This window comes from Streptomyces sp. SAI-170, from assembly GCF_049739565.1.
GTDB lineage: Bacteria > Actinomycetota > Actinomycetes > Streptomycetales > Streptomycetaceae > Streptomyces.
The window spans coordinates 8,619,762-8,735,104 of record NZ_JBMGQD010000001.1; the positions used below are offsets into that span (position 1 = coordinate 8,619,762).

General features: G+C 69.3%; 87 protein-coding genes and 13 pseudogenes (1 of these 100 only partly in view). 60 read left to right on the forward strand and 40 right to left on the reverse strand.

Translation table 11 applies throughout. The features are described 5' to 3' along the window. Positions 1 to 474: the final stretch of a LacI family DNA-binding transcriptional regulator gene (locus RKD23_RS38635; RefSeq protein ID WP_424858016.1), read on the forward strand. Its footprint begins 540 nt before the window's first position; only the last 474 of its 1,014 coding nucleotides appear in the window; its start codon lies off the left edge, out of view; it ends in the stop codon at positions 472 to 474. Between the two features lie 141 nt (positions 475 to 615). Continuing rightward, a complete protein-coding gene (locus RKD23_RS38640; RefSeq protein ID WP_424858017.1) occupies positions 616 to 2,172 on the forward strand; it encodes an RICIN domain-containing protein in 1,557 nt (518 codons plus the stop codon). A gap of 28 nt (positions 2,173 to 2,200) precedes the next feature. Here RKD23_RS38640 and RKD23_RS38645 read toward each other — a convergent pair whose 3' ends face one another. Together RKD23_RS38645 and RKD23_RS38650 are read right to left on the reverse strand one after the other, a co-directional pair. After that, complete coding sequence (locus tag RKD23_RS38645) at positions 2,201 to 4,381, reverse strand: carbohydrate-binding protein (RefSeq protein WP_424858018.1); 2,181 nt, start codon at positions 4,379 to 4,381, stop codon at positions 2,201 to 2,203. Between the two features lie 398 nt (positions 4,382 to 4,779). Continuing rightward, entirely contained in the window at positions 4,780 to 6,213 is a 1,434-nt protein-coding gene (locus RKD23_RS38650; RefSeq protein ID WP_424858019.1) for a non-reducing end alpha-L-arabinofuranosidase family hydrolase, read from the reverse strand. A gap of 1,067 nt (positions 6,214 to 7,280) precedes the next feature. Between RKD23_RS38650 and RKD23_RS38655 the strand changes: the two genes are divergently transcribed. The 5 genes from RKD23_RS38655 (at position 7,281) to RKD23_RS38675 (ending at position 17,496) form a co-directional block, all read left to right on the forward strand. Next, positions 7,281 to 8,711 carry an endo-1,4-beta-xylanase gene (locus tag RKD23_RS38655; RefSeq protein WP_424858020.1) on the forward strand — a complete coding sequence of 477 codons (1,431 nt, stop codon included), beginning with the start codon at positions 7,281 to 7,283 and terminating at the stop codon, positions 8,709 to 8,711. Positions 8,712 to 8,742: 31 nt separating this feature from the next. Beyond that, on the forward strand, positions 8,743 to 10,113 hold the full coding sequence (locus RKD23_RS38660) for an RICIN domain-containing protein (protein WP_424858021.1): 1,371 nt from the start codon (positions 8,743 to 8,745) through the stop codon (positions 10,111 to 10,113). Positions 10,114 to 11,044: 931 nt separating this feature from the next. Next, on the forward strand, positions 11,045 to 11,521 hold the full coding sequence (locus RKD23_RS38665; RefSeq protein ID WP_424858022.1) for an effector-associated constant component EACC1: 477 nt from the start codon (positions 11,045 to 11,047) through the stop codon (positions 11,519 to 11,521). 116 nt (positions 11,522 to 11,637) lie between these two features. Then, positions 11,638 to 16,188, forward strand: a complete 4,551-nt coding sequence (locus RKD23_RS38670; RefSeq protein WP_424858023.1) for a caspase, EACC1-associated type — start codon at positions 11,638 to 11,640, stop codon at positions 16,186 to 16,188. Positions 16,189 to 17,091: 903 nt separating this feature from the next. After that, complete coding sequence (locus RKD23_RS38675) at positions 17,092 to 17,496, forward strand: type II toxin-antitoxin system PemK/MazF family toxin (protein WP_424858436.1); 405 nt, start codon at positions 17,092 to 17,094, stop codon at positions 17,494 to 17,496. A gap of 394 nt (positions 17,497 to 17,890) precedes the next feature. On the opposite strand, the gene RKD23_RS38680 is transcribed toward RKD23_RS38675, so the two are convergent. The 3 genes from RKD23_RS38680 to RKD23_RS38690 form a co-directional block, all read right to left on the reverse strand. Then, complete coding sequence (locus RKD23_RS38680) at positions 17,891 to 18,331, reverse strand: hypothetical protein (protein ID WP_424858024.1); 441 nt, start codon at positions 18,329 to 18,331, stop codon at positions 17,891 to 17,893. A gap of 720 nt (positions 18,332 to 19,051) precedes the next feature. Continuing rightward, complete coding sequence (locus RKD23_RS38685; RefSeq protein WP_424858025.1) at positions 19,052 to 19,381, reverse strand: hypothetical protein; 330 nt, start codon at positions 19,379 to 19,381, stop codon at positions 19,052 to 19,054. A 178-nt stretch (positions 19,382 to 19,559) separates the two neighbouring features. Beyond that, positions 19,560 to 21,497: a BTAD domain-containing putative transcriptional regulator gene (locus RKD23_RS38690; protein WP_424858026.1), complete on the reverse strand. Its 1,938-nt coding sequence runs from the start codon at positions 21,495 to 21,497 to the stop codon at positions 19,560 to 19,562. Between the two features lie 137 nt (positions 21,498 to 21,634). Between RKD23_RS38690 and RKD23_RS38695 the strand changes: the two genes are divergently transcribed. Next, a complete protein-coding gene (locus RKD23_RS38695) occupies positions 21,635 to 22,513 on the forward strand; it encodes an alpha/beta fold hydrolase (protein WP_424858027.1) in 879 nt (292 codons plus the stop codon). A gap of 191 nt (positions 22,514 to 22,704) precedes the next feature. On the opposite strand, the gene RKD23_RS38700 is transcribed toward RKD23_RS38695, so the two are convergent. Both RKD23_RS38700 and RKD23_RS38705 read right to left on the reverse strand, forming a co-directional pair. Then, a complete protein-coding gene (locus RKD23_RS38700; protein ID WP_424858028.1) occupies positions 22,705 to 23,526 on the reverse strand; it encodes a DUF1963 domain-containing protein in 822 nt (273 codons plus the stop codon). A gap of 272 nt (positions 23,527 to 23,798) precedes the next feature. Beyond that, positions 23,799 to 24,842 (reverse strand): alpha/beta fold hydrolase, encoded by a 1,044-nt coding sequence (locus RKD23_RS38705; RefSeq protein ID WP_424858029.1) that lies wholly within the window; start codon positions 24,840 to 24,842, stop codon positions 23,799 to 23,801. 139 nt (positions 24,843 to 24,981) lie between these two features. On the opposite strand from RKD23_RS38705, the gene RKD23_RS38710 reads away from it, so the two are divergent. Continuing rightward, complete coding sequence (locus RKD23_RS38710) at positions 24,982 to 25,578, forward strand: helix-turn-helix domain-containing protein (protein ID WP_424858030.1); 597 nt, start codon at positions 24,982 to 24,984, stop codon at positions 25,576 to 25,578. 340 nt (positions 25,579 to 25,918) lie between these two features. Here the strand turns inward: RKD23_RS38710 and RKD23_RS38715 are convergent, their stop codons facing one another. Continuing rightward, complete coding sequence (locus tag RKD23_RS38715) at positions 25,919 to 26,884, reverse strand: alpha/beta hydrolase family protein (RefSeq protein WP_424858031.1); 966 nt, start codon at positions 26,882 to 26,884, stop codon at positions 25,919 to 25,921. Positions 26,885 to 27,051: 167 nt separating this feature from the next. Here RKD23_RS38715 and RKD23_RS38720 point away from each other — a divergent pair, with 167 nt between their 5' ends. The 4 genes and pseudogenes from RKD23_RS38720 to RKD23_RS38735 all read left to right on the forward strand — a co-directional run bounded on the left by RKD23_RS38720 (position 27,052) and on the right by RKD23_RS38735 (position 30,064). After that, a complete protein-coding gene (locus RKD23_RS38720) occupies positions 27,052 to 27,648 on the forward strand; it encodes a TetR/AcrR family transcriptional regulator (protein ID WP_424858032.1) in 597 nt (198 codons plus the stop codon). Between the two features lie 120 nt (positions 27,649 to 27,768). Then, the gene (locus tag RKD23_RS38725; RefSeq protein ID WP_424858033.1) at positions 27,769 to 27,936 is read left to right on the forward strand and encodes a PHP domain-containing protein; all 168 of its coding nucleotides are present in this window, start codon (positions 27,769 to 27,771) and stop codon (positions 27,934 to 27,936) included. Positions 27,937 to 28,671: 735 nt separating this feature from the next. Then, a pseudogene (locus RKD23_RS38730) lies at positions 28,672 to 28,947 on the forward strand (transposase family protein); the annotation flags it as partial. A gap of 286 nt (positions 28,948 to 29,233) precedes the next feature. Continuing rightward, entirely contained in the window at positions 29,234 to 30,064 is an 831-nt protein-coding gene (locus RKD23_RS38735; protein WP_424858034.1) for a glycoside hydrolase domain-containing protein, read from the forward strand. A 342-nt stretch (positions 30,065 to 30,406) separates the two neighbouring features. Here RKD23_RS38735 and RKD23_RS38740 read toward each other — a convergent pair. From RKD23_RS38740 to RKD23_RS38755, 4 genes and pseudogenes are all read right to left on the reverse strand, one after another. Beyond that, positions 30,407 to 31,118 (reverse strand): annotated as a pseudogene (locus tag RKD23_RS38740) (2-phosphosulfolactate phosphatase). A 263-nt stretch (positions 31,119 to 31,381) separates the two neighbouring features. Then, positions 31,382 to 32,590, reverse strand: a complete 1,209-nt coding sequence (locus RKD23_RS38745; protein ID WP_424858035.1) for a serine hydrolase domain-containing protein — start codon at positions 32,588 to 32,590, stop codon at positions 31,382 to 31,384. A 178-nt stretch (positions 32,591 to 32,768) separates the two neighbouring features. After that, entirely contained in the window at positions 32,769 to 33,416 is a 648-nt protein-coding gene (locus RKD23_RS38750; protein ID WP_424858036.1) for a hypothetical protein, read from the reverse strand. A gap of 360 nt (positions 33,417 to 33,776) precedes the next feature. After that, complete coding sequence (locus tag RKD23_RS38755; protein ID WP_424858037.1) at positions 33,777 to 34,124, reverse strand: VOC family protein; 348 nt, start codon at positions 34,122 to 34,124, stop codon at positions 33,777 to 33,779. A 40-nt stretch (positions 34,125 to 34,164) separates the two neighbouring features. Between RKD23_RS38755 and RKD23_RS38760 the strand changes: the two are divergent. Then, positions 34,165 to 35,099 (forward strand): annotated as a pseudogene (locus tag RKD23_RS38760) (lantibiotic dehydratase family protein); the annotation flags it as partial. Positions 35,100 to 35,427: 328 nt separating this feature from the next. Continuing rightward, positions 35,428 to 36,606, forward strand: coding sequence for a N(5)-(carboxyethyl)ornithine synthase (locus tag RKD23_RS38765; RefSeq protein WP_424858038.1), 1,179 nt, complete (start codon positions 35,428 to 35,430; stop codon positions 36,604 to 36,606). 18 nt (positions 36,607 to 36,624) lie between these two features. On the opposite strand, the gene RKD23_RS38770 is transcribed toward RKD23_RS38765, so the two are convergent. Further along, positions 36,625 to 36,816, reverse strand: a complete 192-nt coding sequence (locus RKD23_RS38770; RefSeq protein WP_424858039.1) for a hypothetical protein — start codon at positions 36,814 to 36,816, stop codon at positions 36,625 to 36,627. Positions 36,817 to 36,853: 37 nt separating this feature from the next. Then, positions 36,854 to 37,153 (reverse strand): annotated as a pseudogene (locus RKD23_RS38775) (DUF5994 family protein); the annotation flags it as partial. Between the two features lie 156 nt (positions 37,154 to 37,309). Between RKD23_RS38775 and RKD23_RS38780 the strand changes: the two are divergent. The 3 genes from RKD23_RS38780 (at position 37,310) to RKD23_RS38790 (ending at position 38,975) form a co-directional block, all read left to right on the forward strand. Continuing rightward, complete coding sequence (locus RKD23_RS38780; RefSeq protein WP_424858040.1) at positions 37,310 to 37,561, forward strand: hypothetical protein; 252 nt, start codon at positions 37,310 to 37,312, stop codon at positions 37,559 to 37,561. Positions 37,562 to 37,796: 235 nt separating this feature from the next. After that, entirely contained in the window at positions 37,797 to 38,270 is a 474-nt protein-coding gene (locus tag RKD23_RS38785) for a DUF5994 family protein (protein ID WP_424858041.1), read from the forward strand. Positions 38,271 to 38,627: 357 nt separating this feature from the next. Next, on the forward strand, positions 38,628 to 38,975 hold the full coding sequence (locus RKD23_RS38790; protein WP_424858042.1) for a hypothetical protein: 348 nt from the start codon (positions 38,628 to 38,630) through the stop codon (positions 38,973 to 38,975). A gap of 55 nt (positions 38,976 to 39,030) precedes the next feature. Here the strand turns inward: RKD23_RS38790 and RKD23_RS38795 are convergent, their stop codons facing one another. The 4 genes and pseudogenes from RKD23_RS38795 to RKD23_RS38810 all read right to left on the reverse strand — a co-directional run. Further along, on the reverse strand, positions 39,031 to 39,258 hold the full coding sequence (locus RKD23_RS38795) for a transposase (RefSeq protein ID WP_424858043.1): 228 nt from the start codon (positions 39,256 to 39,258) through the stop codon (positions 39,031 to 39,033). A gap of 1,384 nt (positions 39,259 to 40,642) precedes the next feature. Next, positions 40,643 to 41,578 (reverse strand): annotated as a pseudogene (locus RKD23_RS38800) (IS110 family transposase); the annotation flags it as partial. Between the two features lie 47 nt (positions 41,579 to 41,625). Further along, on the reverse strand, positions 41,626 to 42,249 hold the full coding sequence (locus RKD23_RS38805) for a hypothetical protein (RefSeq protein ID WP_424858044.1): 624 nt from the start codon (positions 42,247 to 42,249) through the stop codon (positions 41,626 to 41,628). Positions 42,250 to 42,345: 96 nt separating this feature from the next. After that, positions 42,346 to 42,531: pseudogene (locus tag RKD23_RS38810) on the reverse strand (allophanate hydrolase-related protein); the annotation flags it as partial. A 680-nt stretch (positions 42,532 to 43,211) separates the two neighbouring features. Between RKD23_RS38810 and RKD23_RS38815 the strand changes: the two are divergent. The 8 genes and pseudogenes from RKD23_RS38815 to RKD23_RS38850 all read left to right on the forward strand — a co-directional run bounded on the left by RKD23_RS38815 (position 43,212) and on the right by RKD23_RS38850 (position 50,401). Continuing rightward, positions 43,212 to 43,619 (forward strand): FKBP-type peptidyl-prolyl cis-trans isomerase, encoded by a 408-nt coding sequence (locus tag RKD23_RS38815; protein WP_424858045.1) that lies wholly within the window; start codon positions 43,212 to 43,214, stop codon positions 43,617 to 43,619. 227 nt (positions 43,620 to 43,846) lie between these two features. Beyond that, a complete protein-coding gene (locus RKD23_RS38820; protein WP_424858046.1) occupies positions 43,847 to 44,176 on the forward strand; it encodes a hypothetical protein in 330 nt (109 codons plus the stop codon). A gap of 261 nt (positions 44,177 to 44,437) precedes the next feature. Next, positions 44,438 to 44,569, forward strand: a complete 132-nt coding sequence (locus RKD23_RS38825) for a hypothetical protein (RefSeq protein WP_424858047.1) — start codon at positions 44,438 to 44,440, stop codon at positions 44,567 to 44,569. Positions 44,570 to 44,592: 23 nt separating this feature from the next. Then, positions 44,593 to 44,757: pseudogene (locus RKD23_RS38830) on the forward strand (ATP-binding protein); the annotation flags it as partial. Between the two features lie 1,027 nt (positions 44,758 to 45,784). After that, positions 45,785 to 47,104, forward strand: coding sequence for an aminotransferase class I/II-fold pyridoxal phosphate-dependent enzyme (locus RKD23_RS38835; RefSeq protein WP_424858048.1), 1,320 nt, complete (start codon positions 45,785 to 45,787; stop codon positions 47,102 to 47,104). A 35-nt stretch (positions 47,105 to 47,139) separates the two neighbouring features. Then, entirely contained in the window at positions 47,140 to 48,033 is an 894-nt protein-coding gene (locus tag RKD23_RS38840; protein WP_424858049.1) for a dihydrodipicolinate synthase family protein, read from the forward strand. Between the two features lie 11 nt (positions 48,034 to 48,044). Beyond that, entirely contained in the window at positions 48,045 to 49,298 is a 1,254-nt protein-coding gene (locus tag RKD23_RS38845) for an MFS transporter (RefSeq protein WP_424858050.1), read from the forward strand. A 269-nt stretch (positions 49,299 to 49,567) separates the two neighbouring features. Then, a complete protein-coding gene (locus RKD23_RS38850) occupies positions 49,568 to 50,401 on the forward strand; it encodes a transposase (RefSeq protein WP_424858051.1) in 834 nt (277 codons plus the stop codon). 9 nt (positions 50,402 to 50,410) lie between these two features. Here the strand turns inward: RKD23_RS38850 and RKD23_RS38855 are convergent, their stop codons facing one another. Both RKD23_RS38855 and RKD23_RS38860 read right to left on the reverse strand, forming a co-directional pair. Then, positions 50,411 to 50,689: a hypothetical protein gene (locus RKD23_RS38855; protein ID WP_424858052.1), complete on the reverse strand. Its 279-nt coding sequence runs from the start codon at positions 50,687 to 50,689 to the stop codon at positions 50,411 to 50,413. Between the two features lie 29 nt (positions 50,690 to 50,718). Beyond that, entirely contained in the window at positions 50,719 to 50,949 is a 231-nt protein-coding gene (locus RKD23_RS38860) for a hypothetical protein (protein ID WP_424858053.1), read from the reverse strand. A gap of 895 nt (positions 50,950 to 51,844) precedes the next feature. Here RKD23_RS38860 and RKD23_RS38865 point away from each other — a divergent pair. The 6 genes and pseudogenes from RKD23_RS38865 to RKD23_RS38890 form a co-directional block, all read left to right on the forward strand. Then, positions 51,845 to 52,678: pseudogene (locus RKD23_RS38865) on the forward strand (ABC transporter substrate-binding protein); the annotation flags it as partial. A gap of 4 nt (positions 52,679 to 52,682) precedes the next feature. Continuing rightward, a pseudogene (locus tag RKD23_RS38870) lies at positions 52,683 to 53,333 on the forward strand (carbohydrate ABC transporter permease); the annotation flags it as partial. Positions 53,334 to 53,970: 637 nt separating this feature from the next. Further along, entirely contained in the window at positions 53,971 to 55,455 is a 1,485-nt protein-coding gene (locus RKD23_RS38875) for an RICIN domain-containing protein (RefSeq protein ID WP_424858054.1), read from the forward strand. A 98-nt stretch (positions 55,456 to 55,553) separates the two neighbouring features. Beyond that, complete coding sequence (locus RKD23_RS38880) at positions 55,554 to 58,007, forward strand: ricin-type beta-trefoil lectin domain protein (RefSeq protein ID WP_424858055.1); 2,454 nt, start codon at positions 55,554 to 55,556, stop codon at positions 58,005 to 58,007. A 425-nt stretch (positions 58,008 to 58,432) separates the two neighbouring features. Beyond that, on the forward strand, positions 58,433 to 60,091 hold the full coding sequence (locus RKD23_RS38885; RefSeq protein ID WP_424858437.1) for an RICIN domain-containing protein: 1,659 nt from the start codon (positions 58,433 to 58,435) through the stop codon (positions 60,089 to 60,091). 38 nt (positions 60,092 to 60,129) lie between these two features. Further along, positions 60,130 to 62,121 carry a ricin-type beta-trefoil lectin domain protein gene (locus tag RKD23_RS38890; protein ID WP_424858056.1) on the forward strand — a complete coding sequence of 664 codons (1,992 nt, stop codon included), beginning with the start codon at positions 60,130 to 60,132 and terminating at the stop codon, positions 62,119 to 62,121. Between the two features lie 1,183 nt (positions 62,122 to 63,304). Here RKD23_RS38890 and RKD23_RS38895 read toward each other — a convergent pair. Next, entirely contained in the window at positions 63,305 to 63,871 is a 567-nt protein-coding gene (locus RKD23_RS38895) for a hypothetical protein (protein ID WP_424858057.1), read from the reverse strand. 44 nt (positions 63,872 to 63,915) lie between these two features. Between RKD23_RS38895 and RKD23_RS38900 the strand changes: the two genes are divergently transcribed. Both RKD23_RS38900 and RKD23_RS38905 read left to right on the forward strand, forming a co-directional pair. Continuing rightward, entirely contained in the window at positions 63,916 to 64,221 is a 306-nt protein-coding gene (locus RKD23_RS38900) for a hypothetical protein (protein ID WP_424858058.1), read from the forward strand. A 598-nt stretch (positions 64,222 to 64,819) separates the two neighbouring features. Then, positions 64,820 to 67,090: an MMPL family transporter gene (locus RKD23_RS38905; RefSeq protein WP_424858059.1), complete on the forward strand. Its 2,271-nt coding sequence runs from the start codon at positions 64,820 to 64,822 to the stop codon at positions 67,088 to 67,090. Positions 67,091 to 67,234: 144 nt separating this feature from the next. On the opposite strand, the gene RKD23_RS38910 is transcribed toward RKD23_RS38905, so the two are convergent. Both RKD23_RS38910 and RKD23_RS38915 read right to left on the reverse strand, forming a co-directional pair. Next, positions 67,235 to 67,609 carry a GntR family transcriptional regulator gene (locus RKD23_RS38910; protein ID WP_424858060.1) on the reverse strand — a complete coding sequence of 125 codons (375 nt, stop codon included), beginning with the start codon at positions 67,607 to 67,609 and terminating at the stop codon, positions 67,235 to 67,237. After that, positions 67,606 to 68,379 (reverse strand): hypothetical protein, encoded by a 774-nt coding sequence (locus RKD23_RS38915; protein ID WP_424858061.1) that lies wholly within the window; start codon positions 68,377 to 68,379, stop codon positions 67,606 to 67,608. The genes RKD23_RS38910 and RKD23_RS38915 overlap by 4 nt, the downstream gene beginning before the upstream one ends. 311 nt (positions 68,380 to 68,690) lie before the next feature. Between RKD23_RS38915 and RKD23_RS38920 the strand changes: the two genes are divergently transcribed. Both RKD23_RS38920 and RKD23_RS38925 read left to right on the forward strand, forming a co-directional pair. After that, the gene (locus RKD23_RS38920) at positions 68,691 to 69,107 is read left to right on the forward strand and encodes an RNA polymerase sigma factor (protein ID WP_424858062.1); all 417 of its coding nucleotides are present in this window, start codon (positions 68,691 to 68,693) and stop codon (positions 69,105 to 69,107) included. Continuing rightward, entirely contained in the window at positions 69,097 to 70,404 is a 1,308-nt protein-coding gene (locus tag RKD23_RS38925; protein WP_424858063.1) for a CAP domain-containing protein, read from the forward strand. The genes RKD23_RS38920 and RKD23_RS38925 overlap by 11 nt, the downstream gene beginning before the upstream one ends. 52 nt (positions 70,405 to 70,456) lie before the next feature. Here RKD23_RS38925 and RKD23_RS38930 read toward each other — a convergent pair whose 3' ends face one another. From RKD23_RS38930 to RKD23_RS38950, 5 genes and pseudogenes are all read right to left on the reverse strand, one after another. Beyond that, a complete protein-coding gene (locus tag RKD23_RS38930; RefSeq protein WP_424858064.1) occupies positions 70,457 to 70,897 on the reverse strand; it encodes a hypothetical protein in 441 nt (146 codons plus the stop codon). Between the two features lie 74 nt (positions 70,898 to 70,971). Continuing rightward, positions 70,972 to 71,352, reverse strand: coding sequence for a PPOX class F420-dependent oxidoreductase (locus RKD23_RS38935; protein ID WP_424858438.1), 381 nt, complete (start codon positions 71,350 to 71,352; stop codon positions 70,972 to 70,974). Between the two features lie 86 nt (positions 71,353 to 71,438). Then, positions 71,439 to 72,055: pseudogene (locus RKD23_RS38940) on the reverse strand (aldehyde dehydrogenase family protein); the annotation flags it as partial. Between the two features lie 197 nt (positions 72,056 to 72,252). After that, positions 72,253 to 72,657 (reverse strand): DUF4345 family protein, encoded by a 405-nt coding sequence (locus RKD23_RS38945; protein ID WP_424858065.1) that lies wholly within the window; start codon positions 72,655 to 72,657, stop codon positions 72,253 to 72,255. Positions 72,658 to 72,700: 43 nt separating this feature from the next. Next, the gene (locus RKD23_RS38950; RefSeq protein WP_424858066.1) at positions 72,701 to 73,462 is read right to left on the reverse strand and encodes an SDR family NAD(P)-dependent oxidoreductase; all 762 of its coding nucleotides are present in this window, start codon (positions 73,460 to 73,462) and stop codon (positions 72,701 to 72,703) included. A gap of 186 nt (positions 73,463 to 73,648) precedes the next feature. Between RKD23_RS38950 and RKD23_RS38955 the strand changes: the two genes are divergently transcribed. The 3 genes and pseudogenes from RKD23_RS38955 (at position 73,649) to RKD23_RS38965 (ending at position 75,982) form a co-directional block, all read left to right on the forward strand. After that, positions 73,649 to 74,194 carry a TetR/AcrR family transcriptional regulator gene (locus tag RKD23_RS38955; RefSeq protein ID WP_424858439.1) on the forward strand — a complete coding sequence of 182 codons (546 nt, stop codon included), beginning with the start codon at positions 73,649 to 73,651 and terminating at the stop codon, positions 74,192 to 74,194. 828 nt (positions 74,195 to 75,022) lie between these two features. Next, a pseudogene (locus RKD23_RS38960) lies at positions 75,023 to 75,280 on the forward strand (hypothetical protein); the annotation flags it as partial. 282 nt (positions 75,281 to 75,562) lie between these two features. Continuing rightward, positions 75,563 to 75,982, forward strand: coding sequence for a hypothetical protein (locus RKD23_RS38965; protein WP_424858067.1), 420 nt, complete (start codon positions 75,563 to 75,565; stop codon positions 75,980 to 75,982). Between the two features lie 86 nt (positions 75,983 to 76,068). Here RKD23_RS38965 and RKD23_RS38970 read toward each other — a convergent pair whose 3' ends face one another. After that, positions 76,069 to 77,166, reverse strand: a complete 1,098-nt coding sequence (locus RKD23_RS38970) for a LacI family DNA-binding transcriptional regulator (protein ID WP_385790959.1) — start codon at positions 77,164 to 77,166, stop codon at positions 76,069 to 76,071. A gap of 243 nt (positions 77,167 to 77,409) precedes the next feature. Between RKD23_RS38970 and RKD23_RS38975 the strand changes: the two genes are divergently transcribed. The 7 genes and pseudogenes from RKD23_RS38975 to RKD23_RS39005 form a co-directional block, all read left to right on the forward strand. After that, a complete protein-coding gene (locus RKD23_RS38975; protein WP_030147257.1) occupies positions 77,410 to 78,327 on the forward strand; it encodes a carbohydrate ABC transporter permease in 918 nt (305 codons plus the stop codon). Positions 78,328 to 78,329: 2 nt separating this feature from the next. Then, on the forward strand, positions 78,330 to 79,277 hold the full coding sequence (locus RKD23_RS38980; RefSeq protein WP_424858068.1) for a carbohydrate ABC transporter permease: 948 nt from the start codon (positions 78,330 to 78,332) through the stop codon (positions 79,275 to 79,277). Positions 79,278 to 79,329: 52 nt separating this feature from the next. Next, positions 79,330 to 80,673: an ABC transporter substrate-binding protein gene (locus RKD23_RS38985; RefSeq protein ID WP_424858069.1), complete on the forward strand. Its 1,344-nt coding sequence runs from the start codon at positions 79,330 to 79,332 to the stop codon at positions 80,671 to 80,673. Positions 80,674 to 81,348: 675 nt separating this feature from the next. Then, complete coding sequence (locus RKD23_RS38990) at positions 81,349 to 82,839, forward strand: cellulase family glycosylhydrolase (protein ID WP_424858070.1); 1,491 nt, start codon at positions 81,349 to 81,351, stop codon at positions 82,837 to 82,839. 164 nt (positions 82,840 to 83,003) lie between these two features. Next, positions 83,004 to 84,452 carry a GH1 family beta-glucosidase gene (locus RKD23_RS38995; RefSeq protein WP_424858071.1) on the forward strand — a complete coding sequence of 483 codons (1,449 nt, stop codon included), beginning with the start codon at positions 83,004 to 83,006 and terminating at the stop codon, positions 84,450 to 84,452. 209 nt (positions 84,453 to 84,661) lie between these two features. Further along, positions 84,662 to 85,015 (forward strand): transposase, encoded by a 354-nt coding sequence (locus tag RKD23_RS39000; RefSeq protein WP_424858072.1) that lies wholly within the window; start codon positions 84,662 to 84,664, stop codon positions 85,013 to 85,015. Between the two features lie 33 nt (positions 85,016 to 85,048). Continuing rightward, positions 85,049 to 85,195, forward strand: a pseudogene (locus RKD23_RS39005) (transposase); the annotation flags it as partial. Between the two features lie 378 nt (positions 85,196 to 85,573). On the opposite strand, the gene RKD23_RS39010 reads toward RKD23_RS39005, so the two are convergent. The 3 genes from RKD23_RS39010 to lanKC all read right to left on the reverse strand — a co-directional run bounded on the left by RKD23_RS39010 (position 85,574) and on the right by lanKC (position 90,295). Then, positions 85,574 to 87,394, reverse strand: a complete 1,821-nt coding sequence (locus tag RKD23_RS39010; protein ID WP_424858073.1) for an ABC transporter ATP-binding protein — start codon at positions 87,392 to 87,394, stop codon at positions 85,574 to 85,576. A gap of 104 nt (positions 87,395 to 87,498) precedes the next feature. Continuing rightward, the gene (locus RKD23_RS39015) at positions 87,499 to 87,627 is read right to left on the reverse strand and encodes a class III lanthipeptide (RefSeq protein WP_424858074.1); all 129 of its coding nucleotides are present in this window, start codon (positions 87,625 to 87,627) and stop codon (positions 87,499 to 87,501) included. Positions 87,628 to 87,733: 106 nt separating this feature from the next. Beyond that, complete coding sequence (gene lanKC, locus RKD23_RS39020) at positions 87,734 to 90,295, reverse strand: class III lanthionine synthetase LanKC (RefSeq protein ID WP_424858075.1); 2,562 nt, start codon at positions 90,293 to 90,295, stop codon at positions 87,734 to 87,736. Between the two features lie 180 nt (positions 90,296 to 90,475). Between lanKC and RKD23_RS39025 the strand changes: the two genes are divergently transcribed. From RKD23_RS39025 to RKD23_RS39035, 3 genes are all read left to right on the forward strand, one after another. Beyond that, complete coding sequence (locus RKD23_RS39025; RefSeq protein WP_424858076.1) at positions 90,476 to 92,242, forward strand: hypothetical protein; 1,767 nt, start codon at positions 90,476 to 90,478, stop codon at positions 92,240 to 92,242. Positions 92,243 to 92,362: 120 nt separating this feature from the next. Further along, entirely contained in the window at positions 92,363 to 93,028 is a 666-nt protein-coding gene (locus RKD23_RS39030) for a DUF1877 family protein (protein ID WP_424858077.1), read from the forward strand. Positions 93,029 to 93,522: 494 nt separating this feature from the next. Continuing rightward, positions 93,523 to 93,975 carry a hypothetical protein gene (locus RKD23_RS39035; RefSeq protein ID WP_424858078.1) on the forward strand — a complete coding sequence of 151 codons (453 nt, stop codon included), beginning with the start codon at positions 93,523 to 93,525 and terminating at the stop codon, positions 93,973 to 93,975. A 1,051-nt stretch (positions 93,976 to 95,026) separates the two neighbouring features. Here the strand turns inward: RKD23_RS39035 and RKD23_RS39040 are convergent. Beyond that, positions 95,027 to 96,304, reverse strand: coding sequence for an XRE family transcriptional regulator (locus RKD23_RS39040; RefSeq protein ID WP_424858079.1), 1,278 nt, complete (start codon positions 96,302 to 96,304; stop codon positions 95,027 to 95,029). A gap of 301 nt (positions 96,305 to 96,605) precedes the next feature. Here RKD23_RS39040 and RKD23_RS39045 point away from each other — a divergent pair, with 301 nt between their 5' ends. The 5 genes and pseudogenes from RKD23_RS39045 (at position 96,606) to RKD23_RS39065 (ending at position 101,971) form a co-directional block, all read left to right on the forward strand. Then, on the forward strand, positions 96,606 to 97,217 hold the full coding sequence (locus tag RKD23_RS39045) for a hypothetical protein (RefSeq protein ID WP_424858080.1): 612 nt from the start codon (positions 96,606 to 96,608) through the stop codon (positions 97,215 to 97,217). Positions 97,218 to 97,279: 62 nt separating this feature from the next. Beyond that, positions 97,280 to 97,552: a hypothetical protein gene (locus tag RKD23_RS39050; RefSeq protein ID WP_424858081.1), complete on the forward strand. Its 273-nt coding sequence runs from the start codon at positions 97,280 to 97,282 to the stop codon at positions 97,550 to 97,552. A gap of 2,131 nt (positions 97,553 to 99,683) precedes the next feature. Next, positions 99,684 to 100,124: pseudogene (locus RKD23_RS39055) on the forward strand (RICIN domain-containing protein); the annotation flags it as partial. Next, positions 100,101 to 100,895 carry a pectate lyase gene (locus RKD23_RS39060; RefSeq protein WP_424858440.1) on the forward strand — a complete coding sequence of 265 codons (795 nt, stop codon included), beginning with the start codon at positions 100,101 to 100,103 and terminating at the stop codon, positions 100,893 to 100,895. The pseudogene RKD23_RS39055 and the gene RKD23_RS39060, both read left to right, overlap by 24 nt. A 437-nt stretch (positions 100,896 to 101,332) precedes the next feature. Next, on the forward strand, positions 101,333 to 101,971 hold the full coding sequence (locus tag RKD23_RS39065; RefSeq protein ID WP_424858082.1) for a methyltransferase domain-containing protein: 639 nt from the start codon (positions 101,333 to 101,335) through the stop codon (positions 101,969 to 101,971). Positions 101,972 to 102,581: 610 nt separating this feature from the next. On the opposite strand, the gene RKD23_RS39070 is transcribed toward RKD23_RS39065, so the two are convergent. From RKD23_RS39070 to RKD23_RS39080, 3 genes are read right to left on the reverse strand one after another with little or no spacing between them, the layout of a single operon-like run. Beyond that, complete coding sequence (locus RKD23_RS39070) at positions 102,582 to 103,265, reverse strand: response regulator (RefSeq protein ID WP_424858083.1); 684 nt, start codon at positions 103,263 to 103,265, stop codon at positions 102,582 to 102,584. Next, positions 103,241 to 104,359 (reverse strand): hypothetical protein, encoded by a 1,119-nt coding sequence (locus tag RKD23_RS39075; protein ID WP_424858084.1) that lies wholly within the window; start codon positions 104,357 to 104,359, stop codon positions 103,241 to 103,243. Before RKD23_RS39075 ends, RKD23_RS39070 begins: the two co-directional genes overlap by 25 nt. Next, complete coding sequence (locus RKD23_RS39080; RefSeq protein WP_424858085.1) at positions 104,356 to 105,363, reverse strand: sensor histidine kinase; 1,008 nt, start codon at positions 105,361 to 105,363, stop codon at positions 104,356 to 104,358. The genes RKD23_RS39075 and RKD23_RS39080 overlap by 4 nt, the downstream gene beginning before the upstream one ends. Positions 105,364 to 105,904: 541 nt before the next feature. On the opposite strand from RKD23_RS39080, the gene RKD23_RS39085 reads away from it, so the two are divergent. After that, the gene (locus RKD23_RS39085; protein WP_424858086.1) at positions 105,905 to 106,777 is read left to right on the forward strand and encodes an esterase/lipase family protein; all 873 of its coding nucleotides are present in this window, start codon (positions 105,905 to 105,907) and stop codon (positions 106,775 to 106,777) included. Here the strand turns inward: RKD23_RS39085 and RKD23_RS39090 are convergent. Continuing rightward, on the reverse strand, positions 106,680 to 107,279 hold the full coding sequence (locus RKD23_RS39090) for an FG-GAP repeat protein (protein WP_424858087.1): 600 nt from the start codon (positions 107,277 to 107,279) through the stop codon (positions 106,680 to 106,682). The genes RKD23_RS39085 and RKD23_RS39090 overlap by 98 nt on opposite strands. A 439-nt stretch (positions 107,280 to 107,718) precedes the next feature. Between RKD23_RS39090 and RKD23_RS39095 the strand changes: the two genes are divergently transcribed. Continuing rightward, complete coding sequence (locus RKD23_RS39095) at positions 107,719 to 108,579, forward strand: IS5 family transposase (protein WP_424858088.1); 861 nt, start codon at positions 107,719 to 107,721, stop codon at positions 108,577 to 108,579. Positions 108,580 to 108,779: 200 nt separating this feature from the next. Here RKD23_RS39095 and RKD23_RS39100 read toward each other — a convergent pair whose 3' ends face one another. Both RKD23_RS39100 and RKD23_RS39105 read right to left on the reverse strand, forming a co-directional pair. Further along, positions 108,780 to 109,073 (reverse strand): DUF6087 family protein, encoded by a 294-nt coding sequence (locus tag RKD23_RS39100; RefSeq protein ID WP_424858089.1) that lies wholly within the window; start codon positions 109,071 to 109,073, stop codon positions 108,780 to 108,782. A gap of 13 nt (positions 109,074 to 109,086) precedes the next feature. Next, a complete protein-coding gene (locus RKD23_RS39105) occupies positions 109,087 to 110,205 on the reverse strand; it encodes a Tat pathway signal protein (protein ID WP_424858090.1) in 1,119 nt (372 codons plus the stop codon). A gap of 406 nt (positions 110,206 to 110,611) precedes the next feature. On the opposite strand from RKD23_RS39105, the gene tgmA reads away from it, so the two are divergent. The 4 genes from tgmA to RKD23_RS39125 all read left to right on the forward strand — a co-directional run bounded on the left by tgmA (position 110,612) and on the right by RKD23_RS39125 (position 113,347). After that, the gene (tgmA, locus tag RKD23_RS39110; RefSeq protein ID WP_424858091.1) at positions 110,612 to 110,878 is read left to right on the forward strand and encodes a putative ATP-grasp-modified RiPP; all 267 of its coding nucleotides are present in this window, start codon (positions 110,612 to 110,614) and stop codon (positions 110,876 to 110,878) included. A 4-nt stretch (positions 110,879 to 110,882) separates the two neighbouring features. After that, positions 110,883 to 111,872 carry an ATP-grasp ribosomal peptide maturase gene (tgmB, locus tag RKD23_RS39115; RefSeq protein WP_424858092.1) on the forward strand — a complete coding sequence of 330 codons (990 nt, stop codon included), beginning with the start codon at positions 110,883 to 110,885 and terminating at the stop codon, positions 111,870 to 111,872. Continuing rightward, positions 111,869 to 113,068 (forward strand): ATP-grasp peptide maturase system methyltransferase, encoded by a 1,200-nt coding sequence (gene tgmC, locus RKD23_RS39120; protein WP_424858093.1) that lies wholly within the window; start codon positions 111,869 to 111,871, stop codon positions 113,066 to 113,068. Before tgmB ends, tgmC begins: the two co-directional genes overlap by 4 nt. Positions 113,069 to 113,212: 144 nt before the next feature. Further along, positions 113,213 to 113,347 carry a hypothetical protein gene (locus tag RKD23_RS39125; protein ID WP_424858094.1) on the forward strand — a complete coding sequence of 45 codons (135 nt, stop codon included), beginning with the start codon at positions 113,213 to 113,215 and terminating at the stop codon, positions 113,345 to 113,347. Positions 113,348 to 114,097: 750 nt separating this feature from the next. Here RKD23_RS39125 and RKD23_RS39130 read toward each other — a convergent pair. Further along, positions 114,098 to 114,226: a hypothetical protein gene (locus RKD23_RS39130; protein WP_424858095.1), complete on the reverse strand. Its 129-nt coding sequence runs from the start codon at positions 114,224 to 114,226 to the stop codon at positions 114,098 to 114,100. Positions 114,227 to 115,343 lie beyond the last annotated feature (1,117 nt).

The window sequence follows — 115,343 nt, forward strand, 5'->3', positions numbered from 1 at the left end:
GAGCATCTGGTCGCGGGCGGCCGGAGGCGCGTGGCGGCTGTCTGCGGGCGTATGGACACCGAGGCCGGGCGCGCCCGGTACCGCGGCTACCGTGATGCCATGCTGGGTGCCGGTCTCGATCCGTTCCCGCCGGTGGAGGGGGACTTCACCGAGCCCAGCGGAGCGGCAGTCATGGCCGCACTGCTGGCGGAACGCCCTGACGTGGACGGGGTGTTCGCCGCCAACGACAACATGGCCGCGGGGGCGCTGCGCACGCTGCGGGAGGCCGGCCGGTCAGTCCCCGCCGACGTCGCCGTGGTCGGCTTCGACGACCTGACGGTCGCCCGGATCGCCGACCCGCCGCTCACCACCGTCCATCAGCCCATAGAGGCTCTTGGACGGGAGATGGCGCGGATGCTCGTCGCGGCCGTCAACGGGCAGGACCCCACCCCGCTGATCCTTCCCGCCCGCCTGGTCGTCCGCTCCAGCGCGTGATGGCCGTCGCGGAACGCGTATTGACATCTGGCCGTGGCGCAAGAGGTGTTGACATGGTCGGGTGCCTCTTTAGTATCCGTGACGCAGTCCAGGTTTCCGAATGCTGGCCGAAATTTCGAACCCTTTGTGAAGGGAACGTCTATGACACTCAGGGCGCCGTGGCGCAGTCGCGGGAGGCCTTTGGCGGCGGTACTGGGCGTGGTGACCGCCTTGCTTGCGACGCTCCTGTCCGCGCTCGGTGCCGCTGGGACGGCACAGGCGGCCACGGTGGATCCGAACGCGTGGTACGTGCTGGTCAACCGCGTCAGCGGCAAGGCGCTCGACGTGTCCGGCGCGAGCACCGCCGACGGCGTCCGTCTCCAGCAGTGGTCCCGTCACGACGGGGCCAACCAGCGGTTCCAGTTCGTGGACTCGGGCGGCGGGTACTACCGGCTCAAGGCACAGCACTCCGGCAAGGTGCTGGACGTCTCCCACTACTCCACCGCCGACGCGGCGGACATCGTGCAGTCGAGCGACCTCAACGGCACCAACCAGCAGTTCCGCCTGGCCGACTCCTCCGACGGCTACATCCGGTTGCTCAACCGCAACAGCGGCAAGGCCGTCGAGGTGCAGGGCGCCTCCACCGCGGACGGCGCCAAGGTCGTGCAGTACGCCGACAGAGGCGGGGCCAACCAGCAGTGGCGACTGGTCCGCGCCACGGGAGTGTCGGCGCAGGTGCACACCGCGGGGCGGGTGAAGGACGCCGGCGACGCGGTGCAGTACAGCTGGCCCGGCGTGTACTTCGAGGGCCGCGTCAGGGGCACCGGCGTGGGCATCGTGCTCAACGACTCGGCCGCCGACTACGACGTCCAGGTCGACGGGGCCACCGTCACCACACTCGTCACGCCCGGCGACACCACACACTGGATCAGCGGACTGCAGGACCGTGAGCACACCGTACGGCTCGTAAAACGCAACGACAGCCCAGGCGGCACAAGCACGTTCGGAGGCTTCGTCGCCGCGCCCGGCGGCGCCGTACTGAGCAAGCCGGCGGCCCGCAACCGCCAGATCGAGTTCATCGGGGACTCCCTCACGGTGGGCTACGGCAACCTCTCGACCTCTCGTGACTGCACCGGGGAGCAGGTCAGGCGGACCACCGACGCCGACGTGAGCTACGGCGCCCTCACCGCCCGGCAGCTGAACGCCGACTACCAGATCAACGGCTACTCGGGCCTCGGCATGGTGCGCAACTACAACGGCGGCTCTCCCGACGTGACGTACCGGACCTTCTACGACCGCGCCCTGCTGAACGTGCCTGGCGACGTCTGGCAGAACCCGGGCACCTGGCGTCCTCAGCTCGTGGTGGTCAACCTCGGCACGAACGACTTCTCGACCGCCGTCAACCCCGGTGAGCCATGGACGCCCGACAGCCTCGCGGCCGCCTACCGCACCGCGTACGGCGACTTCCTGCAGAAGCTGCGAACGCGTTACGGCGACACGACCACCATCGTGGCAGTCGGCGCAGGCCAGTTCGCCGCCCATGTCCAGCAGGTGGTCAAGGCCCGCAACGACACCGGTGAGAACCGGGTCCGCTACTGGTTCCTCGACGACACCGGGCTGGACTTCCTGGGCTGTCACTGGCACTACTCGGCGCACGACGACCGACTCATCGCCGACCGGCTCACGTCGTTCGTCGCGGGCCTGCCGATGAGCTGGTGAGAGGGAGTACGGGTGACAGGGGGTGGGGTCAGGACGGGTCGCCGTACTGGAGGCCGCGTCCGTTGGTGCCGACGTAGACGCGGCCGTAGGTGTCGGGGTCGCCGGTGATGACGCCGACGGAGCCGATGCTGCCCCATTGGTGCGCCTTGTCGTTGACGCGGAGCCAGGTGGCGCCCTTGTCGGTGGAGCGGAAGACGCCGGTGACGTCCTTGACCGTGCCGATCAGGTACAGGGCCTGGTAGGAGGCGCCCGGGGCGGCCTTGCCGAAACCGAGCGCGGAGGCGGACTTCACCGTGGTGACCGTTGTGAAGGTGCGGCCGCCGTCGGTGGAGTGCAGCAGCCCCTTGGCACCGCAGGCGATCCACAGGTCCCCGGCGACGCCGGGCACGACCGTGAGCCGGCCGTCGGGCAGGTTGCCGGCGCGGGCGGTGAAGGACGCGCCGCCGTCGGTACTGGCGTAGAGCCTGCCGCCGGACAGCGAGTAGAACGTCCTGGCCGAGGAGCGGTCGGCGACGACCACGGCGTCGGTGTCCAGCCCGCCGACCTTCGACCAGCTCGCCCCCTTGTCGGACGAGCGGTACGGGACCTGGCCGGCCTGCGTCCAGACGATGGCGGAGCCGTCCGCCGCGAGCGCGACATGGCCGTCCTGGCCGCCGGCCACCGGCTCCGCCTTGAAGCCGGTCCAGCTGCGGCCGCCGTCGGTGGAGTAGGCGCCGTCCTGCGCGCCGCCACGTCCGACGCGGACCATCATCGAGGGACGGGACTGGGCGAAGTCGATGTCGGTGCTGTTGGTCATCATCGGGTTCTTCAGCCGCCCGGCGGGCACCTTCGTCAGGGAGCCGTGGCGGAAGCCGCCCTGGTCGCCCATGGCGGTGATGACGGTGGCGCCGCCCGGAGGGGCGATCGCGTCCATCAGCGCGGTCTCCTCCAGTCCTCGCGCCCCCGAGGTCCAATGGCTGATGCCGCCGCTGTCGCCGGCTGTGGCGTCCTTGCTGCGCCAGATGCCGTTGCCGGTGCCGTACAGCACGTGCCCGGAGTTGAAGGGGTCGATGGCCAGGGCGGTCATCCAGTGCCCGGTGTGGGTGCCGACGTAGGGAGCGGCGGAGGCGCTCCGCACCGACTTGCCGGCCAGTGCCTTCCACGCCGTGCCGCCGTCGGTGCTGCGGTAGATCTCGTCCTCGGGCCACCAGCGGCCGAGGGTGGTGACCATCACCGTGGAGGGCTTGCGCGGGTCGACGGCCAGACCGGAGAACCCGTAAGCGCCGCTGGACGGGGAGACGTTCTTCCACCCCCCGCCGGCCGGCGTGTACTTCCACACCGAACCGCCCGTCACGCCGTTGGGTCCGAGGGCGTTCGTGTACGTCAGGTACAGCGAGCCGTCGCCGGAGAGCACGCCGTGCTGCGGCAGCAGGCCGGTGGGCTGCCCGGGGACGGCCTGCCAGGTGCTGCCGCCGTCGGTGGAGCGGTAGAGGGAGGCGGAACTGTCGGCGACGCCGACGTACACCGTCTTGCTGCCGGCCGGGCCGTACGTCACGAAGGAGATGCCCGCACCGCTGCTCGCCCCGTCCTTGACCGGGAACGACGAGACCTGCCGCCATGTCACGCCGTGGTCGGTGCTGCGCCACAGGCCGTTCTTACGGGTGCCGAGCAGCAGGGTGCCGTTGTGCGCGGGGTCGATCACCAGCCGTTCGCCCGCCCCGCGGCCGTCCTCGTTGCCGCCCAGCTTGAACGGCAGGTTGGTGCGCTTGAAGGTGCGGCCCCGGTCGGTGGAGCGCAGGATCGCTCCGTTGCCGGCCCAGTCGTTGGTGTAGGTGCCCGCCGCGAGGTAGAGCCGCCCGGGGTCGACGGCGTCGGTGGCCACCGAATCGATGCCGAGCAGGTTCCAGTCCTTCTCGCCGATCCAGTCGGTCAGCGGGATCCACTGCTCGGTCCCGGTGTCCCAGCGGTAGGCGCCGCCCATGTCGGTGCGCGCGTACAGCAGACCCTTCTCGCGCGGGTTGAACACCAGCCCGGTGACGTAACCGCCGCCCACCACCTGGGCGTTCTTCCACTCATACGGTCCGGCCGCGGCCTGGGTCTGCGCCGTGCCGGCCTGTGAGTCCTCCTGCACGAACAGGAAGTACGGCACGACGAGGGCGGGCACACCGAGCAGGAGGCCGGTGGCGGTCCAGCGACGGCGGTGCCGCCCGCGGTTCGTGGGGCTGTTCATGGTCGGGCTGTTCTCCTTGCGTCCTGTTCAGCAGAGGAAAGACGGATCCACGCCACCGGAAAACCGGCCGGATCCGCTTCCTCGTCGTCACAGGCTCCGCAAAGGTTGCCTCGAGCCGGCCTTTCCTTTCAGGTCATCTCGTGGTGACGCTCGTGCCGGTGACGGAGTCCCAGTCCGGCGAGAAGGCCCCGTTGAACTCCTGGTACGGAGTCCAGGTGGTCCGGCCGACCAAGTCGATGCAACCGAGGCGAGTGAGAGGAACCCCGGCCGCAGCACGGCCGGGGTTCCTGGACGCGGTGAGTGTCGGTCGGTCAGCAGGGGGAATCGCCCACGCCGTCAACCGTTCGCCCACAGTCCTGCAGACCGCACCACATCACGGTCACGGTGAATCGGGAAGGTCAGCGCTGCAGGGTGAGGACACCCGGGCGCCACGGCAGCCGGTTGTAGTCGCCGCCCGCGGTGGGGGACTTGCCCTGGTAGAGGAACTGCAGGTTGCAGGGGTCGATGGTCATGGTCTGGTCGGGGTTGTTGCGGACCAGGTCACCGTGGCTGATGTCGTTGGTCCAGGTGGCACCGCTGTTGGCCTTGCCCGCGAAGGGGTTGGACTCGGTGGCGGCCTGCGGGGTCCACGAGCCGCTCAGGCTGGTGGCCGTGAAGGAGCGGAAGTAGCGCTCCTCGTTCGCACCCCGAGCCTCGACGATCATGAGGTACTGGTTCTGGCCCTTGACCTTGTAGACCTGCGGAGCCTCGAAGAGGTTCTTCGTGGTGTCGCTCATGACTGTCGTGTACGACGAGCCGAAGTTGCCCGGGAAGTTGCCGATCGGCATGCTCGCCCGGTAGATCTTGCCGTTGTCACCGGCGAAGAACAGGTACATGTTCTGGCCGTCGGCGATCAGGGTCTGGTCGATCGGACCGGTGCCGGAGTCGGGAAGGCTCCCGGTGAACAGCGGCTGCGGCGCGGACCAGCCGTTGGGGTTGGTCGGGTCGCTCGACGTGCGGTAGATGAAGGGCCAGGCACCCCACTGGTACGCCAGCACCCAGATGTTCTTGGGCGCGAAGTAGAACAGCGTGGGCGCCACCGCGGACTGGCTCATACCGGTCTGGCCGGCCGATGCCATGTCCGACCAGTTCGTGAAGGGACCGAACATCATCGAGCCGTACGACCCCGATCCAGACACGTTCGACGCGTAGACCAGGTGCTTGCCGTTGTGCGTCACGGTGGTGAAGTCCTTCACCGAGAGCCACCCGTTCGCGGGCTGCGCCAGCGCACCTGTCGACGTCCACCGGTAGGTCGACGGAAGAGCGCACGTGCCGTCCGGCGGGGTCGGATTCCCGGACAGGCCGGTCCACTTCTGGTTGCTGCCGCCGTTGCACGTCCAGATCTGCACCGCTGTGCCGTTGGCCGTACCGGCGCCCGCGGCCTCCAGGCACAGCCCGGACTCCACTCCGACGACCGTGCCGTCGGAGTGCACCCGCCACTGCTGGTTCGCACCGCCGGAACAGGTCCAGATCTGCACCCGGGTACCGGCCGTGGTGGAGTGGCCCGGAACATCCAGGCACTTGTTGCCGTACACGGTGAGCTGGTTGCTGTCCGTCAACGTCCACTGCTGGTTGGTCCCGCCCCAGCAGTCGTAGATCTGCAGGTTCGTGCCGTCGGTCTGGCTGGCGCCCGGCACATCCAGACACCGGCCGGAACCGACACCGCGCAGGGCGCCGGTGGAAGCCGCCTGAGCCGGGGCGGCGACGAGCATCGCCGCCAATGCGGCCAGGGCCGCAACCACGGCGGCGAGCACCGCAGACGGATGCCTGCGGCTGAAACTTGCTCTGTGCATGGGGACTTCCTCAACCTTGAGTAGGCGGTTCCGGTTGGCCTCGTCAGAGGTTGTCCGGACTGTCGGTGTTGTGCGGTGCAGTGCGCAGCGGTCTGCGGACGTGCACCATGCAGACCGCTTGTGACGCCCCGGTCCGGGGGAGGGGAGGCCTGGACGGCGTCGGGTGAGCGTGTCCCGGCCCCGGGCGTCAGGACTGTCCCGGTCGGCGAGCCGCCTGACGCGCACCGAACCGCCTGACGTCCGGTTGGCATGAGCGAAGAGGGCGACGAGAGGGGAAGCCTTGGCAAGGCCATGACATCTGCATGTGATGCGGCTCCTTACCCTGCTGGGCCATGGACTCGGTGCGTTCGCAATATCGAACAACAGTCGGCGGGTCGAGCAACCTGAATGATAGGGAACCGGTGAACGGCGTCAATACCTCTCGTATGTATCGCTAGGAACACCGAAATGTTTCGTAGCTCTCTGTAAGTGAAACAATGCACGTCCCGCCATCAAGTGGCCAGGGAGCCGTAGGTTGCGTGCGGTGTCCGCACGCGGAATCCGTCCCTACCTCGGCCCTCGACTTCGGCCGGGGGTGCCGCCGAGGTTTGCGTCTTCCCGCTGCCCGAAAGTTTCGTTCGAAAAACGGAAACTTTTTCTGCTCTGAGTGTTGACGATCCATCGTCAATCCCTCAATCATCCGACTGGGAAACCGGCCATGCACAGCCGCACGACAGCGCACCAAAGCACCCGCGCCACCCGTTTCGTTCCGGTGAGGTTCGCACCAGCGCATCCTGGCTTCGCGCAGTTGGAGAGGTACGCGACGCCGCGTGACGACCCCCCGGCTGAGCCGCTATGGAGTACCCCCATGCCTGTGTCGAAGCACCGCCACCGCCCGCGGTACGTCACCCGACGCGCGATGGGGTGCGGCCGGCGCCGGGTGAGATCGTCCCGGTCCCCTGTCCGCGGTGTCCGGTGATTTTGTGCTGCCCGGGCTCCGGCCCATCCCGTCCGTCTGCCGAGTGGGAGCGGACGACGCATTCCCCGCGTTTCAGTCCTTCCGTGATTTCTACCTTGGAGGCACAGTCATGGGCTCATATGCCTTTCCCAGAGTCGTCGTCCGCCGGAAGATCCGCGGCCCGCTGCTGGCGCTGGTCGTCGGCGCCCTCGGTGCGGCCACCGCACTGGCCGCACCGCCGCCCGCACACGCCGCCGAGAGCACGCTCGGCGCCGCAGCGGCGCAGAGCGGCCGCTACTTCGGCACCGCCATCGCCTCAGGCAGGCTGGGCGACTCGGCGTACACGACGATCGCGGGCCGTGAGTTCAACTCGGTGACGGCCGAGAACGAGATGAAGATCGACGCCACCGAACCGCAGCGTGGCCAGTTCAACTTCACCGCCGGTGACCGCGTCTACAACTGGGCGGTGCAGAACGGCAAGCAGGTGCGCGGTCACACCCTGGCCTGGCACTCCCAGCAGCCCGGCTGGATGCAGAGTCTCAGCGGCAGCACGCTGCGCCAGGCGATGATCGACCACATCAACGGCGTGATGGGCCACTACAAGGGCAAGATCGCCCAGTGGGACGTCGTGAACGAGGCCTTTGCCGACGGCAGTTCGGGAGCCCGGCGCGACTCCAACCTGCAGCGCACCGGCAACGACTGGATCGAGGTCGCCTTCCGCACCGCGCGTGCCGCCGACCCGGCCGCCAAGCTCTGCTACAACGACTACAACATCGAGAACTGGACCTGGGCCAAGACCCAGGGCGTGTACAACATGGTCCGGGACTTCAAGCAGCGGGGCGTGCCGATCGACTGCGTCGGCTTCCAGTCGCACTTCAACAGCGGCAGCCCCTACAACAGCAACTTCCGCACCACCCTGCAGAGCTTCGCCGCCCTCGGCGTCGACGTGGCCGTCACCGAACTCGACATCCAGGGCGCCTCGTCCTCGACCTACGCCGCCGTGACCAACGATTGCCTGGCCGTCTCGCGCTGCCTCGGCATCACCGTCTGGGGCGTGCGCGACAGCGACTCCTGGCGGTCCGGTGACACGCCGCTGCTGTTCAACAACGACGGCAGCAAGAAGCCCGCCTACACCGCCGTCCTCAACGCACTCAACGGCGGCTCCACCACGCCCCCTTCGGACGGCGGTCAGATCAAGGGCGTCGCTTCGGGCCGCTGCCTGGACGTGCCCAACTCCAGCACCACCGACGGCACCCAGCTCCAGCTGTGGGACTGCAACAGCGGCACCAACCAGAAGTGGACGTACACCTCCGCCGGCGAGCTCAGGGTCTACGGCAACAAGTGCCTGGACGCCGCAGGCACCGGCAACGGCACCAAGGTCCAGATCTACAGCTGCTGGGGCGGCGACAACCAGAAGTGGCGCCTGAACTCCGACGGATCCATCGTCGGCGTCCAGTCCGGCCTCTGCCTCGACGCCGTCGGAGCCGGCACCGCCAACGGCACCCTGATCCAGCTCTACTCCTGCTCGAGCGGCAGCAACCAGCGCTGGACCCGGACCTGATGGGACCTGCCACGAAGGAAAGGGTGAGTCCATGAGGACCTACGGTGCGGCTCCTCCCGTCCGTCCACGAAAACATCGCTGGTGGTCCCGGGTCGCCGCCGTGGTGGCGACGGCGCTCGCGATCGGCATGCTCGCCGCGGTGCATCCGACGCCCGCCGAGGCGGCGACGGTGGACACCAACGCCTGGTACGTGCTGGTCAATCGCAACAGCGGCAAGGCGCTGGACGTCTCCGGCGCGTCCACCGCCGACGGCGCGCGGGTCAACCAGTGGACGCGCAGCGACGGAGCCAACCAGCAGTGGCAGTTCATGGACTCCGGCGGCGGCTACTACCGCCTCAAGGCCCGCCACTCGGACAAGGTTCTCGATGTGGCCGGCGCCTCGACCGCAGACGGTGCCGCGATCCAGCAGTGGGCCGACCACAACGGGGCCAACCAGCAGTTCCGCCTGGCCGACTCCGACGCGGGCCACGTCCGGCTGATCAACCGCTCCAGTGGCAAGGCGGTGGAGGTTCAGGGCGCCTCCACCGCGGACGGCGGCAACGTCGTCCAGTACACCGACTGGGGCGGCGCCAACCAGCAGTGGCAGATGGTCAAGCTGTCGTCCGGCGGAGGCGGCGGATGCGGCAGCGCACCGACTCTGGCCAGCGGTACGCACACGATTCAGAGCGGCGGCAAGAGCCGCAGCTTCATCCTCAGGGTTCCCGCCAACTACGACAGCAGCCACCGCTACCGGCTGATCTTCGCGTTCCACTGGCGGGGCGGAACCGCCGGCGACGTCGCCTCGGGCGGCACGAGCGGGACCGCCTGGTCCTACTACGGCCAACAGGAACAGTCGAACAACACCGCGATCCTCGTCGCCCCCCAGGGCCTGGGCAACGGCTGGGCCAATTCGGGCGGTGAGGACATCACCTTCGTCGACGACATGATCCGGCGCATCGAGGGCGGCCTCTGTGTCAACCCGGCACAGCGTTTCGCCACGGGATTCAGCTGGGGCGGCGGCATGAGCTACGCCCTCGCCTGCAGCCGGGCGAACGTCTTCAGGGCCGTCGCGGTCATATCCGGTGCTGAGATCAGCGGCTGCAGTGGCGGCACCCAGCCCATCGCCTACTTCGGAATCCACGGGGTCAGCGACTCGGTCCTCAACATCGCGCAAGGACGGTCCCTGCGCGACAGGTTCGTCAGCAACAACGGCTGCACCTCCCAGAGCCCGCGCGAGCCCGCGCCGGGCAGCCGAACGCACATCACCACCACCTACGCCGGCTGCCGTGCCGGATACCCCGTCCAATGGGCCGCTTTCGACGGAGGCCACATACCCGGTCCGGTCGACGGCTCCTCCGGCGAAAGCGGCGTCACCACCTGGACCAAAGCAGAGATCTGGAGGTTCTTCGCACAATTCCAGTGACACGCCCGCACCATGGGGTGGAGCCAGGACGTCCTGGCTCCACCCCGCCGACGTCTGCCCTGGACTGAAGGCAGAAGAGGCCCTTCAGGAGAGCTCCTACGCCTTCGGACTGCTCACGGCCGGCGAGCGCGACGGTGGCGGTGATCCCGGACGGCGCATTGGCCGGCACGGGCAGGAGAGCTGTCCGTGGATCAGATGCCGCTCGGACACATTCCCGCCGGGTCCCCGGCGGCCCCTGCCGCGAGCTCGACCTGCCGGACCGGTCCACGCGTGCCAGGCCTGATGGAAGGCTGTCGCGGTTGTGCAGGACGGTTGCGACGCTGTGATCGCACCAGCCACGGCCTGGTCGCCCCACGTACGGCCGGCAATTACCTGACAGCTCCTGACCGCAGCCGGTGTCGGGATCGCGTGGCCTGTCGGCGTCTGTCGGCGGTGTCATGAGCCCTTGGTGATCAGGAAGAGCAGGCCGGGCCCTGACAGAGGTGCCCGCGGTCGGCACCGGCAGGTTGTGGGTGAGTGGCAGTGGCCGGCTGTGGCGCATCGCTCGCTGGACCGTGGGCCATCGCCGGTAGGCCGTGGCGCACAGCAGCGTGCCCGTCAGCGCCGGGCACCCCACCAAGTGCCTCTCCGACCGGCGGGCGGGGTCACAGACGCGGCTGGATGTACAGCACCTCCGAAGAGGTTCAGTCCGCCGGCTTGCGGGCTGCCGCCGCCCTCCGCTCGTCGACACCGGCCCCGTCGACCCCGGCAGCCGGCGCTCCTGCCGTCTGTCAGCCGGAGAACGCCCTCTCGGTATCTCCGTGCTGTGACTGTGATGTGCGAAGAACTGTCCACTGGGTAAGGGGAGTTGGGGATACAGCGACCTAGGGACGCATGAGCGGCGGGAGCGGCGCGAGCGGTACGGCCGCGGCTGCCGGGGGAGGAGCGGGGGGTGCGTTTCACGCTCGGTGTACAGGCGGCGAGCGGCGACCACGCGGGGGCCACGGACGAGTTGTACGACTGGCTGCGCCAGGATCCCGAACTGCGCGGCCTGGTGCGGCGCGACCTCGCGGACAGCGCGCTCGCGGGAGCGATGGGCGGCGTGTGGAGCGAGCTGCTGACCCTGCTGCTCGCCCCCGGCGGACCCACCGCGGCGGCGGGCGCCGCTCTGGTCGTCTGGCTGCAGAACCGGCGGAGCAATGTGACCGTCACCATCAACCGGCCTGACGGCACCCAGTTGGTGGTCGCCTCCGAGAAGGTCCGGCCGCTGACCGCGGAGGGAACCGGCGAGCTGGCCCAGCGGGTGGCGGAGGCCCTGAGGGAGCCCTCGGCCCGCGAGACGGACGAGCGGGAACCGGCCGGAGACGACCCGGCCGGAGACCACCCGGCCGACGAAGACGGCTCCGGCCGGGCCGAGGGGGCACGCTGACCATGCCGTCAGAGGGAGGGGCAACGCCGTCAGGGGGAGGGCCCGCGCCGTCAGGGGCAGGGACGGCGCCGTCCGCAGGAGGGCCGGACCTGACGGGGCCCGGCTGTCACGCGGTCGTGGTCGGCACAGGCCGCCACCCGGGAGACCGGCTGCACGATCTTTCCGCGGCCGTGCCGTCCGCCGAGGCGCTGGCCGAGACGTTGCGCACCCACTGCGGCATGGGCGACCGGGTCCGCGCGCTGATGAACCCCGCGTCGCCGAGCGAGGTGCTGGAGGCGCTGGCGGAGGCCGCCGACCGGGCGGCGCCCACCGAGGAGCGGCCCGAGAGCGGCATCGTCGTCTTCTGCTTCGTCGGCCACGGTCTGCGCGGGCCCGGCGGGCGGCTGTATCTGGCGACGGCGGCGACGAAGTCCCTCACGGACACCGCCCACTCGGTGCCCTACGCGGAGATCGAGCGCTATCTCGGCGACGCCGCCGCCGACCCGGTGCTCATCCTCGACTGCTGCTTCGCCGGGAACGCCCGGGAACCCGACCGCGCCCCCGCCCCGGACCCGTTCGGCGCGTCCCGCCCCCAGGGCAGCTTTCTGCTCGGATCCGCCCAGCGCAACACCCTCGCCTACGCCCCCGAGGGCGCCGAGTACACCCTGTTCACCGGCCATCTGCTGGAACTGCTGCGAGAGGGCGACGCGGGCGCGGCCCGCCTGCTGACGCTCGGCGGGGTCTACCGGCTGCTCGACCAGCGGCTCCAGGGCGAGGCGGCCCGCCCCTACGGCGGCGGCACCGCCCGCATGGCGGAGCTGGTGCTGACCACCAACCGCCGCTATCCCGAGCATCCGGCCCCGGACGCCCAGCCCGTGGCGGACGATGACCCGGACGCCATGTGCCCGTACCCGGGCCTGCGCCCGTTCCTGCCCGAACAACACCACCTCTTCTTCGGCCGCGAGGAGCTGACCGAGCGGCTGCTGGCCCAGGTCGCCGCGACCCGGCCGGGGGAACCGCTGGTCCTCCTCGGCAACTCCGGCGTCGGCAAGTCGTCGCTGCTGCGGGCCGGGCTGAGCGTCGCGGCCCAGCGCGCCGGACTGGGGCCGGTGTGCCTGGTGCCCGCACCGGGCGTGCGGCCGTTTCGGCGGCTCGTCGAGGCGTGGGCGCGGGCCGTGGACCGCCCGCTCGCCGACGTCATAGGCGATCTGGAACAGGGACGTTTCACCCCGCCGGAGCCGGAGCCGGAGCCGGAGCCGGAGCCGGAGCCGGGGGCGGAGCCGGAGCCGGGGGCGCGGCGCGGACTGGCGCCCGGCGTGCTGGTCGTCGACCAGTTGGAGCAGTACTTCACGCACGGCGCCGACGAGGCGGAGCGCGCCCGGTTCGCCGCCGCGCTCACCGCGGCCGACGGGCCGCGCGTCGTGCTGGCGCTGCGCGCCGACTACCTCGGCGACGTCCTCGGCGACCCGCACCTCGCCCCGTTCGCCGAACGCGACCACTTCGTCGTGGGCGCCCTGAACGACGCCGAGATCGAGGCGGCCGTCGTCGAGCCCGCCCGCTACGCGGGACTGCGGTGGGAGGCGGGCGTCCCGCGCATCCTGGTGCGCGAGGTGAACGAGGAACGGCGAGGCGGACGCACCGGCGACTCGGCGGCCCTGCCGTATCTGGCGTACGTCCTCCAGGAGATCTGGCTGCGGCGGCGCGGGACGACGCTCACCTACGCCGCGTACCAGGAGGCGGGCGGCATCCGCGACGCGGTGGCGCGCGCAGCCGACCGGATCCACGACGGCCTCGACGACGACGGCCGCGGGCGGCTGCGCACCCTGATGCTCGCCATGGTGCAGGTGGCCGACGGCGAGGGCCGGCTGGTGCGCCGCCGGGTGCCGCGCCAGGAACTGACCGGCGCTCGGGACCTGTTGCGGCTCCTGGCCGACGCCCATCTCGTCGTGGTGGACGAGGACGGCGGGGCGCAGCTCGGCCACGACTCGCTGCTGTATGCCTGGGAGCGGCTGACCGGTTGGATCGAGGAGGCCCGCAGTGATCTGCTGCGGCTGCGGCGGCTGACGGCCGCGGCGGAGGGCTGGGATGAGGGCGGACGAGGGCCGAGCGGTCTGTGGCGGGGCTTCGACCTGCGCGAGGCACGCGAGCTGACCGACGGCCGGGCGGCCGGGGCGGCGCCCGTACGGCAGGTGGTGCGCGACTTCGTCACCGCGAGCGAGCGCGCAGAGCGGCGCCGACGCCGGGCCGTCCGGACGTGGGTCTCCGTGCTGTCGGCGCTGACCCTGGTGGCGGCCTGCCTGGCGGGCTGGGCCTTCCACGAGAACGGGCGGGCGGCGAGCCGGGAGCGGGCCCTGATCGCCCGCGAGCTGGCCGGCCGCGCCGACCGCATCCGCGGACGCGACCCGGGCACTGCCCTGCGCCTCAGCCTGGCCGCGTACCGCACGGCCCAGACCCCGGAGACCCGCTCCAGCCTGTACGCGTCGGCGATGACCCTGACCCCGGTCCACCTCACCCCCGAAAAGCCGCACCGCGAGCCCGTCCTGAACCTCGCCTACCGCGCGGACGGCAAAGTGCTGGCCGCGAGCCACCGGGACGGCCGGGTGCAACTCTGGGACCTGACCGACCCCGAGCGGCCGGCCGAGGCGGGCCGCTTCCGGGTCAAGGGCCGGCCCGTCCTCGCCCACCACCCCGCCAAGCCGCTGCTGGCCGCGCAGACGGGTACGGAACTGACCCTGTGGAACACAGCCGACCCCGACCGTCCCGAGCGGCTGGCACGCCTCCCGGTCAAGGGGAGCGAGGCGACGTTCAGCGTGGCGTTCAGCGCGGACGGCCGGACCCTGGCGTCCGGCGGCGACAAGGGCCGACTGCGGCTGTGGGACGTCTCCGACCCGGCGCGCCCCGCCCTGCGCGCGCAGCGCACGGTGGCCGACGCGGAGCTGATCTCGCTGGCGTTCACCCGGGACGGACACCACCTGATCACCGGCAACGGAAACGGGCCGGGCGAGGGCGGTCACCCCGCCCAGGTGCGGCTGTGGGACCTGTCCGACCCGGGCCGGCCCGTCCTGCGCGACACCGAGCGGGCTGCATCGGTCATGTCCGTCGCCGCCCACCCGCGCCGCGACCTGGTCGTCTCGAACGGCGGCGGCGGGGAGACGGCCTGGTGGCGTGTGGTGGACGGGCGGCAACTGCGGCGGGTGTCTGCCGAGGACGGCCTGGGCGGCTGGGGCAGCTACGACGGCATGCCGCAGCTCGCCTTCAGTCCGGACGGCAGATTCCTCGCCGGGGCCGACCGCGACGACGGCGTACGGCGGCTCAGGGCGACGGCCGAGCCGGCCGAACTCGCACAGGCCGAGCCGGATCTCGGTGTGCTGTCCGCGGGGCAGCCGGTCCAGACGGTCGCCTACAGCCCCGACAGCCGCTATCTGGCAGCCGGCGAGGTGGGCGGCGAGATCCGGCTGTGGACCGAACACGCCTGGGCGCCGGAACTCCCCGGCCACCTGCCCCTCCAGGAGGTGGCGGGCACGGGCCCCATCAGCGCCGACGGCAGGCTGCTCATCACCAAGGAGGAGGAGCCGGACTACTCCGAGACCACCCGGATCTGGACCATCGGCGAGCACGGCTCGCCGAAGCTGCGCTATACCTTCCCAAAGGACTGGGAGGCCAACTGGTTCCTGACCGGCCGGCAAGGCGACCCGGTCCTGCTGGCCCACCACTGGGCGGGAGGGCGCGACCACACCCTTCAGCTCTGGCGGTTCGGCACCGAGGGCACGCCGCGCAGAAGCACGAGCATCCGGTACACCGCCGACATCTCGCACATCACGGTCAGCCCCGACGGCCGGCTGCTGGCCGTGGGCTCGCGGGAGGAGCCGGCCATCGCCCTGTGGGACATCGGCGACCCCGCGAAGCCCGTGCACCGGGCCGACATCCCCACGCAGGCGAAGGGCGGGCTCTTCGACACGGGAACCCTGTGGTTCGCGGGCCCGCACACCGTCGTGACCGTCGAGAGCGGATGGCACCTGCGGCTCTGGGACGTCTCCGACCCAGGCCGCCCCCGCAAGGGCGACAAGATCGAGGACGGAGCGCTGGGCGAGGGCGCGATGTACGACGACGACTCGAAGCTGCTCATCACCGAGGAGAGCGGCGACACGATCCGGCTGTACGACCTCTCCCAGCCGGCGCGTGCGGTCGAGGGGGCGCGCGTCCCCGCCGCTCCCGGGAGCTACTTCCCAGCCGGGAAGGACCAGCTCGCGACCGCGGTCGCCGACGGCACGATCGAGTTCTGGGACGTGTCGGATCCGGGCGAGCCGAGGAAGAAGGACGAGACGGTACGCCTCGACCGAGCCCTCACGTCCCTCGACCTCACCGCCGACGGCCGCCACGCCATCACCGGCAACCCCTACCGCATCTGGTCCCTGGGCCGCGACGGCCGCTGGGCCACCCCCGAGTTCGCCACTCTGCAGGGCGCGCAGTCCGTCCGGCTGCCCGCGGGCGAGAGCTGGCTGGCCGTCACCTCCGTGACGGACACGCCGGGCCTGTCGAACGAGAATCACACGTACATCCTCGACTACGACACCGACCGCCTCTACGAGGCCATGTGCCGCTCACAGCCGGTCAATCTGCCGAAGGACCGCTGGAACGCGCTGTTCCCGCACCTGGAGCACCGCGTCTCATGCACCGAAGGAGAGTGATCACCAGGTGTCCGGTAGTTCGGTAACGCCTTCGACGACGGCTCCAGCCCACCGCACATTTGTGTCGAATTGTGCGTCGGGGGCGGCAACGCGAACGTGGGCGCCGATCCGGCTCCCGGGACCCCTGAGCGCTGACCGGTCTGCAGCGCCCCCCACCACCCCGCACCCGACGCCCGCGCGCCTTGGGGTCGTCCGTCCGCAACGGCCCGGGGACCTCCGGTGGTGCAGCGATTATGGCGGCTTCCGAGTACGTGCGCAGTCGGTGAAGGGCAGGCGGAATCGGCGGTGATGCGCTGGCAGGCGCGGTCTTTCACTCGGGCCACAGGGGGTAGAACCTGTCTGGTATTGGAGGTCATGCCTGTCAACTCGCCACCGATGACACCCACTTGACTGAAGGCCAGATCAAGCAGCACCTCACGGAAAACGCCGAGGGTTTGGGAGGCTGACGCTCGTGGAACCCCAGGTCATGGTGAGTCTGGCGACTACAGGAGTTGCCGCGTTGGCGGTCGTCGCGAGTCTAGTGACGACATTGCTGTCACTGCGCGCTAAACGGGAGAACACGGCGGCACAGGTCCGGCGCCAGTCATGCCCTCGCGCCACGGCGAATGGAACACTGCACGGATGACCTCTGCCTCTGCGTCCGGTCCCGCTGAGCGCTGCCGCACAGGCGTTGTGGGCCGACGAGTACTGGCGGCTCGACGCACTCGGCTCCCAACTGCGGCTGCCCGCAGCCGTGATGCTCCAGCCCGAACGCCTCCTGCCAGCAGGCAGGGTCTACGCTGTGACCTGTGGCCACCCCATGATCGTTTGTCTTCACACCGATGATCAACGGTGGCCGCACCCGTCTCCACACCGCGTCAGGTCGCGCAGCGTCTGCCTGCGGTGCTGTGTATCGGAGGGCTTGTGCAACGTGGCGAAGTCTGGTGGGTCCAGTTCGACGAGCGGAGGTTGGTCGTACTGCTGTCAGGAGACGAGGCGTCCGGATTCCAGGTGATGCAGGTCGTCGCTCCGGCGGGCCTCGACATCAGCGGTCTGGGCATCGAAGTGACGGTCGGCGCCGATGAAGGGCTGCCGCTCGAAGGCGTGCTGCGGCTCGCGTTCCCGCGTCCAGGCTTCACCCCGTGCACGTGGCTGACCACCGTGTCCCGGGACGACCTGATAGAGCGGGCGGCCGTCCTGTCCTCCAGGAAGCTCAGCGAGATCGATGATGCCCTCCGACTCGCTGAACAAGCACAGGAGCGGACCCCGGCAACGACCGCGAAGCTCAGCGAGCCAAGGGACGCCCTCCGTCGCGGTGAACTCGGGTAGACGGAGAAGGTGCCGATGCCCGCGACGGCATGGACGATCTCTGGCGAGGTGATCCACGCTGGACACCTGCCGCCTCGACGCCCCTCACCATCGAGACAACGATCTACGGCTGGAGTATCAGGGGGTGCCGCCGACCGTGCCCCCGGACCGACGGGCGGTCGGCCCGTCCCGTCCGGGGTCGGACCACGTGGTCCGGTGGTCATACGACGGCGCTGGCTGCGGCGATGCCGCCTGATGGTCTCGAGCTTGTCGGTGGGCGCCTTCGGTAACGGCGCAGGCAGGTGCGGCGCCTACTTGCACGGCACTTCCGTCACGGCGCCCGGGACCGGCACCGGCTCGTCGGTGAAGTCCGGTCCGTCCACCTCGACGGCGATCGCGAACTACAGCTGGAGTACTAATCTTTGGGGGTGAGCACCACATAAGTGACGGCTGTCCCGTCATCCATGACACCCCTGAAGAATTGCTCGTTCAGCAAGGGTGAGGTGGTGAGAACGGAAGCCAACACGCCTGCGGCCGAAGCGAGGAATTCCAGAACCGCAGGTGCTCCCACGAAGAGCGCGTCTTCGATTGCTTTCTGACCGGTCTCGGTGAGGAGGTCCGTGAGGAGCTCACTGATGGATTCTTCGACGTCGCTCGGCGGGTCAGGCGGGCCGTTGTAGATCTGCACGTAGTAGCCGCGCTCCTGACGTGGACTGACCGTGATCCGTGCATCGTCTCGAATGGGCTTGCCCTGCGGCGCCTGTGACGGTATCGGGATCAACGTGCCGTCCGGGTCAGGCGCGGCTTCGAATCGGGTCGTGTCGTCGCTTGCCGGGTTGGGAAGTGTGTCTGCCATGTCAGACCCTCCGATGTTCGCCCAGCCGCAATGATTGAGCCGAGCATCAGCTCCCTTGGTGTCTATGGGTCCCGAATGGGGTTGCTCAAGGAGCCACCAAACGCACACTGCCACCCGGGCCGTTCTGCGTAAGAGAGGGTTGGGCTCGGCGGCCGGACATGCCGATATGGACCTACTTCGAACGTACACCCAAGGCGTGAGCGCCGCTCGGCGCAATTCGACCGCTGTGTTGAGAATTCAACTGGTGACCGGTCAATGAGCTCATCCGACAAGCTCGGCTCCCGCGCAGGGTGCTGTAGATACCGCGTTCGACCGAGTCGGCTACCGCGAGGGCCATGGGGGGTCACCTGCGGGATCGACAGCATTCTCGCTGCACGGCCTGACGAGTTCGTGCGGCTGAACTCGTCGCCAAGGTTGGCCCGTTGTGGCATGCACTACATCAGGCTGGACACACGTCGCTACCACGGTGCCAGGCGGTAGGCACAGGGGCGAAGCGCAAGCTGTCTTCGTTGATCGCTGCTGGCGACGCTCGTTCACCTTCGCCACGGTGTCACCCACGATGTGCTGACCTGTTGGTTGGAAGCCGACCGCTCCACGATGAGGCGTTCAATCGGTGAGGCGTGCTCGGCTGCACGATCGCCTCGGCGTCCGGCTCCGTAGTCTCGCCGAGGTCGTGCACCATCCCGGCGCGTTATCCCGAGGCGGACTGACCACCAAGGTTCACCTCGCCTGCGACGGTCGCGGCCGGCCCTCGCCGTCCCGCACACCGGCCAACGCCACGACAGCCTCTGCGCACGTTCTCTCCTGGCGGATCGCTTCCCACCTTGCCCTCAGCTGCACGCGGTGAAGCCACGCGATGCCGGCCCCCACCGCGAGCACACCCAGGACGACCAGGACCCACCAATGGGCCATGAGCCAGTTCACGACAGTCACCACGACGGCGACGGCGAGCCCTGCGGCCACCAGCAGGCCGATCAGCCGCTCGTCCGCCCGCTGCCGCCTGACGGTCCTGCGAGTGCGCCGCCGCACCGGCGAGGACCGGGACGTCACCGTCCGCCTCTTGCGGCGCGGGGGCTCACCGGCTGGCCTGCGTGACGCCGCTCGCCAACTGCCGCAGGACGTCCGCGATCCCCTGTCCGACCGGGGTGGGCGACGGGCTCATCCGGGTCGACGTTTCCCGGTCAAGGCGGAGCGGGCAGCCGGGGAGCGCATCCGCGGACGATGGCCGTCAGTGCGTGTCGGCGCACGCCTCCGCCTCCGCCAGGTACCGCGCCACCGGCCCCAGCGTCAGCATCCCGCTCGCCCCGCCCGCGTGTTCGGTGCGGGCGGCGTGCAGGGCCGTTGCCGCGCGGGCGGCGATCCGGCGCTCGCCCAGGCCGGCGGCGGCGTGGGTGGTCAGGCACCAGAGTGCCTCCTGCATGTGATCAAGGGGCGGTTCGGGCGCCATGGCCAGGGCGGTACGGGCCTCTTCGTCCCGCTTGCGGGCCAGCAGCACCAAGGGCTGCGTCCACGGGCGATACGGGCCCCAGTCGAGGGCGGGATCGGTGGGCGCGGGACGGTCGTGCAGGAGACGGAGGCCCAGGAGGGCGAGGGCGAACAGCCCCCGGTGCAGCCCCGGCATGGCCGCTGTCTCGGCGAGGGCGTCTTCGGCGGCGCGGTAGTGCGCGGCGGCCGTCGCGGCGGTCGGCCCGCCCGGTTCGGTACTGCGGGCGGCGGTGGCCCGGGCACGGAGCCAGCTGGTGAGGACGGGGACGAGCAGGGCCTCGGTGCTGACGGCGAGCTGCTCGGCGGCCTCGGCGTGTGCGGTGGCGGCGTCGAGGTCGCCGAGGGCGGAGGCGGACTGCATGCGGATGAGTCGGCCGAGCACGGCGAAGCCCGGCAGTTCGTGCCGGGTGGCCAGGTCGAGGATCTCGGAGCCGATCGCGTCCCGGGCCGTGGCGAGCCCGGGCCGGGCGAAGGAGTGGAGGAACACGCCGTTGAGGGCGAACACGAGCAGGGCGGGATCGCCCAGCTCCCGGGCCAGCGCCTCGCCCTCGCGCGCTGCCTGCTCCGCGCGCCTTCTTTCGTCGACGGACAGATCGGCGCTGCGGCTCTCGATCGCGACGGTGGCCAGCAGGCGGGCGCGCAGTTCGGCGGGGCCGTCGGTGCCGAGCGCGGTGAGGGTACGCTCGGCCGCCGCCACGACGGCGCGGGACTGAGCGGGATCGTCGGCTCGGGTCCAGAGGGCGGGCACGTCGTAGGCGCCGATGACGCGGGCGGTCAGGGTGACGTCTCCGGTGCGCTCCGCCGCCTCGACGGCGGCGAGGCGGTCGCGCCGTGAGTGAATGAGGGCGTCACCACCCGCGAGCGCCAGCGTGCGGGCCAGTTCCGTGGTGGTGCGCGGTCCGAGTCGTACGCCCGCGGTCCAGACGGTGCGAGGGGGATGGAGCGTCGTGGCTCCGCGGAGGATGTCCGTCTCCAGGCGTCGGAGGTCGGCACCGGGGTCGAGCCCGAGCTGGTCCGCGAGCATCGTGCGGGCGCGGCGGAGGGTGGCCAGGGCGTCCGCCTGACGGCCTGCCCGGTGCAGTGCGCGGGCCAGCAGCCCCCAGGCCGGTTCACGCCAGGGATGTTCGGTGACGTGGGCGCCCAGTTCGGCGACCAGCTCGGCTCCCGAACCGGCGTCGAGGAGGAGGCGGGCTCGCAGTTCCACCCCTTCCAGCCTCAGCTCCTCCAGCCGGGTCCGTTCGCGCTCGGCCCACGCGGAGCCGGTCACGTCGGCATAGGCGGGGCCGCGCCAGGCAGCCAGGGCGGCGTCCAGGTCGGTCAGCGCATCGGGTGTACGCCGAGCGCGGGCCAGGGCGTCCTCGAACCGGTGGACGTCCACGCTGTCGCGCGGCAGGCGCAGCGCGTAGCCGGGACCCTCCGTGACAAGGACGCGCGGCGGGGTACGCGGCGGCCGGCCGGGTTCGATGGCGCGGCGCAGCGCGGCGACGAACGTACGCAACGCCCCCACGGCGCGCACCGGCGGCTCGGCCCACAGGTCGTCCACGAGGGTGTCGGTGGCGACCATCCGCCCCCCGGCGGCGACAAGCCGGGCGAGCACCTCACGGTGGCGGGGCCCGCCCAGGTCGACCGCGGCGCCCTCGTCGTCGAAGGCCCGCACGGCACCGAGTACGTCGATTCGCATGCCCTCCATCTTCCGTGCCGCGGGTCCGCGGCGTCGGAGCGTACTGATCGGCTGCTGATCGCCGTCGCCCACGCTGAACCCGTCAGTCCCCGGAGCAAGGCTTTCGCCGCTCTCCCGACCCCAGGAAGGGGCGCTTCATGACTCCCACCATCCCCGGCTTCGGCCACGTCCGTCTGCCCGGCGCCGACGGAGTGGAGCTGGCTGCCGCCGTCGGCGGCAGCGGCAGCCCCGTCGTGCTGCTGCACGGCTTCCCTCAGACCCACCTGATGTGGCGGCACGTCGCCGAGCGGCTCGCCGGGGAGCACACGGTGATCTGTCCCGACCTGCGCGGCTACGGTGCCAGCGACAAGCCGGCGGCCACCGGCCCCGAGGTGTACGCAAAACGCACCATGGCCGCTGACGTCGTCGCCCTGGCGGCGGCGCTCGGCCATGAGCGCTTCGCCCTGGTCGGCCACGACCGAGGCGCCCTGGTCGCCTTCCGGGCCGGACTGGACCATCCCGAGACCCTCACGCACCTGGGCGTCCTCGACGTCGTACCGACCTTGGACATGTGGAACGTCCTGCACGGTGTCCCGGCGGCGGTCGGCTACCACCTGTTTCTCATGGCACAGCCGCCGGGGCTGCCGGAGACGATGATCGCCAACAGCGCCGACGCCTTCTTCCGCTCCTTCCTGGACTCCTGGGGCAGGGACCCTGCCGCCCTCCCGGAACCGGTCCGGTCCGCGTACGTGCGGGCGAGCGCCGCGGCCGTGCCGTCGATCGTCGCGGACTACCGGGCGTCAGCGGGCATCGACATCACACATGACCAGGCGGACCAGGACGCCGGTTCCCAGCTGGCCATGCCCGTGACGGTCGTCCAGCAGGACTGGGGCGCGCGACTGGGCTACGACGCTGCCGCGGTCTGGCGCGCGTGGGCGCCGGACCTGGACCACCGGCTGACCGGCGCGGGGCACTTCATGGCCGAGGAGGCGCCCGACGAGATCACGGAGGCGATTCGCGACCTGCTGCTGCGCTGAGCCCGCTGGGGGAGAGCAGCGCCCGCGGGTGTACGGCCGTATCCCTTGGCGTTAGCCGCCAGGATGGGCCGGAGGCTGGGGAGGCGATGGGTTCCGGGCGGACCGATCGTCACGGTGGCACCAAGGACCAGGTGGGCGTGGCGGCGGCGGTTCGGTGAGCGCCGTGGGCCCGCCGCCCCCGCCCCGCGCGGTCACGCCATTTCGACGTAGCGGTGGACCCGGTCGAAGCGCCGGGCGGCCACGTCCTCGCGGCGGACCACCCAGTGAGCCACACCGGAGTCCAGCTCCATGACGTCGTCGCCGCACCTCCAGGTGGCCAGGAGAACCCAGTCGTCGGCGCCCTCCGCGTGGGCTGTACCGCCCTGCTCGGAGTCACCGGCCTCCTGGGGACCACGGGCGTAGTGGACGGGGTCGTTCTGGGGCGAGACCGGGTGGCCGCCGATCTGCAAGGTCCAGGGAGGGCGGTAGCCGCCGCCGTGCGCCCAGGCGTCGGCGAGTTCGTCGGCGAGTTCGAACTGCTCGTCCTCGGGGAAGTCGCCCCATCTGTCGAGGGCGAAACTCTCCGGCATCTGCGCGCTCGGCTGGTGCCAGACCGTGCGGAGCTCACGCGGCCGGTACGGCTCGCGCCGGCTGTGTGCGAGAGGGTGCGGGGTCGCGAAGGTCCCGGCGGGGACGTACAGCACCGTGTCCGACACCTGTCCTCCGATGCCGTGCACATCGGTGCCGGAGAAGAGGAGCAGATGGCCGTCGGCGGGGAGCGGGAGGCCGGTGACGCCGGGCGGGAGAGCAGCCAGGTCGACGCAGGCCACGAAGGGATCGGACGGCGTCGGCGCGCCGAGCGGTAGCACGGGATCGCCGCCGACCCGTGCCACGACGGGACCGTCACCGTCCTCCGCCAGGTACACCGCCGGACGGGCGACACGTATCCATTCGTCCACCTCCTCCGACGGCAGTTCCCGGGAAGCGGCCTCGGCCCGGAAACGGTGCACTCTGTCCATGCTCGCGTCGGTCACCGGGTCACCTTAACGTCGCTCGTGAGGAGGTCGTGGCAGGAGGAAACCCTCAGCTACGCAAGGGAGTTGGGCGCGAGTGGACTCGGCTGGAGACCGTCGGGCGATTCGCTGCCCGTGCCTGCCGCCCACTCGCTGACCTCCCGTCCGCCGACCGTCCCGCCCCTGCCGCGAGCCGAACTCCTGGAGGAGGCTGGGAAGTCCATACGGTGCTCCATCTCCGACCAGCCTCCGACCAGCCGACCCGCACTCCGCCCATCACAGCCCCACGCCGCTCACGCCTCGGGCACCGCGCCGGCGCGCGGACTGCTGCGCCTGGACTGCCCGGTGCCGACCTGGAGCGTGGCGAGCCAGTCGGTCAGCAGGCGGTTGACCTCGTCGGGGCGCTCCTGCTGGATCCAGTGGCCGCAGCCGTCCAGGAGGTGGCAGGCCGACAGGCCGGGGAGGGTGGTGGGGTAGGCGTCGATGGCGTCGGACATCCAGGTGGTGGAGGCGTCCAGGGCGCCGCCGACGAACAGGGACGGCTGCTTGATCGGGGCTCCGTGATGCGGGGCGAGGTCTTCCCAGTCGCGGTCCATGTTGCGGTAGCGGTTGAGTGCGCCGGTGATCCCGGTGCGCTCGAACTCCCCGGCGTAGACGTCGAGGTCGTCCTCGCTCAGCCAGGCCGGGAGCACCCCCGTGGGGAATCGGTCGCGCAGCCGGCCTCCGCCGCGGGAGACGAAGTGCGGGTCGGGCTCGTCATGGGCGGGCATGGTGTCGGCGGACAGGGCCGCGTAGAAGCCCGCGAGCCAGCCCCGCACGTCAGGCTCGATCTCCGCCTCGGCGCGGCCGGGCTCCTGGAAGTAGGACACGTAGAACTCCTGATCCGGGCCGCCGATCCGGCGGAAGACGTCGGTGGGGCGCGGGCCGCCAGGGGGCGCGTAGGGGACACTCAGCAGGCCGACGGCGCGGAAGACCTCGGGGTGGAGCAGAGCGGAGGCGGCGGCGATGTTGGAGCCCCAGTCGTGGCCGACGACCACCGCGCTGTCCTCACCGAGGGCGCGTACGACGGCGACGTTGTCCTGAACCAGGTCGAGCATCCGGTAGGCGTCGGTCGCCTCCGGCTTGGAGGAGCGCCCGTAACCCCGCACGTCGATCGCGACCGCCCGGTAGCCGGCCGCGGCGAGGGCCGGGAGCTGTCGGCGCCAGGAGTACCAGGACTCGGGGAAGCCGTGCACGAGCAGGACCAACGGGCCACTGCCCTGCTCGACGAGGTGCAGGCGTCCGGCCGGGGCCTCGACGGTGCGGTGGCGGAGTTCGGCGGTCGGCTCGGGCTGCATGGCTTCTCCTCGGTGCGCGGTGACGCGGCTACCCGTCGATCATGCGGTGACGCACCCGCTGGACGCGATCGCTGTTGCCGGCCTGGCAACCTTGCAGGACGAAGCGGTGGAGCGGTGTGGCAAGAAGGGAGCGCGCAAGGTGGCAGTCGACGACGTGGACGGCACGCTGGCCGCGATGGGGCCCAGGTTGCGGGCCGCGCGCGAGCGCCACGGCGCGACGCTCGCCGGTGTCAGCCGTGCGACCGGCATCTCGACCAGCACGCTGTCCCGGATGGAGACCGGCCGGCGCAGGCCCACCCTGGAGGTGCTGCTGCAACTGTCGAAGGAGTACGGCGTCTCCCTGGACGAACTGGCCGGCACAGCACCCGCCCCCGCCGTCGAGTCCCGCGCCACGGCCCCGCTGCGCTTGCGCGACGGCAAGGCGGTGCTCCCGCTGACCCGGTACGTCGGCGGCCTGCATGCCCACAAGCACGTCCTGCCCGCCCTCGATGACCCGCCCGCGCGGCCCCGCCAGGTCTCCCACGACGGCTACGAGTGGCTGTGCGTCCTGTACGGCCGCCTGTGGCTCGCGCTCGGCGACCAGGACCTCATCCTCCTCCCCGGGGACGTCGCCGAGTTCGACACCCGTACCCCGCACGGAGTGGCGAACTCCAGCCCCAGCGGACCGGTCGAGTACCTGATCATGTTCGGACCCCAGGGCGAGCGCCAACGGCAGCGCACGCCGAAGCCGCTGTGACAGAAGGGCTGCTGAGTGAGCGGCTTCGACGAGCCGCGTGCCTCGGTGGTGGAACCGCATTGCTCCGACCGGGGCCCTGACCGGATCGACCGGACAGCGCTTCTTCAGCGCCCGCGGTCTCGCCGACCGGCTCGGGTGCCGTCGGGGTCAGGATGTGAGCGTCGGGGCCGGCGGTGTCCACCTGTGGGTGCGGGGCACGGTCCCGGTGACGCCGAAGATGGTGGTGAGTGCCGGAGCCGGTCCAGGGCCCAGGAGCCGAGCGGGGAACGGTCCTCGATGATCTCCAGTACGCCGAGCAGGGCGGGGCGGCTTACGTGCGACTGACTGCGGGGTGGGAGGCTTACTTGGATTCGACTCGTCCCATTGGGGCGGGGCCGGTCGTCAGTGCCTCGCATTCGTTCGGCCACGTAGGGGTGCCGGGGTGGAGCTGGGCGCTGAGGTAGGCCGCAGTGAGCCGGGCCAAGGCGGCGACTCGCCCGGGGTTCTCGTCCGTGGTCTCGGCGGCGTCGTATCCGGCGATCCCGCCAAGTCCGTGCTCCGCGTCGAACAGGGTGAGCAGGGTCTTGGGGCCAGGGGCGAGGGTGTAGGGGTCGGCGTGCCAGTCCGGCCCCATGTCTGTGAAGTGCCGGGAATCGTCCTTGTCGCCGACGACGACCAGTGCGGGTGCGGTCATGGTGGAGAAGTCGACGGCACCGATGATCGGCCACTGCTCGGCCATGGGCCCGTTGAGGACGTCGCCACCTCTGCCGGGCGCGGCGAGCAGTACGCCTGTCTTGATCCGGGGCTCGACGAGGTGCACCACGCTGCCGGTGTCGGGGTCGTTGAGCCCGGCGCCCAGCAGGAGGGCGGCGGTGAAGCCGCCGAGCGAGTGTCCGACGACGGCGACCTTGGTGGGGTCGATGCGCCCCGCGAGCTGCGGCACGGTGCGCTCTATCACGTCGAGCCGATCGAGGATGTGGGTCATGTCCTCGGCGCGGGAGCGCCAGAAGTCGGGTGCGCCGGGTGCGTCGGCGACCAGGTGGCTCAGTGTCCGGGAGGTGAGGTGGGTGGGCTGAACGACGGCGAATCCGTGAGCGGCCCAGAAGTTGGCGAGCGGCGCGTAGCCGTTGAGCGAGGAGAGGTTGTTCGAGGGGCCGTGACCGTGGGAGAGGAGGATGACGGGGAGGCCGGTTCCGGTCGCGGGTGCAGAGACGCGCACTTGGAGGTCCACGGGACGTCCGGCCACGGGGAGGACTACGGGGCTGAAGGACAGGACCGGGACGGGCGCGCCCAAGACGTCGGTGCTGGTGGCGGTGGATGTACTCACGATGTGGGTTCCCTTTCGGTGGCCATGACGCCCGCCGGTCTCCTGCGACCGGCGGACGACATGGCGGTCAGGAGCGTTCCGTTTCGGATAGCCTGAAACGGAACGCCGCTCCACTTACTATCCGGAGCGATGCTCCGTTTTGTCAATCGGTAGGGAAGGAACACGTGATGGCCACCGAGAGCCCGGCAGGGGATTCGCCGTCCCGAGGCAAGCGGGCCGACGCCCAGCGCAACCGCCAGACGGTGCTCACTGCCGCCGCCGAGGTGTTCGTCACCTCCGGCGTCGACGCGCCGATCCGCCAGATCGCGGCACGGGCGGGCGTCGGGATGGCCACGATCTACCGCCACTTCCCGACCCGGGCGGATCTCGTCACAGCCGTCTACCACCACCAGATCGAGGCCTGCGCCGAGGCCGGCCCGAAGCTGCTGGCCTGTGCCGACTCTCCACTCGAAGCACTGCGCCAGTGGATCGACCTCTTCGTCGACTTCCTGGTCACCAAGCACGGGCTCGCCGACGCCCTGCAGTCCGACAACGACCGCTTCGCCGCGCTGCACGCCTACTTCCTCGACCGCCTGCTGCCCGTCTGTGCCCAACTGCTGGATGCTGCGGTCGAGGCCGGCGACATCAGGCCCGGCACACAGCCGTACGAGCTGATGCGCGGCATCGGCAACCTCTGTATCGGTCGCGACAACGACCCCCGCTACGACCCCCGACGCCTGATCGCTCTCCTCCTCCAGGGACTCCAGCGACCTAATGCGTCCTGATGCCGGCGAGCAACACCGCGACCTGGCCCCTCCGCGACTTCCACGCACCGTTTCCGGGTTTCGCCATCCGCTTCGGCGCCGCCCACCTCGAGCAGCTCGTCCAGCGCGCCGCCGAACGCCATGAGCGCGCTGGCTCTGACTGACCGCGACGCCGTCACCGGCGCCGTACGGTTCGTGCAGGCCGCCCTCGAGCACGGCATCCGGCCGATCTTCGGCATCAATCCCGCCGTCGCCCTGCCCGCCCCGCACAGCGCCGCCGTACCCTGGTCCGCGGTGGCGCCCACGTGATCGAGCCCGCGCCTGCGGGGAGGTCGTACAGCGCGCGGGCGAACCAGGGCGAGGAAGTCGTGGTCGAAGTCGGCCGGAGCGGGCGTGGGGCCGCTGCGGCGCAGCTCGAGGAAGCGGGCGACGGACAGATCGAGGTACAGGGGCAGGCCATGTGAGGGGGCTATGACCTGCCGGACGGACTCGCCGATGAGGGGCTGGCCGTCGCGGGGGAGGTGGCGGGCGAGGTGGTCGTCGCAGTCCCCGGGCGAGAAGTCGCCGATCAGCACGTGCCGACTCGCCCCGCCGAGCTGGCGGTGCGGGCGGCGGATACTGTGGTGTGGGCGAGGCCGGGCCACGCGGCGGGACCCGTGTAGTCGAGCTGGCCCTGCGGGGCAGGGTCGGCCCGCTGCAGACGCACTGATGAGTGTGGAGTCCAACCCCCGAGCGCTGGGTGGCCGCTTCGCAAAGACGTCATCACCCAGCGCCTGATGAGGGTTCCCTCATGCAACGACTTTCTCTGAACGGACGACAGTCGAATGTTCGGGCGAACGAAGGGGCCGGTGATTGAAGCCGTCAGTGCCATCGGGGGAGTTGTAGTTGCCATCGGCGCGCTCGTCGTCAGCCATCTGGCTCACCGGCACCAGGTGGCCCGGGCTGCCGTCACTGGGCAGACTGAGGCAGAGCAAGCAGCCCTGGCCTTCACCAGCATCGCCTGCACCCTCATCTGCTACCGCAGACTCACCAATTGAGATGACCTGTTACTGGCGCACGAACCTGACCTTGCGGCAGGTGGCGCCACTGTTCGGTGTCTCGAAGTCCGCAGGCGACCGCATCCTTGACCACCTCGCGCCCCTACTGGCCATCTCGCCGGACCGTCGGCCACGCAAGGACACCATCCACATCGTGGACGGCAACCTGGTGCCCACCCGCGACCGCAGCATCGCCGACTTCAGCAAGAACTACCGGTACTCGAACAACCTGCAGGTCGTCATCGACGCCAACAGCCGCCTGGTCGTGGCGATCGGCCTCCCGCCTGACCGGCAGCTGGAGCGCGGTCTGGTGGTGCTGTGGGCCACCGGCCGCCTCGAGGGCCAGGGCCGCCAGTCACGCCGGCCCGATACCGCCCGGACCGCCCCGACCCGGCCGGGCTCGAGCCGTGCTCCACCGCCATGCCTGTGTTCCTGTCGCGTGGTCGCGCCGGCACCCGACGCCGGCCGAGGGAACGACCGCTGGTGCGACCTGCGAGACTGGGCCAGAAGTGATCGCGGTCGGCTCCGGCGTACCGGAGCCCGTCTTGACATGTCGCATGGGGTGGGGAATGCCGAAGCACAGGTTGTCCAGGAGAAGCCGCTACGTCGCCTTGGCGGCGACGGGTGCCGTCGTCGTGGCCGGTGCCGGGATCGCGGCGCAGACCTCGATGGCCGCCCCGGCGTGGCCGGCGCAGAAGACGTACACGGGCCGGGCGTTCGACGCCTGCACGGCGCCTTCGCTCACCGCGATGAAGGCATGGAAGAGGGACGCCTACTACGGCGGCGTCGCGGTCTACGTCGGTGGCAAGAACCGCGGTTGCGCCCAGCCCAATCTGACCAGGTCCTGGGTGAAGTCCGTGGACACGCTCGGCTGGCGGGTCATCCCCCTGTACGTCGGCGCCCAGCCACCCTGCCAGAGGAGCGGGAACAGAGAGAGGTTCACCGCGGCCACCGCGGCCTCGGTCGGGGTGAGCAACGCCAACGACGCGATCGCCAAGGCCGCGGCCCTCGGCATGAAGGCCGGCAGCCCCATCTACCTCAACATGGAGTCCTACAACATCGCCGACAAGGCGTGCAACGAGGCCACCCTCACCTACGTCCGGTCTTTCTCGAAGACCCTGCGCGCCAAGACCTACCGCGCCGGCCTCTACGGCTTCAGCAGCTCCAGCGCCGCGGCGATCGCCACCGCCAAGGACCGCACGAACCTGCCGGGCAACCTCTGGTACGCCCAGTGGAACGGTCAGGAGACCACCACCCGGGACTGGCCCTGGGACCCGAAGCTGTACACCGACCACAGCCGCGGCCACCAGTACAAGGCCAACAGCAAGGAGACCCGGGGCGGTCACACCATCACCGTCGACCGCAACGCCTGGGACGCCCCGGTCGCCATCATCGGCTGACCGCTCGGCACGACGGTCCGACCCGCGGCTTCCGACGGCGACCGAGGGTCATGCGGCTGGCCGGCGGTGTGCTGCTCTCGGGCAGGTGCCTGGGGGAAACGTCAGGTGAGTGAAACGGTCGACGATGTGCTGGAGCCGCTCCTCGAACGGTTTCTCTGCGTCAGGGGCGAGCGACGCCAGCGCGATCAGATTTGTGATCGTGACATCGCAGAGCTCTTGGTGGACGTCGTCCCAGGTGTGGCTACCCCCTTCCGCGGGTTCGAGGTGTCTACCGCCTCGCCAGCACCCGAGCACGAGCCGAGGAGCCCGCCAAAGCGGGATGCCCCCAACAGTGGCAGCAGATCAACTGTCGTCGGTTGATCTCTCGGGCACCGCAGCGGGACGCAGCACTATCAGAGAGTCTTCTTGGCGAGCGACCATGCGAAGGAGAACGCGTCGACCTTCAGACAGAGGTCGACATCGTCCTGATGAACACCCTGATATCGGCGTCGCATCCCGTCGGCAAGGCCAGCTGCTGCCCGGGAGGTCCTCGCACGGTGGAGATACGGGATACGGGGCCACCTCGACGTCGCCTCCGGCGAGATGCTGACCAATGTATTCAGCACAGGCCAGGTCGTCGGCGGCCTGGCCTGCGTCGCCGGTCACGAGGAACGTCACAGGCTCGGAACTCCGTCTTTAGGAACCGCGCTGTCGCGCCGGCCACCACGAAACTCGCGCACAAGACGAGAGGCGCGCTTGCGACGGCCAGCGCGCCGACGGTTGCGGTTGTCGTCTTCTGCACCGCCGTGCGACCGGCCAGATCGAGCGACCTGATCAGACCGGGTGAGTTCACCGTGTCGAAACCCGCTGCCGGGGCACCGTCCTTCAGCACCAGCCAACCCGAACGACTCTCTTCAAGGCCAGTGCCTCACCCCCTGACGAGGCCAGGACGATCTTCTCGGCACCGCGCGAGAACGCCCAAGCAGCCACGGTGAAGGCCCGCATCACGTCGACGACGACCGCAACACAGCGGAACGTCAGTCAACTCCGGAATACCGACGAAGCGATGATCCATCTCGCCGTTCTCGCCGAGACCCGCATCGCTGATGTCAACAGGCGATCCAACGACCACCACCGGGGTTCGGGGAACGGGGTGGTGCCGTCATTTGGCATCGGCACCCGTGCCCCGACTGATCACTAACTGCCTCCGGAACCAGCCGACAAACGCTGTTCCTAGAGATCAACGAAGCCAGGCCGGGTGAGCGTGTCAGCGCAGTTGATGCATTGCAGGGTGCGATGACGGAAGGCTCCCCGCCGGGCGGGTCTACTGCGGCGGGCTTACCTGGGTGGGGTGGGGCGGTCGTAGACGTTGTCCGGCGTCACGATCTCGGTGATGGCACGGGCGACCAGCGACGACGGCTCCTGGCCCTGGTAGGTGATGTCGGTGTTGAGCATCAGCACCAGCGTCGCCTTCCGCGAGGGAAGGTAGACCGTGACGGTTTCGTAGCCGGGGATGGAGCCGTTGTGGCCGATCCAACCGCTGCTGTTGAAGATGCCGAGGCCGTAGCTGGTGCCGGGGATGCCGGTGGGCAGCATCTTCAGCCGCTGTGCCTGGGTCTCCGGCCGCAGCAGGGTGCCGGTGGCGACGGTCTTCGCCCAGTGCCGCAGGTCGTTCAGGTTGGAGATCATGGCGCCGGCTGCCCAGGCCCAGCTGGGGTTCCAGTCGGTGGCGTCGACGGTCGCGCCGGTCAGGGTCTGGTTGGTGTAGCCGCGCGGGTGGGGCTCGGGGATGGAGGCGTCGGACGGGAACAGCGTGTGGTGCAGGTGTGCCGGGCGCAGGACCCGCCGCTGGATGAAGTCGGCGAGCGGCTGTCCGCTGACCTTTTCGATGACGAGGCCGAGGAGGACGAGGTTGCTGTTGGAGTACTGGAACTGCGTTCCCGGGGCGAAGGTGTTCTTGTGCTTGAAGCCGTAGGCGAGGACTTCGTGGGGGGTGAAGGTGCGGCTGGGGTTGCTGAGGAGGTCGTGCTGGAAGTCGGGGTCGAAGGTGTAGGGGTACAGGCCGCTGCGCATTTCGGCGAGGTGGCGCAGGGTGATGTGGCGGCCGTTGGGTACGTGGTCGACGTAGTCGGAGATGGGGTCGTCGAGTCCGATGCGGCCGTCGTCGACCAGTTCCAGCAGGGCGGTGACGGTGAAGGTTTTGGTCTCGCTGCCGATGCGTACGTACATGTCGCGGGTCATCGGCCGGCGGGTGGTCTTGTCGGCGATGCCGGTGGCGCGGATGTAGCTTCCCTGGCCGGGCATCCAGAGCCCGACGACCAGGCCGGGGATGCCGGCCTGCCGGCGGACGTTGTCGACGGCCCGGTCCAGCCGGGCGGTCAGTTCGGGTCCCAGCCCGCGCGGCGGGCAGTCGTCCCGCCCGTCGTGGTCGTGCCGGGCGGTGCTCGCGGCGTGGACGGCGGTGGCGGGGGAGAGGGCCACGGGGCCGAGTACGGACGCTGCGAGGAGGACAGCGGTGAGCAGACGGCGGGAGGGGGTACGTCGCATGTGGGGGCCTCTTTCGCAGCGGAGGTGCTTCGACGGCCACATCACCACCCGCGCCCCTGGTGCAGGCCGCGGCTGCGGTGGTCAGGGGAGGAGTCCACTCGTTCGGGCCACGCAACACTCAAAGCGCGGCGAGGCACCAGCCGGCCCGGCCGGGGAGCGGGCGGGGTGTCGCCTCGCCTCACCGGCACAGACCTGCTCGTGCGAGAGCCTCTGCCACGGCCTGCGGGTCCAGCGGGTCGCCGTCGGCGGAGACGGGGCGCAGCTGTTCCAGCAGGGCTCGCGGCTGCAGCCGGAGCGCCTCCGCGTCGGCCAGCACAGCGGCCGGGCCCGGTCCGTCGCCGGCTCCGATCCGGCTCTCCAGTTCCTGCAGCACCTTGTCCCGGTCGGTGAAGTCGCTCATGCCGCAGTCCAGGCCGTCGTCCTGGAGGCTGTCGGGGTAGGGTGCGCGGCTCCAGGTTCCGTTGTCGTACCAGTAGACGCAGCCGAGTTCGTTCCCGGCGAGCCGGTCGTGCAGTTCCTCGTAGGGCAGCCAGTCGGGGCCGCCGGCGAGCATGTCGATGGGCGGCTGGTGCCATTTGACGTCGCTGGACTCGTCCTCGCCGTACAGCACGAACCGGTCCTCGCCCATCCGGCTCATGACCCACCAGGTGCACCCGGCGTCGTCCCAGTGGAGCCCCTCGGCGTCGATCCAGCGGCCCGTGCGGTACCCGCCCCTGCGCCCCTGCGCCTCGGTGGTCGCCTCCACCGCGGCGAGGAGGGCCCAGCGTGCCCACAGCGCCTGGGCGGGCGGCAGGTCCTCTGGCAGGCCTGGACGGTGGATGCTCATATGTGCCCCCGTGTGCGGTTCGTCGCGACGATGATCACCGCAACCCTAGAGCCCCCGCCCGCCTGGCCGCAGCAGTGTCCCTCCTCGCGCCAGGCCGCCACCTGCGCGGTCCTCGACAGTGTCCCTTCCAGCGGCCGCGGCGCATCGACGGTTTCATGAAGGCGGTCGCGGGGGCAGCTGGTTCGGCCCCGTAGTCCTGGCTCGGACACCAGGGAGCAGGTAACCCGCCGGAGGCTTGCGGCGGGTCAGGTCTGCCACGAGATACGACAAACTCACGGTTCGCTACGAGGCAACCGTCCTCGTCGCGGCCATCAACGAGTGCCTGTGATCAGCACTCGCACCAGGGACGCGAGAGGGTCGTCAGCGGTGACCCAGCACATTGACCACCCGTCCGCTGGGGTCACGGACGAAGAACCGCCGCACGCCCCACTCCTCGTCCTGCAAGGGGTGAATGATCTCCGCGCCGCTTGCCCGCATGACCGCATAGGCCGCATCCACGTCGTCCACCTCGACACTCATGTCGGGGGTGACAGGCGCAGTCTTGTCGCTGGTGATGACGCTGATCTGCGCTGCCGGGTTGGACGGAGAGGCGAGCGTCGTGATCCAACCGTGGTTCATGACCTCCTCGAAGCCCAGCAGGCCATAGAACTCCCGGCTCTCCTGCGCGGCCTCCGACTGGATGTTGGGCACGACCCGGCGAACGGCCATTGACGACTCCAAACAAGAAGGAAGGTGTCTCTGTCTCCCCGGCATCGGCACGATGGTGCCGCTGCTGGAAGTCGTCGCGGACGGTGGCACCGGCTATCCCGACGGGTACCCGGAAACGCCGCCTGGTGCCCGTCGGCCGCGCGTCTCCGCTCGGGACGACGCTCTCGTACGGCTGGCGCAGGCCGCCGCGCTCGACGGCCGCGACGAGGTGGTCCTCACCGACGAGTTGATCGACGCCCTGGACGTAGGGCCCGACGAACCCCGCCTGCTGCCGCACCTGGAGGTGGGGTGCGGATCCATGCAGCCAGCGTGGGTGAGCTGCAGCGCGGGCGGTTCCGGCTGGAGGTCGTGAGCGTGTCTCGTGGTGTCGGCGTCTCCACGGGCCGGTTCCTCAGCGTCCTGGCCCCCGCCGACCGTGAGGCCCTGGCCGCCGAGCTGGCTGATCTCCCGACCGCCGACAGCAACACCGTGCCCGCGCAACTCTCCTTTCCGCCGCTCCTGCCCGAGAGTGCCCACGTCACGCGTGCCCCGCGAGTCCTGCCCACCGTGATCAGCCTCCAGGAACACCGAGCCCCCGCCGACGATGTCCTCACTCCTGCGGACCTGGCGGTGGGGTGCCACGGCTGCCGCATGTACCTCGCCGCCCCCGAGCGCGGCCGGCGCATCGAGGCTGTCGGGATGCACGCGCTGAACCTCCGCACGCATACTCCGCCGCTGGTGCGATTCCTGACCGAGTTGTCCCGCGCTCAATGCGCGCAGGTCACCGTGTTCGACTGGGGCGCCGCGGCGGCGATGCCGTTTCTGCCGCGCCTGCGGTACGGGCGCACGGTGCTCGCCGCGGCCCGTTGGCGGCTGGAGGCGACGGAGCTGCCGGGCCGCTCACGCCCTCGGACCGAATGGGAGTCCGCCCTCACCGATTGGCGGGCTCGGCGGCGGCTGCCTCGGCGGGTCTACCTTGTGGAGGACGACCGGAGAACAGCGAGACAGCCCAATCGGCCTGCTCATCTGCATGGTGCCGGATGTCCTCCGGCACGCGTTCTTACGGGAATTGCTGTTTGTCGCCGGGCCGTAGCGCCTTCAGGCCCGCGCGAGGGTCGACCGAGGCCGCACCCGAGACGGCGCTGAGCAGCACCGGGCGACCCGATCGCCGCAGAGACGGATGCCGCCGCTCGGAAGCGCACAGGGCCACGCGTATGTTGCCCGGACCCGGCTCGCGCCCGTGTGCCCGGCCCTGGCCCCGCCCGTCGCGACCGGCTGCCGGCTTGCCCCGGTGTGCTAAACAGGGAGCAACCAAAGGGGCATTTTGCAGCAGCTCACGCTCGGAATCATGTCGCAGACCCGCAAGGAAAACGAGCATCGTCTGCCCGTTCACCCCGCTCATTTCGACCGCATCGATGCCGGTCTCCGCAAGCGCATCTATCTCCAGGAAAACTACGGAGAGCATTTCGGCGTTCCGGACAGCCGACTCGCCCCGCTCGTCGCGGGCTTTCGCACCCGCGAGGAACTCATCGCCGACTGCGATGTCATCCTGCTGGCCAAACCGCTCCACGAAGATCTGGCGGAACTGCGCGAGGGTCAGGTCCTGTGGGGCTGGCCGCACTGTGTCCAGGACGAGAGACTCACCCAGACCGCCATCGACCGGCGGCTGACCCTGATCGCCTTCGAGGCGATGAACCACTGGACCCGCAGCGGCGCCTTCAACCTGCACGTCTTCCACAAGAACAACGAGCTGGCCGGGTACTCCTCGGTCCTGCATGCCATGCAGCTGACCGGCGTGACAGGCGACTACGGTCGCCGGCAGCGCGCGGTTGTCATCGGCTTCGGCGCGACCGCCCGCGGCGCAGTGACCGCGCTCAGCGCCCTGGGCGTGCACGACGTCGACGTGCTCACCGCGCGTGGCGTCACCGCTGTCAGCTCCCCGATCCACTCCGCGCGGATCGTCCAATTCGACCACGACGAGGCCGACGACACTCTTGAGCCGCGACGCAGTGTCGCCCTCACCGAGGACGGCCCGCTGCCGCTGGCCGAGTTCCTCGCCGGGCACGACATCATCGTCAACTGCGTGCTGCAGGACACCGACGCGCCGCTGATGTTCCTGATAGACGAGGACCTGCCCAAGCTGGCCCCCGGCACCCTGGTCATCGACGTCTCCTGCGACGAGGGCATGGGCTTCGACTGGGCCCGGCCCACCACCTTCACCGACCCGATGTTCACCGTCGGCGACCACGTCAGGTACTACGCGGTGGACCACAGCCCCTCCTACCTGTGGAACTCCGCGACCTGGGAGAACAGCGAGGCCCTTCTGCCGTATCTGGACGTTGTGCTCCAGGGCCCCGACGGCTGGGACACCGACGACACGATCCAGCACGCCATCGAAATCCGCCGTGGCGTCGTCCAGAACCCCAAGGTGCTCGCCTTCCAGCACCGAGCCGCGAAGTACCCGCACGCCCACGAGGAGGCCCGGGCGGCGTCGCGGCGGTAGCGGCGGGGCATCTGGCGTTCAGTCGTCCTGCGACCGCCGTCCGAGCCGTCGCGCGGTCGGCGCCGGTCGCCTTCCCCCGGGTCGTAGGGCAAACACCGTGTGGGAGGGTTCGCCGCGCAGGTGCTTGATCTCCAGGTAGATGTGGTTCTGCTCGGTGATGGCGGCGGCGGACACCAGTGCGGTGAGTGCCGTGGCGGTGTTGAACGCCATTTCACCCGTCGAGGTCAGGGGCGTGCCTTCATTCCAGGACGGCGAAGGAGTCGATATGGACGACGCGGTCGTCGACGAGCAGCCGCGTCGGCAGGGCGTCCCAGGCTCCGGCGTCCAGGCCGACGCGCGTGAGCGGCCCGAGGTACTCGGTCAGTGCGGCGATCAGGGCGGGAAGCTCGGCTGCGATATCACGGGAGCATGGCCACCATGCCCCGTCGAGAACGCCCCGCCGGTCGTGCGTGGTCTGTAGCCGTACGACAGCCGTCCCCGGCTTCACCGCCTCGTGGACAGCGTCCGGCAGGAGCCTGGTCACATGCGGGGAACCGGAGTCGGACATGACACTCGCCTGTCTGCGAGGAATTCGGAGTGACTTACTCGTTTCACGGTACTCCGCGGCTCGCAGCAGTCGGAAAGCTCGCTGGTCACACGGGCCGGAGTAGGGTGAAAGACCCAGTCTACGGATCCATGCCTATGCGGGAACAACGAGGTCGTCATGCAGCACCAGGAAGCTCCCCCCGACGGACACGCGGACGTACGTATCGTCGCCGCTTCCCCCGAGGTCGCCCGTCGGGTCGCGGAGGTTCTCCGTCACTGCTTCGCCTCCACAGAACAGCGCAGTTATCCCGCGGACGCCGAGGGTGGGACCCGCCTCGAGCTCACCGTGGACACGACCAGCGCAGCAGAACCGGCGCGGTCCTGGCTGGAGACCAGCCGCTCCTCGGGGAAGGACGGCCGCCGGAAGTGAGGGGGATCTCCGGGAGCGGTACGTTCGGCGTCTTCGGGGAGTAGCGTGAACCCATCGGGAACACTTCGCGCACCGGCCCCGATACCGGTGTCGTTCCTGGTGACCAACGGCACCGGGCAACTGCTCACCTGCAGGGGTTCGGAGACGGGTTCGCACGATGTCTGCGATCACCAACCATCCCTCGGCGCGCGCCGTGCCCTTCAGGGCCCCGACCGCACGCCTTGCCCTCAAATCCGTGGGCCCCTCCCCGGGGCAGGTCGAGCTGGACGGCGCATGGTGGCCCCGCTCTCGTGACCTGAGCGACGAACTGCCCGCGTTGGCCGACGTACTGGACCCGCTATGGGGGCGGATCACCCGTATCGCCGTCAACACCCGCTACTGGCCGGTCATCCCGCAACGGATCTTCGTCAACGGCCGTGTGGTGAAGGCCGGTTGGTTCACCACGGAGCTGGACCCCCACAAGATCCTGCTGCTGTCCGGAACGTCGGGCCGATGGGACCTCCTGGTGATACCTCCGGAGGCCAGCGCCCCGTCGGCCGCCCGGCTGATGGCCGCTGCGAGCGCGAGCACCGCCCCGCAGTCGACCGCGACCGCTCTCATGACGGCGGAACTGGTCGACGCCCCCTCCACATCGGCCGACGCCGACACCGGACGGCCCGACGGGCTGGCGGCGGAGATGCGGCTTCATGCGCCGCCGCCCCGGCCGTAACGCGGCAACCCGGATCGCGTGCCGCCGCGTTGACACGGACCGTCGCCGGACGCGGAAAGACCGCACGGTGCCGGCCCAGGCAACTCCGGAACACACGGCGAAGCATTCCTCCATTCCGCGTCGCCCGGTCCCCGCGACAACGCACCCACCGGACAACAGCGAGTCCGGCCCTGACCGTTGCACGGAGCATCAGGAACCAGGCGCAGACGATGAAGGGCAGGATCACGGAAGAGCTCGGCCGGTCACCTGCAACAGGCGACTGCAACGCCGAGGCAGGAACGACCACGTCTCCGGAAGCCTGAAACAGGCCGTGGAGAAGACCAAGGACGCCTTGAGGCGGAACGAAAGTGGCCCCCGATGATGTACGACCAGACACGCGCCCGGCAATCCGCCGACCCGACACCGGGTCCGGCCGGACGCCGTAGCCCGAGCCCGGAGCCGCTGCTCCCGTCGGACGAACAGCACAAGATCGTCCAGCGCCTTCGGCACGCCCTCAACACCTTCGCCGACAGCCCGCTCGAGGCGCTGGTAGAGGCCGAGAGCGCCTATGAAGAAGCGACCGCACAGCTCGTGAAGGCCCTTGCGGAACGACGGCGTCTCCTGCGCGCCGGCTGGCAGAGCCACAACCCCGACGCGCAGTCCGGCGAACTTCGGCACGCGCTGAGGCAGTACCGGGAGATCACCCAGCGACTGCTCCACATCTAACGACCTCGTGCGTGGTTGGCCGTGGCGCGTCGAGAACTGCAGTGCCAGCACACTTTCACGCTGGACGACTGCCGGGGAGGGTGGCGGTCTGCTGATGTGAGAGCAGTCCGGCGACGGCTTGGACGATGTCGCTCATGTGCTCGCGGCGGCCGAGGTGGCGGGAAAGCGCCCTCCAGTTCTTCAAGTGGGCGATGCCGTGCTCGATGCGGATACGCCGTGAGGAATGCGCCTTGCGCTGTCGTTCGTGCATCTCCTCGTACCAGGCGGGAGCGTCTTTCTTCAACTTGCGGTGTGGAGGTGTCACCACCCCGTCAGGCAGGGCAAGGCCAGCCTGGACGGAGCTGGTGATGCGGGTGGGGAATATCGCGGCTTGCGCACGAGTCGCCAGGTCGAGAGGGTGGCCATGGCCTGCGGCGCTACCGTCCCGGCAGTAGTTCCGCCACCCGAACCATGCGCTGCCAGCCGCCGGCCAGCAGCCCGCCGAGCACCATCCCCACCGCCGGCGCGAGTTCCAACGGAAGGCCCTGCGGCAGACCGGCCGCCCGGCCGCCCAGCCATGCGGCAAGGGCTCCGCAGAACATGGCGACGATCACCCCCGCCATGTGCGCCGTTTCTCGGAGCCTCTGGCGGGTGAGTGTCACCGGCTCCACGTCCCCCAGGTCCGCCTCGGGCAGCAGCCGGCCCACCCGTCCCTCGGCATAGTGCTCGCAGACCGTGACCAGTTTCCCCGCCAGATCCCGCAGCGCCTCCTGCGGTTCGGCATCCACCCGGCACAGGTCGCGGCGGAGCGCGCCTGCCACCAGTTCGGCGTGCTGACGCGCGACGGTCCGCCGTGGCGAGGAGCTCCCCATCGTGCCGCGGGTCCGGTGCGCGCGCAGCACGAGGGGCTCGGTCCGGCGGTACAGGGCATCGACCTCTTGGAGGGGTCCGGCGCGCTCCGTGTCCGGTGCCTCCAGCGCGCGAAAGCAGGCGAGCACCGTGTCCGTGCCCCTGTGCACCAACCCGTCCCGCCGTCCGGCCCTGTCAAGTCTGTTTCCGAGAGAAGTACCCGCCGCGAAAAGCAACACGCACCAGACCAGTCCAGTGCAGACACCACAGGCGATGGCGACCGCTCGCGAAGCCTCCTGCAACACGACGTACATGCCCCAACCCGATGCGAACGCGCCATAGGTGCAGAGCATGGCAAGGAGAAGAGCGAAGAGGCCGTGCCACCAAGGGTTTTTCTCTCCGGCACCGATCAGTGCACGGGTGCGTGGCACCTCATCCGGTGCCCGGGAGAGGCAGTCCAGCACCACGTCATAGGCAACCTGCTTCGGCATGGTGCGGGTTAGTCGCCGCTCGCTTTCCCTTTCCGGTGCCCGGTGGTACCTCTCTTCGTCAAGAGTCATGGGTCCCCCGCAGTCCCTCTCGCTCGTCCCCGGCCGGTTCTCCGATCGTAGGAGATCCGCCTTGGGCGGGAGTACTGTCGAAGGCCGCCTGCACGCGAAGTGTGGATCTGCAACCTTCTGCTCAGCACGCGTGGAACACCGGCGAAGCCCGCAGGGCCGCTGCCTTGCCGCACCAGGGCGGCTGTCGTCGCCGTACTGGCCGTCACCGTCGTCGGCCTCGACCACGTAGCAGATGCCGTCCTCCTTGATCGGGAATGAGTCGGACAGCAGCTCGTCCTCGCCGGCGTAGGCGGCGAGGTGGCCGGCGGTCGGGAAGGTGCTGCCGTCGCCGACCTCGATCAGGATCCTGGCTCCAGTCCTGACGCCGACTCCCGGCATCGACGTCAGGACCTTCGAAAGAGAGTGGGCCTCCAGGAGTTCCTCGATCCGCCCGGCCAGCAGCTTGCGCTGTTCAAGCACGGCGGCCAGCGATCCGGCCAGGCTCGGGACGATCAGCGCGGCCGCCTCGGTGCCCCGGACGGTCACGGTCTGCTCGTCCAGGGCGGCGAAGATCTCCTCGACCAGACGCTTGGCCATCCTCGGCGCCTTCGGCCGCAGCAGCGTGACCAGCCGCCGCCGTCCGGCCTTGCGAATCTGGGCCGGTGACCCGAACCGCTCCAGCAGGGTGAGGACGGCCGGGTGCTGCAACCGCGGCCCCAGGACCCGTTCCAGCGACGGATGGATCTGGGTCAGAAGACCGTGCAGCCGGTTGGCGACCCGGGTGGCCTCGCCGGTCAGGTCGTCGTCGAAGCCGACGATCATCTCCAGCTCGGCGATCGTCTCGTCCTCGCCGTCGATCGCCCGAAGCGTGTGCGGCATCGCGCGGGCCGCGTCGGCGATGATGAACGCGTCCCTCGCGTCGGTCTTCGCCTCGCCGGGGTAGAGGTCGGCGATCCGCCGCATCGTCAGCCCGGGCAGGTAGGCGACCGGGCAGCCCATGTCCCGGGCGACCGCCAGCGGCAGGGCGCCGATCGAGGCCGGCTGGTCGACCACGACGAGCACGGTCCCGTGCTTGGCCTGGAGTTTCGCGAACAGCTCGCGGAGCTTGGGTTCGGTGTTGGGCAGGCGCTTGTCGGACGCTTTCTTCCCGGCCGGGGTGACGGCGGTGGCGTGGTGTTCGCCCTTGCCGACGTCCAGGCCGAGGAAGACGTCGATGTCGCCCCGTTGCGGAGCCACGGAAAAGGTAACGGGGGGGGGGAGGTGGCCTCTTTCGGTGGGCCGTGTCAGCCGGTGAACGGGTTGGTGTGGCCGGGCAACGGCTGCCCCGGGCGCAGGAACCGCTCAGCACCGTGTTCGTCGCGTACCACGGCGAACCCGGCGTTCGTCAGCCGCTGTGCGATCTTCCCGCGGCGGACGGCGCCCACCGTGAACGCCACGGTGCAGAGCAGCGCGACCACCCCGCCGGAGGCGACCGCTTCGACCGGCGACCTGTCGATGAGCAGGAGGGCCGTCAGGACCGCGCAGGCGAGGTAGACCGTGGCCTTCTGCCTGCGGTTGGCGACGTACTGGGCCATGACGTCGAAGGTGACGAGATCCTTGACCACGGCCACGGCACCGACCGCTTCGGGACGCGGCTTCAGCGAGCCCTGCTCCAACCCCGGCACCGTTCCGCCGTTGCCCCCTTGCGGATGGGCGGCGATGGTGGCCGCCTCGCGGACGCGCGCTTTGGGGTGCGGATCCCGGTACATCCGGACCTGGACGAGCGAGTTCCTGAACCCGGTCCGGTACGCCATGCCGTACACGTAACCGTACTGCTCCGCCACGTACGCCAGAGCGGCCGCGTTCCGTGCGGAGCCTTGGGGGGCGATCTCGACGATGTCCTGCTGACAGGCGATCTGCTGGAGCATCCGTGCTGTATGACGTTCTGCCGACACGCTGTTCCCCACCCCAAGGACCCCGCGACCGGGGCCGTCCTGCCCACAGCGTAGTACTGCGACGGTGGCCTATTCCGTGCGGGGCAGGGCGGGCAGGGCGGGCAGGGCGGCGCGCCAGCCGCCGTATGCCGTGATGTCCTGGGCGCCCTTGAGGGCCTGGGGTTCGCACGGGAAGCCCGGCACGGAACGGCCGTCGGCGAGTTCCACGCTGCCGAGGGCCATCGGGCGGGGCAGCGCGGCGAGGAGGGCGCCGAGTTGTTGCGGATGTCGTTGGCCTTGTCCGTCGCGGCCAGGTGCGAGGTGACGTCGAAGACGTCGTTGCCCACGGCGCGGCGCAGGATTTTCTCGTTGTCGTTGGGCGGCTCTTCCACGACCGCCGTGATGGCGGCGGGCTGCCAGGCCCGGATCAGGTGCGGCAGGCGCAGCGGGTCGGGCCAGCAGGGCAGGTCGTGCCCGGCGATGGCCGTGACGTCGCCTCAGTCGGTCTCGTACTCGATGCCCGGGGTCCGCGGCCACCACTGCATGGTCCGGCCGCGAGGGTGCGGCTGCTGGCGGATGACCATGCAGGGAATGTTGGTCGCGGTGGCGGGCCGGGGCGCCGCCTGAGACGAGGAGGGCCGGGAAGATCAGCGGGGCGTCCTGGCTTTGTCGAACCGGAAGGAGGGTCCGGTGCTTGCTGTAGGCAGTCCTGATTACCGGGGCCTGGGGGCGTAGCGTCCGGCCCCCGGGTCGTACGGGCGGAGGTAGTTGCGGTGGAGGCCGGGGTGTCGGTCGTAGTACTGGTTTGGAACGCAGAGCGCGGTGCAGGTGCTGTTGCCGCGGGACCAGTGGGCTCCAGGGGCCGGCCTTCTCGGTAGCGTGACCATCTGCCGTGTGAAGCGTCCCTTTGTCCGGCTGGTCCGTGCGAGGGTTTTGAAGAGAGTGATGAGGCTGCGATGAGTGAAGTGACGAAACCTGAGGTGCACGTTCCGGAGGGTGCTGCTCCTGCCGAGTTGACCATCCGGGACCTGGTTGTCGGGAACGGGGCCGAGGTGAAGCCGGGCATGGTGGTCAGGGTCCACTATGTCGGGGTCACTTTCGAGTCCGGGAAGGAGTTCGATGCCTCCTGGGACCGGGGCCAGCCGTTCAAGTTCGCCCTGGGCAGTGGCAAGGTCATCAAGGGCTGGGACCGGGGGGTGAGGGGGATGAAGGTCGGCGGTCGGCGCGAGATCATCATTCCTCCGCGTCTCGGCTACGGCAATCAGTCGCCGTCGCCGTTGATCCCGGCGGGCGCGACCCTGCTCTTCGTGGTGGACCTGCTCGACTCGTATTCCAACACCACCGGGTGGACCAACGCCCAGTAGCGCTGTGTGGCCGGACGCGCGACTCGGGTACTCCCAGGCCATGCCACCTGTACGGGGCAGAACGCCACGGCGCAGGCTGTCGACCTCGAGCAATGCACTGTACGGAAAGCACCACCCGTGCCGCCAGATGGTGCGCGGCGGGCCGTCGCCGGACGTCTGTCCCACACTGGTACTGGGCATCCTCGTTCGGTGGTGCCGTCCGGGACCCGGTGCACGGGAGGCAGGCCATGGTCGTTACTCACCACATCACCGACGGCACTCTGCACGTGCAGCTCGCCCGGGAGCTGCACGTCACCGACCGAGCCGCGGCCGCCCTTCAGATCGAGGCTCTCGTCCACGCACACTTCCCCGAGCGGGTCACGATCGCGCTGCCGACGCACGACCCGTCCCCCATGACCTTCAGCGCCCTGGGCCGCGTCCACCGGATGTGCCAGAGCCTTGGCATCCCGCTCACCGCGACCGGACCCGACGGGCAGGTACGGCCGACCCCCCTCGGGGTTGCCAGCCCTACAACTCCCCTCCGGTGGCTGGAACACGGCGCGCGACATGACCACTGACCGCTCTTGAACCGGCTCTGCCGCGCGCCGGAGAGTCTCGTACGACCGCACTGGCCAAGCTGTCCGCACTCACCGTTCTTGAGGCAGTGGAACAGTCCGCCCATGAACCGGTTGACGAGTTCCTCTGTGCTGCGACGGGGCGGCCGGGCCGGCTGCCTGGCGACGGTCGTAGTGGGCTCTGGCGCCTGGCGCGTGGTGAGGGAGTTGAAGGTCGAGATATAGCCGACGGCGGCCCGTCGCAGGTTCTCGACCTTCCGGCTCATGACCTGGCAGCTCTTGCCGCTGGGTCTGGTGTCTGGGCGCTTCCTGAAGGGAGTCGCGTTGGAAGACCTCGTGGAGTCCTTCGGCTTCGGCCTGGATGTCGCGGAGGCGGCCAGACTGCTTGCGCCGTGACTGCGGACGCCGCCGTGCCAGCTCGGCACGGAGCCGTGCTCTTCCAGGTGCTGACCGAGCGCGAGGAGAGGAACAGCGTCGCCATCGCCTCCAACGAGTCGTTCGGCGGGTGGACGAAGACCTTCACCGATCCCCGGCTCTGCGCGGCCATCGTCGACCGCCTGGCCTTCAACGGCATGATCATCGAGATCAGGAGCGGGGTGAGCCAGGCTGCCGGGATGTTCCTGTCGGCTGTGATGCCGCAGGCGAGGGAGCCCAGGGATTTGCCGACGATGAGCCGGCATGCTCCTGCCTCGGCTTCGACGGCCTCGGTGACCTGCCGCTCCACCCATGCGATCCGGTCGTCCACCGTGAACTGCGCGAACCCGTCGGGGATCTGCCACCACAGCTCCTGGACCGTCCAGCCGTGCTGGAGCAGGAGGCGCCGGGTGAAGTGCAGGAGCGGCCGGGCAGGCGAGTAACCGGCACCGGGAACGACGACTGCGACACGGCCCCGTCGAAACGGGTGGGCATGGCGACGGGGACGGGATCAGACATGGCCGCAGACTACTGGTCGGCTGATCACGTGACTCCCGGTGCTCGAACGCCGCCGCAACCACCATCCGGGGAATTGCGAGACGATGAACCCTGGCTCGTCAGCAGCCGCATGTCAGCAGGTCCGGGACCTGCGTTCGATACATCCTTCCGGAGTGTGAGCCGCACACCGTCTATCTCGACACGCTGACTCGGCATCTCCTGGACGAATGGCTGCAGACGCGGCAGCAGCGATGGCCCGCCTCGCCCAACCCTCTTCTGCTGATCACGACACACTCGGCGCACCACCCCGCCCTTCCACCCGTCAGCTACTGCGCACTGCGCCGCGCGTTCGACCAGACCAAGATCACTCCGCGTCGGATGTGGAGGGACCGAGTACTGGACGAGGCCCGGCACACGGCCGACCCGGTGCATCTGGTGCACCTTTTCGGCATCCATCCCGGAACCGCTGTGCGCTTCGTCCACGCCGCGCACCCCGACAAGGCCCTGCCCTCCATCCGCTTATCGAGAACCGCACCGGCCCACGTGGGAGGCGGCTGCCCACACCGTTTGGCGACGTTCGGGCGGCCGACGCAGAGCGGCTCGAGGGACGCTGGCGTCAACGACGACACCTGACGTATGTTTGGCATAGGACAAACTTTGGCATGGGACGAATCCTTCTGTTCGGGTGGAGCTGATCACGTGCGCATCAGGGGCACTACCGCGGCTGAGATCGCGGGGAGTGTGCGGGACCAGGTGGCATCAGGCGAGCTGGTCCCGCACGCGAGTCTGCCCCCGGTACGCGCGCTCGCGGCTGAGCTGGGGGTCAACCGGAACACGGTCGCCCTTGCCTACCGGCGGCTTGTCGAGGCGGGCGTGGCCGAGACGCGCGGACGCGGAGGCACGGTGATCGCGGCGGTGCCGCAACTCGCGCGCGAAGGCGTTGCTGTCGGTGGCGACCACGTCGACCTGGCCAGTGGCAACCCCGACCCGCAACTGTTGCCCGACATCCTGGCCGCTGCCCGGCGCGGTGAGTACAGCCGGCCGCTCTACGGCGTGCCCGCCAACGACGCCGGGCTGGATAACTGGGCGCGTGAGGACTTCGCCGAGGACGTCGATCATCCGTTCCGCACGCTGGTGACACACGGAGCGGTGGACGCCACCGAACGGCTTCTGAATGCTCACCTCACCCGCGGGGATCTGGTGGCGATCGAGGACCCCTGCTTCCTGGCGAGCATCGGCACCCTGCGGCTGAACGGCTACCGCTCGGCGCCCGTCAGGGTCGACGGCGCCGGCATGCGCCCCGACGCCTTGCGGGCCGCCCTTCAGGCCGGTGCCCGCGCGGTCGTCTGCACGCCCCGGGCCCACAACCCGACCGGCGCGAGTCTCACCGAGGAACGGGCAGCCGACCTGCGGGCGGTCCTGGCGGAGCACCCCCAGGTCCTCGTGATCGAGGACGACCACTTCTCGGCGGTCTCCGCACGGCCCTACCACCGGATCACGCCGCCGAGCAGCGCACGCTGGGCGTTGGTGCGGTCCGTCTCCAAGTTCCTCGGACCGGATCTGCGTCTCGCTCTCGTCGCCGCCGACGCCGAGACCGCCGCACGCCTGGAGGCGCGGTTGAGCGCCGGCACCACATGGGTCAGCCGCCTGTTGCAGCACATCACCCGCGAACTCCTCCTCGACCCGCGCGTCCACGAACTGCATGAACAGGCCCGCGAGGTCTACGCACAGCGCAGCGGCCTGCTCGTCGAGCGCCTGCACGCCCACGGCATCGACGTCCCGCACCGGCCCGACGGGCTGAACGTCTGGGTGGAACTCGACGTCGACGCACGGGCCGCGGTCACGGCCCTGGCACAGCGGGGTTGGGCGGTGCGGCCAGGCCACCTCTTCGCCCTGGATCCAGCCGCCCACCAGGGCGCGATCCGGGTCACCGCCTCCACCATCACCGAGCCGCAGGCCGAGGCTTTCGCCACCGAACTCGCAGCGGTCGTCGCCGAACTGCGCTCTGCGGCCAACTGACCATCACCCCTTCTCACCCACTGCAAGGAGCCATCATGGTCCGCGGCCTGAGCGCCTTCCTCCTCACCCCCACCAGCGAGCACGGCATCGACACAGCCGCGTACGCCGCGCTCGTCGCCCGCCTCGCCGCCGCCGGCGTGGACTCCATCGGCGCGCTCGGCTCCACCGGCGGCTACGCCTACCTCACCCGACAGCAGCGCGCGCACGCCGCGAAGACCGCGGTCGAGGCCGCCGACGGGATACCGGTCATCGTCGGCATCGGCGCACTGCGCACCTCCCACGTCCTGGAGCTGGCCGAGGACGCGCAGAAGGCGGGAGCCTCCGCAGTACTGCTCGCCCCGATGACGTATCAGCCGCTCACCGAGGACGAGGTGTTCGGCCTGTACGAGGACGTCACCCGCGAGCTCTCCGTCCCGCTGTGCGTATACGACAACCCCGGCACCACGCACGTGCACTTCACCGACGAACTGCACGGCCGCATCGCGCAGCTGCCGAACATCGGCTCGATCAAGATCCCCGGCGTGCCCGACGACCCGCGCCGGGCCGAGCTCCGCGTCGACGCACTGCGCAAGCTGATCCCCGACACGGTCACCATCGGGGTGAGCGGTGACTGGACGGCAGCCCGCGGCCTGAACTCCGGGTGCGACGCCTGGTACTCGGTCATCGGCGGCACCTTCCCGCAGACCGCCCTCGCCCTCACCCGCGCCGCCCAGGCCGGACACTCCGCAACGGCCACGGAACTGTCCGAAGGACTCGAACCGCTGTGGGCGCTGTTCCGCCGTCACGGCAGCCTGCGCGTCATGTCCGCCGCCGCAGCCCACCTCGGCCTGACGGGGGAACCGAACCTGCCGCTTCCCCTGCGGGGCCTGGACGAGACCGCCCGTCGTGAGGTCGTCGCCACACTGGACGCCCTCGAGCTCACCTCCTGAGCGCGGACCACATGAGCCAGCAGCACACAGCAAGCGCACCGAGGACGCCGGGAGCCCCGGCCACGCCCGGAAACGGCAGCGGCGGCCTGGCGCGCTACGTCATCGCCGCGGCACTCGCCCGCACCGCCGACGGCGGAGCCGTGGTCGCCGTCGTCCTGCTCGTCACCTCATCCGGCGGCTCCGGGATACTGGCCGGCGTCCTCGGCGCCTGCATCACCGCCCCGCACCTGCTCGGCCCCCTCGTCGCCCGGCCGCTGGACCTCGCCCAGGACGGCCGGAAGGTCATCGCGGCGGCCTGCCTGCTGTACGCCACCGTCCTGACCGCAGCAGTACTGACGTACGGTCACATCCCCGCAGCTCTGACCGGACTGATGCTGGCCTCGGCCGGCACCTGCGGGCCGCTGCTGACCGGCGGAATCAGCAGCCGGCTGCCCGCCATCGTCGGACCGCGACTGCACACCCAACGGCGGGCCCAGGGCTGGGACGTGGCCACCTACGGCATCGGCGGCACCGCCGGACCGTCCCTGGTGGCCGCCCTGTCCGGCTGGGCCTCCGCCGCCGCGGCCGCCCTCGCACTCGCGATAGGGGCGGCCGCGGCGGCAGGCAGCGTCCTGCTCCTGCCGTTCACCGCGCCGTCCCACGGCGGCGACAAGAAAGCGATCCTCAAGCCGGGAGCGACCCTCGCGCTCATCGCCCGCACCGGCCACCTTCGCCGCACCGTCTACCTGACGATGATCGTCGCCCTGAGCGTCGCAGCACTGCCGATCACCGCAGTCCACATGACGAAGATCCTCGGCATCGAACCGGCCACCGCTGCCGTACTGACCGCCGCGTACGGGCTCGGCAATCTCACCGGGTCCATAGCCGTCATGGTCTTCCCCCTCACCGGCGACCCGGACCGGCTGATGCGCCGCCTTGCCTTGGGCGTCGTCGCCGGTCTCCTCACCGCCACCGCGAGCCCCGCCTTCGCGGTGTCCGTCGGGGCCTACGCGCTCACCGGGATCCTCAACGCCTTCTTCTTCGCCTCCACCCTCGCAGCCCGCACTGAATACGCACCGAGCAAAGCGCGTAGCCAGGTCTTCATCTGGGTCGCGGCACTGAAGATCACGTCTGGATCCGCTGGAACGGCGTTGACCGGCTCCCTGACGGGCATCAACGTCAGATTGCCGCTCGCCGTCGGCGTCGTCGCCGTCTCTGCTGCTGTCGTTGCCGCGACCGTCGAGACGCGCTTCGCGAGAACCGACGAGAAGCGCCCGTGGCGGTGACGAGCCAATCGTCTCCTGACGAGCGGTGCATTGCGGCATGTCACATAGCCGCTTCGTCATGGGCTGGCCGACCGTGTCCGCACGCCGGCCCCACGGGGGCGGCTTAGCCACAGGACAGGCATGAACGTCAGGAGCCCGAATCGGCTCGGCGCGTTGTTCCAGCCCCTCAACTCGTCCGTCGTGGCGGCTAGTGCTGTGACCACACGGGTTCACCGGGTTGGCGCCTGTGCCTCCCTTTCAACGAGCAGGCGCTCGGGAACGCTCGTGCAATGGAACCGCCGAGGGAACACGGAAGGGTCACTGGTGCTCGGACGAAGGCGTCGGAGTCGCCCGCATCGTCGCCGTGGCCGACAGGGCACCGATTCGCCGAGCGGACTCGCGCCAAGCACGCCACCGTCCACGCGCTCCTGGCCGCCGGCCACAGCAAGCGGTCCATAGCCCGGCAGCTCGGCATGGGCCTCAACACCGTCCTTCGCTTCTCCCGCGCCACCGAGCCGGAGCAGCTGTTCACCGGCCAGTGGCAAAGCCGCCCCACCAAGCTCGATGCCTTCAAGCCCTTCCCCGACCAGCGATGGCAGGAGGGCTGCACCAACGCCTGGAAACTGTGGGAGGAGATCAAGGCACAGGGCTATCCGGACGGCTACGGCAATGTTCGCGCCTACGTGAGCCGGAATCTACGGGGCAAGCCCCAGCCGGTCGGCCCCCGGGCTCCATCGGCCCGCGCCGTCACCCGCTGGATCCTTACCCACCCCGACGCCTTGGCCGAGAGCGACCGGGTCCAGCTCAAGGCCGTACTGTCAAACTGCCGTGAACTGGACGCATTTGCCGGGCACGTGTGCTCCTTCGCCCACATGCTCACTCAGTTGCAAGGCCATCAACTGCCGGCCTGGATCGAGGCCGCGACCACCGCAGACCTGCCCAGCCTCCAGCGATTCGCCCGGCACCTGGAGCGCGACCTCGACGCCGTCACCGCCGGACTCTCACAGCAGTGGAACTCCGGAGTCGTCGAGCGGCATGTCAACCGGATCAAGATGCTGAAGCGCCAGATGTTCGGCGGTGCCGGCTTCGAACTCCTCCGCAAGCGCGTCCTGCTCTACTGCTGAAAAGGCTGCTCAGGACGCATCGTCGATCAGCCCGAAGCCCTCCGGGAACGCCTCCAGGAAATCGCGGCGAGCCGGGTTGTTCTCGGCGGCCGACATCTCCCCGACCAGCTCGAGGAGCTCCTGCCGCTGATCACCCGGCAGCGTGCTGACCACGTGGGCAACACTCTCCATGACCTTGACCGCGTCGTCCTGATCCATCTGCTCGTCCTCGTTACCGTCAATGAACCACAGGACATCGACCAAAGCCTCGGCCAAGGCACGAGACAGGGACGGGTACGAGGACGTCACAGGGGCCTCCCAGCGGATCAACGGCAGAGTCAGGCCATCCCACCACACACCACTGACATCACTGTCCGTGAGCCTCCACAGGAAGTGGGCCAGAGCCACAACTGCTCGATAAAGCCAAGCAGCGCGTTCGCGCGATACGCCTCCTCCAGCATGGCATCGGTCACCGGCTGGGCCAGCCAGCGGTAGTAGGGCTGTCTGGCGCGCTTCAGCACCCGGCACGCAATCGTGACAGGCACCCCGTCCCCGGTCAGCTCCTTCACGAGCGGGTAGATCCTCTTCCCGGCAGATGCGCCTGTGACAGGTAGGCCGCGGCCCGGCGCAGGACCTCGTTCTCGTGCTCCAGCAGCTTGATCCGCCGACGCGCTTCCCGAAGCTCGGTGCCCTCGTGGCTGGTCGTTCCGGGCTCGGTCCCGTCATCGATCCGCGCGACGCATCCACTTCCACAACGTCATCGGATGGACTCGGAAGTCGGTGGCCACCTGCTCGACCGTCACACCCGGCCCGCGGATCCTCGCGACCCGTACGGCGTCCTGGCGGAACCCTTCCGGACAAGGCTCGGGCACAGCGGCGTGCGTGGCGTCCAGGAGAGCCTGCTGATCGCCCAGGTGATCGTTGGACTGCAGGAGCTCGTCGATGCTGCGGCGCCCGGCCGCCCGCAGCTGTGCCGGAACGTTCAGCGTGGCGACAGGGCTGTGGCGCGGTGCCCGTCTGGCGTCTGCTTGATCGGTAGGGCCGCGCACAGCTTCTGGCCGAGGTTGCCGAATGGTCTGCGCGCGGACGTACCGCAAGGGTGAAGCAGCCCAACCGGGCTTGCTGCCAAGGCCGTTGTCTCTGCCCAACCCGGCCTGCCTCCCTGCTCGGGCTTCGCAAAGTTCGCGTGCGGTTGTGCTCGATGTGCGGTGCAGGCACATTCGCGCCATGGGAGCGCACCCATCGGGTCGGCCTGCGGGAATCCTGCAACTGGCGCTCAGGGAAAGCGATTTCTCCAGCTCATCGGTTTTCGTAGGGGTCATAAAAAGTGGATGCATGCCTCTTGACGTTCGGCGGGCCGAACGGATCTCATGGGCGACGCCGTTTGGTCTCGTTTGCTTTTGATCGATTGTGTGCCATGCGGTTTGGATTCCGATGACCACCGCTCTGCCCCAGGAGCCGTTCATGCGACTTTCTCCGTCTGGTCTCTCCTCTCCCGGCCTCGCTCGCCGCACGCTGCTGCGGGGGGTGGGCGGGGCTGCTGTGCTAGGCGCCGGCCTCCCCCTGCTGAGCGCCTGCGGCGGCAGCGGTACGGCCAGTGACCCGAAGACCGTCACGGTCGGCTCCAACGCGTCGGACGCGGTGCCGAAGAAGGCGTTCGCCGACATCTACGCGGCGTTCGGGAAGAAGTCCGGACTCACGGTCGACGTGAACGCCAAGGACCACAACACCTTCCAGGAGCAGATCAACTCCTATCTTCAGGGCACGCCGGACGACGTGTTCCACTGGTTCGCCGGCTACCGGATGCAGTTCTTCGCGGCCAAGGGCCTCGCCACCCCGATCGACGACGTGTGGAAGTCCATCGGCGACAACTTCCCCGTCGCGATGAAGGTGCTCAGCCAGAGTGAGGACGGCAGGTACTACTTCGTGCCGCTGTACACCTACCCCTGGGCGGTCTTCTACCGGAAGAGCGTCTTCAAGCAGTACGGTGACGAAGTCCCCACCACCTGGGACGACTTCGTAGCTCTGTGCGGGCGGATGAAGAAGGACGGGCTCGTCCCGATCGCCTTCGGTGACAAGGACGCCTGGCCCGCTATGGGCACCTTGGACCAGATCAACTTCCGCGCCAACGGCTACGACTTCCACGTCGAGCTGATGGCCGGCAGGGCGTCCTGGACCGACGCCAAGGTGCGCAAGACCTTCGATCTGTGGACGGAGATCCTCCCCTTCCACCAGGAGGGCGCCGTCGGCCGTACCTGGCAGGACGCTGCCCAGACCCTGGCCTCGAAGAAGGCGGGCAAACTTCGGCACCACGCTGCTGATCGCCGTTCCGGTGGTGTTGCTGACGCTGTTCCTGTCCTCGATGGTCGCCTTCTACGTCAGCCGCTTCGACTTCCGCCTCAACCTGGCGCTGCTGCTGGTCTTCACCGCGGGCAACCTGCTGCCGCAGCAGGTCATCATCACCCCGCTGTACCGGATGTACCTGCTGATCGACCTGCCCGGCATCACGATGAGCGGCAAGCTGTACGACTCCGCGCTCGGCCTGGTGCTGATCCACGTCGCCTTCCAGTCGGGCTTCTGCGCCTTCGTACTCAGCAACTACATGCGCACCCTGCCGCACGAGCTGACCGAAGCCGCGCTGGTGGACGGTGCCTCGGTATGGCGGCAGTACTGGCAGATCGTGCTGCCGCTGTGCCGGCCGGCGATGGCCGCCCTGGCGACTCTGCTGTCCATCTGGATCTACAACGACTTCTTCTGGGCCATCGTCCTGATCTCCACCGGCGAGAACATGCCGATCACCTCGGCGCTCAACAACCTCTCCGGCCAGTACTTCACAGACTCCAACCTGATCGCCGCCGGCGCCCTGCTCACCGCGATCCCCACCCTGATCGTCTACTTCGGGCTGCAACGCCAGTTCGTCAGCGGGCTCACCCTCGGCGCCAACAAGGGCTGATCGTCGGCCCGAGCTGCCCCGTCCCGCCCCCATCCTCCTGGAGCCGGTAGTGAGCACAGAGTGGCACCTGTCCCTCCCCAGCACGAACGCCCACGCCCCACGACACCCGTCCCGATCAAGAGCAGGAGACTCCAGACCGTTGAATGCCGACCTCTGCTGCAGGTGCAAGCGCTGGACGGAAGCCCCCATTTCGTGGGCTTCATCCAGCGGTCGAGCGCCCCCGACCGGGCACTCTCCGCCTGCCCGGACTGCGTCCCCCGTTTCACCTGAGCCCCTCGCGCAGCCGACGAACCCCATCCGTCCCGCACCAGCAGCCGCCCGCGGAGCCGGGGGGGCGATGACGGCGTTGCCGGCTGCGATGACGACGGCCTCGCCAGACTCTTGCCGGGCTGCCGTCGAACACCTCGGAGAAGTCCGCTGAACGGGACTCGGCCGAAGGCCGACAGCGGACGCACCTCACTTCCAATCCCTCGACCTTGGCCCCACCCGCACAGCATGTCAGCCCCCGACCAGGGTGTGGGGTCACCCTCATTTCCGATCACGCCCAGCACAGATCGACGAATGGGACCGAGAGCCGCCCGAGGGCGGGTTCGACTCTCCTTCCCGAAGCCGCCCTCCCGTTCACGAAGGAGCAATGATGCTCAGACGTGTTCTCACGCCGTTGCTGGCTGCCTGCGCCAGCGTGCTCGCACTACTGGTGGTTGCGCCGCCCGCCCAGGCCGCTCTGGTCACCCTGGACAACCCCAACGATTTCATCGGGACCAATGGCGACCCGGTCGACGCACACGGCGGCGGGATGATCAAGCACACCGATGGCTACTACTACTGGTTCGGGGAGAACCGCCACCCGAACGACACATTCAAGGCCGTCTCCGTCTACAAGTCGGCCGATCTGAAGAAGTGGGAGTGGGTAGGCGATGCCCTCAACCAGGCGAGCGATCCCGAGCTGAAGTCCGCCAAGATCGAGCGTCCCAAGGTGATCTACAACAGCACCACCAAGAAGTTCGTCATGTGGATGCACAAGGAGAACGCCACGGACTACGTCGAGTCGAAGGCCGCCGTCGCCGTCTCCGACAAGATCGAGGGCCCGTATGACTACCGGGGCAGCTTCCAGCCGCCGAACGGCAACGGCACCACTCAGACCACTGAGTCCCGGGACATGACGCTGTACGTGGACAAGAACGCGGACGGAGGTGAGACCGCCTACCAGGTAACGGCCGCCAAGGACAACGCCGACCTGCGCATCTACAAGCTCAACGCCGACTTCACGGGGTACGCCGACAACCCATTGGTCGCCAACCCGTGGCCGGGCCAGGGGCGGGAGGCCCCGGCGCTGTTCAAGCGTGACGGCGTCTACTTCATGCTGACCTCCGGTCTCAGCGGCTGGAATCCCAACCAGCAGATGTACGCCACCGCCACCAGCGTCGCCGGCCCCTGGTCGGAGATGAAGGAGGTCGGTGACGGCATCGCCTACAACTCCCAGACGACATTCGTCCTGCCCATCGAGGGCACGTCGGGCAACACCTCGTTCCTGTACATGGGCGACCGGTGGGCCGGCGCCAATATGAACGGGAGGGGCCCGGTCAACGACTCCACGTACGTCTGGCTGCCGTTGACCTTTCCGACCAAGACCACCATGAACCTGCCCTGGTACCCCAAGGTCGAGATCGACGCGGCGGCGGGGACGGTCAGGGGCGTGGGTGGCGGCCCCTACTACAATCTCTTGGCCCGGCACAGCGACAAGTGCGTCGACGTCAGGGACAACTCCGCCGCCGACAACGGCCACGTCATCCAATTCGCCTGCAACGGAGGCCTCAACCAGCAGTGGCGTCTGGAGGACGCGGGCGGCGGCTACTACCGCATCCTCGCCCAGCACAGCGGCAAGTGCCTGGATGTCGAAGGTGCTTCCACCGCAAAGGCCTTCGTCAATCAGTACACGTGCGGCAGCGGCCAGAACCAGCAATGGAAGTTCGAGGACCAGGGCAACGGCTACTACCGCCTGGTAGCCCGGCACAGCGGACTCTGCTTGGACGTCCCCGAGGGCTCCGCCAAGGATGTCCGCCTCATCCAGTACAAGTGCGGAACCGGCACCAATCAGCAGTTCAATCGGCTCACCGCTTGACCCCTGGATCGGGGCGGGGTGCGCATCCCAACTCCTCGAAGTCGTAAGGAGCCAGCGTGTTTCGAATATCCCGAGGCCGTTATGCCCTGTTCGCAGTTATGGCGATGATACTGAGCGTGATATCCGGGGTGGCGACTCCCCGCGCGTACGCCGCAGTCTCGACGTCGATCACCGTCGACGGCACCAAGCCGGGCCGGGTGTTCAACGGAGCCGGCGCGATCAGTGGAGGTGGAGGAAACTCTCGACTGCTGATCGACTATCCCGAACGGCAGCGCAACGAGATCCTCGACTACTTGTTCAAGCCCGACGTCGGCGCCTCGCTGCAGGCACTCAAGCTTGAGATCGGAGGGGACACCAACTCCACCGACGGCGCCGAACCCAGCCACGAGCACAGCAGGGGCAAGGTGGACTGCGACGCCGGCTATGAGTGGTGGCTGGCCCGCGAGGCCCAGGCCCGAAATCCGAACATCACGTTCTCCGCCCTGGCTTGGGGCGCACCGGGCTGGGTCGGCGGTGGGGACTTCTGGACCAAGGACACGATCGACTACCTGATGCGGTGGATGGACTGCGCAAAGCAGAACAACCTGGAGATCGACTATCTCGGCGGCTGGAACGAGCGGGGGTGGAAGGCCTGGTGGTTCGTCGACCTCAAGAACGCCCTCAAGTCGAAGGGCTACGCGACCAAGGTCGTGGCAGCTGAGCACAACTGGGATGTCGTCGACGAGATGGAGAGCAATGCGGCGTTCCGGGGGGCGGTGGACGTCATCGGCGTGCACTACCCGTGCGGCTACTCGGGTTCGGGAGCCATCGGCAACAACCACGCGACCACCGCCTGCCCCGAGTACAACACAACAAATCCCTGGACCGACTGGAACCGCAACCAGAAGGCTCAGACCATGGGAAAGCAACTGTGGGCCAGCGAGAACGGATCACAGGACACCGAGGCGGGTGCCGCGAACGTGGCGCGGGCTCTCAACCGGGACTATATCGACGGTCGGATGACCTCGTACTACAACTGGCCGCTGATGGGTGCGCTCTACCCGAACACCTACTTCGCCTTCAATGGGCTCGTGTCGGCCAACCAGCCCTGGTCGGGCCACTACCGGGTCGGCAAGACCGCCTGGGTCATGGCCCACACGACACAGTTCACAGAGGTCGGATGGCGGTACCAGGATTCCGCCAGTGGCTATCTGGGTGGTGACCGTTCCAACGGCAGCTATGTGACGCTGCGAGCACCCGAGGGTGGCAACTACAGCACGATCATCGAAACGACGCAGGCCACCGCCCCACAGACGCTGGACGTCCAGGTCACCGGCGGGCTGTCGACGGGTCAGGTTCACGTGTGGGCCACGAACGTCGACACGAACTCGGACAGTTCGTACGGCGATGACAACTTTGCGCACACCACCGATGTCACCCCCTCCGACGGCAAGTACACCGTGACACTGCGGCCCGGTCGCGTCTACACGCTGACCACGAAGGCCGGGGGAGGCAAGGCCGCGACGACGGCGCCGGCGGTCGACTCGCTGAGCCTGCCGCAGTACAACGACTTCGAGACGCCGGGCATCACCGAGTCTCCGAAGTACTTCACGGACATGAACGGCGCCTTCGAGACCGTGACTTGCGGTGGTGGACGCGGGGGCACGTGCCTGCGTCAGATGGCCACGGTCAAGCCGATCCCCTGGACCGCGGAGAAGTACTACGCGCCGTACACCTTCATGGGCGACGACGCCTGGAGCAACTACACCGTCAGCGCGGACGCGATGCTGGAACAACCCGGCGCAGTGGAGCTCCTTGGCCGCGTGGGCATGCAGGGCAGGAACAACAACGGCCTGGAGGCGTACCGTCTGCGGGTGAGCGACACGGGTGCCTGGTCGATCCTCAAGAGCGACAAGGAGTCGAACTTCACCACCCTGAAGAGCGGCACCACAGCGGCCCTCGGCACCAATCGCTGGCACTCCTTCGCCCTGACCATGCAGGGATCGACCATCACCACCAAGGTCGACGGCACAGTCCTGGGCAGCGTCACCGACTCGACGTACGCTCACGGCCGCGCCGGCCTGGGCACGGTCGACTCCGTCGACGCGACGGCGGTGAGCGGATACGAGACGCAGCAGTTCGACGCCTTCTCGGTCGCGCCCGAGACCGATCCGATCCCCAAGCGTGTCGGCGCCATCCCTTCGGGCATCGCCGACATGTGCCTGGATCTCCCCGAAGGCAAGCTCGAGAACGCAACTCGGGTGAAGACCTACCGGTGCAACAACACTTTCGCGCAGACCTGGACCTACAACCCGGCCGACGACACGATCAGGATCGGCGGCACCTTCTGTCTGGATGTCCCCAGGAAGGCCACGACGAACGGCACCAAGGTCGAGATCTACACCTGCAACGGTGGATACAACCAGAAGTGGACGCAGCTGGCCGACGGCAGCCTCCGCGCCACACAGTCCGGCCGATGCCTGGACGTCCCGGGGTTCGCCACGAGCCCTGTCGAGGTCGAGATCTACACCTGCAACGGCGGTAACAACCAGAAGTGGAAGCTCCCCGTCTAGGAAGCTGGCTGTCATCGGTCTGCGGCTGACGGTCGTCCGCGGCCACGCACCGAAGGCGGCATGGTGATGAGCGCCCCCGGCTCCGTCACCGACCCGCCCCGCACAGCGACCCCGCTGACCGGATGGACGAGCGGCACACGACCGTTGGGGACATGACCGGCGCACCCCACCCGGTCATGGCACGCCTGCCAGGTCGTGCTCGACCAGCTCGCCGAGCACATCAACGATCCGGCCGTTGCGCAGTCCACCCCACCCGCCTCTACTCAATCCCCTCCGACGGTAAGTCCGTTTGGTTCGCCAGCCCCCCGCCCTGCCCACTGAACCCCGCTCTTTCGAGCTCCGTGGTCCCAGTGCACGAGGTGGACTGCCGGACCTTCGGATGCCCCGCGCCCCTCACCACGGAAAGACCCAAGAAAGAGGTTCTCATGCGAATAACAAGACGTCTCGCGATCCCGGTCGGCCTGGGCCTCGCGGCATGCACCCTGACCGGGACCGGCGCTACGGCCCACGCGGCCTCGGCAACCCCCGTCTCCGGCACCGTCTACACCCTGATGAACGTGGCGAGCGAAAAGCTGATGGACGTCAAACTCGCCTCGACCGCCCCCGGCGCACCCGTCATCCAATACACGTCGAACAACGGGGCCAACCAGCAATGGTTGCTGACCCGGACCAGCTCCGGCGCCTACACCATCAGGAGCGCCAACAGCGGCCTGTGTCTGGACACCCCTGCCCCGCAGAGCGAAACTCCGCAGCTCGTCCAGAACACCTGCGACGGCGCCGGCGACCAGCAATGGAAGCTCCAGCCCGCCGGCGACGCCTACAACCTTGTCAACGCCGCCAACGGCCTGGTCGTCGACAACAAGCAGTCGTCGGACAGAGACGAAAACGAGATCATCCAGTGGCAGCCCAATGGAGGCGACAACCAGCGCTGGACCTTGACCCCGGTCTCCGCACCGCTCACACGGGTCGGCACCTACACCGCCGGCCTGATGAAAAACGGTGAATCGTTCACCGACAAGAGCATCCGCATGGTCGCACACACCACCGTCGCAGGGTCCGAGATCCGCGTCCGACTCAGTAACCGCTACGGCACCGGACCGCTGACCATCGACGCCGTCGACCTCGCCAAGGAAGGCAGCACCCCCGGCACCGCCGTCCCCGGCACCCATCGCACCGTCCTCTTCGACAAGAGGGCCTCTGTCACCATCCCCGCCGGGCAGGACGTCGCCAGCGACCCGATCCCGATGGCCGTGGCCGCGGACACGAACCAGCTCGTGAGCCTCCACGTGGCGGGCACGTCCCCCGCCGCCACTTGGCACCATGAGGCACAGCAGCAGGCATGGGTCGCCTCCGGTAACCACGTCGCCGACGACGGCCTCGGCAACTACCCGACGAACAAGTCGTCCTGGTACTACCTCGAAGGCCTGGACGTCATCTCCTCGACCGCCACCGGAACCGTGGTGTGCGTCGGGGACTCCATCACCGACGGCGTCGGTTCCACTTGGGGTGCCAACCGCCGCTGGCCCGACTACCTCGCCCGGCGCATGAACTCCGCTTCCGGTGGCCCCACCCTCGGCGTCGTGAACGCCGGCATCGGCTCCAACCGGATACTGACAGACGCCTGGTCGACCAACCCAAGCCTCAAGAGCCGGTTCGGCCGGGACGTGCTCAGCCAGCCCAACGTCAAAAGCGTGATCCTTCTGGAGGGCATCAACGACATCGGCAGCAACACCGGCCCGAACGGATCCAGCCCGGTGACCGCCGCGGATCTCCAGAACGGCATGAAGACCGTGATCGACCAAGCCCACGCCGTCGGCGTCAAGATCATCGGCGGCACGATCCTGCCCTACGCGGGGGCCCAGTACTACACGCCCGACGGCGAGCAGGTCCGCCAAGCCGTCAACCAATGGATCCGCACCAGTGGCGCCTTCGACGGCGTCATCGACTTCGACAAGGCCATGCAGGATCCCCGCAACTCTCAGGCCCTCAATCCCGCCTACGCCAGCCCCGACAAACTGCACCCCAACGAAGCCGGCTATCAGGCGATGGCCAACGCCGTGAACCTCGCCCAGCTCACGCCGTAAGTCAGCGTTCCTTCCCCCTTCCTCCCCTGGAGAGCCGCATGTCCCGCACCGCCGCACGAAGTTGGACCAGACGCATCACCGTCCGGGTCCTCGCCGCCGTACTCGCCGTCGCCGTCCTGGCCACGCTCGACCGGCCGGAGTCTTCGGCGCCCCTGTCCGCCGAACTGGCTGCCGTGAGCACCTCTCAGACAGGTGTCACCCCGCCGCCGATGGGCTGGGCGTCGTGGAACAGCTTCTTCAGCAGCGTCGACCACAACGTGATCAAGCAGCAGGCTGACGCCCTGGTCTCCTCCGGCATGGCCGCCGCCGGCTACAAGTACGTCAACCTCGACGACGGCTGGTGGCAGGGCGCCCGGGACGCGAGCGGCAACATCGTCGTCGACGAGAACCTGTGGCCGGGCGGCATGAAGGCGATCGCCGACTACATCCACAGCAAGGGCCTCAAGGCCGGCATCTACACCGACGCGGGTAAGAACGGCTGCGGCTACTACTACCCCACCACCCGGCCCGCGGCGCCCAACACCGGTATGGAGGGCCACTACCAGCAGGACCTGGAGACCTTCCAGCGCTGGGGCTTCGACTACGTGAAGATCGACTTCTGCGGCGGCCGTGTGGAGGGCTTGGACCAGGAGACGACGTACAAGCAGATCGCCGCCGCCAACGAGGCCGCCTCGGCCGTGACCGGCCGCAAGCTGGTGCTGTCGTTCTGCGAGTGGGGCTCCGGACTGCCGTGGAACTGGGCGCCGGGATACGGCGACCTGTGGCGCACCAGCGTCGACATCCTGCAGAAGGACGAGACCCCGCAGCTGACCAAGATGTACTACAACTTCGACGAGGCTCTGCAGCCCGCGGCCCAGCACACCGGCTCCTACAACGACCCCGACATGCTGATGGTCGGCCTGAACGGCATGACCGCCGCACGCAACCGGCTGCACATGAGCCTGTGGTCGATCGCCGGCGCCCCCCTGCTGGCCGGCAACAACGTCGCCACCATGAGCGCGGAGACCCGCGACATCCTCACCAACCCCGAGGTCCTCGCCATCGACCAGGACCCGCGCGGCCTGCAGGGCGTCAAGGTCGCCGAGGACACCCGGGGCCTGCATGTGTACGGCAAGGTCCTCTCCGGCACCGGCAAGCGCGCGGTCATGCTGCTCAACCGCACCGGCTCCGCCGCGAACATCACCGTCCGCTGGGCCGACCTCGGCCTGACCTCGGCCTCCGCCACCGTGCGCAACGCCTGGACCCGCAGCGACGCAGGATCGTTCTCGACCAGCTACACCACCTCCGTCCCGGCGAACGACGCTGTATTGCTGACCGTTTCCGGCACCGAGGCCTCCGGCAGCACCTACGAGGACACCACCACCGCCACAGTCCCCACCTTCAGCAACATCACCGCCTCTACCGCGGGCACCAAGCTCGTAGACATCACCTACGCCAACGGCGGCAGCACCGCCCGCAAGGCCACCATCCAGGTCAACGCCCAGTACAAGCAAGTCGTGGCATTCCCGCCCACCGGCTCGGCCACCACCTATCGGACCGTTTCCCTGCTCGCGCACCTGGCCAAGGGGGCGAACACCGTCAGGTTCGCGGCGGTCTCCGGCAGCACTACCCCCGACATCGACGCCCTCCGCGTCCAGGGCATCCCCGGCACCGACGGCACGGCCCTCGTCGGCGCCGCTTCCCACCGCTGTGTGGACATCGACAAGAACGTCCACATCAACGGCACCAAGCCACAGTTGTGGGACTGCTCCGGCGGACGCAACCAGACCTTCCAGCAGACCTCGCGCGGCGAACTCGTCCTCTACGGCGACAAGTGCCTCGACGCCGTGGACGACGACAAGGACGACAAGGTGGTCATCTGGGACTGCCACGGCGGCACCAACCAGAAGTGGACCGTCCACTCGGACGGCACCATCACCGACCTCAACGGCAAGTGCCTGGACGTCTCTGGCGCGGCAACCGCCAACGGCACCAGGCTGATCCGGTGGGACTGCAACGGCCAGGCCAACCAGAAGTGGACCCTCACCTGACACCCGTCGCAAGGGCCACGCGGTGAGGCGTGCGAACCGCTGCACAGCCGCCGTGCCCGCAGCGGTGTTCGCCCACCCCGAACGGCGGCATGGCCACGAGACCGGTCGAAGTGACAGATGTAACAGGAACCACCGGGACGGAGGCTGAAGGCCCCAACAGAAAGGCAGGGCCCTCCATGCCGGACGAGGTGTCCCCTCACCCCAGTCGCCGCGTCGTGGTCGGCGGTGGACTGGCCGTCGGAGCCGCAGGGCTGCAACCAGGGGGCGTGCTGGGCGTGCACCGTGCTGCTCGACGGGCAGCGCGTCCTGTCGTGGGCCAGGGGCAGCCGCCCCAGCGCCCACTGCGCGGTGCCCGCCGCCGACCTGTTGCCCTGCGGCACCGCCAGAGCCTGGGCGCGTTCGGCGTACGCGCGGCAATCCGTCGCCTCGCCGCGCCCGGCGGACAGCAGGGCCAGCACCGCGAGCAGATCCGCCTCCAGGACGGGCTGTCCGATGTCCCGGGCCATCCGCAACCCCTCCTGTGCGTGCGCCTCGCACTCGGGCCACAGCCCGACCCGGTACTCCAGATCCGCGAGCCACGACAGGAGCAGTCCACGGACCGCGAGCATCCCGGACGTCGCGAAACGGTCGCAGGCTTCCAGGATGAAGGACCGGGCCGTCCGCGGGGAGGGCCCGAGTTTGCTCAGCGCGGCAGGCCACACGTGGCGGTGGGCGTCGTCGCGGCTGAGATCCTCCGGCGCGGCCCGGAGGACCTGCCAGGGAGTCAGCTCCTCCCGGGGACGGCCGATGACCGCGTCCGCCAGCCAGTTCCCGTACCGCGCGTACCCGGGATCCTCGCCGCCGGCGGCCTCGATGAGGCGCGCGGCCCGCAGGGCCTCGTCCGTCCGGTCGGAGCGCAGCGCCCAGTCCACCGTCATGAAAGCCAGGGTCAACGCCTGCCCGGGGGATTGGTCGATGAGCGCGGCCGCACGGTCCAGCAGCCCGGCCGTCGCCGCCTGCTGATCTCCGCCCCAGAGCTCCATCATGCCCCGCAGCCGGTCCAGTTCCAGCTGAGTGCCGACGTCCGCGGGCCGGGACAGCGCCTCCCTCAGCAGCGGGTGGGCCAGCTGAGGGCTGCCCGACTTCCAGGCGGCCTCGGCCGCCGCGGCGAGCCGCTTGCTGCGCTGCTGCTCCGTGGGCCTGCTCAGCAGCGCGGCCCCGTGCAGTACAGCCGCGGCCACGGCGAGTCCGCCCCTGCGGCGCACGGTGGCTGCGCCGGCCTCCAGCGCTTCGGCCAGCGGCTCGTCGGGGCCGGTGGCCGCGAGCGCGCGGTGCCACACGGCCCGCTCGCGCTGCCCACCCTCCGGGGGACCGTCGCCGACTCGTCGGCGAGCGTGCAATGCGCGGGCGCACGCCGGCGCGCGGAGGCGTCGGCGTACACCGTGGCCCGTACGAGCGGATGCCTGAAGGGCAGCCGGGCACCCGACACCTCCTCCAGGTACCCGGCGGCCTCCACCAAGTCCAGCGCCTGCTCGTCGACCGCCGGCCGCCGTGCCGCGGCGAGCACGGTGCCGGTGTGGCCGCTGTCCTTCGCTGCCGCCACCAGCAGCACGGTGCGGGCCGATTCGGGCAGTTCCCGGGTGCGTTCGGCGAAGGCCTCGCGAAGTCGCAGGCTGAGCGGGGCGGTTCCGGTGAGTACGACCTTCTCCGCGACCTCCGCCGGACTGCCGAGCCGGACCAGTTCCTGCAGCGCCAGCGGGTTGCCGCCCACTGCGTCGGCGACGGCGGCCTGGCCGGACCCGGAGTCCCCCAGCCGTGCTTGTCGAGGAGGGCGGACGCGGCGTCCCGGGCGAGCCCGCCGAGCGTGAGCCGCGGCAGGTGCCGAGTCGCCGCCCCGGCTTCGCGGACGGCGGCGAGCAAGGCGATGGAGCGGCCCTCGAGCCGGCGGGCGGCGAAGAACAGCACACCGGCGGTGGCCGGGTCGAGCCATCGTCCGCGACGAGCAGCAGCGGGGTGCGGGCCGCGGCCCGGTCGAACAGGGCCAGCACGGCCGTACGGACCATCCGATCCGCGGCGGGCGCGGTGGACAGGCCCAACGCGCTGCGCAGCGCGGCGACTTGATCGTCCGGCAGCTCCGGCAGCCGGTCGAGCAGCGCTGTCATCAGCCGCTGTAATCCGCCGAAGGCCAGGGCGACTTCGGCCTGGACGCCCGAGCAGGTCAGTACGCGCCTGCCGCTGCCGGCCGCGGCAACAGCACTCCGTAGCAACGCGGTCTTGCCGACCTCTCGTCCCCCTCCACGATCAGCGCTCCGCCTTGGCCCGCACTGGCCTCCGTGACAAGTCGGCTCAGGGCGTGAAGTTCCTTCTGCCGCCCGTGGAGCATGCGGTGAGGCTACCTCTCTGTGTCAGTGGTGGTGACGAACGCCTCAATTGGGTCGGTGTGTGGCGCGAGGATCCCCGCGAGGCTATTGTTAAGGGGTAGAACGACCGGTCTTTCTGTATGGAGTGGTCGCCGACGCAGGACTCCCTCCCTACGCACATCGACGCCGTGGTCCTCCCCGCCCTCGGCTCAACCACCGCCTGACAAGGCCCGCACTCAGCCCTGACGTGCCCGCCCACGTCCTAGGGCCGATCACCACTGCCTCCCCGCCGGACTGATCACCCCTGCCCCGAAGAACCCAAGACTCAAGACCCACGACCTGACTCGGAGTACGCCCTCGTGGCCACCTTTCTCTACAGACTCGGCCGACTCGCCTTCAGGCGACGGCATTTCGTCGCCCTCATATGGGTGGCACTGCTGACGCTCGCGGGCTTTGCCGCGGCCAGCGCCCCCACGGCGGCCAATACGTCCTTCTCCGTTCCCGGCACCGAGGCTCAGAAGGCATTCGACCTGCTGGAACAGCGCTTCCCCGGGATGAGTGCCGACGGCGGCACCGCCCGCGTCGTCTTCAAGGCCCCCGCCGGCGAGAAGATGACGGACGCCGCCAACAGGGACACCGCGCAGAAGACCGTCGACGCGCTGGGCGAAGGCTCCGAGGTGGCCTCCGTCGCCGACCCGTACAAGGCCGACGCCGTCAGCGAGGACGGCACGATCGCCTACGCGTCGGTCAAGTACAAGGCCCCCGGCATGGAGCTGGAGGAGGGCACCCGGGAATCCCTGGAGGAGGCTGCGCAGGACGCGCGGGACGCCGGACTGACCGTGGAGGTCGGCGGTGACGCACTCCAGGCGCAGCCCGAGACTGGCGCCGGCGAGATCATCGGTATCGCGGTCGCCGCCGTAGTCCTGGTCATTACTTTCGGCTCATTGGTCGCGGCCGGCCTGCCGCTGCTGACGGCGCTCATCGGCGTCGGCATCGGGGTCTCGGCGATCACCGCCCTCGCCAGCGCCCTCGACCTGGGCTCGACCACGTCGACCCTGGCCTCGATGATCGGCTTGGCGGTCGGCATCGACTACGCCCTGTTCGTCGTCTCCCGCTACCGGACCGAACTGGCCGAGGGTCGCGAGCGCGAGGAGGCGGCCGGCCGGGCTGTCGGCACCGCGGGCTCGGCGGTCGTGTTCGCCGGCCTCACGGTCGTGATCGCGTTGGTGGGCCTGTCCGTCGTCAACATCCCGATGCTGACGAAGATGGGTGTAGCGGCCGCCGGCACGGTCGCCATCGCGGTCCTCATCGCCCTGACGATGATCCCCGCGCTGCTCGGTTATGCGGGTCGCAGGGTCAAGCCGGCGGGCGAGAAGAGCAGGTTCCTGGGCGGCGCCCGGGCCGCGCGGAAGGGGGCTTCGGTCAAGGCGGCCAAGCCCAACATGGGCACGCGCTGGGCGAGGTTCGTCGTACGCCGTCCGATCGCCGTACTGCTCCTCGGCGTCGTCGGCCTCGGCGCCGCCGCCGTCCCCGCCGCCTCCATGGATCTGGGCATCGGGGACGACAGTTCGCTGCCGACCTCGACGACGCAGCGCCGGGCGTACGACCTGCTGTCCGACGGTTTCGGCCCCGGCTTCAACGGCCCCCTGGTGGTCGTGGTCGACGCGAAGGCGAGCGACGACCGGGAGGCGGCCTTCACCGAGGTCACCGACCGGATCAAGGGGCTTGAGAACGTCGCGACCGTGACGCCGGTCGCCCCCAACAAGGCGGGCGACACGGCCACGATCACGGTGATCCCGGCCTCCGAGCCGTCGTCGGTGACCACCGAGGACTTGGTGCACGCGATCCGGGACGCGGGCACGGACATCAAGGCCGACACGGAAGCGGACGTGCTGGTCACCGGGACAACGGCCATGAACACCGATATCGCGCAGAAGTTGAACGACGCGCTGATCCCGTACCTGGCCCTGGTCGTGGGCCTGGCGTTCCTGCTGCTGATTGTGGTCTTCCGTTCGATCCTCGTGCCGTTGAAGGCGGCCCTCGGCTTCCTGCTGAGCGTGATGGCGGCCCTCGGCGCCGTGGTCGCGGTCTTCCAGTGGGGCTGGATGGCCGACCTCGTGGGCGTCGACGAAACCCGCCCCATCGTTGCGATCATGCCGATCTTCATGATCGGCGTGGTCTTCGGCCTCGCGATGGACTACGAGGTGTTCCTCGTGACCCGGATGCGAGAGGCGTACATCCATGGAGAGAAGCCGAGCCAGGCCGTGGTGACCGGCTTCAACCACGGGGCACGGGTCGTGACGGCCGCGGCGGTGATCATGATCGCGGTGTTCGCGGGATTCGTCGGCTCCAGCGAGGCGATGGTCAAGATGATCGGCTTCGGACTGGCGATCGCGGTCTTCTTCGACGCGTTCATCGTGCGGATGGCGATCGTCCCGGCCGTGCTGGCCCTGCTCGGCAAGAAGGCCTGGTGGCTGCCGAAGTGGCTGGACCGTGTGCTGCCGAACGTGGATGTCGAGGGGGAGGGGCTGCGGACGCGGGGTGACCGGGCCCACGCGTCGGGCTCGCCCGGCTCGGGCGATGCGAAGGGCGCGGGTTCGGATGAAGGGCACGGACTGGTGAAGGTCTGAGCGCTCAGACCTCGGCGGCCCCCGGTCTGACGGTGTGCGGTGAGCACATCATCGGACCGGGGGTGCTGTCGGTGGGCGGATGGCATCTCCGGCTGGAGAGGATCGGGCTGGTGCTGCCGCCACGGGTGACGCGGCTGGCCGTCGTCAGTCCAGGGCCTCGCGGACGGCGGTCAGGATGGCTTCGGTGTCGGCGCCCAGCGCGCGGGCAGCTGAGGTGAAGTCCCTTGCCAGGGTGGCGAGTTGGTCCGGGCCGGGGCGGGTTGGTTCGGACGGGGGTGTCGCGACCCGGGTGCCTGCCCCACGGCGGGTGCGGATCAGTTTCGCGGCCTCCAGCTCACGGTAGGAGCGGGCCACGGTGCCCGGTGCCAGGCCGAGGTCGGTGGCGAGCTGACGTACGGTCGGCAGGCGTTCGCCCTCGGTCAGTCGGCCGGTGACAATCAGGGCGGCGAGCTGGGCGCGGATCTGCTCGTAGGGCGGTACCGAGCTGGTGGTGTCGACGCGGACGGCGGGTGCGGTCATCGTCGGGCCGATCGGGGTACGGCCGCGGTGAACAGGGACCATGCCAGGGTGACCAGGGCGAGCAGGCCCAGGGGGTAGATCGCCAAGGAAGAGATGCCCATCATGTCGGCGCAGTTACTGCCCATCAGGTCCGTGTGGATCGTCGAAACGACGAGTGACAGCTGGGTCGAGACCAGCACCCCCCAGGCTGCGATGATGGCCGAGGAGCGGTCGCGGCGCTGCTGGTCGTCGCTCGCACGGCGGGCGACACGGCGCAGGGCCCAGGCGCAGGCGGCCGTGCCGATGGCGAGAGAGCCGAGGATCTGGCGGCCGTCGAGGATACCGGGCCAGAGGATGACGGGTGGTTCGGTCCCGTCACAGCCGTCACCCCTGGCCCCGATCGCCCGGTACATGGCGTCTTGGGTGCCCAAGGCGTCCCCCGCACCGGCCACCGCGGCAACGATGACCGCCTGGAGGAGAAGCAAGAGAGTGATTCGGGGCGGCACGTGGTCTCGGATCCGGCGTGGGGTGAGACTGGCGGTGCGTACCGCCTCCCGAGGCAGGGGAGTGAGGACGTCGCCGAGCAGGACGCCGCCCACCGCGCACAGGCCGAAAGCGGTCGCGAAGCTCACCAGGGGCACGCCGGCATCGAAGGCACCTAGCGGGTAGTTGGTGATGTCTACGGTGGCCCATAGCGGTGCGGCCACGACGCCGACAGCCAGACCGGCCCAGCGGGCGTAGCGGTCGGCGTGGGCGCGGGGGCGGGATTCGGGCTGGTGGGTGTCGAGCATGTGAAGACCCCAGTGGGTGGTGGCGGCTGCGCGGCCTGCATCGGCGGCAGCGGACGCTGCCTGCCGCAGGGCCAGCTTGTATCGGGCAGTAAGTACAAGATGCCGTGGGCGAATCTTGTGTCAACACTTCGATGCAAGTTGGGTGAGTGGGCATGCCCAGCAGTTCACAGCACGGTCCGGGTAGCGGTTGGCCGGCTGCTTCTAGCTGGGGCTCAGGTTCGCGGCGCGTTGTTGTTATCCCACTCCTCGGGCCGAGGTCTCCCATATGACGGGCAAGGCACTTCGAGCATCGGAAAAGGAAGTGGTCAGCCGTGGCAGCGAGTAGCGAACGCGACGCTGCGTTGGTCGAGGCGGCCCGGCAGGGGGCCCTGTGGGCCCAGGATGAGCTGGTCGCCGCGTATCTGCCGTTGGTGTATAACATCGTGGGCCGGGCACTGAACGGGGACGCCGACGTCGACGACGTGGTGCAGGAGACCATGCTCCGTGCGCTCGGCCAGCTCGGCTCGTTGCGCGATCCAGAACAGTTCCGGTCCTGGCTGGTGGCCATCACGATGAACCGGATCCGCAGCCACTGGCAGACCCGCCAGGCAGCACCGGCCGTTGCCGGACAGCAGGACCTCCACGACGTGGCCGACCCCGGCGCGGACTTCGTGGACCTGACGATCGTCCAGCTGGGGCTTCAGGGACAGCGGCGGGAGGTGGCCGAAGCCACCCGCTGTGCTGGATGACGCCGACCGGGAGCTTTTGGCGCTGTGGTGGTTGGAGGCCGCGGGCGAGCTGACCCGGGGCGAGGTGGCCGCGGCGCTTCAGCTGTCGCCGCAGCACACGGCGGTGCGGGTGCAGCGGATGAAGGCTCAGTTGGAGACGGCCCGCCTGGTGGTGCGGGCACTGGCCGCGGTGCCCCGCTGTGTGCTGCTCGACGACGGCATCGGGCTCTGGAACGGCGTCCCGTCGGCGCTGTGGCGCAAGCGGATCGCGCGGCACGCCCGCGACTGCACGCTCTGCTCGCGCCTGCAGGCCGGCCTGCTGCCCGCCGAGAAGTTGCGGGTGGGCCTGGGGCTGGTGGCACTGGCCGGGACGCTGTCCGGCCTCGCGGAGCTCGCGCCCGTCGGGGACGACGGCTTGCCCGCTCAGAACGCGACCTTCGAGACCGGCGTGCGAACGGGCACGGGCGGTCCCTCGGACGCGGCCGTGCACACAGATCAGGGCAGCCCCGACGAGTTGGCCCAGCACAGCGGGAAGGCCGACCCGGGCGCGGGTGCCCGGTACCGCGCCGTCGGGGCGGACACCATCGTCCTTGGCCCGCCGGGGAGCGGCAATCCGCCCGGACGCCGCAGCCTGCGCATACGACGCCGCATACTGAAGCGGCGTCGTGCCGCCATGGCCGCCGCTGTCACACTGATCACCGCCGGAGGCACCGGCGCGGCCATGGCCATCCTGTCGCCGGACACCGGGCACCAGCCGGTGCGGGGTATCACCACCCCCGAGGGGGAGCCCCAGTCCGCCTCCGGATCCTCGACGCCGTCGCCGACCGCATCCCCCACGAGGTCAGCCACAGCCGAATCCACGGCCTCGCCGTCGTCCCCGCCGGCTACCAGTCCGCCGCCGACCGGTGTGAAACCCACGAGGCAGACGACGCCGCCCACGCGTGCCGCAGCCGCGAAACCGACCGTCGAGACGACCCCGACCGCGCCGTCACTGACCTCCCAGCTGATCGCCTTGCTCAATGAACGTCGCCGTGCGCTGGGACTACCCGACGTCAAGGAGAATGCCGCACAGGTGCAAGCCGCCCAGGCGTGCGCGGACAAGAACGCCGCCCGGCAGCCCCGCCCCAGCGAGCACTGCGGCTACGAAGTCCTCTACTGGTCCCCCAGTACCTCCGCCACACCGGAGGAGATGATGGAGACCTGGTTCAACAGTCCTGGGCACAAGGCAGCCCTCACGCACCCCGGTTCCCGCAACGCCGGAGCCGGAAGTGCCGTGGGCCCGAGCGGACTCATCTCTGCTCTCAACATCGACTACTAGGTGGCTTTGTCTACCTGGCATCCAGGCGGTGATCCCGTTCCCGATGGAACGGTCAGGCGGCGTGGCCCAGCATCACTGGCCCGGCAGGTGCCGCGGCGCGGGCCGCGGCTGTGTGCACGGGACGGATGGTGGGGACGGTGGCCGCAACCTGTGAGCGGCTCCGCGCGAAGTCAACGAGGCGCAACACCGCGAACCGCCCGATACCGGCGAGCGCGGAGGCGGACAGGTAGACGACCTGCTCGAGCACCACACCGGGTGCCGTCACCTGTTGCTGCAGGACAAGCATCGCCACGGAGGTCACCGCATACGCGGCCGCCGCGGACCCGGCCGACTGCGCATGCTGGCGCCGGGTCGCGTGCCCGCCTGCGCCGAAGGCGAAGCCGGCATGCAACTCGGTGGCGAGGAGCGTGAACGCGGTGATCAGAGCGTTGGCGAGGCCCCAGTACACCCAGGAGGCGAGCGCCGCCACGGCGAAGCTGGAGGCCAGTCCCACTCCGCCGCCGAAGAGTACGAAGCGGGCGAAGGAAGGTGCCGGGTGCGGCCGGCTGCTGACTCTGCCCCATCCCGTTAGGCGGTGAGCCGCACGCGGATGCCCAGCGTGCTGTCCTTTCCCTGGAGCCGGCTCTGGAGGATCATGAGGCGGCCGAGGATGCCGTACTTGCGGGCGATGAGTTTGCGGTAGCGGGCGCCGGTCGACTCGTCGGTGATCTCGGCGGTGGCCGGGACCTGTTCGCCGGTCGGGTTGCCGCGCAGGTCGCACGGGCCGACGAGGATGTCGCCGCGTGCCCGGATCCGCTTGACCTTCCAGGAGTCGGCGGGGGTCCGCACGCCCAGCGTGTCGCCGTCGCGCACCACCCACACCGGGGTGGCGACCGGGGTGCCGTTCTTGCGGTAGCTGGTGACGAGCATGTACTTCCCGGCGCCGAGCTGCTCCAGCGTGTCGTCCATGATGCGTTCGTGCTCCTTGCTCTTGTCTTCGAGGTCGCTGGCCACGTGGGCGGCGTATCGCATGGGATACCTTCTTTCGGGTCGGTTCAGCTCAGCGGGACGTCGAGGACGGCCTTGCGGTGACTGAAGGTCTCGATGGAGTAGCGGCCGTGGTAGTTGCCCATGCCGCTTACGCCGACGCCGCCGAAGGGGAGGGCCGGCACGGCGAGGTGGTACATCGGCAGGCCGAAGTTGAGGCTGCCCGAGGAGGTCTCGGCAGCGAGGCGTCGCTTGGTGATGTTCTCGGTGAAGGCGTACGGAGCGAGCGGCTTGTCGCGCTCGTTGATGAACGTGATTGCCTCGTCCAGGTCCGCCACGGTCAGGATCGGCAGGATGGGGCCGAAGATCTCCTCCTGCATCACCGGCTCGTCGGGTCGCACATCGGCCGGCACGGTCGGGGCGATGTACGTGTCCGAGCGGTCTGCCCGCCGGTGACCGTACGGCCGGAAGTCAGCAGTGCGGACAGCCGGTCGAAGTGACGCTCGTGGATGATCCGTCCGTAGGCGTCGGACGTCTGCGGGTCCGCGCCGAACAGCCCCTTGAGCGCGGCGACCAGGGCAGCCTCTGGTTCGGACGCGGTGTGCGGGTCGGTCAGGACGTAGTCGGGGGCGACGCAGGTCTGTCCTGCGTTGGCGAACTTCGTCTGCGCCAGGCGCTGCGCGACCGTGGCGTTCGCGATCACCGTCCCCGACCTGCGCCGAGCCTTGACTTGCGCATCTTCCGGGCAGCTCCACCAACCCGCATACGACACTCGTCCGCGACACCTACTGGCCGCCGCGCAAACCCGTGAGGCGCTCCAGCGCCACGGGGCCCACCTCGACACCCGCTGTGCTACCGGGCCGGCCGCCCACGACGGGTGCTTCAGGCAGCTGCCGCCACTCGTCTGGACCTGAGTGCGGTGCTGTGCGCCCGGACGATGACGATCGAGAGGGTGAAATCCAGGAGGGCGGAGGCGAGGGAGACTCCCACCGGGCTGGGAATGCCGTTCTGGGCGAAGGACATCAGTCGGCCCACGCCTCCGAGGAAGATCGGGACTGCCAGGAAGTAGACGAGCACTCCCTGGCGGTGGATCGTTGCCGCCGTCCAGAAGAAGAGGGGAGCCCAGCCGATGTAGACGCCCGCCATGAAGCGGTGCACGTTGTCCGCGTCCGCGGGGCTTCCCTGTGCCAACAGCTGGAGGCCGTCTCCGAGCGTGATGGCGGTGGCGAGCAGCAGGCAGACGCGGACGACGGTGTCGGCTGCTGCGACAGGAACGCGGGCCGCCATCACGACTCCTTGCGTGTTGGGGAGTTGGCCTCGGAATGGGTGGTCAGGCCTGTTCGGTGGGGCGTACGAGCAGTTCGCCGACGGCCACATGACGGGGGCGGGTCACGATGTAGCCGACGGCGTCGGCGATGTCCTGGCTCTGCAGCCGCTCGATGTCACCCAGACCGGCGGCGAGTGCCTTCAGGACCGGTTCCGGGTTGTGCGTGCGCAGTTCGGTGTCGACGCTGCCGGGCTCGACGACGGACACGCGGACGTGCTGGCGTGCCAGCTCCTGGCGCAGCGACTCGCTGAAGGCGTTGACACCGAACTTGCTGGCGCTGTACACGGCCATCATGGGGTAGGCGGTGCGGCCGTTGAGCGAGCTGATGTTGACGATGTCGGCGACCTGGCGCGGTGCGTCGGCGGCGGCCTTGACCAGGTGGGGGACGGCCGCGTGGGCGGTGTACATCAGGCCCATGAGGTTGATGTCGATCATGCGCCGCCAGTCGTTCAGGTCCGCGCCGGGGGTGGGACCGAGCAGCATGAGGCCGGCGTTGTTGACCAGGATGTCCAGGCGGCCCAGACCGTCGACGGTCCGATCGACCGCCTCCGCGGCGGCCTCGGCGGTGGTGATGTCGGCGGGCACGACCAGGGCCTTCCCGCCGGCGTCCGTGATCTGTGCGGCGAGGTCGGTGAGCCGGTCCTCACGCCGACCGACCAGTGCCACGGAGGCACCCTCGCCGGCGAGCTCCAGAGCGGTGGCGTGGCCGATGCCGCTGGAGGCTCCGGTGACCAGGGCGGCGGTTCCTTCAAGACGACGAGTCATGGTTCAAATCTTTCGATTAGCGGCCACGCCGTTGCGGGCCGTGGAGGACAGTGAGTGTCAGCGCTGGTGCGGCCGTATGGGGGTGGAGGCCACTCAGAACTGGGCTACGGGCAGAATGGGCAAGTGAGTACTACGGGTCGGAAGACAACCAACGCCAAGCGTCAGGACAGCACGAGCGAGGCACACCTGCCTCCTCGCGAACGTCTGGTCCGGGCAGCGTCGCGGCTGTTCTATTACGAGGGTGTGCGCGCGATCGGCGTGGAGCGGCTGATCGCAGAGGCCGGCGTGACGAAGGCGACCTTCTACCGGCACTTCGCCTCCAAGGACGACCTGGTCGTGGCCTATCTGCTGACCAAGGACGCCTACTACAAGGGGGTGGCCGAACCGCTGGCCGCCGCGCATCCGCCCGCGGAGGCGATCGACCTGATCTTCGAGGCGATCGCCGAGCACGCACGCGAGCGCGGCTTCCGCGGATCGCCGTTCATGAACGCCGCCGCCGAGTACCCGGACGCCGACCATCCGATCCGCGGTCTGGTGGCGTCCCACCGGGACTGGATCCGCACCCTCTTCCAGGACCTGCTCACCCGGCTCGGGCACCCCGCGCCGGAGTCGGCCGCCGGTGCGCTGCTGATGCTGTACGACGGCGCGATGGCAGCCGGCTATCTGGACGACTCGACGGCCGCCCACAAGACCCTCCTGGACGCGGTCCGGCTGATCCGGGCGGGAGGCTGACCCTGTCGGGGCGGCAGCAAACAGCGACTCTCTGCGGGGCCCCGACCGGGCCGGGGCGCGGATTGGTTTCACGGAACTCTTGATCTCTCTTCGACGTGCACCGGTGACCTACTGGCATGTCTCCGCCTGGGGGCAGCCCGGCCAGGAAGTCCGAGCGACCGCCTCCAGGAGGTAGGAAGACCGGTCGTTCTACCGTCTGACGATAACTCCCTTGACGTCCGTGCGCCAGTTATCGAGTCGCTTGTGAGCTCCCTCACGGGTTCCTGACGAAGCCCGGTAGGTTCGGTTTTATGTAGACGAGGTCGCGTGCGCGCTGCGGCAGGTGTCCGTGGGTCGGGTTCTCGGTGGTTTGGGAGTGATGGGCGTTCCCGGTTCTTCGTCGCCGACATGCTGACACCCCTGACCGATACTCGGCTGCCGCGCTTACGGCTCGACATGAGATGGCTCCAACGGTGCTGCGCCCGGGGAACTTAGGAGTTCCCCTGGGCTTCTGCAAGGGATTAGAGGAAGTCTCTTCCAAACTGCCGGAGCCGGGTGCGGGTGTCGTGACCGTGAGGTCCTGTCATTCGACGGCCCTGCGACTCTGAGCGCCGTCAGGCGGATTCACGCCATGGGGGCGTGCCCGTCACTCCCGGCCTGCGGAAATCCATTGGACGGCCGCCTAGGGAAAGCAATTTCCCAGACCACCAGTTTTCGTAAGGGTCAGAAAAAGAGCGGCGCATGACTCTTGACGTTCGGAGGCCCGAACGGATCTCATGGGCCCGCCGTTCGGTCTCGTTTGCTTCTGATTGAACTTGTGCCCTCGGGCTACCCTACGGGCCCGCTGCTCTGCCCAGGAGTCGAGGTGCAACTTTCTTCCTCGGTCTTTCCTCTCCCGGCCCCGACCGTCGCGCGTTGTCGCGGGGGCCGGGCGGGGCGGTTGCACCAAGCGCCGGCGTCCCGCTGCTCAGCGCCTGCGGCGGCAGCGGTACCGCGAGTGACCCGAGGACCGTCACTCTCGGTTCCAAGGCGTCCGATGCCATGCCGAAGGAGGCGTACGCGGACATCTACGCGGCCTGCAAGAAGAAGCCCGGCGTCACCGCCGATCCTCCCGCGAGTGGCGGGACGACTACGCCGAGAGGCAGCGGCGGCTCGCGTGGCCGAACAAGTCCATGAGTTGAACCGCTCGGCATGCGAAGCCTTGATGGCTCGACCGCACACCACGCGGGCATCACGGGCGAAGCCGGCTCCAGCGGAGTCACCTTGAGCTGACAGCTGCCACGGCTCGAACGAAGTCGACCCTCGGCCTCGGCGCCTGTCCGCGCCACCTCGATCGGCGGCCGGCGCAGAGCCGTGTGTTCAGAGCCGCAAGCACAGAAGGGACACGACATGCTCAACTACCAGCGCACCCGACCCAGTCCTCACTCCACCGCACCCCCTTCCGCGGGTACCCGCTCCCTGAGCCGCGCGGCAGCTGGTCTGCTGGCGGGGCTGATCGCCGTGTCGGTCAGTGCCGTGTCAGGGGCATCACCGGCCGCCGCCGAAGAGCCCACGCTGGACGCCGGCCAGTTCCAAGGCGTGAACTGGGCCAGGGCGGGAGACGACTTCACCTACGGCGCCGTTGTCCCCGAGGGGCTGAACGAAGCCGACAGCTACGAGACCGTCAAGGTCAAGGCCGACGCCATCCTCAGCGGGTTCCAGAGCACGCTCGGCGCCAACACCGTACGGCTGCCGGTCAACAGCCGCTCCATCCCATTAGGTGGTCCTGGGTGCTTGGGGGAGCGTTCGCATCCCGCGGATCCGGGGTGACGCCCGTGCCGACGGTGTTGCCGCCGTCCGGAGCCAGCACCGTGAAACGCCGTCCTCAAGTTCGGCAAGCCAACAGCCACCCACCCTTACCGCTTCAGGGGCGGCGGTGCCGTGCTGCTTCTGACCACCAGGCGGGTGGGAACGATGTCCGTGCCGGATCGGGGGACGTCGTGTTCGTGGATCTGCCGCAAGACCTCCTGGGCACTTTTCCGGCCCACCTCGGCGAAGTCCTGGTGGACGGTGGTCAGGGGCGGGGCGAAGTGGGCGGCATCGGGGAGGTCGTCGAAGCCGACCACGCTGATGTCGCCGGGGACGGCCTTGCCTCGTTCTTGGAAGGCGTGCAGGAGACCGAGTGCCATCTGGTCGTTGGAGGCAAACACCGCGGTGCAGTCCGGCTCTTGTGCGAGTTCGAGGCCGGCCGCGTAGCCCGATTCGGCGGTCCAGTCGCCGTGCAGGGGCGGTGGCACAGGCCGTCCGGCTTCCTCGAGCACGGTCTGCCATGTCTGGGCTCGGCGCTGGCTTGCGTACGACGTCTCCGGACCGGTCACGTGCCAGACGGTCTCATGTCCGAGTTCCAGCAGGTGGCTGATGGCCTCTCGGGTGCCGCCGGCCTGGTCGGTATCGACCACGCGATAGCGGTCTCCGGCGTCGGAGTCCACGACGACCACGCGCACGCCGGGCGGCAGCTTCACGGTTCCCGCGTCAAGCAGGTGGACCTCGATGAAGACGATGACTGCGTCGACGGCCAGTTCGCCCATCCGGGTGAAGGCGCCCAGCACACTGTCCTGGGTCGGAATATCGACGGGGATCACCGTGATCGCGTATCCCTCGGCCGCGGCCTGGGCCGCGATCGCTTGCACGGTGTCGCTGTGGCCGGTGGCGGAGAGGCTGTGGAGGATCACGCCGATGGTCTTGAACTGCCCGTACCTGAGGGCGCGCGCGGCACTGTTGGGCCGGTAGCCCAGTTCCCGCATCGCAGCCTGCACCCGCTCCCGAGTCGAACCGATCACGCTGGGATGGCCGTTGGCCACCCTGGACACGGTCTGACGTGAAACGCCGGCAAGCGCGGCGACGTCGGCCCTCGTGACGTGCTGCCTGTGGCGCCCGCCCGGTACGGCCGAACCGACTTGCTGTGCACCCACCGCAGGACCAGGATCCTGCTGCCCCAGCTCACTCAGGTCCATCGAGCATTCGCTCCTCTCTGTCCACTCGTCGCCGTCCACCCGAAGGCTCGGGGAGTTTTAACGTGCGAGAAACCTTGACCTCCCACTGTGACGGGTGCCACGCTACCGCATCATGTTCACGTGACCAACCGTCTGCGGGCTGAATGGTCACGTGAACAAAGTTCGGATCAGTGCGCTGAGCCGGACTCGATGTTCACGTGACCACGCAGTGTGGTCAGCGTTCGCCCAGCAAGGAGTGAAGCGGTGGTCGCAGCACCACAGGCAGGGGTTCCAGGTGCCAGGAGGCCATCGGCCTCGAGACGGCGGTCATGGGTCGGCTGGCGGTTCGTCGGGCCGTTCGTGGCGGTGTTTGCGCTGGTCTTCCTCGCACCGATCGGCTACTCGATCTACCTGAGCCTGTTCCGTACCCGGCTGATCGGCGGAACGGCCTTCGTCGGTGCCGACAACTACACCGAGGTGCTGGGGGACGCGCAGTTCTGGTCCGCCTTCGGGCGGGTGGCGGTCTTCCTGGCCGTGCAGGTCCCGATCATGTTGCTCCTCGCGCTTCTGCTGGCCCTGGCGATCGACAGCGGCCGCCTGTACGGGGCGGGCTTCTTCCGGATCTCGGTGTTCCTGCCTTACGCGGTGCCGGCCGTCGTCGCAACGCTGATGTGGGGCTTCATGTACGGAACCCGTTTCGGCCTGGTCGGCAACATCAATGAGGCGTTCGGGATTTCGCTTCCCGACCCACTGTCGCCCGATCTGGTCCTCGCCTCGATCGGCAACATCGTGACCTGGCAGTTCGTGGGCTACAACATGCTGATCCTCTACTCGGCGCTGAGGGTAGTCGATCCGGCGCTGTACGAGGCCGCGGAGATGGACGGGGCCGGGCAGCTGCGGATCATCTGGGCGATCAAGCTCCCGGCGCTGCGCGGGGCTCTGTCGATCGCGACGATCTTCTCGATCATCGGCAGTTTCCAGCTGTTCAACGAGCCGAGCGTCCTCAAGAGCCTGGCGCCGAATGCGATCACGTCCTACTTCACGCCAAACCTCTACGCCTACTCGCTGTCGTTTGCCGGACAGAAGTTCAACTACTCGGCCACGGTCGCCATCGTCATGGGTGTGATCACGATGATCATCGCCTACGCCGTCCAGCTGCGCGGCCTGCGGAAGGAATCCTGATCATGGCGACCACGACTCCCCGCGTCGGGCACAAGCCGCGCACGGCACGGCACGCGGGTGCCTCTTCGGGCCCGCTGGTGGTCCGCCCCGCCCGTCGCGCCTCCCGCCGGAAGAGGCGCAGCGCCACGCTGACCGCCCTGACGGTGATCATGCTGGTGTACACGTTGCTGCCGCTGGCGTGGCTGGCGGTCAACGCGACCAAGACGCAGAGGGGGCTGTTCGACTCCTTCGGCCTGTGGCTGGATGGCGACTTCGCCCTGTTCGGCAATATCGCCGACACCTTCAGCTACAACGACGGGATCTTCACCCGCTGGCTGCTCAACACCGTGCTGTATGTGGTGGTCGGGGCGGGCGGCGCTACGTTCCTCGCGACGCTCGCCGGATACGGGCTGGCCAAGTTCGACTTCCCCGGCAAGAAGGGGGTGTTCGCGACTGTCATCGGAGCGGTCGCGGTGCCCGGTACCGCACTGGCGGTTCCCACCTTCCTGATGTTCTCCGAGATGGGGCTGACCAACACCCCGTGGGCGATCATCATCCCGTCGCTGGTCTCGCCGTTCGGCCTCTACCTGATGTGGACCTTCGCCACCGACGCCGTCCCGAAAGAGATCCTGGAGTCGGCGCGCGTCGATGGCGCCGGCGAGTTCCGCACGTTCTTCCGGATCAGCCTGCCGATGCTGGCGCCTGGAATCGTCACCGTTCTTCTCTTCAACGTGGTCGCGACCTGGAACAACTACTTCCTGCCTCTGATCATGCTGAAGGATCCCGACTGGTACCCGCTGACCCTCGGCCTGAACAGCTGGAACGCCCAGGCTTCCACCGTGGGTGGCGAAGCGGTCTTCAATCTCGTGATCACTGGATCACTGCTCACCATCGTCCCGCTGATCGTGGCGTTCCTGCTGCTCCAGCGGTACTGGCAGTCCGGCCTGTCCGCCGGAAGCGTCAAGGGCTGATCTGCGCCCGCCGACTGCAACCCCTGGTACACCGCACGAAAGGGAACACCCCATGACGAGAACCCGTCGTCACGCCCTGCTGCTGGGCGCCGCGGCCCTGTCGGTGGCACTCACCGCCACTGCCTGCAGCTCCTCCGGCACCGAGGACTCGGGCAGCGCCAAGCCTGCGTCCAACGCCGACATCCAGGCCGCCCTGAACGCCGGGGGCGAGATCACGGTCTGGGCCTGGGACCCGACGCTGAAGAAGGTCGTCAGCGACTTCGAGGCCAAGTACCCCAAGGTCAAGGTCAACCTGGTCAATGCCGGTACCAACAACGACCAGTACACCGCGCTGCAGAACGCGGTCAAGGCCGGATCGGGTGTCCCCGACGTCGCCATGATCGAGTACTACGCCCTGTCGCAGTTCTCGCTCGCCAAGTCCCTCACCGACCTCAGCGCCCTGGGTGCGGACAAGCTCAAGGGCACCTTCTCCGCCGGCCCGTGGAGCGCCGTCCACGCCGGCACCGAGGGTATCTACGCCCTGCCGATGGACTCAGGCCCGATGGCCTTGTTCTACAACAAGGAGGTTTTCGACAAGTACAAGATCAAGGTGCCGGCCACCTGGGAGGAGTACATCGCCGCGGCCAAGAAGCTGCACAAGGCGGACCCCAAGGCGTATCTCGCCGCCGACACCGGCGACGCCGGCTTCACCACCAGCATGATCTGGCAGGCCGGCGGAAGGCCGTACACCGTGAACGGCACCCAGGTCGGTGTGAACTTCGACGACGCCGGGACCAAGAAGTTCACCACCGCCTGGCAGCAGCTCATCAGCGACAAGCTGCTCGCGCCGGTCTCCCCCTGGAGCGATGCGTGGTACAAGGGCCTCGGCGACGGCACGATCGCCTCCCTCGTCACTGGCGCGTGGATGCCCGCGCCCCTCGCATCGGGCGTCAAGGCCGGCGCCGGCAAGTGGCGCGTGGCGCCCATGCCGCAGTGGAAGAGCGGGGACGCTGTCACCGCCGAGAACGGCGGCAGCTCGCTGGCCGTCATGCAGGCCAGCACCAAGAAGAATCTCGCCTACGCCTTCCTCAAGTACGCCGCCGTCGACGAGGGCGCGCAGACCCGTATCGACGCCGGGACGTTCCCCTCCACCACCAAGCAGCTGAACTCCGTGGAGTTCCTGAACAAGCAAGACCCGTACTTCGGCGGCCAGAAGATCAACGAGGTGCTCGCCAAGTCGGCCGACGACGTCCTCATCGGGTGGTCCTACCTGCCCTTCCAGGTCTACGCCAACAGCATCTTCAACGACACCGTCGGCAAGGCCTACGTCAGCGAAACCACCCTGCACGACGGCCTCAAAGCCTGGCAGGACGCCTCCCGCAAGTACGGCCAGGAACAAGGCTTCACCGTCAAGTAACACGCCCCCGGCCCGTGTCCCGCCCGCCTGTTGGCCGGACAGCAGGACCGTCCAACGGCACTTTGTCGCGCCTCCACCCTGAGGGCACGAGGCCGCACGACCGGCCGCAGGCGGCCGCCGCTGACGACGACCTCAGCGACCCGCCCCCACCATCGCCCCGCCGGCCACCTGACAGGCCGGCGGGGTCCCATCCCGGGCTCACCAAGCCACACGCGGCCTCCCTCCCCCATGCCCTGAGCCGCCCGTACCCGAAGGAGCAACCCGGATGCGCGGACGCTCGCCCAGCATCCTGCCCAGGCCACCGCCCGCGCGGATTCGGGCACCGGTGGTCGCGATCACCGCGGTCGGCCGCGCAGCCGCCAACAGCATCCCGTGCCCGCCGCCCCGAGCAAGGACACTCAGCGGGCGGTGACAACGCCGTAGCGGGCCCCTCCCGCAGTGGCCCCTTCGCCACAACAAAGGCCGTGCCCGCCAGCCCAAAGCGAGCACGTCCACTCAGCCGACCCCACGTTCCCCGGCCGCCTGACGCCCAACACCACCTCGCGCCGTGCCTTCCCCGGAACACACCCAGGCGACACCACCGCATCACAACCGCCCACCGCGGCAGATCGCTTCGTGGCGCCCAAGGCGGCAACGACCGCCTGCACAGAGCCGCATGCAGAAAAGGAACACGACATGCCCAACTCCCAACGCACCCGGCCAGGTCCTCACTCCGCCGTACTGCCCCCCGCCCGTACCCGCTTCCTCCGCCGCGCGCTGGCCTGCCTCGCGGCCGCACTGATCGCCGCGCCGATCACCATGCTGTCCACCGCGTCGCCGGCGGCTGCGGAATCCAACCCGACGGACGCCAGCAAGTTCAAGGGCGCGAACTGGGCCATGCCGGGGGACAACTTCTCCAGCGGTGCCGTCGTCCCCGAAGGACTGGACTCATCCGACAGCTACGCGACCGTCAACGCCAAGGCGAACGCCATCCTCAGCGGGTTCCAGAACATCGGCGCCAACACCGTCCGGCTGCCGATCAACAAATACTCCGTCCCCGGCACGACGTGGGGCGACAAGTACACCGGCGCCATCGACGCCGCGACCGCCAAGGGCTTCAAGGTCATCCTGGCCTACTGGGACGGCGACGGGGTCGGCAGTAACGGCCGGATCGTCGACGCGGCCGCGTTCACGTCGATGTGGAAGGCCGTGACCGACAAGTACGGGTCCAATGGCCTGGTCTACTTCGAGCCCTACAACGAGCCCCACGGGTACAGCGCCACCGACTGGGCCAACGTCGCCGCTAACTGGATCGCCAGCAACCCAACGATCCCCAAGAACCGGATCATCGTGAGCGGCCCCAACTACAACGACTACGTCACGACCGTGTGCGCCGACTCCCGCCTCGACGGAACCTACCTCTCACTCCACCACTACGCCTTCACTTCGGGGCCGAAGACCTACGACGAGTGGGTCAGCGACTTCAAGAGCAAAGTCGGCACCTGCGGCACGCGCACCATCCTGGACGAGTTCGGCGCGCCGATGGACACAGGTCTCAACTACAACGACGCGACGAGCACCGACAACTTCGTGCGGTACCTGCGTGCCGACACCGACACCGCCCGTTCCCTCGGCATGGGCGCGGTCTACTGGCCGGCCCTCGGTGGTAAGCACAGCGACCGGCCCACCTACGACTGGTACTCCCTGTTCGACCTCGAGGGCAGCGGCACCAACCTGGCGCTGGGCGTTCGCAACATCAGCGGCATCGACCGCCTGAAGTACGCCTGGGGCAGCGACCCCGGCTCGCACACGAGCATCCTGCGCAACGTCGGCAGCAACGGCTGCCTCGACGTCCCCCTCGGCCAAGACAACGTCCAGGTCCAGGTCTGGGCCCAGTGCTGGGGCGGCGACAACCAGAAGTGGACCCGGACGCCCTCCGGGCAGCTCACCGTCTACAGCGGTACGAACCAGAAGTGCCTGGACGCCTGGGGAGCCATCAAGGACGGCACCGTGGTCGGCACCTATAACTGCAACGGCCAAGACAACCAGAAGTGGATGTTCTACTCCGACGGCACGATCCGGCCAATGCAGGCGCTCAATATGTGCCTGGACAGGGCCCTGGAAACCTCCAAGGTCCAGCTCTGGTCCTGCTGGGGCGGCAACAACCAGAAGTGGCAGACCAGCTGAGAGGCCACCCCCCGCCTGACACACCCACAGGCCGGTCGCGGACGTCAAGAGCCGCGACCGGCCTCATCCCCGGGGCACTCCCCTCCGGGCCCGAGCAGCGCCCCGGTCCATCCACGGTCCCATCCGTACCCCGAACACCTCCCGACCACGAAGCGAGGAAAGCTGTGCCCCTTGACGACCTGACCGCATTCCACTCCGGCTTTGCCTGGGGAGCGGCCACCTCCGCCTACCAGATCGAAGGCGCGGTCGCCGAGGACGGCCGAGCACCATCCATCTGGGACACCTTCTGCAAGCAGCCCGGCACCATCGCCGGCGGGGACACCGGCGACATCGCCTGCGATCACTACCGGCGGTGGCCCGACGACGTGGCGTTGATGAAGGCCCTCGGCCTCAACGCCTACCGATTCTCCATCGCCTGGCCCCGCGTCATGCCGGACGGGGACAGCCGCGTGAACCCGGCAGGGCTGGCCTTCTACGACCAACTGGTCGACGCACTGCTGGAAGAGGGCCTTGCTCCTCATGCCACCCTCTACCACTGGGACCTGCCGCAGGCCCTCGAGGACCGCGGCGGCTGGCCCGCCCGCGACACCGCCCTGCGATTCGCCGACTACGCCACCGTAGTGGCCGACAGGCTCAGTGACCGGGTCACCAACTGGGCGACGCTGAACGAGCCGTACTGCTCCGCATGGCTCGGCCACCTCCAGGGGGTCATGGCGCCAGGCCGCTCCGACCTGACCGCCGCCGTGCGCGCCTCACACCACCTGCTGCTCGCCCACGGGCTCGGCGTCGAGGCCCTCCGGTCCACCGCCTCGCAAGCGCGGGTCGGCATCGTCAACATCCTCACGCAGTCCGAGCCCGCGAGCGACCGGCCCGAGGACATCGCCGCGGCCCGCCGCGACGACGGGCACAACAATCGCTGGTGGCTCGATCCCATCCACGGCCGCGGTTACCCGGCCGACATGGTCGAGGTGTACGGGACCGAACCACCCATCGAGGCCGGGGATCTGCAGAAGATCGCGGCGCCGCTGGACTGGCTCGGCGTCAACTACTACAAGCGGTCAGTCACCGTCGACGATCCGCAGGGGCCCGCACCGTTCGCCCGTCCCGTCACACCGCCGGGCACACCCCGTACCGGAATGGACTGGGAGGTCCACCCGGACCGGCTGGAACACCTGCTCGTCCGGATCAGCCAGGACTACGCACCGCGATCGATCTTCGTCACCGAGAACGGCTCCGCCTACCCCGACCGTGCAGCGCCCGACGGCAGCGTCCACGACGTCGAGCGCATCGCCTTCCTGGAGTCCCACCTGGCAGCCTGCGCGCGGGCTGCCCGCCGCGGCGTCCCGCTCGACGGCTACTTCGCCTGGTCCCTCCTGGACAACTTCGAATGGGCCTACGGCTACTCGCAGCGGTTCGGCATCGTCCACGTCGACTTCGAGACCCAGACACGCACTATCAAGGACAGCGGCCACCGCTACGCCGAGATCATCCGCGCACACGGGCGCACCACACAACACGCAGCTTCCGTCGCGATTCCCACCCCCGAGAAGAGAACCTCTATTCGGAGGAGCGGCGCAGTAACTGAAGATCCTCGTCACCAGGGGACTGTCTGACGCTTACATGTCCCTGGCCGACAGGACGCGGCGAAGCGGTGCATGGATGCCGCCGACGCCGAGGCTCTTGGTAGCTGTTGTTTTTCGGTCTTGAGAGAAGCCCGTCGGGCGGGAGTCCCGATTGGGTGGTCGCGGGATGCTTGGCGCATCCGGGTGGGGCCTCCTGAACAGCTCGTTGGTATCGAATCACCGAGCAGCAGGAGGCCCTGATGCAGCAGCCTTCCGTGCCGATGGCCGGGCGGTCCAGCTCGGTCACCTGGGAGTGTGACTGTCTGGCTCACCGGTTCGGAAACGCCGCCGACAACGGGTCCCGGCAGCCGCGTTATCCGACGGACATGACGGACCGGGAGTGGACGGCTGTCCGGCCGTTGCTGCCGGTGCCGGGCTGGCTGCGCGGTCGCGGCGGCCGGCCGGAGGCGTACTGCCACCGGTCCGTACTTGATGTGATCCGCTACCTGGTGGACAACGGCATCAAGCGGCGGGCGATGCCTGCTGACTTCCCGCCGTGGGACCGGGTGTCCGCATTCTTCCGCCGCTGGCGCGACGACGGTCCGGTCAGGTAGTTCCACGACCGGCTGCGCGCCAGGGCCCGCCTGATGGTGGGCCGCGACGCGGAGCCGAGCGCCGGCGTGATCGATTCGCAGTCGGTCAAGGCGGACGCGGTGGCCGGGGCGGACAGTCGGGGCTTCGACGGCGGCAAGCTGGTCAACGGCCGCAAACGGCACGTCGTGGTCGACACGCTCGGTCTGGGGGAGATGGTCACTGCCGCGGACACCGGCGACCGCACCGCCGCCCGCGTGCTGCCGGACGGGTCAGCGGCAGCCGCAGGCTGCGCGGCGACCACCCCCGTGACGAGCAGTCCTGAAAACGTCAAAGCCGCGGCGTATACGGGGGCGACGCCGATACGCGAGTGTGAGGTAGGCACGAGGCGGGACTTTGGCGGCACGATCTTGAAACGGCGTGTACCCCAGTCGAATTCCACCCGCAGGCCACCGGTACGCCAAGCACGCATCAGTGTCTGTGGGCTCGGTAGGGATGCCGGCGTCCGTCAGAGGTCCCGTCCCTCTGCTGCGTCGCCCCCTGGCGCAACGATGCCCGGGAGCTCCCCGGTCCTGTCGCCCTCACCCGGCGGCGTGGGCCGTCGTCGTCGGAGCACCGATCAGTTGGTGGGACGCGAGCTGTGCGTAGAGGCTGTTCGTGCGGACCAGCTCTGCGTGGGTGCCGGTGGCGCTGACCGAGCCGGACTGTACGACCGCGATGCGGGCGGCGCTGCGGACGGTGGACAGACGATGGGCCACGGCGAGTACGGCCATGCGGGTGGCGAGGCTCTGGACGACCTCGCGCAGGGCGGCCTCGTTCACGGCGTCCAGTTGGGAGGTCGCCTCGTCCAGGAGGAGCAGGCGGGGTTTGCGGAGCAGGGCCCGGGCGATGGCGATGCGCTGGCGCTCGCCGCCCGACAGCGAGACACCCCGGTACTGGATGGGGGCGTCGAGGTTGTCGCCGAGGCGTCGCAGGAGCGGCCGCAGCCGGGTGAGGTCGAGGATCTCGTGCAGTTCGTCGTCCGTCACGTCACCGGTGGCGTAGGTGAGGTTCTCGCGGAGGGTGCCGGCCATCACCGGTGCGTCCTGCTCGACGTATCCGATGCTGCCGCGCAGGTCGCGCAGGGGCCAGTCGCGTACGTCGGTGCCGTGCAGGCGGATCGAGCCCGACTCGGGCTCGTAGAAGCGCTCGATGAGCCCGAGGGTCGTGCTCTTGCCGGCGCCGGACGGGCCGACGAGGGCGGTCAGGCCGACCGGCGGGACGGTGAGGGTGAAGTCGCGCAGGGCGGGTTGGTCGGTGCCGGGGTAGGTGAAGGTGACGCGGTCGAAGACGAGGGCGTCCGGCAGGGTTCCCGAGCGGGTGGCGTGGGTGTGGTGGCCGGTGGCAGTGGCCGCGCGTTCGGGTTCGAGGGGGAGCCGGGTGATGTCTGCGATGCGCTGGATGGCCGCCTGGCCCGTCTGGAAGTAGGCGCCGACCGCGACGAGTGACATGACCGGCTCGGCGAGGTAGAGGACGTACAGCAGGAACGCGACCAGGGTGGCGACGTCTATGGCCCCTGAGGAGACCCGCAGGGCGCCGACGCCGAGGACGAGGAGGAACACCAGGTGGACGGCGAGCGCCGCGATCGCGTTGGCGGCGGAGTCCCAGCGGGCCCGGGCGACGCCGTGCCGGAAGGCCTCATCTGCCGCGGCGGCGACCCGGCGCGTCTCGTGCTCCTCGGTTCCGCAGGCCTTGACGGTGGTGAAGGCCGTCAGGGCCCGGTCGAGTACGGCGCCCATGTCGCCGATGGAGTTCTGGGCACCCAGCGATGCCTGCCGGATCCGGGGCATGATCAGGCTGACTGAGCCCAGCAGCAGGGCCAGGGCGAGCACGCTGGCCCCCAGCAGGACGGCGTCCAGGTAGGCCATGAGCAGCACCGCGCCCACGATCATGATGGTGCTGGTGACGGCCTGCACCAGCGTCTGAAGCACCACCTGCCGCAGCAGTGTCGTGTCCGCGGTCACGCAGGCCAGGAGGTCACCAGGAGTCCGGCGCCGGAACGACGTCATCGGCAGCCGCAGGACATGGGCGGTGACGTGCCGACGGGCAGCCATCACGACACCCTCGGCGGCGGTGGTCAGCTGATAGTGGCCGAAGGCGGAGGACACCGCGCCGAGGGCGACCAGGGCGAGGAGGAGCGCGAGCAGGGAGCCCGCTCCCCGCAACGGCGTGGCACCGGCCAACAGGCGCTGTACGACGAGCGGTTGGGCGAGTCCGATGGCTCCCGCAGTCACCAGGAGCACGGCCGCCGTCAGCAGTCTCCACCGCTGCGGGGCGGCGTAGGAACGCAACTGGGTCAGGACGTCGGTCAGCCGCAGGGACCCGGAAGGGGCGGCGTCGGGTGACGGGGTGGTGTCGGCCATCGGTGGTGTCGTCCCATCGGACTGCGGTGACGTACGGGGCGGGGAGAAGGGACGCCGGGCGGCATCCGGCGGCGTGGCGCCGGATGCCGCCCGGGCCGGCGGTGTTACTTGGGCTGGCAGGTGGTCGAGCAGGAGCTGTAGTAGCTGACCAGGCTGCCCATGCCGAAGATGCCGGGGGCCTCGAAGCCCTTGGTGTTCTCCTGGAGACCCTGCAGCGCGAGAACCGCGTTCATGATGTGCCGTCCTTTCGTGTCGGTGGTGCTCGATGGGTTTCCCGCGCCCGCGGGGGAGCGGGGCGGGAGCCGGAGCCGGCGCCTGGACGGCGGCCGGTTCCGGGGATCAGGGGATGTGTGGTGCGGGCAGCAGCCGCACCCGCGGGCCGTCGAGGATCCGGGCCAGGGCGAGCAGCACGCCGGCGCTGCCGGATCCCAGGTCGGCGTGGTACCGCTCCTCGCCGCCGCCGAGGAGGCGCAGTCCGCGCGGATGACGGATGGCGTATTTGGCCAGACCCGTGGCGACGCGCACGGCGGTGTCCAGCTCTGCGCCGTCGCTGTGCTGCGCGTGTTCGGCCAGGGTGTACGCCCAGCCGCTGACGCCCGTGTACAGGCCGGGTTCCGCCGCGCAGGTGAGCCGGCACATGGGCAGTACCTCGGGCAGCGCGCGCACGCAGCGCTCGTCGCCGGTCACCGCCGCCAGCCGGGTGAGGACGGTGGCCACTCCTGCCGAGCCCATCGACAGGTACGGCAGGATGCGCGTCTGTGTGTCGTCCCGGAAGAGCAGGCCGTCCGCGCCGCTGTCCACGGCTCGGTCCAGTTCGGCGTGCATGAGCGAGACGGCGCCCTTCAGATAGCGCGCTTCGCCGGTGTATTGACCGAGTTCGAGGAGGAACAGCGCTGTTCCGGCCAGTCCCGAGGCCAGGCCCGGGGTGCCGGCGTCGGCGAGGACGTGGTCGCGGTGTTCCCCGGTGAAGGCGTCGCCGAGTTTGGTGGCGACCGTCAGCCGGCGTTCGTCGCCGAGGCGGGCGTGGAGGTCGAGGTGGACCAGTCCGATTCCGGCGGCGCCGTGCGCGAGATGGGCCGAGGCAAGGGCGAGTGGGTGGTTCAGGGCGGTGTCGAGGACGTCCTGCGCCTCGGTGTACAAGCCCAGCTCGGCCAACGTCCAGGCGAGGCCCGAGGTGCCGATCTGCAGACCCGGCGCGAGCTTTCCGGCCACGGCCAGGGCGTCACGGCGGAAGCGGTCGGTCAGTTCGGCGGGGATCTCCACGCCCGACTGGTGCAGGGCGTGCAGGACACCGGCGGTGCCGTGCTCCAGACAGTGCCTGTTCACGGCGTAGCCGCGCGGCGAGGGCGGGAAGACCCAGTCCCGGCCGTCCGGTCGGGCCATGTCCAGCAGTCCGGCGGTGATGCCCTCACGCAGCACGGCCAGCGACTGGCGGGGAGTGTCGTCGAGTTCGGCCGCGGTGGGCAACTCGTAGGCCGGATCGGGTATCTCGGGAGCCGCCGTGCCGTGGTGGCGTGTCGCGGTGTGCCACAGCTCGTCGGGGACGGGCACCTCTTGTTCGAGGTCCCGCCGGTAGAGGGCGGCCCGGCCGCGGGGGTCGCGCTCCAGGGGCTGGCTCAGCGGGAACAGCGCGCACAGCGCCAGACCGCTGAATCCGTACTCGTCGTCCTCCACGCCCGCCTCGGCGAGCGCCCGCGGCGGCTTGTAGCCGAGGGTACCGAGCGGGGACGGCTTGTCCTCGAGGGCGGTGGCGGTCTCGAAGTCGATCAGCCGGACGGTGAGGTCGTCCCGCACGACCACGTTGCCGTGGCTGAGGTCGCCGAAGCGCAGCCCGAGTGCGTGCAGCCGGTCGATGTCACGCCGCAGGGCGGCGAGCACGCGCTGCACCTGCGCGAAGTACTCGGCATGGCGTTGTGGGTCGATGCCGATGCGGCCCATCACGGTGTTCGCTGCGACCCACTGCAGGAAGCCGGTTCCCTCGACGAACTCGGCGACGAGGAAGTCGTGTTCCCACTCGGTGAAGTAGTCGACCGGCTCGGGGCACAGGCCGGGCGCCTGGGCGTGGATCCGCTCCAGCATCGCGTACTCGTGACGCAGCCGGTCGCGGGAGTCGGTGCCGTCGCCGATCAGCCCGTTGTGGGCGCGTGCCTCCTTGACGAACACTGCCTGGCCGGTGTGTGTGTCGGTGGCCCGGTAGGTGCCGCCGCCGTTGCTGTGGCGGATGACCTCGGTGACCTCGAAGCGGTCGTTGAGGAGAATGGGGCCGTTGTGCTGCTCGGGCGGCGGGCTGAACGGGTCGTCGATCCCGGCCGGGAGCACGAACTGGGCGCCGCGTACGTCGGGTACGTCGTTGCCGTTCCCGTCGCGGACCAACGGCACCTCGGTCCCGTCCAGTTGGACGACTGAGCGCGGCAGGTAGGCGCCGTACCGGTAATAGACGACTCCGGTGTCGCCGTAGCGGCGATCGGTCAGCACATACGGTCCGACCTCGTCCTTGAGCTCCACGGCGAGCCGGTCCATGACCCGGCGGGCGGTGTCCTCGTCGGGCGGGTAGACGGCGCAGAACTTGCCGGCTTGCGAGCGGGCGGCGTGCTTGTGGTGGAACGCCTCGAAGAACAGCTGGGCCGCCAGGTGCTTGAACGCCAGCCTCTCCTCGAAGCACACCCCGGCGACGGTGTCGAGGGTGTGCTGGAGCCTGGCCTGCGTGGTGGAGACGTGCACCTTCCAGCCCTGCCGCGCGATCAGCGGTGCGGCCGGCTGCCAGTGCCTCCACACGCCGTCGGCGGTGCCGGTCCAGCCGTCGGGCACGCCCCGTGGTGCGTACCGCTCGCCCACCTCATGGGCGCGTTCCAGCGGAACGTAGAACTCGTCGTCCGCCATGGTGAGCCAGAAGTCGAGCACGTCCACTCCCCACAGATGTGCGTTCCGGGAGTTGGTCCCGGCGCTTGCGGAGGACACTATGAGCAGCCAACTCCCGCCTGAACCCGCCCTTTTGGGCGGCTTGCCGTCCGCCACACGAACCCTCCATCTCATGGATGATTCGTGAAGATCCCATATGCTCACGGGTCTGGGCACCGGGCCGTGATCTGGGTACAGTCCTGCGCGCTGGGAACGACCGTCCGGCTGTTCGAGGGGGAGTTCGTGAGCGTCACCGGCACACCGATGCCCGTCGTGGCCGAGGACCTGCGGTCGGCGTTGGCCGGCAACCGGCTGGTGAACCTGACGGGGCCGCTGGGAGTGGGCAAGAGCCGGCTGGCGGCGGGGATCGGGCCCGCGGCATGGGTGGATCTCGACGGGCCGGACTGGTTCGACGTTCTGAAGCGGGCCTTGGCCGACTCGGAGTTACGGCTGCTGGTGGTGGACAGCGCGGACAGCAGTCGGCGCAGACAGGCTCTTCGCGAGGCGCTGGGACCCACTCCGCGTCCGGTCGTCCTCGTCATCAGCCGGATGCCTCTCGCCGCCGACCCCCGGTGGACGGACGCCGGTGCCGTGACGGTCACGATGGGCCCGGCCTGCGACGGCCGTATCGGCCTGCGGGCAGCCGCTCTTGACCCCGATGCGCGAGCCTTCGTGACCCGCCTCGCCGGCGGTATCCCGCTGCTGGCCGACGCCGCCTGCCGTGCCCTTGCCTCGGGCGCCTGCACGACCGATCCGGGCGCGGTGGCCGACCGGGTGGCGGAGGAGGTCCTCGGGCGGCTGATCCGCGAGCTGCCGGGCCGTCAGTGGCAGCACTCCTTGCGCAAGCTCGCCACCGTCCGGACCGGCGACGAGCATCTGCTGCGTGGTGGCCCGGACCACTTCACCTCCCTGGCAGCCCTCAGCGTCATCCGGCGCGGCCGTCTCGGGCTGGAGCTCGTGGAGCCGTACCGGGCCCTGTTCGAACTGGCCTATCAGTGGCGCAAGCCCCAGTCGCACAGGACGACCCGCACGCGTGCCCGCGACTACCGCCTGGCGGCACTCGCCACCGCCGACCAGTCCGGACCTCGCGCCGATCTCGCCGAAGAAGGCCTGTTCCTCAGCGGGGACCCGCTGCTGCGCAAGGAACTCTTCCCCGCGCGAGAGAGCCGCGTTCACATCCGAACGGCCGGTGACCAGGACGCCGACGGCATCGGACGGCTGATGCGTCAGTGGGCGGTGCACAGCGGCTTCGACCGCCGACGCTGCGACCAGCTGACCGAGAGCTGGGCCGGCGTGGACATCACCTCCTTCCGCGTCGCGTGCGATCCCGACGGCAGGATTCTCGGCCTCGCCAGCCTCATGCCGGTCACCCCGAGGACGGCGGACACCCTCCAGCCCCTGCTCCAGCAGCACACCGACGCGGCGCAGTCAGGCGGCCACTTCCTGGGAGCCGCCCACTGTCCCGCCACGCCCGTCCGGGCTCTCCTGCTGCGCCACATCCTGCGCCACGCGGTGGAAGGCGGCCGCCTCATCGTCTCCACGGCCAACCCCGACTACCAGACGTTGGTCCGGGGCCTCGGCTTCACCATCCACGGCGGTATCAGGGACGACTTCTACCGATGCGGCAGACCCCCCGAGGTCTCCTCCCACGACTTCGCCCCCGACCAGCTGCCGCACTGGCTGAGCCGACTGGCCGACCGACCGCCCCACCCGACCGCCCCTCGCCTGCCCGGTCCCCGGCTCGCCCCCAAGGAACTGCAGATCCTGCTGGACTACACCTCCGGCCTGACGCTGAAGTCCGCAGCGCGCAGGGCAGGCGTCACACCGAACACCGCCAAGCACTACCTGAACCGCGTCAAGGCGAAATACCGCCTGGCCGGGCGGCCCGCGTACACCAAGATCGACCTGGCTCAGCGCGTACGCGAGGACGGCCTGCCCGGCACCGCTTAACGACACAACGGCTGGGCGTCGGCAGGAGAAGCCCGGTGATGAGGTCCCGCCCCTCGCAGTCCTTGTGCTCCACATGGTGTGGCCGCCGTGTCCCGTGGGCGGGCGGGCACGGCGGCGGCGGTGACGGCCGAGGACATCTCGGCTCGCATCGGGCTCAGCATGGCCGGCAGTGCCTGGGCGATGACCGACCGCGCGTGTCCGGCGCCGCCGCCCGAACCCGAGTGGCGCGGACTGGTGTGCGAAGTGACAGATCCCCCGCGGGCTGCGCTTCAACGGACAATGAATACGAACTTCCACTTCCGCGTTGTGCCGCCCCCGGCCCTGCGCAACAGTGCGACCTGGATGCGGCGACTGTTCGACGACGGTCCCAACGCCGTTCGGGGACGGATGGGCAGGCACCGTGAAGAAGTCCTGGACGGCAGCTACCTCGACCATGAGGTCTTGTACACCGGTGTGCCGCCCCATGAGGTGGCGCGCGGCCCGCAGGCCCAGGTGGTCCTCGGCGGGAGGCCGATCCTTCACCCCGATCCCCGCAAGGCGCCGTTCCTGCTGCTGACTCCGGGACGCACGGCCCAGGTCGCAGCCTACCTCGCCACCGCGGACTTCGAAGTGCTGTGGCAGTGCGCCCGCAACAACCTCATGACGGGAACCGCATGCCCTGAGGAGCACAAGCGTCAGGTTCTGGCTTCGGCCCATGAGAACCTGACCGTGTTCTATGCGACGGCCGCCGTCCGTGGGGACGCGGTCGTGAAATGGCTGGAGACCGGGAACGGCGTACATGCCTGAGCCATCGGTCACAGCAGACGGTCGGCGGTAGGGCGACCGGCGGTGACGGCCCGTGATGCGCGGCGACTTCTTCGAGTACACGATCAGTCTGGTCGGTCTCGGCCCGTGGGCCCGGTCTTGAGCTGCTCGTCCGACGGCTGCGGCGGTATGCCGGGAAGTTATGGCGCACTGGTGACGGTTCCTTCGCCGTGCCGATCGCGCAGTGCGTGGGCGTAGTCGCGTAGCGACGAAAGCGCCAGGCCTTCGAACTCTCCGAGTGGGCGGCCGAACCAGTCACCGGCAAGAGGACCTGCCGGACGAAGGATCCCGCCGTCGTCCGGCGCCCTGCGCCGGAGGTTCAACGATCGGTCTTCAGAAGTGGTCTGACGTCGCACGGATGTTCACCGACTCCCTCGCTCGAAGGGTGCTCGGCGTAGTCGCGTAATGCCCATGACGTGGACGCCTCTCTCTCGTGACGCCGCGGTGAGCGGCCGGCACGAAGGAGACGTGGACCCGTGAACGATTCGAGTGCGAAGACGGCGACGGAATGGCTGGCGTCGGTCGCGCCCGATCCGCGCGCCTGCCGTGAGCAATGGGAGGACAATCCCTTCGCGACCGTGCTGCTCCCGGCCGGCCTGCGCTGGGACGTCCTGCTCGTCCCCGGACGGCTCGGCTACTCGGCCTTCGACCTGCTGAGCCGGCGCGTCGAGATGCCCGGGCCTGTCCTGGCCGACATCGGCGGCACCCGGATCGGCTTCTTCGTCCCGCCAGGCTCGACGGATCACCGACCGCCCCACAACGCGAGCCGAGGCGCAGGCTTCGGCACCTGGATCTGCGTACCTTGTCCCGACCGCGCCGCGCACGGGACGCGCTGGCTGGTGCCGCCGGACGGCACCGGCACCCTCAACGAGCCGGCCGTGGTCGAAGAAGTCCTGCACGAGGCTGCCGCCCGCCTGACCGTGGCATGACGCACGCCGCCGTCCGGCGGCGGTATCTGACAGCGACCGCACCGCCCCTGCCGGACTCAGCCGCTCGAAACTGAAGTGCCTGGCCGTCAGACAGGCGACGCGCGGCTTCCACTGCGAAGCCCGCTGGCTGCGGTACGCCCGTGCGCACCTCCAGGTGGAGCCCCGCAGGACGAGGAACAAGCCCTCGCCCAGATCCAGACAAGGTGCGGCTGGCAGCGGCCATCCCCGCCGGTGCCATCTTGCTCAAGGGGGGAGCGGCAGATCGGCTGGGCGAGATTGAGGGGAACGCCGTATGACGTTCGTCCCGGAGGGTGCGAGGGCCACCGGACCGAGACGGTGAGGCCATACTCATGGGTCCTGGGCTTGGTCGCTGGGATGGAGCTGCTCGGTTCGGCGGGTGTCTCGACCGGTGTGTCGTACCGAGCCTTTTGGTGACCTCGTCCTCCCAGCCGGCGGAGGTCGCCGGCCCGGATGTCCGGGCGCTGTAGGGGGACAACGCCTCGTGAGAACCGCCGACTTGAAGCCGAGGGCTACATCTAGCTCCTCTTCGACCTGCGCATGTCGAACGGCAACCCGACCACCCCAGTGCTACGGCGCCTTGCGTCCGGCGAACGCGCCAGAGTCGCGGCATACCCCAAAACCGTCACCCATGCCACTGCGACCCTCTCCGCCCTCCAAGCCTCTGAGCTCTTCGGCTCGCGTACCGTCACCGCCGCCCAGCGCGCAACCACGGTTGTTCTCATCTCTGCCAGAGAACCGTTTCTGTGAAGCGGGCGTTGTGCCGGTCATGGAACCAGCGCAGTCAAGAGTCGTACGTCCTTGGCCACCACGGCGCTGTCGGATGCCTGCCGGATGAGTCGCGATTCACCCGTTCTTCGAAACGCACCGTACGAGGCGGGCGCAGCTGCTTCCCGCTCACCGGACGCAGAAAAGAAGGATCACTGGCGTGTGGGACCTTGCAATCTGGCTTGTGACCAGTCGAGCGCTGGGGTGCTGGCATGTGGCGCCCCGGGGCGGCTGCTCGATGGGGCGGCGGTATGGGCCGCCCCGGTCATCCGTCCGTCGTACTTCCGCAACCCTCCCAGATTCCGGCTGCCTTGGTCAGGACCTGCTGGACGGTCGTGAGGTGGCGGTGCTCGACCATCTGCGTGAGGACGGGGGCGAGGCGCTGTTGAAGTCGTACGGAGGCCACGCCGGCGGACAGGTCGAGTGCCCGGCTGGTCACGACCGCGGCTTCTTCGGCTTCGCCTGCGGTGAGGTAGGCCTTCGCGAGCCATGACATGAACAGCGCCTTGTCCCGGGCGCGGGTGTCGTCACAGCGGGAGAGGGCGTCGGTGAGGACGGGGACGGCGCGTAAGGGACGCTGGAGTTCTGTCCAGCATCGGCCGGTCATGATGTCCAGCTCGGTGTGGTTCACCCAGGCCGCCCAGTCCGGCTGGCGTTGCCCGTCACGCTGGTCGTGGAGGGCCGTACGTGCGGCGTCGAGCGCGGCCGTGGCCTCGTCGGCCCTGCCCGCGACGGCGCAGACGAATGCCTTCCGCTCGTGGAGCAGCGCCTGGACGCCGGCCGCAGTGCCGGACGTAATGGTTGCGCAGCTGGTCGTGGCGATCTCGACCGCGGTGTTCGGCTCAGGCGTCTGATAGGCGAGGAAGGCGAATGCGTTGCCGAGGAGGGCGCCTTCATCGGCCTCGAGGGCCGCGTCTTTGCTTACGTGGAACAGGCCTGCGGCTTCCCCCGTCCGGCCCGCGTCGAAAGCAGCCCAGCCTGCCTGCTGTGCCTGCTCGGCAAGCAGTGCGATGGTGCGGCGGCGCGACTCCGGGGTGAACGTGGAAGTGCGGAGCAGCACACGGGTGGTCTGGTATTCGGCCAGGTAGACGGGGTAGGTCTCGACGCCGCCGAGGACGTCGTCCAGACGACGCAGGCGTGAGGTGCGCCGGTGCAGTTCGTCGACGAAGTCGAGGCAGACGTGTTGGGGCGCACCGGGCGGGTTGAGAGCGGGGACGGGGGCGGCATGGCCGGCAAGACGAGGGGGAGGTGTGGTTGCTTCCCAGGGGCGGGGCGCCAGACCGACCATGCGGCCGGGGATCCGGAGGGCATCGGCGACCTGTGCGATCTTGCCGAACGAAGTGATCCTTCCCTCGCCCCTGGCCAGCGTGCCGACCCGGCTGGGGTTGAGATCGCACTCGGCGGCGATCCGGCAGTAGCTGAGACCGGCGCGCGTTCGCGCGAGGTGGAACACCGTCCCGAAGTCGTGCGACGCGAGCGCGTCCTGCATCTCCGGGTCGGTCAATAAGTCTTGGGGCAGTGCCGTCGGGGGCTGGTGGGTCATCGCACTTCCTGCTCGCAGAATCTGGCCGATCACCGAGAGCGATCTGTACCCATCGTGAGGGCACCCACACAGGATGCGGTCGTTTCAGGAAAGTTTCATCCTGGACCCACACCGTGCTGCTGGTGGCAGTGGCATCGACGACCAGCGCGGACGGTGAGCCGGCGTCAGACTGTCGGCTGGCCGAAATGCGTGTGTCCCTGCCGTGGGTGTACCCATCCTGGGGAAGCGGCTCGTCACAGAAACGTTCACCCTGGCAGCAGCAACCAGTCCCGGTCGGCGATGACCTGCCCGCCTGCCGGGCATGACTACTGCCGAGGAGCCGTCAGACGTGGAGCTTGCCCGACCTCTGCTCACACCGGAAGTATGGGAAAAAGCGGCGTGGACGCCCCCCGTTGAGGTGACTGCATCGGCTGTGACGACGGGAGCCGAAAGGACCCTGGCCGTCGAGCATTGGCTGCTGACCGCGGCTGCCGACGTCGCCCAGTCCCGGTCGGCCTGGAAGGAAGGAGCCCTGACGCTCCTGCGCTGCGGCGCCCGCTTCACCGCGGTACGCATTCCCGGCGACACCGTCCGGGCGGCGGCAGGCAGCAGCACCGCCGGCGTGGTCGACGCCTTCCTCGCGGAGTCACTGGCCGGGGGCCCAGTCATCGCCGACCACGGCCAGCGCTCCTATTACGCGCTGGTGCCCCGAAGCGCCGGCAAAAGCCGGCGGCACCCTGGGTGCGAGGCGCTGGAGCCAGGGACGTGGATCGCGGTGCCGCCTGTGCGCCGCACCGCGTGTACGAACGGTGAGGCGTACTGGGCGGTCCCGATGAGCGAACCGGGCCTGCTGTGTCATCCAGGCCTCATCGCTGCACTCGCACAGCCGGCCGCTTCCTTCGGTCGTGCCGATTCAGCACAGCGCCGCGTGTGAGGCGGGTGGGCGACATCGATGGCCCAAGCACCCACGGCCACGACACCGTTCGGGAGGCTGTGATGCCTGTGTCCCGCAGCGTTCGGCCGCCGACATGGACCGGGGCGACGTGGCAGCAATACCTGGCCGCGCTCTACGAGGACGGTCTCGACGGCACGAGCCGGGCGGCCATCCTTGCGCTCGGAGCCGCACGACTTGCCGTCAACCGTGCCCTCCAGGGGCAGGTGCCCACGACGCAGGACGTCATCTCCGTCGCCTTCCGCGAGTTTGCCCTCCCACTCGACGCAGACGAGGCGAGGCAGGCCCTGCAGGAAATCAGCAGAACGGATGGGTGACCCGTACGACCCCTGGGCCCTGCGGGACCGCAATCCCCCCATTCGGGTCACGGAAGCGGTCACTGGCCATCTGGTGCGGCGAGGCCCCTCACTCTACGCCTGGCCGCACCTCGACCGAGCCCGCCGAACGTACCCCCGGCGGCGGGCTCCGGGGGCTGCCGGACCGGCACAGCGCAGGCCGCCAGTTCCGGCAGCCCCGCCGCACGGGCCCCAGCGGGCGCTTGATCACGCCCTGGGAAGGGGAGGGCGGTGCCGAACGTGCAGCGGTCCGGACAAGGCAGCAAGCCGGTGCTGTGGCTGCGGCAGGTGCCGGTCGTCGCATGGACGGTCTCCAAGAGTCTTGCGCGTTCCCTGACGCTGCCGTGGGTGTTCCGGCGGTGGTTCCTGCCTGGCGGGCCGGAGCCCCGTCACCGGCAGACGATTTCGGCATCGGGACGATTTCAGGCAGTCACCAGTTGTCCGGTCCGGTGTTCCCCCAGCGTGAGCCTGGTGGACAAGGGTCCCCGCGACGGACTCGGAGGACCTGAGCGATCCATCCGCAAGCATCACCAGCATGAGGGACCGGCCCGTGGTACGTGGTCCACCAGTCGTGCTGGATCTGCCCCGGCACAATCCCGGCCACACCGTTGTGCTGGCGGCGGGTCATATCGGCCTGCGCCACTTGGACTCCGGCGACACTGGGCGTCCGGTGCGAGGCATCTCGCGATGGCGTGATCCTCCGCCCGGCAGGCGCAGGAACGTTCCGCCACGCACGCAGGACGAACACGTAGCAGGCTGGTTCTCTGCACCGGAGGCGTCCTCCAGCGCATCCCGGCGAGGCTTCCTACGCCGACAGCAAGACGCTCGTCGAAGCCGCACACTGCTCTCCACAGCTCTTCCGTCCCCGCGCAACCGGTGGGCCGAGGAGCCCCGGGCGCCAGTGGCGAGCGCCAAGACGGCGTCGGCCGGGCGTTGCAGCATCCGAGTGCAAGGACGCAGTGCACAGCCCGACGCCCTCATGCGCCCTCCCCGTCCGCGAACCACGTCCCAGACGAGGGAGCACGCGTCCCATCGGTCGCCCGATCCCCACCTTTCTGAAGGGGGGAACCTTTCTGCAATGGCAGTGACGTGTCTCGCGCGAGCAACGCCTGGCCAAGGAACGGGGAGTCCAACCAGTACGCGCCGAGCAGTGATGCCTGTGCAAGTGTTCCCATGCCCGGCCAACGATGAAGATCCTCATCCGGCATGCATCTCTCAACTGATCTACGCTCCGTTCACCTGCGGGATGAACGGACGTCCGCCGGGCTCTCCGATCCGTCAAATACGCAGCAGACGCACTTCGGTTGGACGACGAGTAGGGCACCGCGGCTGGCGGAGGCCGGACTTCCTGGCCCCCCGCGGGCAGCCGTCGCGCCGTACTCGTATCCAGGCCCTGGTGAAGGCCGGACGGGCTGGCCGGGCGGGGGTATTACTCGACCGCGGCGGCGAAGGACTGCTCACCGGGCTCGGGCCGACCATGCGGTGGCGGCCGCGGATACTCGAGATCGACCACGAAGTCCCACTGGATGGGCGCGATCTGGTGTTCGTGGGTCGGCCCCGAGCGCCGACCGGCACCGCGCCCTGGCGAGTCTTCTCGGTACCACCCGGGCGGCCTCTTCGCGCGTGTCGAGGACGGCTGCACCACCGGCGAACTGGCCCGGCGCCCCGGCCGGCGTCCCCTCACCCACGGCCGGCGAACACACCTGCGCGCCCCTGGCGCGCACCGCCGGAGTCGGCCCCCAGTGCCGCGCAGTCTCCGGTCCGCGCCGGCCGGACACACAGGGCTTGGCATAAACCGCTCAAGTAGAAAGCGCTTGCACAACGGTTGACGCCAGAGTCCCTCCGACGCCAGTCTGTGGCTCACAGCTCGGCAGGGAGCAGCCAACTGCGCCCTCTGGTGCGGCGTTGGTGCATGTCCATTGAAGTTTTAACCGGTTCAATCAGTGACGGCCCAGGCGCCTCGTCTGCGGCCTCCGTTGCCTGCGGCAGACGCCACGGCCCGGGAAAGGAAGGCACAATGAGCACACGAAAAACCCACCGCAGGAAACGCGGCCGCGTCGTCACCGCGTTGGCAGGCGCAACGGCGCTGATCGGCGGGGGACTCACCGTCGTGATGCTGACCGGTTCGGCCTCGGCGGCCCCGGCGGCAGGCTCGTACACCCTCAAGAACGCGGGCAGCGGCCTGTGTCTGACGGTGCCCGGAGCGAGCGCCTCCGCCGGTGTCCAACTGGTCCAGGACACCTGCACCGGAGCTGCGGCGCAGACGTGGAAGGTCGCGGCGTCCGGCGGCGGCTACACCCTGACCGCCGCGCACAGTGCCAAGTGCACCGGCGTGCGGGACGCCTCCACCAGCGCGGGCAAGGCGGTCGAGCAGCAGAACTGCTCCGGCACAGCGACTCAGGTATGGAAGCTGACGCAGATCAGCGGCGACACATACCAGGTGATCAACAGCAACGGCGACAAGTGCCTGAACGTCAAGGACAGTTCGACATCCGCGGGCGCCGTGGTCCAGCAGAACTCCTGCGACTCGGTGATCAGCAAGCGCTGGACTTTCACCGCCTCCGGCACGGTCCCCACAGACCCGACGCCGACGCCGACCGAGCCGACACCCACGCCGACCACCACACCGCCCTCGGGTTCGTGGCCGACGGCCAACGGCAGTCAGGCCGTGTCCTCCACCATTCAGGTCTCGGGCACCTACGACGGCGGCATGAAGCGCCTCTACGGCAGCGGTGACCTCGGCAGTGGCGACCAGAGCGAGAGCCAGCCGCCGATGATCCGCCTAGCGAACGGCGCGACCCTGCAGAACGTCATTCTGGGTGCCCCGGCCGCCGACGGCGTCCACTGCGACGGCGCCTGCACGCTCAAGAACGTCTGGTGGGAGGACGTCGGCGAGGACGCCGCCACCTTCCGCGGCAGCTCCAGCTCCCTGGTCCGAACGGTCGAGGGCGGCGGCGCGAAGCTGGCCTCGGACAAGGTCTTCCAGTTCAACGGCGCCGGCACCCTGGTCATCAAGGGCTTCCAGGTCCAGGACTTCGGCAAGCTGGTCCGCTCCTGCGGCAACTGCTCCACGCAGTACGCCCGTCACATCCAGATCTCCGGGACGAGGGTGACTGCGCCGGGCGACACCCTGGTTGGCATCAACACCAACTACGGTGACACGGCACGCCTCTCCGACATCGCCATCTACGGGGACTCCGGCCGAGACATCGACATCTGCACCAAGTACAAGGGAACGACCAGCGGCGAGCCGACCAAGATCGGCACCGGCCCGGACAGCACGAACTGCCTGTACACCTCCTCCGACATCCGCTACGTCAACTGACAGTCCGTCACCCCCTGCCCCGGCTCCGGGCCGACACCCCGGAACGCACGAACAGGCCCCGGCCGGACTCCCGCCTGGCCGGGGCACCTCGGGCTGACCGCAATTGGTGCACCCTCGGCCCTGCCGGGGGGGGGGGCAGGAGCCTGCCGAGGCCACCATCGGCGATGCAGGTGAGGCAGTCGCCAGTCAGCGCGATGGTTTCGTCAGTGGAAGCGGGCAACGTTTGTCGACGGTTTCGGGTAGCAGTTGGCTATCAGACAGTTCGGAAATGTCGATGAGAACTGACAACCCTGCGAGCTCTTCCTGGTGTCAGCGGGGAGCGCATACTGTGCGGTGTGGCGACTTACAACAGCATCGGTGCGACCTACGCTGACACCCGGCGACCGGACCCCCGAATCGCGGCCAGGATCCATCAAGCCCTCGATGGTGCCACCAGCGTGATCAACGTAGGAGCCGGCACCGGCTCCTACGAACCGTCACACACGGTGCTGGCCGTTGAACCCAGCTCAGTGATGATCGCCCAGCGCCCAGCCGGATCCGCACCGGCCCTCGAAGCATCCGCGGAATCGATCCCTCTCGCCGACGACTCGGCCGATGCGGCGATGGCCCTCCTGACCGTGCACCACTGGAGCGACCTGGAAGCCGGCATCGGCGAACTCCTGCGCATCGCCCGGCAGCGTGTCGTCGTCCTCACCTTCGACCCCGACATCAACCACAGGTTCTGGCTGCTGGAGGAGTACCTGCCCGAAGCAGCCGCGTTCGACAGCACACGAGCCGTCGCGGTCGACCGCTTGGCCAGGCTGCTGGGAGGCGCCCGCATCGAAACCGTCCCCGTTCCCCACGACTGCACCGACGGATTCCTCGCCGCCTACTGGCGCCGACCCGAGGCATACCTCGACCCCGAAGTGCGGGCCGGCATCTCGTTGTTCGCCCAGACCAGCGACGAAGTCCTCCAGCCGGGCCTGGCCCGGCTGGAGGACGACCTGTCCTCCGGCCGCTGGCACGAACGCCATGCCGACCTGCTCGGCCTCGAAGCCCTCGACGCCGGCTACCGGCTTCTCGTGGCCGACCTGTAGAAGCAGGCGAGCCGTCTGACCGGACACCCAAACCTGCGCAAAGATCGCCCTGTGACGAGAGGCGGCGGTCTCGGCCCTGAGCGACAAGTGGTGTCGGATTCCGTCAACAGAACCAGCTCAAAGCCGAGTCAAGGTGCTGGGTTCTCTGTGAGCAGCCTGCGGCCCAGCGGCGTGAGAGAGCAGGGTGCGCGTACCGATGCGAGTGCACTGGGCCGGGCCTGCCTAGCGCAACACCTTGTGGTGGTGGCTGGTTGCCGCCGGGGACAGGCCTATGGAGCGGGCGAGTTCACCGGCGGACGGTCCGGGGCGAGGCCGAGTTCGGCATCGGCGTACTCGACCATGGCTGCGAGGCGTCGGGAGAGTCTGTGAGCAGGTCGCAGGTCGCAGGTCGCAGGTCGCAGGTCGCAGGTCGCAGGCCCGGGGCTGACTGCCGTTCGCCACAGGGCCTCCGCCTGCAAGACCAACTGCTGCGCCCGGTGTCGCACGAACCGATCAGCGCCCAGGGGCACTCCGCCCCGTGCCGGACCCCCATGCCGGGTCGTGGCCGCTTCTCGCGCCGTTCCCGGCGCCCCTTTTGCGGGCTCGATCGTTCCGTCTACGGGAGCATCCCTTATGGCTCCCGTCCCACAGCCGGTCCCGTCGGCGAGTAACCAGTGATCTCGTCGGGCTTGATCAAGCCGTCCTCGATGGCCCGGGCCAGCATGTCCGCCTTGGTCGGCGCGGACCTGCCGACCTGCGCGTATTTGACTCTCGCCCGGCGGATGTACACGTCCACAGTGTGCACGGACACGCCCATGCGCCGGGCGACCGAGGACTTCGACATGGACTGGAACCACCACAGCAGGGCCGTACGCTCCTGCGAGGACAGTTTGGGACGGCCCCCGCCCAGGTCGCCGACGAGGACTCCGGCCGCGGTGGGCGTGACGTAGGGCCTGTCTCCTGCCGCCGCGAGGACGGTGTTCATCAGGTGGTCCCGGCCTTCGTTCTTCGCGACGAACTCGCAGGCGCCTGCCTCCAGCGCGTCAAGAACCGTCTGCTGGTCGGTGAACTGCGAGAAAGCGATGACCCGTTGGCCCGCCGCGGCCAGCTTGGCGACCCAGGGGAGTGCGAGCGTGCCGTGCAGGTTCAGATCGAGGATGAGGACATCCGCGATGCCGGGCTCCACGTCAGCGTAGTCGCCGGTGTGGCACACCGAGATGCGGGGTTCCTCGGCGAGCCAGGACTTGACGCCTTCGATGACGACGGGATGATCGTCGACGATGGCGACGGTCACGGGGCCGGTGGTACTGGCCATCGGGTCTCCCACCACAGATTTTCCTCCTGATCGAATACGGCGGATTCCGTGAGCGTGCCGGGTGAGGCGGCAGGTCTCTGCAGCGGGGCGTCCGTCAGCACACTCACCACGACGTCGTCCGGCGTCGCCACCACGGTCTCCCGCGCTCGGGCTGCTGCGGCGGCCATGGCCAGGAGCGGTCCTTCCGCCAGTTCCCTGCGGACGGATGCCGGCAGGTCGGGCACTTCGCCGTAACTGAGGAGAGTCACATGCACGCCCCGTTCCTCGGCGACCGCGGCGCAGGCCCGCAGCTCGTGCAGGAGCGGGTGCGGGGTGTCGTCCGTCTCCACGAACAGCCTGCGCAGGCGGGCCGCCTCCACCGCGGCGCGTGTGCGTACGAGGGCGTCCTCCGGGTCCAGTCGACGCGTCGCCAGCCCCCGCAGCAGCGGCTCCAATCGTGTGCGCAGGTACTCGTAGCGCCGCTGCCGCTCGGTGTGCACCGTCTCGTGCGCGGCGGCCCGGGCGAGGTGCTCGGCCCGTTCCGCCGCGATCGCGGAGGCTTCCCCGGCGCCTTCATTGAGCTGCCGCGCCAAGTAGGCGAAGGTCAGCTGGATACCGGCGGTGGTGTACGTGGTGGCCAGCAGACGTGAGAAGGCGACCTGGTCAAAAGCGCCGTCGGCGGCCAGAAACCACGCCGTGACAGCCGTGTTGGCGCACAGCAGAGCGACCAGCTCCCGCAACGGACGCTGCATCAGCAGCAACACGCCGAACCAGCCCACAGTGTTCGCCGCCCAGCTGACACTGCTGAGTTCCCCGCCCGGAGGGTACGAGGCAGCGGCGGCGACACCGGTCACGACTGCCACACCGGCAAGCGACCGAGCGACGCCGGCTTCGAGTCGGCGGCGCAGCAGCAGGACGGAACCGACGGTCTGGATGACCGCGAGGATCACCCAGGCGCCCGCGGCCACGGCCTGCGGCTCGTACGTCGGCCACCCCCTCATCACCACAACGGTGTCCAGAGCCAGATGCCAGACGCCGACGATCGACACGAGCCCGATGTTGACGGCCTTGGCGAAGCGTGCAGCGACCGCGTCCTCGACGCCGTCGACCGTCATGGCTGCCACCTCAGCTCGATGCGCGTGCCCGCGCCGGCGGACGACACCGCTCGGGCGCTGCCGCCCACGGCCCTCATCCGGCCGACCACCGACTCCCTCAGTCCGCGACGGTGCGCGGGAACAGCGTCGGGGTCGAATCCGACTCCGCTGTCGGTGACCTCGACGACGACACCCTGCCCCAGGGGCCGGGCCGCGACCCGTGCGGCGCGGCAGTCCGCGTGCCGGGCCACGTTGGCGAGGGCCTCATGGACGGCCCCCGCAAGGGATTCCACGACGTCGTGGGGCAGGTCCAACGGTGGCAGGTCGCACTCGATGTCCAGCGGCCGGTCGCCGGCGCGATGCGCCTGTACGGCGGAGCGCAGCGCGACATCCAGCCGTGCCGGGCGGCGCGTCGCGGCACGCGCCGCGCGCGGGTCCGCCTGCAGGTCCTCGATGACGGCCAGGTCGGCCGCGGCCCGTTGCGGCAGGACGGCCGAGGCCCGGGTGATGCTCCCGGTGCCCACCATCGTGAGCGTGGCCAGCACGGTGTCGTGCAACAGTCGCTGCTGGTACAGCTCGTCGGAACGGGCGGCCGACCGGGCCCGGGCCGACGCGCGCAGGGAAGCCTCCTCGAGCAGAGCCACGTCCGCGCTGTGCGCTCCACGACGCAGCAGGGCGATCACCACGGCGGCGAGCAGCCCCTGAAGGACCAGGATCGCTGAGGCCTCCCGCGGGCCGGCGCCCACGGCATGAGCCGCCGCGATGGCCACGGCGGCAGTCATCGCCAGGGGCTGGCGCAGCATGAACTGCGCGATGAAGACACCGGTGCCGGCGATTATGTCGATCCAACCGCTGCCCGCACTCGCCACCAGGACCTCGGCCGGGACCAGACGGTCCTGCGCCAGGCAGAGCGCGATCACGACCACGGTGTCACCGGCGTAGAGCCAGGCAGATCGCTGCGGCCTGAGCATCACAACGGTGAACAGGCCGCTCCACACCAGCAGTACGACGACTGCGACGGCCACCCACCCCGAACGTGCCGGCGGTGCGAAGCCGACCACAGCGACAACAGCCGCACCAGCGGCACTCGTTGCCCTCAGTGCCGCGACGAGGCGAGCGACCCTGCGCCGTAGTTGAAGCTGCGCTGGTCCCTCGGAAGGGATGGGGGAACCGCCATCCAGATCCCCGAGTCCTCTGAGGACAAGAGGACGCAACGCATGTCTCACGATTTCCCCCGTACGTCGCCATGGCGGCCGTCTCCCGGCGGAAGCGGCCGCGGGCGCGGTCACAGGAGAGCCAAGCTAGCCCCGGCTTCACCTGCAATGAGGCCCGTGGGACCGAATCCGAACAAGAGCCGTACATGAGTGACGTGGCGGCGACGTTGTCACGCGTTCGTGTGACATGCCCTCACCGGCCCGCGCTCCTAGTCTTCGATACCGGAGCGGGCGGTCCGCTCCAACTGCCGAACCAGAGCCGCACGTTGGCCGTAGCACCGGACAACGTCCTTGCCTGCGCGCGGAAATGCTCGGTCTCGACTCAAACCGACACACCTACCGGGGGACACCCATGGCTGGACCACGCAGACGAATCGTCCTCTTCCTCGCCGCGCTCATGGCGGCCGTACTCACGGGCCTCACAGCCACGCCGGCCAGCGCGGCCCCGACGCGGACGAACTCGGACCTGTCCCGTGTCATCTTCGTCCACGGCTTCGCGCCGACCGGGAAGCACAGCTCCTGCAGCAGCTACTTCTCGAACGCCCTCTCCCACTTCAGGAACCGGGGATGGAGGGGGTCGCTGCTGACCTTCGGCTACTACGCGGGCCAGGACGGCTGCTCGAAGAACTACGCCGGAAGCCGCGACACCTCGCTGAAGACCGTGGCCAAGGCATTCGCGAACTACGTCTACAGCTACTCCAGAAACAACATCAAAGTCGACGTCGTCGCCCACTCAATGGGCGGGCTCGTGGTCCGCGCCGCGCTGTACTACACCGCCAGGCACGCCTCGGGCTTCCCGCCGCGCCTCTACATCGAGGACGTGGCCACGCTCGGCTCCCCGCACGCCGGTACCGGCTGGGGCACCGCCTGCTCCACCCTCGGCTGGCAGCAGTGCAAGGACATGAAGCCGGGCAGCCCCTTCCTGACGGCACTCGGCTCCTCGATGCCCAACTCCGCCATGGGCACCGACTGGACCACGCTCGGATCGTACGATGACGAGATCGTCTCCGAGACCTCCGCCGTCGCCGGCACCGCCGAACACGAGTGGCAGTACCACCCTGACGCCAACATGAGCCACAGCGACCTCAAGAACGTGACCACCGGTTCGTACAAGGCGCGGCGCAAGATCACCGCGAACGGGGCCACATGGAGCGGCTGGGGGACCGGCTACGCCGCACCGGTGTCCCTTGCCCGCACCGCCGTGTTCTACCACTCCACTTCCTGATCTCCGCCATCGCCACCACACCTGCCAGGGCCCCCGCGATCCGTGATCGCGGGGGCCCTGTCTCTTTGGCCAAGGGGAACGGGGGTGTGTCGAGTCGGAGAGCCGGGCCGCATGGCGAGGGCGGCTGATCCGCTGCAGCAGCGGCTCCGACTCGCGTGCGCACCGCCCGCGGTAGGGGGAGCCCGGGTTGTCGTGGGCAGGTTGGGGGGCTGATGCTGGTCAGTTGCGGTGCGAATTGGGCGTGTTGAGGGAGCGATCGGCCGGTCTGGGGGGTCATCAGTGGGGCAGGGTGCTGCCGAAGGCGAGGCCGCTGATTCCGGTTCCTCCGCCGAGGTTGCTTTGCGAGACGGCTGTGGCGGGTTCGAGTGTTCCGGGTTTGACCTTGAGGATGGGTGACGGTTCCGGCTCCTTCGCCGGGTGCTCCGACGAGGGGTTCTACTTTGCCGTCGCCGTTGGTGTCGAGTGCGCCGACGGTCCAGCCGAAGTGGTTGCCGATGGCCACGGTGCCCGGTACTTCGGTGACGTCCTGGTGGATCGTGAGGAGTCCGGTCGGTCGGCGAGACCAGGACGCCGCTCGCCACGCGTCTGGCAGGTCACCGGACGCGCCGTGACTGGCCCGTGGGCAAGTGGATTGCGGATCTCAAGTCGCTTGGCCTGGAGCCCATCCTTGACTGGCTGTTTTCTATCCGGCCGTGTGATCGGCGGGGTTCGAACAGGAACCTGGTTCGGGTGAGGTTTTCGGGGTGGAGGCATGGAAGCAGGGCCTCTTGGTAGCTCGCGGATGTCGAGTCCAGCGAGAACCAAGAGGCCCTGTTGTCGAAGTGTTTCGCGTGGTCGTGGTTACCGAGTCCAGTTCGTCCACTCGTGGGTGTGACTGCCTCGCGCACCGGTTCGGGAACGCTGTCGACCGGCCGGATCGCCGGCCTCGGTACGGCTCGGACATGAGTGATGCCGAGTGGGTCCTGGTCCGGGATCTGCTGCCGGTTCCGGGCTGGCCGGCGGGCCGTGGCGGGCGTCCGGAGGGCTACTGCCACCGGCAGATGATCGACGCGGTGTGCTACCTGGTCGACAACGGCATCAGGTGGCGGGCGATGCCGTCCGAGTTCCCGCCCTGGCCGCGTGTCTACGCCTTCTTCACCCGCTGGCGGGACGCCGGCCTCGTGACCGAGTTGCACGAACGGCTCCGCGAAGCCGTCCGCACCGGCGAGGGCCGCAGCCCGGAACCCAGTGCCGGGATCGTGGACTCGCAGTCGGTGAAGGCGGACACCACCGTCGTCCACGCCTCACGAGGGTTCGACGCAGGCAAGAAGGTCAACGGGCGCAAGCGGCATCTGCTCACCGACACGCTCGGACTTCTGCTGAACGTGCTGGTCACACCGGCATCCACGACCGACCGGGACGCCGCGCGAACGCTTCTGCCCGCGGCAAAGGAGGATTTCCGGCGGCTGGCGCGAGTCAGGGCCGACGGCGGCTACACCGGCCACCTCACCGACTGGACCAGCCGGCATCTCGGGCTCGTCCTCGACATCGTCCGCCGACATGCGAACGTCCAAGGAAGCGCTACAGCCGACGCCTCCGCCGCGTCTTCTATTGTCCACCCAGACCAGCATCATCCGCGAAGGCCCCAACCGCGACTAGTCTTTCCAGAGGCGCCCGGCTCGCTGTACGGGACACCTCCGCTCGCGCGGAGCGCACTTCGTGACCTGCGGCGTCAGAGCGTCTTGGTAATCGCTTTGCACGGTGGCGCTGCTCTGGGAGTCGCGTCGGTCAGCGTGGTCCTATCCAGGGCCGTGGCGGTCTGACAGGGGGTAACTCTCCTGCCTCCTGCGAGGTTGGGGTGCGCTGGTGTCGTACCCGTCCGCTAGCGCGGAGCCCCAGCAACAACGCGGACGGGGGTGCGGAGCCGCGGCCAGGGGCGGTGTCCACACCCGGCAGAAGGTGCCCGGCGGTGGCAGCATCGGCCGGACGCGTCCGCCGGCAGCCGGGCGGCGTGCAGTTTCGCCTACTCTCTCGTGGTCTTGGTGCCTGGGTCGGCCTCATTTGCCCAGCGCTGGGCCTGGGTGAGGTTCTCGGCGGTGCCTGCGGGCTCGTAGGCGAACCCGTTCCACTCCTCTAGCGCCCGTGGCTCCTGGGGCTGGAGGTGACTACCGCCGCCGTGCAGCGGCCGATGCCGACGCCAGACGTCCATGGGCGGGCGTCGCCGCTTGTCGTACGCCGCGAGCGGGTCACCGTCGTCCACGCGCGGGACGGCACGGGACGGCTGGTTCGGTGGTCCGGGTCGGGAATGCTTGCCCATGATGTCGATGGTCTCAGGCCGCGACGGTGGTCGGCCGGGCCGCGGCGAGATCCTTCGCGCGGGTGCGGACCTCGTCGACCGCGGCGGTGCGGTACCGGCGGGCGGCGTCCAGCAGGGTGTTGAGCCGGGAGGCGACCAGCGTGGAGTCGATCCGGGCGGCCTCCTCCAGCGCCTGGTGGGCTGCGGCGGCGCCCCGCTCCGGCTCGTTCTCCGTGAACAATGCGGCGGCCAGGCCGATGCGGTCCATGACCTCCACCCGTTCGAAGCCGGGCCTGCGCAAGGCGATCGCGTCAGTGAAGTACCCGCTGGCGCGGCGGGGTCGGCCGATGCCGGCGAGGTCGCGGGCGGAGACGGCGCGGGCGCCGGCGTGCTCGGCGGCGTCGAAGTACGCCACCCATTCCGGCACGTCTCCAAGCCTGGCGGCGAGCAGTTCGTCAGCGGCACCGAGGTGCCGCTCGGCACGCTGAACGTCGCCGAGGGCCGCGTGCACGCGCCCGGTCTGGGAGGCGACCAGCGCCTTCGTCGCGGGAAGCGTGGCCTTCCTCGCGGCCACACCAAGGAGACCGAGGGCGTCCTGGGGTTGTCCGAGATAGATCATCTGGTGGGACATGCGGGTGACGATCTCCACCCCGCGGTCCGGTTGCTCTGCCTCGGAGGCGGCGTAGATGCCGTACGACCAGTACCGCTGGGCAGTGGCATACCGGCCGCAGTCGTGGCTGACCCAGCCTGCCAGAGCGGCGAGGTCGGCGGTCGCTGCGAACACCCGGGCCTTCAGGGAGGCCGGGACGCCGTCCTGGATGCGGCGGGCGATTTCGGCGAGCTGGGCGACGATCGCCGAGCGGTACAGGCCGCCGCCCTTGGAGGCGTCGGCCTTGGTGAAGAACGCGGTGAGCTGTTCCAGCGCCGTGGTGGTGTCGGCGTCGAAGCCCTTGGTGGCGCGGTTCAGGCGGCGGGCACCTCCGCCCAGCATCCGCTCGGCTGCCAGGATCAGCGGGGCCCCGAGGGCGAGCTTGAGGGTCTCGCGGCGGTCGAGGAAGAGGTCCATCTGCGTCCATCCGGCCAGCGTCTGGGCGGCTGTCTCGGTCAGCAGCGGGAGCTGGATGCTATCCAGCGTCGGCCCGGCGGTCGTCAAGCCTAGATCACCCAGGGTGATCGGCTGACCGACCGCCTCGGAGATCACCGCAGCGAGTAGGGCTGGGACTGGCGGGCGGGGGCGTTCACCGTCGATCCAGCGCCGGACGCGGGTCGCGTCGGGTGCGATCTGTCGGTGACCTTGGGATTTCGCTTCGGCGGCGATCCGGCGGGCGATCTCGCTGTGGGACAGGCCGGTACCCGCAATCCAAAGTGCGAGGTGCGGGTTGCTCGATCTGCCGGTCATCGCGTCTCTCGCCCTCCCCGACTCCACTGTCACCGAGCGTGGCAGTTTCGCCACGGTTCGCGGCACCCACGGTACTGGCCAAAGGGCGGGGCAGGGGCGGATTCTGCTCAGGCGGTAGCCGCCCGGGCTATCCGCATGAGGCAAGGGGAAGGGAACTCGCATGGCGACGCATGCACCCCAGGCTCCGTGGGCGATGAGGCTGGTCACCGACCGGCTTACGGTCGGCCCGGCGTCGTACGCCGCGGTGACGCTCGACGCGGCGACGCAGACCGCCGTCTACACCGACACCGCCGGCCAGGTCGTGGAGATGGGCAAGCACGGCACCTCCCGTACGACCGGAACGGCCTCGGTGTCCGGTGGCGGTGACGGGCAGAACCCGCAGCCGCAGACGCAAGACGACCACACCACCGACTACGAGTCGGACTGATGCGATGACGGCTCCTCTCGTCCTGGTTATCACGTCCCTGGAGGACTTCACCGCCGACCGGGTGATCGCAGCACTCAACGAGCGCCAGGTGCCGGTCGTCCGCGTCGACCCCGCCGACATCGGCCCTGGTCTGTCCTTCGGCGCCCGTATCGGCACCGGGGCGCCTGCCTGGAGCGGGCGGCTACGCACGACCAGTCGCGAGGTGGAGCTGGGGGAGGTGGCGGCGGTGTACTACCGCCGCCCCACCCCGTACTCCGAGCGGTACTGCCACCTCCCGGCCCAGCAGCGCGACTTCGCGGCCGCCGAGGCCCGGCACGGGCTCGGCGGCATCCTGAACCACCTGCATGGCGCAACGTATGTGAACCACCCCGGCGCGGTGACGGCTGCCGACTTCAAGCCCGCCCAGCTCCAGATCGCCGTCCAGCTCGGTCTGATCATCCCCCCGACGCTAGTCACCAACGACGTCGCGCAGGCGCGGAAGTTCGCCGCCGATCACGGGCCCGTGATCTACAAGACGTTCCGAGGCCTGCCCCGGGACGAGGACGGGCACACCGGAGCGATCTGGGCCCAGCGCGTCGACCCCGACACCTTCGACGACTCGCTCGCGGTGACCGCCCACCTGCTCCAGGTGGAGATTCCCAAGGCCGGCGACGTCCGCGTCACCGTGGTGGGGAAAAAGGTGTTCGCCCAGCAGATCGCCGCGCCAGACGGCGCGCTGGACTGGCGCCGCGGCGACTGGGACCAGCTCCAGCACGCCCCCGTCACCGTGCCGAGCGCGGTCGAGGCCGCACTGCACAGCTACCTCGCCGCGTTCGGCCTGGTCTTCGGCTGCTTCGACTTCGCCCTGACCGGTGACGGTGACGACCCTGCGGACTGGGTGTTCATCGAGTGCAACCCGAACGGCCAGTGGGGCTGGCTGCCCGACGCCGGCGCCATCACGACGGCGTTCGCCGACATCCTGAGCACAAGCACGGAAGGAGGCGCGGCTCGATGACGATGCCCGCCGACCTGGAGACCGACGCCGCCCGGCTGCGCGAGGCGATGGCGACAGCCCTCGCCGCCGACGGCGTCCTTGCCGATCCCGGCTGGCGGGCGGCAGTAGAGACGGTGCCGCGGCACCGGTTCGTGCCGGGCTTCTACCTGCCCGCCGACGAATGTGACGGGCAGGGACTGACGGTGTGGGAGCCGGTCACCGCCGAGACCGACTACGGCCGGTGGCTGGCCGCCGCCTACTCCGACACGACGCTCATCACGCAGTTCGACGGCGACGAACCGACTTGGAAGAACCCGCAGGTGCGGCACGGCGGAGTGCCGACCTCGTCGTCCACGCTGCCGTCGCTCGTCGTACGGATGTGGACGGACGCCGATGTGCAGGAAGGGCACACGGTGCTGGAAATCGGCACCGGCACCGGCTACTCCACCGCCCTTGCGTGCGAACGCCTGGGGTCGGCTGACGTCACCAGCATCGAGATCGACCCTCACCGGCTGGAGCAGGCCGCGAGCGCGCTGTACGGCTGCGGGTACACGCCCACCCTGGCGGTGGCGGACGGACTGTACGGCTACTGGCCGCAGGCGTCCTTCGACCGCATCGTGGCTGCCTGCTCCTTCCGCGCGGTGCCGCCCGCGCTGCTGGCGCAGGCCCTGCCGGGCGGGAAGATCCTTCTCACCCTCTCGGGCTGGCTCTACGGATACGCACGCGTCCTGCTCACCGTGAACGCCGACGGCACCGCCGAGGGCCAGCTCCTGGGCGGCACCGTCTCCTTCATGTCCGCCCGCACTCATGCGGCGCCAGCGTTCGGCAACCCCGCCCACTGGGCCGCGGTCCTCCCCGCAACCGGCCGGGTGTCCCGGCACTCCCCGGAGCGGATCACCGCCGGGACCGAGGAGGCGTTCCACCTGCGGTTCCTCGTCCAGTGCGCGGTGCCGGACGCACAGATGACGACCGTCGACGACGTCGTGCACCTGGTCGACGTCGTGACCGGCTCCGCTGCCACCCTCACCCCGGTCGAGGACCGGTGGGAGGTGCGCGAGGGCGGCCCCGTCAAGCTGTGGGAGCGGGTCGAGCGGGTGCTGTCCGCGTACGACGAGGCGGGCCGGCCCGGGCCGGAGACGTTCACCCTGCACGTCTACGACGGCGGGCAGCACCTGCGGCACCCCAAGCTGCCTGGACTGCCGCTCCCGAGGCCCTGACGGGCGGTAGTCTCCAGGCCCCGCGCGGGGGTGTGGGGACCTCCGGCCCGGTGGGGTGCGGGCTCCGGGTCACCACGCGGGGCGCACGGCATCAACGGCATGGGTGGCCGACGTCGACGGAATACCTCCGCTCGCGCGGAGGGCGTGAACCTGGTCTTGGCGCCCGCGCCCGCGGAACACCTCTGCTCGCGCGGAGCCCACCACGACATCGGCGCCACCAGCACCGCGTCCGCCGGGACACCTCCGCTCGCGGGAGCCCACGCGCGCGGCGCGAAGTAGAGCGTGAACGTCAGCGGGACACCGGTCAGCAACGACGGCTTCATGAAGGCGGTCGAGGGAACAGCAGGTTCGGCCTGTGCGCCTTTATGGCCGGCGGGGCGGTCGAGGGGGGTCGATGGCGTGGCGTTCTTGCGCAGGTGAGTTTGGTCCTCGGCTTCGGTCCGGCGCCGGCCCGGCCGCTTTCGCGCTTCGAGGGCCTGATGACGTGGCGCTGGGGGCTGCTGAGTCGGGAGCGGTCCGCTCGGATGCCGGGAGGTTGGGCCGGCAGGGGAGCGCTTGTGCCCATCAGGCCGCGTCGGAGGTCTGCGAAGTCCCTCGATGTCGTGCGGACCGGCTGTCCCTGGCGGCAGTTGACGAAGTTGGCACTGCCCTCCTGTGGCGTTGATGGTGTCAGGGGCCTGTGTTTGTGGATGACGCTGAGATGGTGGTGGTCACGATGAGGCGTGTGGTCGTCTCGGCCCGGCGGGAAGAACACTGCACGCCGGCAGGTCGGGTGAGGATGCTGGACTGTTTTGGCGAACGTCAGGCGATCATTGACGTCGTGGCGGCAGCCTGCTGCGTCAAGGCCGGCGATCAGGTCCTTGCGGAGAACGGTGGAGGGGTAGGACTCGGAGTCGGGCGGGACTTGCGGCGGCAGCTTCGTCGTTGAGCCCGGCGAAAGCCTGATCCAGATTTCGTTCACGAGGCGCTGAGTGGTGACCAGCTCCAGACCGTCCCAGGCATAGGGGTAGCCGTCGATGTCCGGTCCCTTCATCCGATGGCAGGGTGCGGGCGCCCTGGGCCGAGGAGGGCTTCGGCCTCGGTCAGCGGCATGCCGCAGTGCAGGGGGCCGATCCGGCCGCTCTCAGCGAAGTCGACGAGCAGGTTCATCAAGGTCACGACGCTGGCTGTGGCATCTCCCGGCGGGGCCCACACCTGGATAATGCTCGCGGAGCGCAGTCGACAACCCAGTGCTCTCTACGACGCCGACGGCTACCCCTTCGGGGAAGGCCGTCACGACGGCCTTCGCCGTGCGACCGCCTCACGGCGGAAATGGCTGTGGACCTGGGCTGACGGCGGCGACGTCGGGGATGAAGTCCTGTGACTGCTCTTACGAGCAGGAGTGATGTCGCACCCACGCGCAGCTCATGCTGAAACGGTCAGTTAGGGCGCCCCGTGCGCGCCGACCGTGGCCCTGGTTGCCCTCTCTACCGGCGGGGCGTTTTGTGGGTTCTCGGCGGTGTGGGCCGGCTTGGCGTGGCGTGGTTTCGACTGCACCGACGTCGGCTCGGCTCGGACGCGGCAGGGTCTCGGTCAAGTCGTGTGATCGGAGGGCGCCTTGGGCGAGGCTGGGCGCGAGTTGGCGGATTGCCTGAAGCGGGTGGAGAGGGAATTCTGTAGGAGCATCCGGTGACGCGTGCGTCTGGGGTAGAGGGGGACGGGAATTGAACGCGGAGAAGCAGCGCGTTGGGTGGTCCAGGAAAGTGTGGCGTGTTTGGGGAGTCGCTGCGGGGCAGGGTCGTCTGGTATGTGGTCTTCTGGCCGGACGGTGAGCCGTACAGCGATGAGCGAGCTGTTCTCCTGCGTTGCACCCGGTTTCGGTGGCAGGCCTCGCGCTGGGTCCGGGAATCCGGCGCAGGGCTGCGCACACCGGTCGTGGTCACGCCGCACGACCTGGCCCCGCAGTACGCGTCGCGGCGACCTCTCTACCCGTACCCTGACCGGCCCCTTGCCATCGACGACCAGGTCGAAGGCTCTCTGTCGAAATACCCGGACGGCCGAGGAATCTGAAGGCGTCCCGCCACACCAGCGGGCTGGGCGGTGTTCGGTCCAGGGGCGGGGGTGCGGTGGGTCGGCGAGCCGGGCAGCATGGCGGGGTGGCCGACCTGCCGTGGGACGACGCGAGGTGCTTCTTCGACCCGGATTTGCTCATCCGCAGTTGCTGATGAGTTTCCCGCCGAGCAGGTCGAGGACGAGGGGCCGCGCGAGCTCTTGGATCGCATCCGAGACGGCCAAG

Excerpts from the sequence above, each read along its gene's own strand:
- RKD23_RS38640 (WP_424858017.1), top strand. The coding sequence starts at position 616 with ATGACACTCAGGGCGCCGTGGCGCAGTCGCGGGAGGCCTTTGGCGGCG.
- RKD23_RS38750 (WP_424858036.1), bottom strand. The coding sequence starts at position 33,416 with ATGAGCATCCACCGTCCAGGCCTGCCAGAGGACCTGCCGCCCGCCCAG.
- RKD23_RS39100 (WP_424858089.1), bottom strand. The coding sequence starts at position 109,073 with ATGGGCAAGCATTCCCGACCCGGACCACCGAACCAGCCGTCCCGTGCC.
- RKD23_RS38755 (WP_424858037.1), bottom strand. The coding sequence starts at position 34,124 with ATGGCCGTTCGCCGGGTCGTGCCCAACATCCAGTCGGAGGCCGCGCAG.
- RKD23_RS38985 (WP_424858069.1), top strand. The coding sequence starts at position 79,330 with ATGACGAGAACCCGTCGTCACGCCCTGCTGCTGGGCGCCGCGGCCCTG.
- RKD23_RS38990 (WP_424858070.1), top strand. The coding sequence starts at position 81,349 with ATGCCCAACTCCCAACGCACCCGGCCAGGTCCTCACTCCGCCGTACTG.
- RKD23_RS38815 (WP_424858045.1), top strand. The coding sequence starts at position 43,212 with ATGAGTGAAGTGACGAAACCTGAGGTGCACGTTCCGGAGGGTGCTGCT.
- tgmC (WP_424858093.1), top strand. The coding sequence starts at position 111,869 with ATGACGATGCCCGCCGACCTGGAGACCGACGCCGCCCGGCTGCGCGAG.
- RKD23_RS38805 (WP_424858044.1), bottom strand. The coding sequence starts at position 42,249 with ATGCTCCAGCAGATCGCCTGTCAGCAGGACATCGTCGAGATCGCCCCC.
- RKD23_RS38745 (WP_424858035.1), bottom strand. The coding sequence starts at position 32,590 with ATGCGACGTACCCCCTCCCGCCGTCTGCTCACCGCTGTCCTCCTCGCA.
- RKD23_RS38655 (WP_424858020.1), top strand. The coding sequence starts at position 7,281 with ATGGGCTCATATGCCTTTCCCAGAGTCGTCGTCCGCCGGAAGATCCGC.
- RKD23_RS38945 (WP_424858065.1), bottom strand. The coding sequence starts at position 72,657 with ATGGCGGCCCGCGTTCCTGTCGCAGCAGCCGACACCGTCGTCCGCGTC.
- RKD23_RS38820 (WP_424858046.1), top strand. The coding sequence starts at position 43,847 with ATGGTCGTTACTCACCACATCACCGACGGCACTCTGCACGTGCAGCTC.
- RKD23_RS38770 (WP_424858039.1), bottom strand. The coding sequence starts at position 36,816 with ATGGCGTTCAACACCGCCACGGCACTCACCGCACTGGTGTCCGCCGCC.
- RKD23_RS38850 (WP_424858051.1), top strand. The coding sequence starts at position 49,568 with ATGGAACCGCCGAGGGAACACGGAAGGGTCACTGGTGCTCGGACGAAG.
- RKD23_RS39095 (WP_424858088.1), top strand. The coding sequence starts at position 107,719 with ATGAGTGATGCCGAGTGGGTCCTGGTCCGGGATCTGCTGCCGGTTCCG.
- RKD23_RS38690 (WP_424858026.1), bottom strand. The coding sequence starts at position 21,497 with ATGCGAATCGACGTACTCGGTGCCGTGCGGGCCTTCGACGACGAGGGC.
- RKD23_RS38885 (WP_424858437.1), top strand. The coding sequence starts at position 58,433 with ATGCGAATAACAAGACGTCTCGCGATCCCGGTCGGCCTGGGCCTCGCG.
- RKD23_RS38650 (WP_424858019.1), bottom strand. The coding sequence starts at position 6,213 with ATGCACAGAGCAAGTTTCAGCCGCAGGCATCCGTCTGCGGTGCTCGCC.
- RKD23_RS38680 (WP_424858024.1), bottom strand. The coding sequence starts at position 18,331 with ATGGCAGACACACTTCCCAACCCGGCAAGCGACGACACGACCCGATTC.
- RKD23_RS39010 (WP_424858073.1), bottom strand. The coding sequence starts at position 87,394 with ATGGCCGACACCACCCCGTCACCCGACGCCGCCCCTTCCGGGTCCCTG.
- RKD23_RS38660 (WP_424858021.1), top strand. The coding sequence starts at position 8,743 with ATGAGGACCTACGGTGCGGCTCCTCCCGTCCGTCCACGAAAACATCGC.
- RKD23_RS38780 (WP_424858040.1), top strand. The coding sequence starts at position 37,310 with ATGCAGCACCAGGAAGCTCCCCCCGACGGACACGCGGACGTACGTATC.
- RKD23_RS38950 (WP_424858066.1), bottom strand. The coding sequence starts at position 73,462 with ATGACTCGTCGTCTTGAAGGAACCGCCGCCCTGGTCACCGGAGCCTCC.
- RKD23_RS38840 (WP_424858049.1), top strand. The coding sequence starts at position 47,140 with ATGGTCCGCGGCCTGAGCGCCTTCCTCCTCACCCCCACCAGCGAGCAC.
- RKD23_RS39040 (WP_424858079.1), bottom strand. The coding sequence starts at position 96,304 with ATGACCCACCAGCCCCCGACGGCACTGCCCCAAGACTTATTGACCGAC.
- RKD23_RS39085 (WP_424858086.1), top strand. The coding sequence starts at position 105,905 with ATGGCTGGACCACGCAGACGAATCGTCCTCTTCCTCGCCGCGCTCATG.
- RKD23_RS38705 (WP_424858029.1), bottom strand. The coding sequence starts at position 24,842 with ATGCAGCCCGAGCCGACCGCCGAACTCCGCCACCGCACCGTCGAGGCC.
- tgmB (WP_424858092.1), top strand. The coding sequence starts at position 110,883 with ATGACGGCTCCTCTCGTCCTGGTTATCACGTCCCTGGAGGACTTCACC.
- RKD23_RS39070 (WP_424858083.1), bottom strand. The coding sequence starts at position 103,265 with ATGGCCAGTACCACCGGCCCCGTGACCGTCGCCATCGTCGACGATCAT.
- RKD23_RS38910 (WP_424858060.1), bottom strand. The coding sequence starts at position 67,609 with ATGACCGCACCCGCCGTCCGCGTCGACACCACCAGCTCGGTACCGCCC.
- RKD23_RS38725 (WP_424858033.1), top strand. The coding sequence starts at position 27,769 with ATGAGCGCGCTGGCTCTGACTGACCGCGACGCCGTCACCGGCGCCGTA.
- RKD23_RS39075 (WP_424858084.1), bottom strand. The coding sequence starts at position 104,359 with ATGACGGTCGACGGCGTCGAGGACGCGGTCGCTGCACGCTTCGCCAAG.
- RKD23_RS38735 (WP_424858034.1), top strand. The coding sequence starts at position 29,234 with ATGCCGAAGCACAGGTTGTCCAGGAGAAGCCGCTACGTCGCCTTGGCG.
- RKD23_RS39045 (WP_424858080.1), top strand. The coding sequence starts at position 96,606 with ATGACTACTGCCGAGGAGCCGTCAGACGTGGAGCTTGCCCGACCTCTG.
- RKD23_RS38915 (WP_424858061.1), bottom strand. The coding sequence starts at position 68,379 with ATGCTCGACACCCACCAGCCCGAATCCCGCCCCCGCGCCCACGCCGAC.
- RKD23_RS38825 (WP_424858047.1), top strand. The coding sequence starts at position 44,438 with ATGACCTGGCAGCTCTTGCCGCTGGGTCTGGTGTCTGGGCGCTTCCTG.
- RKD23_RS38935 (WP_424858438.1), bottom strand. The coding sequence starts at position 71,352 with ATGGACGACACGCTGGAGCAGCTCGGCGCCGGGAAGTACATGCTCGTC.
- RKD23_RS38890 (WP_424858056.1), top strand. The coding sequence starts at position 60,130 with ATGTCCCGCACCGCCGCACGAAGTTGGACCAGACGCATCACCGTCCGG.
- RKD23_RS38965 (WP_424858067.1), top strand. The coding sequence starts at position 75,563 with ATGCTCAACTACCAGCGCACCCGACCCAGTCCTCACTCCACCGCACCC.
- RKD23_RS38980 (WP_424858068.1), top strand. The coding sequence starts at position 78,330 with ATGGCGACCACGACTCCCCGCGTCGGGCACAAGCCGCGCACGGCACGG.
- RKD23_RS38880 (WP_424858055.1), top strand. The coding sequence starts at position 55,554 with ATGGCGATGATACTGAGCGTGATATCCGGGGTGGCGACTCCCCGCGCG.
- RKD23_RS38645 (WP_424858018.1), bottom strand. The coding sequence starts at position 4,381 with ATGAACAGCCCCACGAACCGCGGGCGGCACCGCCGTCGCTGGACCGCC.
- RKD23_RS38845 (WP_424858050.1), top strand. The coding sequence starts at position 48,045 with ATGAGCCAGCAGCACACAGCAAGCGCACCGAGGACGCCGGGAGCCCCG.
- RKD23_RS38970 (WP_385790959.1), bottom strand. The coding sequence starts at position 77,166 with ATGGACCTGAGTGAGCTGGGGCAGCAGGATCCTGGTCCTGCGGTGGGT.
- RKD23_RS38720 (WP_424858032.1), top strand. The coding sequence starts at position 27,052 with ATGGCCACCGAGAGCCCGGCAGGGGATTCGCCGTCCCGAGGCAAGCGG.
- RKD23_RS39000 (WP_424858072.1), top strand. The coding sequence starts at position 84,662 with ATGCAGCAGCCTTCCGTGCCGATGGCCGGGCGGTCCAGCTCGGTCACC.
- RKD23_RS38790 (WP_424858042.1), top strand. The coding sequence starts at position 38,628 with ATGATGTACGACCAGACACGCGCCCGGCAATCCGCCGACCCGACACCG.
- tgmA (WP_424858091.1), top strand. The coding sequence starts at position 110,612 with ATGGCGACGCATGCACCCCAGGCTCCGTGGGCGATGAGGCTGGTCACC.
- RKD23_RS39015 (WP_424858074.1), bottom strand. The coding sequence starts at position 87,627 with ATGAACGCGGTTCTCGCGCTGCAGGGTCTCCAGGAGAACACCAAGGGC.
- RKD23_RS38875 (WP_424858054.1), top strand. The coding sequence starts at position 53,971 with ATGCTCAGACGTGTTCTCACGCCGTTGCTGGCTGCCTGCGCCAGCGTG.
- RKD23_RS39050 (WP_424858081.1), top strand. The coding sequence starts at position 97,280 with ATGCCTGTGTCCCGCAGCGTTCGGCCGCCGACATGGACCGGGGCGACG.
- RKD23_RS38695 (WP_424858027.1), top strand. The coding sequence starts at position 21,635 with ATGACTCCCACCATCCCCGGCTTCGGCCACGTCCGTCTGCCCGGCGCC.